Origin of the sequence: Streptomyces sp. NPDC051211, assembly GCF_040689505.1 — a bacterium.
Lineage (GTDB): Bacteria > Actinomycetota > Actinomycetes > Streptomycetales > Streptomycetaceae > Streptomyces.
In genome coordinates this window covers 57,672-160,042 of record NZ_JBFBAV010000017.1, presented here as the reverse complement: position 1 = coordinate 160,042, position 102,371 = coordinate 57,672, and the positions used below count along the sequence as shown (strand labels likewise).

The window sequence follows — 102,371 nt, the reverse complement described above, 5'->3', positions numbered from 1 at the left end:
TCGAAGCCCCCGGTTCCGGCCCCCGCCGGCAGCTCGGCGACGTCCGCCGGGATGTCGAAGACCGTCCAGTGCCAGAACCCGCTGCCGGTCGGTGCATCCGGGTCGTAGCACGTGACCGCGTAGCTGCCGGTGCCCTCCGGTCCGGCAGACCAGCCGATCTGCGGCGAGGAGTTGCCCTTCGCGTACACATGGGCGTCCGGGAGGGTCCCGCCGTCGCTCAGGTCCGTGCTGCTCACCGACAGCTCGGGCACCTGCGGGTGGAAGTCGTGCGGCAGCGGACGCCGTTGCACCTGATCACTCAACTTCTTGGTCCTTCTTCGTGTCTACAAGGGGTGTTCCCCGGGGCCCGGGGCACGTGCCCATCGGAGCACGAATCCGGCGGGGGGCGGGTGTCGCCGGGAGGATCGTGCAAGAACCCGCGACCTTTACCCGGCACGAGGCGCGGGAGTCGCATCGAGGGCACGTCTCCGAGCGCCGGCAGCAGCGACGCTCTTCCCACGGGCGCACTGATCCGACGGCACATCGCCGCCCCCGCCGGCACCGGAACACGGTGGCTTCTGCGACGCCTGGCCTGGCCCTCCTGCGATCCCGTCCGCCGTGGGGCATCAAGTGGGTCCACCCCACAACGGACGGCCTGACCGTACATTTCGAGGGGGACGGCATGGCCAGGGAGCCGGCTCGTGCACTGCCACCGCAGGCAGATCCGTCCGGCGAGTTGTACGGCGTCCCCGGTGCACGGTTCTCGCCGGCTTCCCCCGAGGGCATCACGATGATCTGGCTGGGCGCACCAGCCCGCATTCTCTCCGGCCCGCTGCCTGCCCCTCGTAGCCACGGATGACTCGGCCGCAAGCCTCACGGGAACTCTTGGGCACGAGGTGAGTTCGCCGATGCTGTGCGATCCCAGGCTGCGCGGGCTCAATGAGGCCAGCCCGCGTGACGGCGCCGACTTCAGGGCGGACGGGAGACCCGGCCGCCCTGAAGCCTGTCCGCCTCTATCAGGTCACGGTGCACACGGGCCGGGGAACATCGGCCACGGTGAGATCGCTGATCACGATCCGGTGGTCGTCGGTGGGCGTATGCAGCATGCAGCTACGGAAGTTCACGCGCCGGCCGAGGATGTAGTCGTACTTGGACTCCTCGGGAGTATTGGGCGGCCCGGTACGCGGGAGGGTCTTGGTGCACCGAGGATCCTTAACCGGTCCGCAGAACTGGTCGACGTCCTTGAACCCGGCCTGCCAGATCGGGTTCTGATCTTTGTGGCGTGCGGCCGGGTGTTGAGGTCACCGAGAATCAGAACGCGTCGGTGGATGGCGGCGGTCGCCAGTTCTTCGGCCTGCCGCTTCCTCAGTTCTTCGGGACGCGGTGCACTGAGGTGCGTGTTGAACACCCGGACCCACTGGCCGTCGATCTTCGTGTGGAAGGACTGCATGCCACGCGCCCCCCACCATCTCTCGTCCTCGCTGTAGCCCTTCCTGTAGTGCCTCTCGACCTGGGTGCCTTTCGCGTAGAGGACCGCTGTGCCCGCCCGACCCGGGCACAGCGGGTGGAAGGCGGTCAGCCCGATCCGGAGGTCATATTCCAGGCCCGCTGCCCTGAGCAGCAGAAGAGCCTCATCGATGTCGTTCCGGCAGGACTCCTGTAACGCGACTACTTGCGGCCGAAAATGCTTTATTTGTGCCGCGATCGACTTCGGCGTGCCAAGTTTCTGCCCGTTCGTGTTCCACGTCATGAACCGGTTGGGGATCGGCTTCAGGGGTTCCTCGCCAGCGGCGGTGTACGCGGGTCCGGCGTACGCGGGCGTCACGAGCCCCGCCACCACCGCCATCGACCCGATCAGCCACACCTTCGTCGCGCGCCATGCTGTGCTGCTTGGCCTACCCACGTTTCCCCCTGTTCCTTGAGGACTCACCGAGTCCCATGCGGACTCACCGACGAACGTAGGAACACCGCCTTACGGAAACCTTCGGGGAACCTTGAACCCTCGAATCCACGCCTAAGATCCGGACATGTCCTTCCGTACCGTCGCGCCGCTCATCCAGACCCTGGCTCTGGTGCTGGCCGGCTGCAGCGGGGGCCGGGGTGCGGAGGACGCTCGGGGCCGCCGGACTGCGGATCCTCGATGCCTCCTCGTGGTCGCCTCTCGTCCGGGTTTGGCCGGACCGGCCGAACCCGGCCCCCGGTCACGTGCGGCCGGTCAACGGCGTCTTGTACGACGCCCTACCCACCGAGTACGTACCCGCGTCGTCGCGAGTTGCTAGGGCCCCGCCGGCCCGCCAGCTGGGTGCTACACAAACCGGCGGTCGCCGGTTTTGGTCTGAACCGGGTCTTGGCGGGGTCAGCGGGCGAGGGAGACGGCGAAAGGCTTGAAGCCCTGTCGGCGCAGGACGTGGGGCACGACCAGGATCATGGCTTCGGTGGCGCGGGCTGTGGTGATGTCGCCGAGGTCCTCGATCCGTTCGGGCTGCCAGCCCAGGTCGCCGAGCAGGCCGGTGACGGTCGTCTTCGCGTGTTCGTCGTCGCCCGAGACATAGACGGTCGGTGGGGTGGCCAGGGTTTCGGGAGCGGTCATGACCATGAACAGCATGGTGTTGAGGGTCTTGACCACATGGGTGTCGGGGAGGGCGGCCTGGAGCTTCTCGGCGAGGCTGCTGCCGGGGTAGCACAGGTCTCCGGGCAGGCCGTCACCGGCGTCGCGGGTGGCGTTGGAGACGTCGATGAGGATCTTGCCGGCGAGTTCGGTGCGCAGACCGGCCAGGCGGTCGAGGGAGCTGTCGCCGGGCGTCGCGTTGATCACGATGTCCGCGGTGCGGGCGGTGGTGCGCTGGTCGGCGAAGGAGACGCGGGGGCCCGTGCCTTCGGCAGCCGCTGTGGTCTCTTCCGTCGGGCTCCGGCGGCCGAGGGTGACGTGGTGTCCGGCCGCGGAGAGCTTGCCGGCGAGGTTGGCGCCGACGCGGCCGGCGCCCAGGATGCCGATGCTTGTCATGAGGTGATGCTCTTTTCGGTATCGGGTGGGAAGAGCGGAGGTGCCCGGTCAGGCGATCGGTGAGAGGACCTTGAGGGCGGCGGCGTGGATGCCGGGGGCGGCGGCCAGGAAGTCGCGGCTGGCGGTGTTCCAGGGTTCGCCCGCCAAGTCGGTGACGGTGCCTCCGGCCTCGGAGACCAGCAGGGCGCCGGCGACCAGGCCTGAGCGGACGTCGGAGAACTGCCAGAACGCGTCCATGCGTCCGGCGGCGACGTAGATGAGCTGCATCGTGGCGGGAACGGACACGCGCACGACCAGGCCGTTGATGAGCATGGCGGTGACGGAGTCACCGATCCGCCTGAAGGTGCGCTCGTCCTCGCCGGGTTTGGCCTGACCGGTACCGATGAGCGCGGCGCCCATATCGGTCTTGGCGGACACCTTCAGCGGTCGGTCGTTCAGGCGGGCACCTCCGCCGGCGACGGCGGTGTAGGTGTCGCCGGTCAGCGGCAGGTGGACGACGGTGAGTACTGGCTGGTTGTCGCGGACCAGGGTGGCGGTGACGGCCCAGTCCTCCATGCCGTGGACGTGGTTGATGTTGCCCTCGGCGGGGTCGACGACCCACCACTCCCCGGGCGGGAGCGCGCCGCCGGCCAGCTCGTCCTCGGCCCACTGCGATCCTCGCCGGGCCTGCAGCAGCGGTTCCCGCAGCACGTCCAGCACCGCGTCGTCGTTGGCGTGTATCTCCTCGACGACCTCGTCGAGGCTCACTCCTCGGGCGTGCGACGTGTAGCGGTCGCGCAGCGTGAGGCCGGCGGCCTTCACCGCGGCGGTAACGTCGGACATGAGCGTCGTGTCGGCGTCGAAAGGCATGGTTGTGCTCATGGTGGGCTCCCTGGGTTCGGTCGATGCGGGGCGGGCTAGTGCCCCACCCGCACTTCCGAAGTTAGGTCCCCTGACGGTTAACAACAAGTGCATGGTTTTCACTCGTAGAGTTACTCTCATGCAACTGGATCTGAACCTGCTCACCGCCCTGGACGCCCTGCTGGAAGAGGGCAGTGTCGCCGGCGCCGCAGCCCGCCTCCACGTCACCGCACCGGCGATGAGCCGCTCACTGGGCCGCATCCGCAAGGCCACCGGTGACCAGATCCTGGTCCGCACCGGCCGCAGCATGGTCCCCACCACCCGCGCGCTGGCCATGCGCGCCCAGGTCCACGCCCTCGTGCAGCAGGCCCACCAAGTTCTGTCCGCGCAGCAGGAACTCGACCTGGCGGCTCTGGAGCGTGTATTCACCGTGCGCTGGCACGACGCCCTGACCGCCGCTTGCGGCACCGCCCTGATCACCGCCGTCCACCGCCAGGCCCCTGGTGTCCAGCTGCGCCTGCCCGCCGAACCCGGCACGGACACCCCCGAGCTCCGCCGGGGTGAGGTCGACCTCGAATCAAGCTCCAGCGCTCCGACGCTCTCCGACATCCGCCACCGCCTCGTCGGCAGGGACCGGCTGGTCATCGCCGTCCGCCCAGGCCACCCGCTCACCGAAGGCCCGCTGAGCCTCGAGCGCTACGCGGCCGCCGAACATCTCACCGTCTCGCGGCGCGGAGGCCTGCGCGACCAGATCGATGACGCCCTGACCACGCGCGGCCTCGAACGACGCGTCGTCGCCGCCGGGCCCACCGCCGCCTTCGCTCTGCAACTCGCGCTCGAAACCGACCTGGTCGTCACCCTTCCGGACGCGGTCACCCGCACGGCACGGGACCAGCTCGGCCTGATCACGCTGCCGCTGCCACACCCGCTGCCCGACGTCCCCCTGTACCTGCTGTGGCACCAGCGCTATGACGACGACCGTGCCCACACCTGGCTACGCGAAACGGCCGCCGAAACCGTCCAGGCACTATTCGCATCACCGACCGCCTCTCAACGGCCCCTCACCCATCGGTCCCGGCAGTAACGGATGCGCCCGGGGAAGGGCCCGCGGCAGCTGACTCCCGGTCTCGTGAACATCACCAATTCGCGCGAGCGTGCGACTCCCCATCTCATGTCGAAACGACGCCGTAAGTCAGGTTCTGGCTCAACTTCTGTGGTGACGGCTCGACGCTCAGTTGATCGGAACGCTGCACGACGGGAACAGCAGGTCAGTGTGTTGGTCCGACGCGGGCACGAGCGCACACGGCGCAGCTCCACAGAAGTTGAGCCAGAACCGTAAGTCACGTACACCGCGGGGTGCGTTGGCCGGACTCCGGTCTCGAGACCGAATCAGGGCTGCACAGCAACAGCTGCGCAGCCCTGATTCAGTACGCCTCAGGATCCCCGCCGGCGTCACCGGACACGTCGGGCGTCCGCCGTTCGGTCGGTGCGGGCTGCCGCACGCGTCGATCGCGGTCCCCTCGGTTCTGCTGGCGGGGCGGGAAGGGTCAGGCCGGGTTGATGTTCTCCGCCTGGGGGCCCTTCTGGCCCTGGGTGACGTCGAACGTCACGCTCTGGCCCTCCTGGAGCTCACGGAAGCCCGAGGAGTTGATCGCCGAGTAGTGGGCGAAGACGTCCGGGCCGCCGCCGTCCTGGGCGATGAAGCCGAAGCCCTTCTCCGCGTTGAACCACTTCACAGTTCCCGTAGCCATGTCTCATGCCTTCCAGTCGATGGACGCCTCCCACACCTTGCGGGAGGCGGAGGTGATCGCCCTGGTTCCTGCGGCACAGCACAGCAAAACGCCCACGCCGAAAGCGTGGGCAAAGGGGAACTTCCGAACCACGACAGCTGACGCAGACGGTACACGTCCGCACATGCTGTCACCATAGGAAATGAGTACACGTCATGCCTCGGACCGAGTGCGCGCAGGTCCAAGGGCCGGCAGGCGCGCCCCGGCTCAAGCCGCGGCCGTTGGGTTCGCTGATTCGGCGGCGCGCCGGTATTCGGCGTTGATGCGCTGGGCTTCCTCGAGCTGGTCTTCGAGGATGACGATCCGGCAGGCGGCCTCGATGGGGGTGCCCTGGTCGACGAGTTCGCGGGCGCGGGCGGCGATGCGCAGCTGGTAGCGGGAGTAGCGGCGGTGTCCGCCGGCCGAGCGGAGCGGGGTGATCAGGCGGGCTTCGCCGATGGCGCGGAGGAAGCCCTGGGTGGTGCCGAGCATGTCGGCGGCCCGGCCCATGGTGTAGGCGGGGTAATCGTCGTCATCGAGACGGCCGAACGAGTCGTCTGCTGTCATTGCACCTCTCTGTGGAACGCGTGGAGGGGCCCTGGTGCCGTACGGCACCAGGGCCCCGAAGGAACTGCTACACCATCTGCCGGCCCTGATACTGCGCCGGCCTACTGTTTCCGCAAACCCGACCGAGATGCTGTCGGGGGTGCGGGGATCGCGGTTGCTCGACCGGAGACCACCTCACTATCGATGTCTGCGGTACCCGGGCTCAAGACGTACGCCCGGGCGATCCTGATGGCGCTCGGCTCCTCCGTTCTTCCCTCTGGATCAATCACTTACCAAACGGGAACTGCATACTGCTGAACTGCTTGTACTGCCGGTGTTGCGTACTGCTGGTGGCCTCACACAGCGCCACTTCGGCAGCCAGCCCCGTCGCCCGTCCTGCATCTGCTCTGGCTTAGAACCCCACTGCCGAACCTCCCGGTGCGCGCGCCCGCAGCCGACGCCTTCACCGAGGTACCACTCACTTACTTCACTGCTGGGTACTGCCACTGCGTTAACTGCGGTACTGCTCACGGCGGCCCCTGATCACTGCGGGCCACCCGGTCCGGTCGTCAGTCCCGTCGCCGTCCTGCAACAACACTGGCTTCGGCACTCCACCACCGCACCGTCCTGCGAACCGCAACTACCTGTACTGCGGGTACTGCTGCCCGGCAGTTCGTCTCTGCCTGGCCCTGCGGTCTCTCTGGGCTACGAGAGAAACCATAACCACGACACCACCCAATGTCTACTCCAGCCGACACAGATTTCTGCGCGTTCGCCGATCAGGTAATCGGCCTCGAACAATGACACGGACAGGCGCGAGGGGGGCCGTCACTGGATTACCCGCCACAGCCCAGGGCACAAGCACCACGCGGGCACCAGCGGGCATTGACGATCCAGAGACCAGGGTGAACCTCATGGACACGACGAGCGTCAACCTCGCAACCGCCCGCTCCACCGCCTCCGTCGCCGACGCCCGCGAGAGCGCCCGGGACTTCCTCGACCGCCTCGTACACCCGATCGCAGCCGAGGCCGCCGACACTGTGGATGCTGGTCGTCTCGGAACTCGTCACCAACGCCCTGCACCACGCAGGCGGCGCCTGCACCCTGGACCTGACCGCGCACCCGGACAGCATCAAGGTCGCTGTCCATGACCCCAGCCCGCAGGCACCGCGCATGCGCACCCCCGACCTGAATGGCGGCACCGCAGACTTCGGCTGGCCCATGGTCAGCCGCCTCGCCCACGCCACCGCAGTCACCCACAGGCCGTCCGGCGGCAAGACCGTACGTGCCGTCCTCCCCCGATAGACCCATCGCAGCGCTTCTCCCGCCTGGCGGCATCGCCGCAATGGGCCGACGTCGTTGAACCGGGCGCATCGCTCGCGAGGCCGTTCCCGAGCCGGTCCCGCCACCCGGTCCTGGCCTGCCCGAGGCCAGGACCACCATGTCCTCGAACACCACCCGTGCGGCCCGCCTGATCGAGCTGGTGCGCGCACGACCGCCGGGCCGAAGATTGTCGTGGCTCTGTCCGCCCAGCCGCGCAGCAACTCCTCATCCCCAGTCCCAGGCGACCCAGCCGCCACCGACAGCGCGGGCTTGCCCAGGGTCGCCCCGCCGGGTCCGGAGCAGCACCCGCCCGCCGGGGTCGGCCGGGCTGAACAGCAGCGCCCGGTGACCGTCGAACTTCTGCTCAAAAGCCACCCGGACCGCAGCACGGCTGGGCCCGGCAGCCGCTCCGCGGCCTGCGCCAGCATCGGTTCAACCGGCGGGTCTGAGCACCATCCCCGCGGCCTCCTCGCTCGCCCCTCTTCCAGAGTCGGCCAGAGCGGCCACGAGCGGCCGGGCGGGGCGGCCGCCGCATCATCCGTCCGAGGGGCCCGGCGGGGCCGTCAGAAGGAGTGTCGTCAAAGTGGCGTCGGCCGCCCGAAGGCCAGACGGGACCTTGACGACACGACCCAGGACCCCGCCGGTGTCGCGTCCGGCCCCGCCGGGTCCTAGTGGCCGCTCGGGGCTCCGCGCGTCGGCCCGCGGAACTTTTCTCCAAGACGGGGCGGCCCGGGGTCCGTCAGGGTGGGGGCATGCACAGCGACGAAGTGGATGCCGAGGCCGGAGCCGTGGCCGTGGACCGTGGTTCCGACGGCGACCGTGGAGCCGGCAGTGGGTGGGAAGTAGTGCGGCCCGGCGGCGCGCCTGCCGTTGCCGGTGTCCGGATGGCCGGATTCCGGGATCGCGTCGGCCGGGCACTGGACCTGCGGGTGCTGCCCCAGCCTGCCGTGGTCGTCGTCATTGGTCTGGGGAACGACCCGTTCACGGTCGAAGGTGGCACCGGGCAGCGACCCTCGACGAGCCCGAACCCTCATCCGAGCCTGGTCGCGTCGTTGTCGCCCGGTCCCGCGCGGATCCGCGGCCGGGACGTCGAGTGCATCGAGATGTGCCTGTCGCCCGGCGCCGCTTACGCGCTGCTGGGTGTGTCGCCGCACGAACTGGAGGGGGCGGTCGTCGGCCTGGAGGACCTGTGGGGGCGGCAGGAACGGCAGCTCCGCGAACGGGTGGCCGCCGCCACCGCGTGGCAGGAACGTTTCACGCTGGTCAGCGAGTTCCTCATCCGCCGGGCCGCCCGGGTCCCGTCGATGACACCCGAGGTCGCCGGTGTGTGGGACACGATCGTGGCGCACGGGGGCCGGGTACGGGTCGACGACCTCGCCGCGTCCTGCGGGTGGAGCCGCAAGCGGCTGTGGTCCCGGTTCAATGCCCAGATCGGCCTCACCCCCAAGCGCGCCGCCATGCTCGTCCGCTTCGACCAGGCCGCCCGGGCCCTGCGCGCGGGTGGCAACGCCGCGGACGTCGCCCTGGCGCACGGATACGCCGACCAGTCCCACCTCCACCGCGACGTCCTCGCCTTCGCCGGGTGCACGCCCGCTGCCCTGGCCGGCCTCTGACCTGCACCCCCGAACATCACAGCCACCCATCCCGACGAGGAAGGAAGTCATCCGTGAGCACCATAGACACAGCTGCTACCCAAGAGGCCATGGCCGACCGAGGTCTGATCGTCCAGCTCGCCTTCGGCAGCATGGCCTCGCAGACTTTGCGCGCCGCATTGCGGCTCGGAGTCTTCGACCTGATCGGCGACGGCCGGCGGCCGACCAGCGAGGTAGCCGCCGACGCAGGAGCCGAGCACCAACCCATGACGAGGCTGTTGCGCGCCCTCGCCGGTCTGGGCCTGATGGAGGAGCACGAACCCGACGCGTTCTCAGTGACTGCCGCCGGCGCCCTTCTCGATTCCGGCCGCCCCGACTCGCTCGTCTCGTTCGTCCGGATGTTCACCGACCCGGCGATCGTGCGGGCCTGGGACGGCCTGGACAGCAGCGTCCGCACCGGCGGCATCGCGTTCGACGCCGTCTTCGGCACCGACTTCTTCAGCTATCTCGGCCGACACCCCGAGCTGTCCGCCGACTTCAACGCGGCGATGAGCCAGGCCTCCGAGGAGACGGCCGCCGTGCTGCCGCACGCTTACGACTTCGGCCGCTTCACTTCGGTCACCGACGTCGGCGGCGGCGACGGAAGCGTCCTGGCCGGCATACTCGCCGCGCACCCGGCGCTCACCGGCGTCCTCCACGACACCAAGGACGGCCTGGCCCAGGCACCGAAGACGCTTGACCGGCACGGGGTGGCGGACCGCTGCTCCCTGGCCGCAGGCGACTTCTTCCGCTCCGTGCCCGGCGGCTCGGACCTGTACCTGATCAAGAGCGTCCTGCACGACTGGTCGGACGATCAAGCGGTCACGATCCTCGGCCACTGCCGCGAGGTACTGCCGCCCGGCGGCCAAGTCCTGATCGTGGAGCCGGTGCTTCCCGAAGTCGTCGGTACCGGCGCCGCTGCGCACGCCGCAGACGGCGGGATCACTTACCTCAGCGACCTCAACATGCTGGTGAACCTGGGCGGGAGGGAACGTACCCGCAAGGACTTCGAAGAGGTGTGCCACCGCGCGGGACTGTCCGTCGTGTCGGTGACCCCGCTCCTGGAGGCGGCCCCCTTCTACCTGATCGAGACCATGGCCTGCTGACCACGAGCGCGCACCGGGGCCGGGGGCCGACTGACCCGCAGGACACGGCCCGCGGGCGCCCTAGGGGCGGCGGCGGTGGCGCCGCAAACGGCGTGGCCGTCTGCAGGGCGGCGGGCCACCGGTCCGGGTGCCCGCGGTGGCCCGACCTGGCGAAGCAGGATCCCGAAGCGCGGCTCGTGGCCTTGTTCGCCGGCTCGCGGGCGGCCTGCGCAATGGCAGGCCCGATGGGACCCGGCTATCCGGCTTGAGCGGCAGCCGATGCATCGTTCGCTCGGCGGCGTCGGTAGTACGCGACGGTGAGAATCGCCAGGAGCGGGCCCCAGGCGAGGAGCGGGGCGTACGTCGTCCACAGCGCCCAGGCCGCCGGACCGCTGGTGGGGGAACCGTTGCCGTTCTCGTTCATCGGCTCCACGAAACCGAAGATCTCGTTCAGCACGCCGTACGCGCAGAACATCATGATCAGCGCTGCCCCGAGTGCGGCCGGAATGACCACCGCCAAAATCGGGATCCGTCTACCGCGCAGCCCCGGCACCCAACGCGGGACGACTTCGCCCCACGGCCGCACCAGCCCGAGGGCGAGCAGCGCGAGTCCTTCGGAGACCATGGACAGCCCGATCACGTACGGGCGTTCCCACGCCGCCCATTGGTAGTCCGCGTCGTAGCCGGCCAGGCCCAGCACCAGCGCGACACGCCACAACCCAGATGGCAGGACACACAGCGGGATGGCATGAGCCATCCTGACCGCCCAGCGGGGAACGGGCTCGACCGGCTTGCCGCCGACCGGCGCGCCGACTGACATCTCGGCTGCCGTTGCTGCTGCTGTGTCCCTGGCATGCGTGGTCATATGTGCCCCCCGGCGAGATCTGACGTTGTCGATCTTCGCGTGCGGGGTGGGTGCTCAGCATCCGCCGCAAGGTTGACCCGGCGGGCGACCACAGGATGACACCGCCGGCGCCGGCGCGAGCGGGTTTCTCCAGTAACTTGCACCATGGTGTCGGCAAACGTGCGCGGCGGCACGCAGCACATCCTCGATGCGCTCGACGTCCTGCACACCGGCCGCCTCGCCCTCGCATGCACGACGGCGCGTTCTCCGCGATGACCTCACCGCACGCCACCCGCGTACTGAAGAGCTGCTGTCCACCGTGAAGTTCATGGTGCAGACCCTCGCGGCCGCCGGAGAACTCCAGCGCGACCTCCAGCGCGAGCTGACCTACGACGGGCTGCGGGCCACCGAGACCAAGGGCAACAAGGGCGGGCGCCGCCCGGCCGTCAGGGACGAGAAGGCCGGCGCCGTGCGCACCGCGTACCGGGGCGGCCCGTCCATCGCCAGCCTGGCCCGCGAGCACGACGTCAGCCCCGGGCCATCCTTACGGCCGTCGCCGGCCTCATGCCCGAGCACACCGCCGGCCATCAGGGCACCCCGGCCCCGGAGCTGCCGGTCACCCTCGACATGCCGGGAAAGGTCGCCGACTTCCTCTGCGGGGCCGAACCGGACCCCGCAGAGGAAGTCGCGCTCGACCAGGGCGTGACTGTACGGCGCGGCCAGGGCTACACGCTCCGCGTCAGCGCCATGCTCGTCGTCCTCGTGTCCTTGAGGACGGACACGATGGTGTCCTTCAGAGGGCTGGTGTTCAGACGGTGGAGAGCGAAGTGGATCCAGGGCCAATGCGTGTCCGGGATCGGTCCGGTTCGCCGCTCCCGCGTATAACGTAACGTCATGCTCGGTTGTGGGTCCGGAAGTTTCTGGTAATCAGAATAGGCACGACCCGCGACCGGATCCACCACCGCGAGGAGATCAGCCGGCTCAAGGTCGCCGTCTTCCACCACCTCGACCATCCCGGCGCCCGCCAGGCCATCCAGGTCGTCCGCTGGAGACGCCAGTTGAGCACCGGGAAGCTGACTATCGAGCGGGTCTCCCTGGTCACCAGCCCGGTCGTCTTCGACGCCACGCCGGCCGAGCTCGCCGCCTGGATCACGGGCCACTGGTGCATCGAGAATCTCCTGACACCACGTCCGCGACCGGACGTTCCGCGAGGACGAGTCCAAGGTCCGCACCGCCACCCTGCCCCGCGCCAGGGCCAGCCTGCGCAACCTCGCCATCAGCACCTTCCGCCAGAACGGCAAGACCAACATCGCCGCCGCCCTCCGCCACACCAGCCGCTGCTACCACCGACCGCTGTCCACCCTCGGCCTCACATGATCAACTCGGACAGAACCCGATCATGCAACGCCCCCTGACCCACACCCATCCCCAGTCACCCACGGATGCCACCGGCGACGAGGCGGGGGATGATCAGATTGTGGAAGGGCTGGATCGCCTTGAAGTACAGGCGTCCGGCCAGGTTGTGGAACCGGATGACCGTGGTGAACACGCCTTCCAGCCCGCCGGAGGCAGACGGGCGCACCGCGAAAGAGGCACGGAAGTCCAGGTGCTTGTCGTCCTCTCCGCCCAGAACCTCTTCCTCGCTCACCGACCGCACCAGGATGGGCCCCAGCTTCCGTCCGGGCTCGATCCGGATGTCCGGCACGGCGACGCGCTCCTGGGAGTGGAGCCCGAAGGGCGCCGTGATCTTGTCGCGCAGGTCCAGGAGCCGGTGTACCCACTCCGGGGTTGCGGCGAGGACTCTGTGGGCGAACTCGGCGGCGCTGGTGCCCGCGGGGATGTCCACGGCCACCGCGTCCACGTGGTCGTAGCCGCCGAGACTCGCCACAGCCCTCTCCATGACGGGCCTCGCGTTCCTGCGGACTCGCGTATCAGCCACGGCTCTTCAGCCGTGCGGCGAACGCACGCGCCGACGTACACACGATCAAAGACGTCACAACGAACTCCCCCCTCGTGATCCGTACCGCGCCGGTCATAATCCTAGCCACCCGACGGGGATGCCTTCTCGCGGGCAGGCTCGCGATCCTGGGCGCACGTCCCGCATGCCGCGTGCCCGATATCCCCGCCGCCTGCCGCCACACCGAGAGCCTGAACCAGTACGCCAGTCGGGCGGATGAGGCCAAGATGGGCTACCTCGACTTTCTCGACCTGGTCCTGGCCGAGGAGCTCGCTGTTCGTGACGACCGGCGTTTCCGCCAGGGCCTGCGGCTGTCCAAGCTGCCGCACCACAAGACGCTTGACGAATACGACTTCGGCTTCCAGCCCGAACTCGCCCCCCAAGATCAAGGATCTGGCCACCCTCGCCTTCGTCGAGGCCAAGGCCAACGCGGCCCTGTTGGGACCGCCCGGGGTCGGCAAGACACACATCGCGGTCGCGCTCTCGGTCGCCGCCTGTCGGGCCGGCTTCTCGGTCTACTTCACGACCCTCGACGACATGCTCCGTCAGCTCAAGGTCGCCGAGGCAGCCGGACGGCTCAATAGCAAGCTCCGAACCTATCTCCGCCCCGGCGTCCTCGTGGTTGACGAGGTCGGTTACCAGCCGCTGGAACGGGCCGAAGCGAACCTGGTGTTCCAGGTGATCTCCAAGCGCTACGAGAAGGGCTCGATCATCCTGACTTCGAACAAGACCTTCAGCGAATGGGGGCAGGTGTTCGGTGACGAGGTCCTCGCGACGGCCATCCTCGACCGGCTCCTGCACCACTGCGACGTCGTGTCCATCAACGGTCCCAGCTATCGGCTGAAGAACCGGCTCGCCGCCATCGAACGCGACACAAGCGCCGCTTGATCAACCACACCGATCGAGAGGTCAGGCCACCGCCCACGGCTCAGCACGCCAGCCGGGCAGTTCTTTGTCCAGCCATTCCTCGACGGCCCACCGCCAAGGGGAGGTGGGGTCGCTGTCGGCGACATCAGCCCAGGTGTCGGCCGCCAGGTCCGGGTCAACGACCAGCATGCCGAGGTAGTCGTCGAAGTCGTCAGCGACTTTCGTGAACACTCCCGTCGATAGGTATCCGGGCTGATGGATGCCATGGACGAAGGCGTGGAGCTGGCCATGGGTGGCGGGGTTCAGGTCGAGGAACAAGGTGTCGCTGCCGCCGTTGCGCGCGATCGGGAGAAGGCCGGCCAGCGGGACCTCGGCGGCGAGCCACCCATCACGGCTTCGGCGGTATTCGCCGAGCAAGGTGCCCCAGTCGTATTTGCCATCGTCGTCAGGGCCGAGCCACGCCCGATCCGTGGGCCTCTACGGAATGAGCACCTGCCGTTCTTCGCATGCGACAGAGCCAGTGCAGCTGATCCTGGGGTTCGGCAACGTCGGTGAACGCGCCATCACGGCAGGCACGCTAGAGCAAGCGCAGCGCGGACACCTGGCGGCTTTGTCGGAATCCGCCTCGCGGAATCCAGCACGAGGCCGAGCTCCGCCTCGCCACCGCGCGCCTGGAAAACGTGCTCGAGCACGACGGGGCCCAAGTGGTCCCGCGCCACCTGCTCGCCCACTGCCTCCACCACGCAGGCCTCCAGACCGGGGCACGCGAGCAGTGCCGGCGTCCGGGCCCGTGGTGCGGCGCCTTCCCGTGGAATCACGAAGCCGACAGCGAGGAAGCGGTCCGCCGCTTCGACGCCGCCCGTAGCAAGTCCGCACTCGCGGCCGCAAGACAGCCCGGCGCCCAACCCAGCCCGGATTGACCAGCCAGACGAGGTGCGTGGACGACTGACTGGCATCGACCGGGGCGATCGACGGGAGGCGGATGCCCGGCCGTCGGTCGGTGGAGTCCGGCAGCTTCGCGTGCCAGGACCTGTCCTTGCGTTGCGGTCTCTCCCGCGGGGCTCCCGCAGTCGCTACTCTCGATGTATGACTACTGATCTGTCGGTATCGGTGACCGGCGATGCAGCGGTGAGGGTGCGCACGGCGGCCGAGCGCGCCGGTCTGCCCGTCGCGGCGTATGTGAGTCAGGTACTGGAAGCCGCCGCCGGTGGGAGCCCCGCGGACCGCGAAGTACGGGCCCGGGCTGCCGCGCGCACTGGATACCAGGCGTGGGACCGGGCCGGCAGGCCTGAGGACGACGGCATGTCCATGGACGAGGTCTTCGGCCGGTGAGTGAGTTCACCGCCCGCTTCTCCCGCGAGGTGGGCCAGGCCATCAAGTCGCTCGCCGACCCCGGAAAGGCTGACCTGCAGGCAGCCGTACGGCAGGCGTGCGCCGACCCGTACTCGTGGCCACAGGCCGACAAGTACGAGTTGGACGAGACGGTACGCGTCATTTCCACGCCCACCGCCATCGTCCACTACGTCATCATCCCAGGGATGAACCCCCACCTGTGGATATTCGCGATCACATTCTGAACGTCGGACCAGCGCCGACGGCCCCTTCGCGATTGAAGCAAAGCGGGTGCACGCGTGGAGGGCCTACCCCAGCAGGACCAGGTGTGGGAGCGCAGGTAGTGCCCACCCCCGCCGGATTGGTCGCAGGGCTGAAGTGGCGTTCGGGCATGAGCATGCCGCCCCAGCAGTCCCCCGGCCGGTACGGCCCCCGCAGCCCCCCAATCCGTACGGTGGACAGCAGTGAGCCTCCGCCGACTTGAAGTCGCAGGTCAAAGGGCTGGTGTGACCGGTTCTCGGGTTGCTCACGCTGGTCGTGGGCGGGAGTCCGCGGAGAAGATCATCCGTCAGCGGTTGACTTCGAGGTTCGTCAGGACGAGCAGAGCGCGCAGGAGTTGGGTGGCGAGTGCGGGATCGGCACGGAGTTTGGCGAGGATCCGCCAGTTCTTCAGGTGAGCGAAGCCGTGCTCGACCGGTGCACGTCCGACGGCGAGGACTCGGTTGGCTTCCTTCTGGCCTGGGGTGAGCTTGTGGGTGCGGGTGGCGGCGTAGCCGGTGACGATCACTGGGTCGTGGATGTTGTTGTCCAGGCCGCGGAAGCCGCGGTCGGCCAGTGCCCCGAGGCCGGCGGCGCGCAGGTGGGCCAGGATGTGGTCGTGGCGGGCGGCGGTGTTGTCGTGGGTGCGGCCGGGCCGGGCGGCGGATATCCAGATCAGGCGGCCCTTCTCGTCGGTCAGGGCGAGGAAGTGCAGGCCATGGCTGCGGTGCTTACCGGAGTAGTTCCGTCGGTCGGCCTTGCCGGTGCGGCGCTGGGTGCGGATGAGGGTACCGTCGATCAGGACCAACTCCCCGCCCTGCTTGGCGAGCTTCTTCAGGGCGCGGTCCAGGCGCGGGGCCTGGGCGGCGAGCAGTCCGATCAGCTCGTCCCGCCAGCGGCGGACGGTGGACTCGGACACGTCGTTGCCACCGGCCATGTCGGCCAGGCGCTGGTCGTGGCGCAGTACGGCCAGGACGATCACCGCGATCTTCCCCGGCGGCAGGATCCGCCACCTGGGCCGGATCACCTTCAGATGGCGCCGCAGCAGATCGGCGAGGTGGTTGACGGTGCGCGTGGACAGCGGCAGACGACACTGGTAGAGAAGCGGGCAGGTGTCCTCGGCGAGCTCTTTGGTATTCGTCACACAATTCCAACGGCCGCCGGGGGCACCCCGGTTACGCCCGTCCCGAGCCGTTCCGAGCGGCGGTGCTCCCGGTCACAGGCGGGTGGTGAACCGGCCGTCGGGCAGTTTCCGCAGCCGGCCGCGATCGACGAGTCTGACCAGCTTGCTGCGTAGCGGTTCCAGCTTGGCCTTCACGGTGACGTTCACCCCCACGACCTCGCCGACCTCGCGGGCCATGACCGGTCCGGCGGCCTGCCGCACGGCGGTGATGATGCGCTGGTAGTCCCAGGGAAGCGAGCCCTCCTCCACACCCGGTTCGCGGTGCGGGATCAGCATCACTGCTCGTCCGGCCACCTGCCCGGGCATCGGCCCGGCCGAGGCGCGTTCCTCGGCGAGCTGCCCAGTCATCCGTTCAAGGACACGTTCGGCGACGGCGAGTTCGTCCCTCTCGGCCCGCACCTCCGCCAGCTGTTTGGCCAGCTGTTCTTCGAGTTCGTCCAGTTCCGCGCGCCGCGCGGTGATCCGTTCCAGCAGCTCGGGATCCAGCATCCACCAGATCGTAGAAGGCCGCCCGGGTCACGGTGAGCGGGAACCGACAAGTCGGCCCCTGAAGATGGAGATGGGGGGCCTCGAACTGACAAGGATGTGCCCAGCGTCGCTCGACTCAGAGCACGCGCTGGTACCGGAGCTCAGCGAGTGTGATCCCGTCGTAGACGTCGTCCTGAGCCGCACCGTCAGCCTGGTAGCCGGCCCGCTCGTAGAAGCGCTGGGCCCCCTGGTTGTCACAGAGAACCCACAAAGCTGACGCCTTGAAGCCCTGGCCCTTCATTTGAGCATGTGCCTCACCCAGGAGGATCCGGCCGATGCCCTGGCCGATCAGGTCCGGCGAGATGTACAGGGCGTAGACCTCTCCGACCCGTTCCACACCGGGCATCTCACTTCGACACGGCCCGAAGCAGATCCACCCCACCAGGCCACGGTCATCGAGCGCCACAAGGTCTCGTGACGTTCGTCCGGGTTGAGAAAACCGCTGCCGCCGTTGACCAGCATCATCTTCCACCGTCATGGCATCCAAATACGTCTGGGGAACGATGCCGGCGTACGCCGCCTGCCATCCTCGGACTCGGATCGTCGAAACGGCCTCGATGTCGGCCGCATTCATCTCCCGCACGTGCACCATCGCGCCACCGTAATGGCGCAGGTACCTCAGAACGAACTGTTTTACCCCGCTGGCTGTGCCTCCCCCAACGAGAGCGGCTCCTGACGAACGATCTTCTTCGCGGACTGCCGCCCACCACCAGGGTGAGTCCCCCGAGCACGGGTCACACCAGCCCTTTGACCTGCGACTTCAAGTTGGCGGAGGCCCCTTGCAGTACATCGAGCGGGAAGGCGACGGCGCTCCGGGCACCTCCCGGACGGAAAACCGAGCACCGCACCGGGGTATGGCTCGCCAACCAGCGCCAACGCCGCAACGGCTGGGTGGGAGCGGAGCCCCGCTGCTGCCACCCACCCCCGAACGACGCCGCCGCTGCCCCGGGCGGCCGCGCGTTCCCGACCGAGTGGCACTCGCCGGTGTCCGGCCTGCTGCCGCGGGCCGTGTCGGAGTGTCGGCCACCAGTCGGTGTCTTCCGGCCCGGACGTCATCGGCCAGCAGGCGCATCGGGGCGCGTAGGCACGCCGGACAGGGGCGGGTCATGATCGAAGTAGGGTGGTCCGTCGGGCGTGATCACTCAAGAGGAAAGACGGACAACGAAATTGAATCGTATACGTACGACGGTGGCGCTCGGTCTGGTGCTGTCCGCGGGTCTCGTGACCGGGTGCTCCGGAGGGGCGGACGCCGGTGCCAAGGCCGGCGGCGGGGAGACGGGAAAGGCAGCGGAGTCCGCGCCCGCGGCGCCGAAGGGCCCGGTCTACCAGGGCAAGCCGGTGCCCGGGTTGGCAGCGCAGCCGGCCTGGAGTCTGACGGACGATGAGGGCGGGAACTGCGCGAGCAAGGCGTCAGAGAAGGACTCGTCGCAGCGCGACGTCTGCACCGTCGGGGACGCCGTCATCGTCACCGGCCACCTCGACGGGCAGTCGGGCACGAGCACCTTCACCGCCCGGCTCCTCGACGCCAAGACAGGCAAGCTGCGCAAGAAGTTCGACTTCGCCCTCCCCGAGGAGAGCAGCGGGTCCACGTCCTCCCCGACGGTGGCCCTCGCGCAGGTGGGCGAGTGGCGGGACGGTTCGCCGGCCCTGCTGATCCGCAACCGCGTCGATACCCCGGCGGACGGCCTGAAGAAGGCCTCGACCCAGACCGTGCTGACCATGTACGCGCCGTCCGGCGAGAAGCTGGGGAGCTCCTCCTTCGACGGCGACACCCACATGTCCACCCCGGTCAGGCACGGCTACCTCGTGGACACCAGCGGCTCCGGCGGCGCCAAGTTCATCCCGATCGGTGACGGGGAGACCCTGACCACCAAGGCCTCGCACATCGATCTCAAGGGGGCGGTCGGTTCCGGGCTCGGCTACTCCTCGCAGGAGGACATCTCCTTCCAGCCGTACGCCAAGTGGCTGACCGCCACGGACATCCGCACGGGCAAGAAGGCGTGGAACACCAAGGACCTCGCGCCGCCGGCCGCCGTCGCCAAGCTGGTCACCTCGGCCAAGGCGACCAGTGCGCGGCTGATGCCGTACCAGGGTGACAAGGCCCTACTCGAATGGTCCTCGTACGGCGATTCCGAAGCGGTCATGACGCTGATCGACGTCAAGAGCGGCCGCCGGCTTGCCGAGGGCCCGGGCATCGACACGAACGGCACCATCGATGACGACGGCCTCGCCGTCTCCCCGGACGGCAAGACCGCCGTGGTGCAGTACGGCAAGGGCGCGGTCGCCTGGAACACGGAGACCGGCAAGGAGCTGTGGCGCCAGGCCGCGGACGAGGTGAACATCACGCCGCGCGCTCTCCCGGGCAACGGTGTCCTCTACGCGTACCTGGACGGTACCGGAGCCGCGCTCGACGCCCGCGATAAGAAGCTGCTGACCTCCGGGATCGAGGAGATGCCGCAGTTTACGACGAACGGGTACGCCGCTGTCCGCAGCGCCGGGGGCCTCTTCGTCTTCGCCACCCAGCCCGTCTGACGGACGGGCGCACCGCCCCCGGTTCAGGGGCCCGGTTGGTCCCGGGGGCCAGCGGTCCCCGGTGGGGGCGGTGTGGGGTGGGGCGGGCCTAACTGATCGTTCCAGAATGAGTTGATCTGTGGGTCTTGTGCTTGACGATCTCGGTCGGCAGGGTGTCCGGAGTGCGTGCCGATCTTGTTCCTGACAACCTGGGGGAGCGGATGGCCCCGCTGCTGCCACCCACCGCCGAACGGTGCCCACGTGGTGTGCCCCTGGGCGTGGGCGTAGAGGGCCAGGTCCCGGATGGTGTCGAGGCGGACCTCGATGGTCTTCAGCCGGTTGGGCCGCAGCCCCAGCGACTCGGCACGCTCACGCTGGACCAGCAGCGCCTCGGCGACCGCGGACGGCGGGGCGCAGCGGAGCGGAGCGGAGCGGGGACAGCTTGGATGCGACGCTCCCGGCTGGCGCCAGCTCTGGCCTCCTCGGCTTCACCGGGCACTTCGAGGAGGTGCTGGGCGTGGAAGAAGTCGGCTAGGAGCCGGCCGAGCCACGAAGTCTTCCCGCGCGCATGGCCGAGGAGCATACACGGGTCGGCGGTGCCGGAATCGAGGATCAGACGGGCGGTGTGGGCAACGGCATCCGCGGCATAGAAGGCATGCCGGTGAATCGCCAGATGGGCGGTGAAGGCACCCCACCAGGAAGGTATCTGCGGCAACCGCCGGGCCCAGCTGGCCGCACGGGTTTCCACGGTATGCGGCGAGTGCTCGTAGCAGGCCTTGCACATCCCCCGCGCCCACTGAGCCAGGGCCCCGCATCCCGAACACGCGACGACAGGTTCGGCCATCGCGGGATCGGAGCACGGCCGACACCTCTGGGTCGCCGACTCGAGAGTCCGACGACGGCCGCAACGCCGGCACGGACCGGGGGCAGGCCGACCTGCTGCACGACGGCGGCACGCCGCGCAGGTCTCCTCCGTCGCACGCCTGCCTCCACCACAGCCCGGACACGTGCGCGAGCACCAGGCGCAGCGGCCGGTGCCGGGGCGCAGCCAGCGCAGTTTCGTACAGCCCGGGCAACAGCCCTGAACGGCGTCGGGAATGGAGGCGGCCATGCGATGCAGTCCAGGTTTGTAGGTGGACGGAGGTGGACGGAGGTGGACGAAGGTGGGCGCGGTCAGAGCGGAGGCAGCGACCGGGTTGGGAACGCCGGCTTGGCCTTCGCCGGTGCAGCTCGGGTCTCCGGCTCCGGTGACCGCGGCCCTGTCGGCACCGGGGCCAGGGCTACGGAGCCCGTCGTGGTGGGGTGCAGGATGAACACAACCCGCGCACCACCCAGGTCCGCCCGAAGGCGTGTGCGCACTCCGTCTGGAACACCCACGGATCATCCACTGGACCGGCGGCCCCATCAGACGAGGCGTGCAGTCCGCCCTCGACCAGCCACAGGCCGCCCCGCTCCCCCGCACCCACCACAACACCCCACCGGCCATCGGGTTAAGGCAGCACCTGAACAACCCTGACGTCGCCGACAAACCCAACGACCCACCGGATCAAAAGCAACCCCACCAGCGAAACAACCGGCTCATCCACACCAGAGTTTCGACAGCCACTGGGCCTCATCACAGACCAGGACGTGCGGCTCCTCCAGGGCGCCGCGCAGCATCCGGTCGAACTCGATCGCATGCGCCGGCGGGCGGCCCTGCAAGCCGAGGGCGTGGAACAACTCGTGCCTCAGGTCCCGGGTCGAGGGCCGGGCCCGGAACTGAATCCGGCGCGTCAGCTTCGGCGCCAGCTCGCGCAGCGACGCGTTCACCGCGAAGGACTTGCCGTTGCCGGCCTGCCCGTAGACGCAGATCATCGCCTTCGCCTCGATCGCGGCCCGGATGTTCTCCCGGGCCGTGAGCAGCGCCCGAGTGGAGACCACCTGGGCGCCCGGCAGGCGCATGAAGTGGTCCTCCCGCTCACGCGGCAGACGTCCCTGTCGCTCAGCAGGCACCATCGCTCAACACTCCCCGCTGTCGTTATGCGCATCGGCCGCTCCAGGCGGCCCGCCCTCGGCTGCCTCCGCCTGCCCGGCATCCGCATACGGTCCGGCCGCCCGACGGGGGCGGACAATCGGACGCGCCCACGAGGCCGGGGCTCCCTCGGAGGGATCAGGTCCGGCGGAGCACGGGCCGCCAAGTCCACGCCCTTAGCCCGGGCGATCTCCGCCTCCGCCTGCGAGGAAGTGACCGTGCGTCGCGGACGGGGGCCAGCAGCCATCGTCGTGGCCTGTAGCGGGTCTTACGCAGCTTCTCCGCCGCCTTCAGATCCGCTTTCAGCGCGCGGGCCTTCTTCTCCCTGACCGAACTCAGCGCACGGCGCTGCTCCAGCGTCGCCGCATGGGCCAGATAGGCGCTGCGCGGCCAGCACCGCGTCCCTCGCCGGCTGATGCGGAGTAACCGCGACCCCTACGATCGCCTTCGTCGCGACATCGATGAACCACGTCACCTGACACACCGCAGAACCTTCAAGATCCACACGCACCGGGATCCGCTTGTGATCACCCTCCCAGCAGGCATTGCGATGGGTCCGGGGGCGCTTGCCGTACACGTCATACCGGCGCCTAGCAGCCTCACCACCCTTCAACCCCGCCCGCTCCCCCACCGACAAATCGCGTGCCACCGCACGATGGAACGCCGACAACGACGGCACCGGACCCAACGACGGATCCCGCACAGCACGGGCCACGAGCTCACGGTGCACCGCGGACACATTCCCGCCCCACACCGCCAACTGCTGCCGAATCTCCCGCGTCACCACGAACCTCGAACGCGGGCGTGGACCCATCCGCCCCTCACGGCGCCCCGCCGACAGCCAGCTCCACACTGTCCGCTCCGACACCCCAGACACCGAAGCCACCAACCGCACATGCCCCGAAGACAGCTCGCCCCGGGAATCCAACGACAGCAGACGGGCAACAGCCGCCTCACGTCGCATAGCAAGCGGCATCACCACGTCCCCGCCCTCGAGACCCTCCCCGGCCATGCCCACCACCCCCCAGACGCACTCCCCGCGAAGACGCTTGTCCGCCCCTGCCCATCTCATACAGACACGGCGCGCAGCATCACCCGAACGGAGGTGCCCGGCTCAGGTAGACCGCTCAGATTGATGCAGTAGTTCACGGGGCAGCTCTTGCCTGCAGACGGGGCTACGAAGGGGAACCATGGCGCGAAGGAAGTCGCTGGCGTCTCAGCTCATGCAGGCGTACCGCGATGCCCAAAAGGCCAAGGCAGCAGCAGCGAAGCAGGCAGAAGCAGAGCGGCTACGGCAGGCGCGCGCTGAGGAACGGGAAGCGGCCCGGCAGGCCAGAGAGGAGGCGCGCAGAGAGAGGGAGCAGGCGCAGGCCTGGGTACGGGCCAAGAAGCAGAACGAGAAGGCGCGTACCGAGGAGGCACGCAAGGCCGATCAGATCGTCCGGGACCTGGAGAAGCGTGAAACAGCCCGGGCGAAGGCGGCCGAGCAGAAGAAGAAGGCCGCGGCGCGTGAGAAAACCGAGGCCGACCGGCGAGCAAGCCAACAGCTGAGCGAGGACCTGCGCCGTGAAGCGGCAGCCAAGACAGCCGAAGTCGAGGAGCAGGTCGAGCGCCTGAACGCCGTGCTCACCGGCAGAGCGACAGGGCTGCACGCTCACCGCCTGCCGGTAGAGCAGGCCTTTCTCAGCAATGGCATCGACGCGATGACTGGCCACGTCGAAGCCGCACTCAGCCATGTCAGCTACCCCAACGGACTTCGCGGCACGTGGCGTACGGCGTTCACACCCGAATCACGAGAGCTCGTACTGGACGTCGAGCTCCCCAGCCAGGTGGCAGTACCGGTGGCCATGCAGTACCGATACAAGGGTTCGACTCCGCCCGCAGTCGTCCCCCAGCCGCGGAAAGACGCCGAAACCAAGGCCATGTACAGGGACCTCGTCGCCAGACTCGCACTCCGCGCCATCGACGAAGCGCTCGCCGTGACACCACCCGCGCTGGTCGACGTCGTGGCCTTCAACGGGCATGTCAACGCCAAGGACCGGGCCACAGGAAAGGCCATACGGCCCTGCCTGGTCAGCCTGCGTGCGGAGCGGAACACCTTCGAGGAACTCGTCCTGGACGAACCAGAACTCGACCCAGTACAGACCCTGCACTACCTCAACGCCATCGTCTCCCAACACCCCTACGACCTGGAACCCGTCCGGCCAGTAGTCACGTTCGACCTAACCAAATTCAAACTCGCACCCGAACACGACGTGGTCGCCGGCCTTGACAGCCGACCCGACCTACTCGCACTCGACCCCATCGAATTCGAACATCTCATCCGGCGTCTGTTCGAGGCGAGGGGACTCAAGTCCTGGGTCACCCAGGCCTCACGCGACGACGGAATCGACGCAGTCGCCATCAGCGAGGAACCCCTGGTCGGCGGCCTCTGCATCATCCAAGCCAAACGCACCAAGAACGTCGTACCAGCGGAGACCGTCCGCGCACACGCCGCCATGGTCAACGACAAAGTCGCTTCCAAGGGCATCGTCGTCACCACTGCCTGGTTCGGCAAAGCCAGTCACGACTTCGCCCCGCGCCACCGCCTGGAACTCATCGACGGCCGACACCTGAAGGCACTCCTCCTCGAATACCTCGACATCGACGCTCTTATCGGACTCCCCAAGCTCCCACCCGGCTGGGCAACACGAGACCTCACCTAACACAGGACCAGCAAGAAGACCGCCCCAACTCGCTCCGCGCATACCGGCCCAATGCCTACAGACTCGGCGCGAGCTCCACCCCAGATTCGGCAGCACTCTTCAGCACAAATCAGCGCCGACCCTTCAGAACAGGATCCGCATCACCACAAACCTGCACGTCACAGCACTCAAAACCTACTGAAACCGAAACGCCGGACCACTGAAGAACCGACGCCGAATATCAATCAGTGCTTCTGCGCAGTACTCAACCAAGTGAACTTGCGCAGTGTTCAACTAACCTGCACAGCCGAGCCCCAGCTGGAAACGCCGCAGGTCAGACAGGGTTCGACCGTGAACCCACGGCCAGCCCCCGGACCCGCCTCGCCGTAGCACCCGAAGAGTCCAGTGCGGCCCTCAAAAACCCGCCGCGCACCCAATTCCTGGGCGGAGCCCCCTGGGGCCGGGATGGACCGCGAAGCCCCCTGAGGGGTCCTCAGCGCCCGCCCAAGTCCGTTTGTTTGGGGCGGCCCGGTGGTACTGCTGACCCCAGAACACGTCCGGGGCTGCGGAATCCGTTGTCGAACCGAACAAGATCGTTGAGTTGCCGCTGTTGGGCGTGAAATCCGCCTGAGGGGCCGGGGCAGCCTTGTCGCTCATGGTGCGGGTGCCCCGGACACTCCCCTCCGCTGCCGACCGGTACGCTCCCGCCCGTGAACGATCTTCGGGTGAGAGCGTCCGTAGTTGCGGGCGGACTGGTATTCGGCACACTCACCGTCATGGGTGGATGGTGGGCCCTCAACGGCGGGATCTACGGCTGCACCGCCGCCGACGCGGCACTGCAAGCCCCCATAGCTGACCATGTCCAGGCGCTCGGCACCCCGCAAGGAGCACAGGCCAACGGCATGTCCTACTCCGGCTGCGACGACGACGACCGCTTCGCGTACGTCGGCCGGGAGTACACCGAGCCCGCCCGCCGAGCGGACGTCGTCGCCTACTACCAAGCGGCCGCCGCCCGCAACGGCTGGCTGCCTGCACCGCCCGAGCCGGACGAGCCCGCCTGGCGCCACGACCGGCCGGCGAACGGATCGGCCCCTGCTTCACCAAGCAGATCGACGGCGCAACCTCCCACCTCGCCGTGGCATGGGCATTCGACGGAGAGCAGGGCTACACGGTGGAGGCACGAGCGAGCCAGAGCGGCAGCTCCTGGTGTCCGTAAGCCCGGCCCCCGCCGACGGCGGTGGAGCGCCCGACCTCCTCGACGGATGGATGGCTGCCGTGGGCGTGTCTGTTCACACTGGCCGCCGAGCGTTTCGGTGAGGGCCCCTGCGATGGGCGCTTGACGGCAGCAGCCTGGTCACCTCGTGACAGCCATGATCACTACGGCTAGCAGCGCAGGGACACCCGTCCGATCCCGGCTGACACCCAGCCAGTACCACCGCCGTAACCACTCCCCACTGGAGTTCACTCCGCGGGGGGCCTGTGATGGAGGGGTGATAGGGCTGGGTCAGGAGGAGAACGGGCGGGCCACGTGGGGGAGCTCGCACCCCCGCCCCTCCCCCGGGATCAGCTTTCGCCGCGCATCAGATCCACGATCACTGCCCACAGAGCACGTGCGCTCAGTGCGGCAATGATCCGCTTCACCATGTCGGCACCCAGCTGGACCCGACGAGATGACCGCTGGTCATCACTCATGTCTGTACCCCTTCACCACCGGGGCCCCGCGCCCTGTGACGCGGAATCCGTTGCCCCCCCACGGGTAGGTACAGACAACTGCCAGCGTAGCTCTGCCCTCCGCCCACATCCACCTGCTTCACCAACCCCGGTCCGCGGGCTCGCAACCCGGCCGGCCAGACCATCGAACATCGGGCCTCAGTTTCGGCTGCCGCGAGTACACCCGAGGGCGGCGTCGTCACGGAGTGCAGAGTCGCGTCCACGAGACCCCCGACCGTGGTGGAGGACGGGCCGTCCTTCCACGTGGTGTCGGTCCCGAGACGGGCCAGATGCGCGGCAAGGAGACCGGTGCCGCCCTGGTCGCGAATCTGGTCCATGCAGTGGGCCAGCAGGGGCCACTAACGGGAGCCCACCAGAAGACCCACCTCCGACTCGGGCAGCACGTCCTTGACGACGCCGACGATCGCGGCGTGCCCGAGCCGGTTGACGCCGAGCTGCTCCAGCGCCTTCGTCCGAGCGCCCGAGATCCAGGTCCCGGGACACGCTCAACCCCCTGGTCAGCAGGCCCCAGGAACGCTTCACCTGCGCGCCCACGGAAGCCCAGAGATCCGAGCACTCAGCCCACACGCGCGACAGCCAACCTTCAGCGGGAAACGACACCGGCCTTCAGCAGAAGAACGACACGCCTTACCGAAAGATCCCAGCTCAACGCCGCGCGACCTGGTGCACACCCTTGTCGCGAGGCACTGAAGGATCCATGGCGCCCATCACGCGGACGGCACCACGGCAACGGCACCCCCAGAGCCTCCGCCAGCCAATCCGCCCCCACCCCGGCCCCGATCGGGCCCCGCAACGCGGCCCGCAGCCTGCCCCTCGTCGTACACCTCCCGCACCGAACGCACCATGAAACGCACATCGGCGGCCCGCCGATTGGGCTGCGCCGGAAACATGCCGAAAAATCCCGTTTGCTGTCAATAGCCCTGATTCTGGGGCGAGTTGGGGGCACACCGCACAAGCCGCCTACGCGTATGCGAGGGGAAAATTCACCCCTGCGGGGGTGTCCGGGGCGGTCCTGGACATACGACAGCGCGGGCTGCCACCGGGTGGTGGCAGCCCGCGCTGGGGTTCGTCAGAGGGGTCTCTCAGGCGGCAGACCGCAGGCTGGGCCTGATCCCATGGCCGTACCTGCAAAACCGCTCGTGCGGGCCCGAAGTAGACGGGCCGGCGGCCGCCTACGAGTTCATTACCGCGCCCGCCTTCCCCTGCGCCTTGGAGAAGACCTCCCCTGCACGATCCTGGCCGAACTTGGCGACCCCGAACGGGACATTGGGCTTGGCCTGCCCAGCCGCCCCCTCTACGGCCGCTTCGGGCACGACGTCGACAGCCGCCTGCGGGGCAGGGTCGGCGGCGTGAGCGGGAACAGCGACGGCAAAGGGGACGGCGGCCAACAGAGCGACAGTGATGATGCGCGGCATGGGCTTCATGCGCTGGAAAACGATCACACCCAAGGAATGTCACCACGCCGGGAGGCCTCCCCAAGGCGCTCCCAGTGCGCTTCCCGCGCGGGGCCCGCACCGCCGCATCAAGACGCGGCTCACCGATGCCCCCCCCTTTTAGCCTGCGGTTGGTCGGGGCGGCTACTGCGCCACGCGTTCGTGGCGCAGTAGCCGTCATCCCTAGCTCCGGAAGGAGATCGACGCGGCCGACCCTCCCTCGGAGTTGCCGACGACGACGGAGCAGTCCGCGACCGCGCAGTCGACCTCGCCGGCCGAGGCGCCGTCCTCGTTGTGTGCCACGAACACGCGACGCACGGTCATCTGGACCGTGCCTTCACCCTCTTCGTTCAGGGGCACCGTTTCCTTATCTGTGTGACAAACCGTCTTGCTCGACTTCACCGTCGCGCACTGCTGGACGAAGACCGTCTCCTCAGGCTCGAAGCCGTAGATCTCGGCTGACTTGTGACGGCTCGGGGCCAGGTGGACCGGGCGTCCTGACGTTGGCCGGCCCCTATTAGGTCTTGCTCCGCACCCGCCGGCGCCGGCCTGGCGGCCGTCCAGACCGGCGGACGGGGCGACGTCACGCAGGGACGCCGAGCGGCGGGTGCTCGAGCACGCGGGGCTTGTACTCGACCAGCTGGATGCGGCCGTCAAAGGTGTGGTGCTCGATCATCTCGAGGGCAACGTCCGGATAGCCGTCGTAAATGCGTTCTTCGCCCGTGGCCCCGGTGATCACCGGGAACATCACAACCCGGAAGCGGTCGACGAGTCCGGCTCGTAGCAGGGACCGGCACAGGCTGAGGCTGCCGATCGTGCTGAGGAGCCCCGAGCCACTCGACTTCATGGCACGGACCGCCTCAACGGCGTCGTCGCGGACGAGCGTGGAGTTGGCCCACGTCAGTGGCTCCTCGAGTGAGGAGGAGAACACCACCTTGGACGCTCGCGTGAGCTCGTCAACGGACGCCTCTTCCTCGGGCCTGAACTCGTCTTGGCCATTCGGGACCTCGCCCGCGGCAAAGCCCGACATCAGGCGGTAGGTGTTCGCTCCCATCAGGTAGGTGGCCTCGGGCTGCTCGCCGAGCCATGCGAGGTACTCCGGGCCCTCAAGGCCCCAGAACCCGGGCCATCCCTCTCCCGACGCGTAGCCGTCGAGGGAGGTGATGAAGTCGACGAGAAGCTCCGACATGGCGGTGTCCTTTCCTGGGGTGTCACGAGCTTGGACTGGCCGGGAGCCACAAACTCATCGGCCGCGCTGTGGAGTAACGAGAAAACCCATGACGCTGCAGCCGATCAGACCGGCGGAGCGCCACCCGGGCCAACCGTCACGCTCAGCCGGGCCAAGTACAACGCTCAGGGGCCAACTGAAACGCTCAGTTGTCCCGTCTCACCGAAGGTTGGTCAGTCTCACCGAACCTTGACCACTCGGCCGTTTGTCTCATCGAACTTTGACCGCCGCAGGTCAAGGGCAGATGGCCCCCGGGCCTGGCAGCCGCTGCGTGGCCGGACGACGCACTGTCGTCTGCGGTTTCCACCTCGAGAAGGTACGGCTCGCTGCGGCCTTACGCCCTTCTCCGCAGGGCCCTACCTTTGCGTCATGGAAACTCGGCGTCCCGCCTCGCTTGCGGAGGTTGTGTTACCCGTGACAGCCGGATGGCGGCTGGTGTTCGTGCGCAGCAGGGGCCGCGAGCTGGCAACCGCGCTCGGCGGGAGCATCATGGTCCCGCCGGTGGTCGCAGCCCCACTTCTGCTGGCCGCTCTGGTGCCCGCCGTGGTCTGGGGGAACGCACTCTTATGGGGCAGTTTCTGGGTCCTACTGACACTCACGGTCGTCGCGGTGGTCGTGCTCGCCGCGGCCATGCTGTTCGCCACGGTCTCCCTGACGGTGCGGTGGGTCGAGCTCCGCCCCCTGGGAACTCCGGCCCAGGTCGTGATCGCCCGCTTTCTGCGTTCGTCGACCATGGCGATGGCTGATCTGCAGCGAGTCGTCGTCATCGAGCGACTCAGTCTGGGACAGCGACAGTCGATCAAGGTGGAGTTTCACACCCGCAGCGAGACGGTGGAGTGCGAACCGGCGAAGTCCGCACCGCTCTCACGGGTCGACGCACAGGCGCTAACCGACTGGTTGACCGAGCAACTCGGCCAGGTCCAAGTGGCGGTGGAGCGTCAGACGGAGGTCAAGCAAGACTTCCTGCGCCCGGACGAGTGGTGGACCCGGTCCCACACCGCAGAGCTGTGGAGGGTACCCGTCGGCGAGGTCGACGGCATAGCCGCCCAACGCGGCGTCGAAATCTATCGGTACACGCCCCGGGCAAACGCGATGTACAGCCCTGGCACTTCGGTCACCGTCTACGACCCCGGCCGGGCCTACGAAGTCGCCGAAGAACTCCGCGCGGAACGAGCCGCCGGCCAGGCCGCCGACAGCACGGCAACCCCCGGCCCAGCCGAGGACGACGCAACGGATTCCCGCTGACTCGATCGGGCCGGTCCTGACCTGGCTCGGAGACTGCACTCCATGAGCGGGCGTATGACATCGCCTGCGTGGGGACGAATCCCGACTGGCTGTGTAGGTGAGTCGGGGGAGGCGCTTGTTGCCGGGTTCGGGAGGCGATCCCGTGTCGTGAGAGGTGATGTCGCCGAGTTTTGACGGCAGTCGGGGTCTTGCGGTGAGAGGATCGGTGTGCTGTCCCGTTGGGAGCCCGCATGCGGGTATCCGCGGGGCGGTTCCGGCGGGTGCCGGGGCCGCCCCACGGATACCCGCATGAGGGTATCCGTGTCCAAGGTTGAGCTGTATGTGACGATCCGCCGTGACCGTCGTGCTGGCCCGTCTGGTTCGGAGCCAATGTTGGTGCGGTAGGCGTCTCCCTGGGGAAATCCGCTACCGGCTGCTTTCCATACCCCGTGCCTACGGGATGACGAGTAGCTTGCCGGTGGTACGCCGAGCCTCCAGATCGCGGTGAGCTTGGGCGACCTCGGCGAGCGGGTAGCGGGCCGTCACGGTGGTCTCAAGCGCCTTGGTGCGCACCAATTCAAGCACGTCGGCGGCGCGCCGGAGCAGCTCGGACCGATCGGCGATGAAGTGCCCGAGGCTTGGCCGGATCAGGGTCAGCGAACCGCCCTGGGCGAGCCGGATGGGGTCGAAGGGCGGCACTGCACCACTCGCGGCGCCGAAGAGCACCAGGTGGCCGCGGGTTCGCAGGCTGGCGAGGCTCGCATCGAAGGTGTCCCTGCCGACGCCGTCGAAGACGACAGGCAGGCCCTGGCCGCCATGGAGCCGCTTCACCTCGGCCGCGAGATCGTCCACTGCAGAGTAGAGGATCACCTCGGCGGCCCCGGCGCGCCGCGCCAGCTGGGCCTTCTCCGGTGTCGAGGTCGTGCCGATCACTCTGCCGCCGAGATGGGTGATGAGCTGGGTCAGCACAAGCCCCATGCCGCCGGCAGCAGCGTGCACGAGCACCGTGTCGCCTGGCTGGACCGGGTAGGCGTCCTTGACGAGGTAGTGCGCCGTCATGCCCTGCAGCAGCACGGCGGCGGCGGCCTCGAAGTCGACGCCGTCGGGCAGGGGCACGAGCCGGGAGGAGTCCACGACGGCCTGCTCGGCATAGGTGCCGGGAATCTCCACCCAGCCGACCCGGTCTCCCACAGCGACGTGGGTGACGCCGGGTCCAACCTCGAGGACCGTGCCCGCGCCCTCAGTGCCCGGGGTGAAGGGCAGCGGGAGGGTGTACCGGCCCTGGCGGTGGTATACGTCGAGGAAGTTGACGCCGGACGCGGCGACCTCCACGACCGCCTGGCCCGGGCCCGGCATCGGTTGATCAATGTCGACCAGTCGCAGCACCTCGGGACCGCCCACTTCGGAAACCTGAATCGCTCGCATGACCCCTCCTGAAACGGCTAACTTCCCTCACCAACTCCGGTCGTGGCGATCCGATTCCCGCTCGCGGTGAGGTGTCGTAGCCGTCACGTTCAGGTCAGCGACATGAAGCCGGCCGTGCCGCGGCAACTGCCCTAGAGCCCGAGGCTGCGGCCGAGCATCGTTCAGCGTGCCAGCTCAGGAGGTTCGGTGGGCCTGTCGAAGGAGGTATTCCCGTTCGGAGCGGCTGGTGGTCTGCTCCGCGGCGGCGCGATAGTGCGTGACTGCGGTCTCGTGGTCACCGGCCAGGTCGAGCAGTTGGGCCCGCACCGCCGCGAGGCGGTGGCTGCCGGTTATGCGAGGGTCGGCGTCGCGGGTGTCGAGCAGGGCCAGACCCGCACCTGGCCCCTGGACCATCGCGATGGCCAGCGCCCGGTTCAGCGTGAGCACGGGCTTCTGCGCCGCAGACAGCAGACCCGACAAAGCTGCCGAACCAGCGCGATGGTCTTCATCAACTCGTCTGGCGGATAGTTCTCATTGACCTGGCCGACCGCCTGGGCATGGCGCTGCGCCCGCCAGGAGAGCAGCGCGATGTCCTCGCTGACACTGCGGCAGCCGGCCGCGTTGAACGCCTGCCCGGTGGCCTCACCAATGTCGTCGATCGCTGCTCCGACCGACCGGGCGGCCTGCTCGGCGCGCATCGCGTGCTGCTCAGCCGCCCCGATCAACCCGTGCGAGAGACCGAGGACCAGATCCACTTTCTTCCCGGTGTCAGGGCCGGTGCTGAACTTGACGCCCAGCACCTCGAGAACCTTCAGCAGGTCGGACGGGGCAACGGGCGGAGGCAGCAGCGGACTGGTAACCCCAGGGAGCGTAGTAGCGCCCACACGTCGCAAAGAGGCATTCGCCGAATCCCGAACCCGTACACCGGACCGCTCCGGACCCGCCGGCGTCACATCAATGCAGGTCAGCGATTTCCGTTGGTCTTACGGCGATTACTGCCGGGACCCTGTGCCTTCAAAACTCACCGACATTGATCAAGGAACCGGCCCTCGACCGCCTCCCGGAGAAGCCGACGCAGCCACCCGTCGGAGCCGAACCTTGACCTTCGAGCCCGCTGCCCAGCTGCGTATGGCCAGCCTCGTCGCTGTCAGCGCCTGCCTGGCCCGGGGGCCACTGCCCTTGACCTGCGGCGGTCAAAGTTCGATGGGACAAACGGCCGAGTGGTCAAGGTTCGGTGAGACTGACCAACCTTCGGTGAGACGGCACATCAGCGCGCGTACGGCTCTACGAACGCCGGCAACTCGACTCGGGGTTGTGGATGTACCGCATCGGCGTGTCCCTGTGGCAGACGGCTCAGAACAGGACGGCAACCCCGTGCCTCCTGCTCCTTTTTCGTAACGCCTCTCCGGGCCGCTCACAGCGCCCACCTGACCGGGAGATAGGGACCCTCTCCCGGTGTCATTGCACCTTCTGTTCCTGACATCTGCTGCAGAAGGGCCTTCTACAGGAAAAGGCAGCGCCTCGCCCTGGCTGACACAGGGATCCGTTCACCCGGGGACACCGGAGTCGATCACCCTTTCCCCCGTCCCGGCTGACTGGCGTGCGTCAGATGGGAGCGCATGATCTCCCGATATTCCGGGTGGCCGTTCACCGTGCGATGGTGCAGCTCACGGAGCATTCCGTAGCGGGCAAGCAGAGCCGCTTGGTGCTCGGCCAGCTCGTCGGTGACGTATCGCCAAATGATGTTGCTCAGCGCAGCATCCAGCACGGCCATGGCCTCGTCCATGCGTCCAAGGCCGGCCAGCAGCTCGGCCAGCTGCTTCGGTGCGGAGCTGTAGGTGCGCAGCACCTCAATGGCCTCCTCGTGACGTCCGTGCTCGTCCAGGAGCTGAGCGACGTTGAAGCCGGCGGTGTTCGGAATGGCGTGGGGCTGGTACGGACGGCTGCGCAGGACTTTCAAGGCCCGGTCGGCGTGGCCCAGTTCGACGAGCAGGTCAACCGTCCACTGGTAGGCGGATTCCTCGCTGGCGTCGATGCGCTGCTGCATGATGGCGATACCCTCTTCTACCCGGCCCTGGGCGATAAGGGTGCGGGCCAGGAGCAGGGCGAAGCCCGTCTCGCCCGGGCGTGCCAGGGTGCGCAGCGCGTCGACGTGTCCCCGCTCAGCCAGGACGGGCGCCAGCCATGACCGGGTCCGGGGGGCGTCGGCCATGGCCAGCGCCTCGACCACACGGTCCTCGCGGAGCAGCAGGTACACCCGCAGGTGCCACTCCGCGCAGTCCAGGGATTTCCAGTCGGGCGGGGTGCCGGCGCCGGCGAGCAGCTCATCGAGGGCGTGCTCGACCAGGCCGCGCTGGTACAGCAGGTCGATCACGTGCCGGAAGGCTTCGTCGTCCCAGGCCACCATGCGGACCTTCAGGACGGTGACCGCCGCATCGAGGGGCATGTCACCCGGGTCGACGACGAGGCGAAGCAGTTCGATCAGGTGCGGGGTGGGGCGACTGGTGAGGCCGTGGAGATTCTCCCACCGGCCGTGCTCGGCGTAGTACTCGGCCAGCCGTGCCTTGGCGTACACCGTGCCGGTGGCCGCCATCGAAGCGACCTCGTCCACGTGCCCCTCGAGCAGCAGCCGACGAATGTTCTCCTGCTGCTCGCGTTCGTAGCGAGCCCGTTCCCCGGCGCCGTACGGTGGTCCCCAGTCGGCAAGCGCACGGCTCCCCCCGTTGGGTCGTACGGCTGCGCCAACCGGCCCCACTGCGGGCCCATTTGGCTTCCTCTTCTTCTTTTTGCCTCTCCCCATCGCCTCAGTGTCGAGCACGGACGTACAGGTAGGCCAGCCCACGGCAAACTCTGCGGAGCACTCTCCGCCCACCTGCGAATAGCGCACGCTGCGAATACTGCCTCTCCACCAGTTCGGCGGGGGCGTCGAGCCGGCCGAGTACGAGACGTGGGTGACTGCCGCCCAGCTCCGCCCGATCCCCGGCGTGAACGTGGACGCCGTGCCCAAGCACCACTGGGCCACCACCGCGGCGCCGGCCCGGTGGGCATGGGTGCTGGACGGCCGTACCCGCCGCGGCCAGCCGCCACCGTCCACTCCGAGGGCTGCCGGCTGGCCACCGGCCGCGCGCACCCGCTGGGCACCATGGCGGCGCTGGATGCCCCGCGCGGCCGGGGATGGCGGGTGCACGGTTGCGTCCTTGGAAGTGGTGTAGGGGTTCTACCCGTTCCGGGGGTTTGTGCCGGGGTTCGAGTGGGTGTCCGCATAGACGAACGGCCACCGGCTGATCTTCGAGATGTCTAGTCACGAAGGAGATCAGCACGATGACCGCACCCGGCAGTCTGCCCCTTCACGCCCTCGCTCACGACCACCTGGCCACGGCGAGTCCCGACCTGCTCCGCTCGATGGTCAAAACGTTCCGCCGTCTGGCAAATGCGCAGCCCAGCAGAAGATGACCGTCGAACACCGTGGTCAGACCTTCCGGATCTCGTCCATGGCCATCCGACTCACCGTGATCCATGAAGATCCGTACCTTGACCAGCACTGTCTGGGCCTGCACCCGGACGATGAGGTGTTGACCGTCCTCGTCCACGCCGACGCTCCCTGCACCGTCACCAACACTGCCACCGTTATGGATGCAAGCGGTGCCTTGAGAGACTCGGCGAGCGATCCCACCCCCATCACCGGTGGTGAGTGCGGCGACGTCGGTGGAGACGGAAACGGTGGATCCATCCTTCCCGTCAACCTCAGCGGCATCCTCCCGATGTTCAACAACATCACCACGAACAACAACATCAACAGCCCCGGCGCCTCTAACGTCAGCAGCCAGACCCTGCGGGTGAACGCACCTTGACACAGCCGGTACGGCCGCTGCGTTGGATCAGCGCAGCGGCTTCAGCCGCGCTGAACGGGGGTAGGAGGGGAACGACCACTCAGCTTGACGTTTAACGTTTCAGGCTGAACAACACCTCGATCGCCCAACGGTCTGGGGGACGGGCTCGGAGTCCTTGGATCAGTTGGTTTTGCCGATGGTGCTGCGGGCCGCGAGGCGGAAGTCCTTGACGGCTTCGTAGAGGGTCCGCTCTCGTTCGGCGGCAAGGGCGATGTCTTCGGCCTTGTGGGTGGTGTTTCCCGCGTGGGCGTTCTCGGCCATCCGTCGCATGACGTGTGAGAGGTCGCTGGAGGCGACGGTGACGCGTTCCGCGACTTCCGCGAGGGGTGTTGGCCCTTCGAGGATGACGATTTCGCAGGCGCGGTGGACCTCGCGGGCCAGGGTGATGAAGCGGGCTATCTTCTCGTCGATGTCCGGCAGGTCGGGTTGTTCCGAACGCAGCGCGTCGAGGACGGCGTCCATGGCGATGTCGCGGTCGTGGAGAGCGCTGAGGTAGCCGGCGTATGCGTCGCGGCGATGCTGGCGGCTCCATTGGCGCGCTGGGACCGTGCCTGAGCACGGCCGTTGACGATTGCGGCCCCGAGGGTGGTGGCGGAGCCGACGGCGGCGCCCAGCAGCGCGGCGAGTCCTGAGTCCATGGGCTCTAGTCTGCCGTTCTTGCTGTTCATCCAGTTCGCCGGGTTCATCCCCTTCTTGTGGTGTGCAGGCCGGGTGTAGGACTCGCCGGTGGCGAGGACCCGCCCGACGTCGTAGCGAGTGGCGGGGCTCCGGTTCTTCGAGCCGAGCGGACGGCCGGGGCCGGGCCGTGCCGGTTTCGGTGCACCGGCTGGCGTGCCCGTCTTCGCGTGCAGTGCCCACCGCTCCGCGGCCGCGAACGGGCCGGAGCGGTCGGCGAGCATGCCGAGCACCTGGGCGCGGGCATCGTCCACGGCCTGGTGCTCGATGTCGTCGATGATGCCGAGCCGTCGCACGTGCGTGTACTCCTCCTCGTCCTTCCACGTCCAGCGGCTCAGGTCGGGGGTGACGACCAGGTCCACGGTCAGGTCGAAGGTGTCGAAGCCACCAGGGGTGCGGCAGGTCGGGTGCTCGAAGTTCACGTACCAGTTCCGCAGGCCGGCACCGGTGAAGAACGCGTTGATGTTGAACCACGCGCCCGGCGGCTTCCACAGCAGCTCCGTCTCCTGCCACCGGCCGGGAGCGAGGTCCCACTCCCCCGCCGCCATCGCCTCGAACGCCTCGGTGCGCAGCGTCCGGTCGTCGTCCGCTTCGCGAGCCTGGGCGTACAGGGAGGGCCAACGCGCCTCGGCTCCGGGTGCGCAGGCGGTCACCAGCGCCTCCTCGGTGTCGTCGATGACCCGCAGCGCCCATTCGCTCCACACCCGGCCGGGGCGGTGCACGTCGCGGCGTACGACCGTCCGCCCTGCCTCGAACCCGCCCACCGGTCCCTCCCTTCACGATGCCCCGCCGGAAGCCGGCACCAGTTCCAGCTCAGCGCGCTGCGGCGGTCGTGGGTGGCTTTGTTCACGAGTCGTGAAGGCTGTGGTTCACCGTCTCGGAAGGCGTCCGGATCGGTCCGTGGTCGATGTTCACGAGAACAGGAGGCATCGCGGCCCTTGCCATCCCAATCCGGTCAGGGCAAGCACGGGGTGGTCGTGACGGCCAGCCGTGCTTCTGCACCTGCCCGTACGTCAGGGGTCTCCATCGGGTCGTCGCGCAGCGCCGTGATCCGCTCCAGGGTTTCGGGGTGGTCCGGCGCGTGGGCTATGCCCAGGAGCCGGGCCTGTTCCTCGCAGTCCCAGAGGGATTCGGTGTGGGCGTAGTCCAGTCCGCCAGGGTCGATGGCGGCCAGTGCCTCCAGGTAGGCGGCCCGCTCGTAGGAGTGCGGCGTGTGCAGCCAGAACCTGCGCAGGTCCGCCACCGCCTCGGAGGCCGCCGGCCCGAAGCGGGCCAGCCGCCTCGCCGTGGTGTCGGGGCCGCACCACGCGCGGTTCCGCCACTGGTCGGCGAGTTCGGCCACGAGGACCGGGATCACCTCGGGGCCGAGATGATCGGCGAGGACGTCAGAGCCGAGCCGGGCCAGCCACTCCCGCTCGTCGACCACCCACCGGCGCGCGGCCGGTATGGCCAGGGCGCCGAGGCGGTCGACGGCCCGCCTGAGCCGGGGAAGGGGACGGCGGCCGTCCGGGGTGACGAGGGAGGGCACGAGCGGGATCAGGCCCTCCACCGGATCCCGGCGGGACAGCTCGCGCAGGGCGTCGACCCTGCTGCCGGCGCCGGCCAGCAGGTCGAGCAGCTCGTCGTCCGCAAGGCCGGTCAGATCGTGAGGGGTCGGGCCCGGGTCGGGTCGCTGGACCTCGATCCCGAAGCGGGTCCACGGCTCGGTGAACCACGGCGGCTCGGGCTCACCGCTGATCCGGGCCCGCGCGGCCTCACCCAGGTCCTCCCACCACTCCAATGGCCAGATGCCGGAAACCGACTCCAGTACGGGGACCCAGTGCGCGCCCTCCCGGACGTGGCTGCGCAGGGCCTCGCGCGCCTCGTCGCAATCATCGAGGGCGAGCAGTTCCAGCACCTCGGCAGCCCGCCTGCACTGCCCCTCGTCCCCGGCCAGCAGTTCCACGACCGGCGCCGGCGACAGTCCCAGGTCCCGGACCAGCCCGGCGAGGTAGCAGGCGCGGTCGTCGAAGCCGTCCCACCGCCAGTCCCGCCGGATCCCGTCGTAGACGAAGGGCGCGGCCTCCAGGGGATCCCGCAGCGCGCGTACAGCACCCAGGCCACGTCCCCGTTGCAGCAGGCCCTCGACCGAATCGAAGCGGGCATAGGGCATCACGTCGTTATCGCTCATCAACGGGCACCCTGCCCGACCGGGGGCGCGGCCGCCACGCGATATCGGCCCGGACCCGAACGGGAGCAGGCCGTCTCTGAGAATCAGTCCGGGCCAGCCGTGATAGGCACGACGCTTCCGTACATGAACGGCCCGGAGGAACCAGGCTCCCCTGTCACCCAGCCGAAGGCCGCCTGCCTTCGAAACCCGTGAACAATCGGCCCCGGCCTCAAGGACATCCTGCCTTCCGAACCAGTGTCAAAACGCGGCCCATTCGCATGCACGAGGCCAGCCCGATCAGCGTTGAACTCCGCCACCAGATCCGGGCGGACCAGCACCGCGTCCATGACGTCACGGCTCCCCCATGCCACCGTGAACCGCACTCCCTCGAAGGGGTGGCCGGGGCTGGCCGCGGCCAGGTGCTCGCCGACCTGCCGGGCGGCGTCCGGGCGCAGCGGAACCGTGCGGCCCACCGCGCGGAGTCGGCCCGCGTGGTCGTGGCGGCCGAGGATGAGCAACTGCGGGCGGGTCAGGGTGCCGGTGACGGCGCCGATGATCGCTTCGGTGGTGTCTCTGCTTCTGGTCTGTCCAGCCGCGGTAGCCGGGCAGGTAGCGGGTGTTGATGCCCTTGACCGCGATGCCTTCGACGCCGGCCACGTGGGTCCAGGACTGAAGCCACTCGCTGGCCTTGGCCTGGTCCGTCGTCATCGGACACAGGGTCCATGGGGCCGTCAGGGCGTGGTCGGTGAACAGTTCCTTCAGTAGCCGGCGGCGGTCGCGGTAGGGCAGGTTCAGCAGCTCCTGGCCGTCCGGCTGCAACAGATCGAACGCCACGAAGTAGGCCGGTCACCGCACGGCCAGGCCCGCGGCGCTACGGCCGCGGGCGGCGACCCGGCGCTGCAACGCCTCGAACGACAACCGGCCCGCCTCCGCATCCCACACCAGCAGTTCGCCATCGAGGACCAGGCCGTACGGCAACTGCTGCTCGGCAGCGGCCGCCAGGTCCGGGAAACGGTCTTGAATCAGAGACCCGCGGCGGGTCTGCACCACCCCCCGCCCACCCGGGCCGGCCGCGGTGAAGACGATCCTCCGGTGGCCGCCAAGCTTCCGCTCGTACGCGACGCCCGAGCGCAGCGCGGCCGGACCCGGCACCGACTCCGCAGCCTGCGCCAGCATCGGCTCAACCGGCGGTCGCAACGTCACCCCAGGGCCTCCCTTGTGGTCGCCCTTCCAGGGCCGAGCTCTCCGGTCAGGAAGCCGAGGACGCGGCCGGGGTCGTGTGGGCCGTCGATTTCGCCGACCGGCGCACCCACCGCCCCCAAGAGGCCGGTGGTCGCGGTACGAAGCGGCGCACAGCGCGCACGCCAAGCATGTCAAGGGCGAACAGCACCATCAGCAGCGCGCTCGCCACCAGCAGGACGGCGCGGGTACGCGGGCCCGGTTGGACGGCGGATCCGGCTAGGCCGAGGGCCGCGCCGAGCAGGGTGTGGGAGGCGAGCTGGGCACCGAGGAAGGCCAGGACCGGGGTGAACAGTCCGCTGCGCTCCCACGCTTCGGGAGTCCAGGCGGTGGCGCGGCGACCGACCGCGCCGGCGAGAAGGCCGCCCTGGACGGCGGCGCAGGACGCGCCGCCGGCGAACGAGCCGGTGGTCAGACCGGTGACGAACAACGTGGTGGACATGGGTGGGGGAACTCTCCCAAGGGACAGGTACCGGATGAGGACACCGCAAGGCACCCGGCTGGGCATGTGGCCGACGGGTGCGGGTGTGTCAGGTCCGGCTGACGCAGAGCAGAGCGACAGGATCAGGCGCCCTCGGCCAGGCACACCCGTCCCCGGTGGCCTGGGACAACTCGACACAGGCCGCGGCAGGCTGCGCGCGAGCCGTGCAACCGAGCGGTGCCGCGAGCGCGAAAGGGGGAGGCGTGTGCGCGGTCGCCAGGGGGCAGTGCGTGCTCACCGCCAGGCACCCGTCGTGGCCCGGGGCGGAGAGGTCCGGCTGCTGTCGGTTTCCGTCATCTCCTCGGCCACCATCGCCGCCATGCCTGGCATCGGGCCAGGCATGGCCATCGCGCTGGTGCGCCCGGCGCCCCACATCAGGTAGGCGCAGGCCAGCAGCACACCAGCCAGAAGGGTGGCGACGGCCGGGCGGAGGCGCCGGGCAGGACGGACGAGCATGCCCGCGGACTCTACCCAGCCGCCCCAAGGCGTCCGTCCACCGGCCCAGCTCAGGCGGTGCGGCGGCCGACGCCCGGCAGGAACCGCCCGGCCCGGGCGGCGTAGTCGGCGTACAGGGCACCGTGCACTGCCGCCAGGTAGGGCTCCTCCACTATCCGCACCTGCAACTGCACCGCCACGACCAGAGCGATGAGCGCGAGGACCGCGACGGCGTTGGGCACCATCAGCGCCAGGCCGACGGCGGTGACCGCCATCGCGGTGAACACCGGGTTCCGCAGGTGCGCGAACAGCCCTTGGGTGACCAGGTCGGTGCGCTCGGCTGCGTCCACTCCGACCCGCCAGGACGGGCCCATCGCGGACTGCGCCACCAGCGTGGCGGCGACCCCGACGACTGCGACCGCCAGCCCTGCCCAGCGCAGCCACGCCGGGTCGGTACCAGGGATCGGCGGCATCCCGGCAAGGGCGGCGATGGGGGCGGCCGCGCCGCCGAACAGGGCGAGGACGAAGGCGATGCCCGCCCACCAAGAGGCCGTCCCGGGCCGGCCGGAAATCCCGCGGAAGCCGGCATCCCCGGTACGGCGGGCCTGGAGTACCGCCCGGATCCCGAAGGCGGTGACAGCCCAGCCGGTGAACAGAGCCAGCGCGGCCCATGCCCAGCCGTTCACTGCGTAGTCTCCGACTTGTCGCCGGAGCAGCAGGCGTTCCCGCTGGAGCAGGCGCTGTCCGCCTCGCCGGTGGCGGGTACGGTCAGGGAGGAGGGGGGGCCGCAGGCGCAGCCCTTGCCCTGCCAGGCGTCGATGCCCTCCTTCACAGCCACCGCCGCGATGACCAGGGCGGCGACCGGGTCGGCCCAAGACCAGCCCAGGGTGGCGTTGAGGACCAGGCCGACCAGGAGCACCGCGGACAGGTACGTGCACAGCAGCGTCTGCTTGGAGTCCGCGACCGCCGAGGCCGAACCGAGCTCACGGCCGGCCTTGCGTTGGGCGGTGGACAAGAACGGCATGACCGCCAGTGACAGGGCCGCGATCACGATGCCCGGCACCGACGTCTGCGCCTCCCCCGTGCCAGTCAGGGCACGGATCGAGTCGACGGTGACGTAGACGGCGAGCGCGAAGAACGACACGGCGATGATCCGCAGCGTCCGCTTCTCCCGGGCCTCGCGCACGGCGTGGTCGCGGGGGGAGAACTGCCAGGCCACCGCCGTCGCGGAGGAGACCTCAATGACGGAGTCCAGGCCGAACCCGATCAGGGCGGTCGACGAGGCGATCGTGCCGGCGGTGATGGCCACGATCGCCTCGATCACGTTATAGGTGATCGTCGCGGCCACCAGGAACCGTATGCGGCGGGCAAGGGCGTCGCGGCGGGCCGGAGGGGGGCCCAGGGATATGACGCTCATCAGCAGCAGCCCTCCGTCTCTGCGTCCACACAGCTCTTGTCCGCCTCCACCGCCAGAACCGCAGAGCGCAGGTCCCCCAGCGCGTGGCCAAGGCGAGGGTCAGCGAGTTCATAGCGGGTGCGGCGGCCGTCCGGAACCGCGACAACCAGGCCGCAGTCCCGCAGGCACGCCAGATGGTTCGACAAGCGGGTACGCGAAATCCCCAGGGCGTCAGCGAAGTCCGACGGGTAGCCCGGCCCCTCTTGAAGGGCCAGCAGGATGCGGCAGCGGATCGGATCGGCCAGCGCACGGCCGAACCGGGCCAGCGCTTCGATGTCGGTGGCGATAGTCAGCACGCCAAAACCATACACAGAAGCGTGAATTCAGGAAACTGTGAACTATTGGGCGGGGTGCGAACGGGCCGAAAGAGAGACCCCCCGCCGGCCCTGGGCAGCGTCCGCGATGCTGTTGCCGGCCTTCGGCAAGGGGCATCATCCCGACCGCCCGCCAGCACCCACGTGCCAACTGAGAGCAGCAGGTCATGGCGAACGCGCCTCCGATGGACCGGCAGGCGTCAACAAGCAGCTCTGTGTCACACGCTCTTCGGTCACTTGATCACCTGGCCGCTGCTGTTTCTGGTGCGCGTGTTCGGGCAGCTTCCCGTGGGGAAGGGGGCTGCCCGGCTGCTGGAAGCGGCGACGGTTCCGTTCGATGCGATCAGCTACCTAGAGCCGTGCGGGGCCGTGAAGGTCTGCGGGCCGCGCCGGGGACGGGCGTCGAGTTCGACCGTCTGATCGACTCACTGCGTGGCAGGCTCGCGGCGGAGCGCGAGGACGACCTGGCCCCCCGGGATGCACTGTCCCGCGCGCTGGGATCCCTTCTTCAAAGACTTTCTGACGCTCGCGGACATCTACCGCTGCCCGACGCATCACTGCGCCTCCCACCGTGCCCGGCTCACCTCGGGCGAACGTCGCCGACACTGCCGGCGGAGGGCGGGTCCCCAGCCGTGGCGAGGATCGTGCAGATGTCGCCCGCGGTGCACGGGACGGGGTCGGCCTGGGCGGCTCGCCGGGCCAGGCCGCGCAGGGCTTCACGCGTCTTGGCCAGCTCCGGCCGTGCTCTCCCCCGCGGGCGTCTGAGTAACCCGCCACAGGCGGCGCGGCAAGTCGCCTTCCTCGAAGGAGTGGACCTCGTTCAGCGTCCAGCCGTCAGCCAGCGCGTCGACCAGGCCGCGGTCGAAGAAGTGGACGGCGAAGCCTCCATGCTCGTAGATGTCGTCGCCGTGCGCGGTGCCGGCGCCGTAGTGCGCGTCGCCGGTGTGCCGGACGGTGTACACGAACTCGCCGGCGGGCCGCAGGACACGGCGGATCTCCCCCACCAGGGCTTGGATCTCCTGGGTGGACAGAGCCATGTACAGCAGCATGTACGCGAAAACCGCGTCGACACAGGCGTCGGGAAGGGGCAGTGGGTCGCGCACAGCCTGCACCGCGGTGGTCACCCGCCGCTCGACGCTCTGCGCTCCGGCGGCCTCCTGTAGTTGCTGAAGACCGGTGGCGGAGAAGTCCGTGGCCTGCACGGTGAACCCTTCACGGGCGAAGTACAAGGCGTCACGCCCGTGCCCGGCACCGAGTTCCGGAACGTCACTCGCGCCGGCCGCACGGAACACCGAGGCGGCATGGAGCGCGGGCGTAGACGGCTCCTCGCCGTACATGCCGGGGTAGGCGGCATAGGTGTGCTGCAGCCGCTTGTACCAGGGGTTCAGGTAGCGGCCGGTCTGGGTGCGGACGTACGCCTCGATCGGCGCGACGTCGAAGCCGGGCTCGACCGCGTACTGCACGGTGGGCGTGGCGTACCAGCCCGGGCTGGTCGGGCGGTCGCGGGGTTCACTCATGCTTCGGCGCCGGCTTTCAGCGCAGGATCGTCGCCAAGGCTTCAGCAACCCAGCCCCTCGGCATCAAAACTGCAGGTCACAGAGCTCGACGCCCAACTGCAGCCAATACACCAAGCCATTGAAGAAAGCCGCCGAATAGCACCCGCCGCGCGGGCGGGCCCCAGCGTCTACCGGCCGCGCACCCACCAACGTGCGGGGCGCCGCCTCGCCGGGCAGGTGGTCAGGGAGGGACGGCGCCAACCCGACGCCGCGACGCTGGACCAGGGGCCGTACCGCACCCGGTCAGGCGGGGGCCGCGTCGGAGCCCCGCGTACGCGTGCCCTCCGCCTCGTGCCGGAAGGAGCGGCGATAGGCGGCGGGCGTGGTGTGCACCAGCGCGTGGAAGCGCCGACGGAGGTTGGCGGCCGAGGACAGGCCGGTCCTGACCGCGATCGTCTCGACGGCCAGATCCGTCTCCTCCAGGAGCGACCGGGCCGCCATGACCCGCTGCCGTAGCAGCCAGTTGCCCGGGCTCGTGCCGAGCTGCTCGGCGAACCTGCGGGCGAGCGTGCGCGTGGAGACGGCCCCGAACGAGGCGAGGTCGTCGACGGTCAACGGCTCGTGCAGCCGCTCGGCGGCCCAGTCCAGGACGGGGGCCAGGGAGTCGGGCGTGCGGTCGGTGAGGGGGAGCGTGGCGTACTGCAGCTGCCCGCCCTCGCGATGCGGCGGCATGACCATGTGCCGGGCGACCTGGGTTGCGTAGGCGGCGCCCTGGTCCGTGCGGATCAGGTGCAGGCACAGGTCGATGCCCGCGGCTGTGCCCGCGCTCGTGGCCACGTCGCCCAGGTCGATGTAGAGCACGTCCGGCTCGACCTGGATCCCGGGATGCCGGGCGGCGAGTTCGTCGGCCATGCGCCAGTGGGTGGTCGCCCTGCGGCCCTCCAGCAGTCCGGCCTCGGCAAGCAGGAAGGCCGCGGAGCACAGCGCGACGATACGGGCGCCGCGGCGATGCGCCCGCCGTATCGCGTCCACGACGCCGGGCGAGGGAGCGCTCGCGCGCTGCTGCCAACCGGGGATGAGAACGGTCTGAGCGCGCTGCAAGGCCGACAACCCGTGCGTGACCGCCATGTCGTAGCCGGCCAGCGTCGGCAGGGGGCCGGGCCGCTCGGTGCAGACCTCGAACGTATAACGGGCGGGCAGGCCTGGCCGGTTCAGGCCGAAGACCTCGGCGGCGCTGGCCAGCTCGAACGTGGACTGCGGCGGCAGGAGAAGGCACACCACGCGGTGAAGGCTCATGGCAGAAAAGTACCTCTCCACGTCAATCCTGACTCTGGGGCGGAGGCGGATCGGCCGGGAGCATGATCTTCGTGACTCAAGAAACCGACGCCGTACAGATCGTCCACGTCGATGACATCGACCCGACCGAGGTCGCTCCCGGCATCGTCCGCAGGCGCTTGCCCGCCACGGCGTGGGCGCGTGGCTGGGTGTACGACTTCGCCCCGGGGGCGCAATGGCCCGAAGAGGACGTGCACGAGACCGAGGAACGCTACTACGTGGTGTCCGGCGAGTTCATCGACCACGGTCGGCGCCTCGCGGCCGGCAGCTACGTGGTGTTCGCGCCGGGCAGCACGCACCGCCCGCGCACGGAGACCGGGGCGCGCATGATCGGGATCACCCTTCTCGGGTGACCGGGTGACCGGTCGGCCGCGCCCGGCGCGCGGGCGCGGTGCTGTACCAGTCGAGTCGGGTCGGGTCGGGTCGGGTCGGCGTCAGCCGGGGATGGCGGAACGCTTCTGTTCTGTGCGCACGCCATGCCGGGCAGGTGCATGGGGGCCGAGCGCGACCGGCAGACCCACCCACCCACCCAGTGAAGGGATGCTGCTCCCATGTTCGGCACGCTCATGCTCTTCGCCGTTCCCGCCGTGCTGTTCAGGCTGCTCGGCGCGTTCGGCGTCGGACGGTTCGGGAGCTGGCGGGTGTCCGTCCTGCACGGCCTCGCGGTCATGCTGGTGTTCACGGCCGGCGCGCACTTCGTCCCGTCCGCCCTCGGCCCCATGCCCGGCCACCACGACCTGGCCGCAACGGTCCCGCCGTTCGTGCCGTTCCCCCGCCTCGCGGTCTACGCGACCGGCGTCCTGGAACTCCTCGGCGCCGCCGGACTCATCCGGAAGTCCACCCGGCCGGCGGCCGGGCTCGGCCTCGCCGCGCTGTTCGCCCTGATGCTCCCGGCCAACATCCACGCGGCCGTCGAGCAGATCCCGTTCAACGGGGAGCCGGCGACACCACTGTGGTTCAGGATCCCCGAGCAGGTGGTCTTCATCGGTGTCGCGCTGTGGGCCTACGTCCCGGCCCGTGCCGCGTCCGCCCACCGGGCCGGCGGGGCCCCGGCTTGGACATCGTTTCGCGATGGCTCCGCGAGCGGGGGGCTCACACCGCCATCGCCACCGCACAGATCGACCACCGGCGACTGACCGAGTGAATCGACTTCTCCGTCGAGATACGGCAGTCGTATCAGACAGGGACACCTTGTCCAGCCACTGCCCGTGCGGATGCCTGCATGACTGCCACGATGTGCATCCGAATGATCATGAAAGGGGTTTACCTATGCGAGCGGCACTCAGAGCGTTCTTCGCAGCGCTCTTCGTCATAGGACTGGTTCTTGCTTCCAAGCCCAGTCCCGCGCAGGCCGACACTCCCGATGCGCAGAACTGGCCGAAGCCGAGGTTCATCAGCTACAACGTCTGCGGGGCTGCGTGCGCCATCTACGAGGGGTCCAAGGACGCGTGGCGCAACAAGATCGTGAACGCCATGGACGGCTGGGACGCTGATCTGGTCATGCTGCAGGAGATGTGTTACGGGCAGTGGACCCTGCTGCGCAACTCGCTGGAGGACCGCCCCAGCGGCAACAAGTACGACTCGGTCTGGGGCGCGACACTGGCGTCCACGAGCGGGTGCGCGAAGTGGGGGACCGACAAGCGTTACGGTCTGGCCATCTTTGCCAAGGGTGGCCCCGGTACGATCAACAACGGCACTCGGTCCGTCAACTTCCTTCCTAAGGAGACACCGGGAGAGGACCGTATCCTTCTGTGCGCCAGGACGACCGTTACCGGGCGCACGGTCCGTGCCTGCAACACTCACATCGACTACTCGTACAAGGTGATCGCCGACCCGGACCCCAACGTCCCCCCGACGATCCTCAACAACCCCAAGGCGCAGATTCAGAAGGTTGCCGATATCACGAGGGGTTTTGCGAACGGGGGCGACCCGGTGGTCCTCGCGGGTGACTTCAACCAGCTCCCCAAGGACGTGGACATGGCACCCCTCTACGCCCACAGTGGCGGGACCGGGGTATTCCAGGAGGTCGACGAGAACGACAAGGACTACTTCACCGGAGTCGACTGTCCGCAGAGCGGGGATCGCTGCCGCAGCGGTGAAGCAACCGCCGAGCCGGGGTGTTCACCCAAGGTCAGCGAACCCGGGAAGATCGATTACATCTTCCTGAGCTACTACTGGTTCACCACCGTCCGCGGTGACTCCGCAGCCTGCACTCCGGGTATGTCGGACCATCACCTCCTGCGTGGCGCCGCCGCCTGGGAGCACTGACCGCAGCAGGACCTGGCACGGCACCATCGACTCGGTTGCCGCGGCGCGGCTGACACAGACTGCCACCGCAGCGGACACCGGACAGCTGGCAACCCTGTCCATAACTTCTGCTCAAAGGCAAGATCGCGCACGGGTGTCGGCGTTTTCTGAACGTGGACTGCGGACCAGGCGTTGTTCGCGGTCTGGTCTATGACGCGGCCGACCCGGTCTGACCCGAGCCTCCAGATCCTGAGCGCAACAGTGCGGGCCGCCATCCGGGTGAGGTGGCGGCCCGCACTACTGCACCGGTCAGCCGGCGATGCGGCCTCCGACCGGCATGAACAAGACCTCCGGACCCGCTGCCAGCGCCCCCTGAGCGATACGGCCGGTGACGTCACCGACACCCTTGACCTGGGGCACGCCACTGGCAGGCAGGGATCGGGCCTTCAGCTGAATGCCGGCGGGCGGCATCGGCCGTCTGCGGCGAGGTGGATCTCGGCGGTCAGTCCGCCGCGGGAGCGTCCGACGGCATGGTCGTGCGGCTCGCCCGCCGGGGCCCTTGCGGGTGCCTGGAGCGTTGGCAGCACGCCGGGGTCTTATACCCACTGCACCGCATCCTGCTCGCCGAGCTGAACGCGGCCGGCCGCCTCGACTGGCCCAGGGGGGTGGGGGTGTGGGGGCAGGGAAAATCAGTCGACCGGGACGGTGTTCTGGGCGGCGCCGATGCGCCAGGTGCCGTCCTCCTTGACCAGGATGTACAACGGGCGGCCCTCGGGTCGGTCGGCGATCCGGGTGCCGTCGTGGCGGACCGGCTGCTGGCGGACGTTCACCGCGGCGACGTCGGGCCGCAGGAACAACACACGTTCTACGTCGTAGACGGCGGTGGACTCGGCCGCCGCACCGGGCAGCACCTTCCGGGTGAAGGTCGCGATCTCCTCGAAGCCCGACAGTCGCTTGCCATGGCCCGTGGTCCACACCGGGTCCTGTCGGCGGAAGACACTCAGGAACCGGTCGACCAGCTCGTTCTGCTGGGCGTGCTCCACCTCGGCGACCAGGCCGCGGATCTCGGTCACCTCAGCGTCGGTCTCCGGTCCGTCGGGTGCGCCGAACACCTCGACCGGCCGGTACGAGCCCGACACCAGCTCGGCCACCGCGCCCGGCCGGTCCGGCCGCCAGCCGAGGGCGGTACGGGCGGCGGCGCCGCTGACGCTCTGGTCGAGGGCGAGCGCGTCCGCGAAGAGCGGGCCGAAGGTCTCGGAGGCCTGATCCACCGGCACCGCGTTCGGGGCGGCGAGCACTCCGGCTGCGCGGCCGGCCGCCCGGGCGAGGTCACGGACCGGGACGGCCGACTCGCCGACGCCGTGCCAGACGGTGCCGGCCTCGGCCCGCTCGACGGCGGCCACGAACAGCTCGGCCAGGTCGTCCACGTGGACGGTCGGCCAGCGCACGCCCTCCTCGCCGTAGTACTCGGGCACCCCCTGCCGGCGCGCCCGGTCGACCAGGATGGCGGGGATGCCGCCGCCGCGGCCGTACACGATGCCGGGCCGGACGACGACCGCGCGCACGCCCTCGGCGACCTCGGCCAGCACCCGCTCCTCGATCCGCGGGCGGTAGCCGACGATGTCGATCGGGTTGGTCGGGGCCTCCTCGCCCACCTCCTGGGCATCGCCGGTGGCGCCGAGCACCCAGACGCCGCTGGTGTAGACGAAGGGGCGGCCGGTACGGCGCAGCGGAGTGGCGAGCGCCTCGATGACGGCGGTGTCGACATCGGCATCGCCGCTCGGCGGAGCCAGGTGGATCACGGCCTCGATCTCGGAGGGCACCGCACCGGCCAGCGATGCCGGGTCGGCGGTGTCGCCGACCAGCTGGGCGTGCCAGGCCCGGCCGGGCTGGGGATCGGCGGTACGGGTGAGCGCGAACACCTGGTGGCCGGCAGCGGCGAGGTGGTCGGTGACAGCGGAGCCGATGTAGCCGGTAGCACCGGTGAGCAGAACCTTCATGACATTCCCCCTCTGTCGAACATTTCGATGTCGAAACTATAGTTAGACCAGTTCGGCGATGTCAAACCTTTCCATATCGAAATGTTAGACTCGGGCAATGACGGAACAGCAGCGGCAGCACGACGGCGTCGACCGCATCACCGCACAGTGGCGCGCGGTCCGCCCCGACCTGGACCCCTCCCCCATGGCCGTGATCGGCCGGCTCTCCCGCGCCTCACGCCTGCTCGAGCGCGGGATCAAGGAGAACCTGACCGTCCACGGCGTAGAACCCTGGGAGTTCGACGTCCTGGCCACCCTGTTGCGTTCCGGGCCGCCGCACGTCCTCACCGCCGGCGAGCTCAGCTCGGCCGCGATGGTCAGCTCCGCAGCGCTCACCAACCGCATCGACCACCTCGTCGAAAAGGGCCTTGTCGAACGGGCCGTCGACCCCACCCACCGCCGCCGCGTGCTGATCTCCCTGACCGACACCGGCCATGAACTGACCAACCGCCTCGTCGAGCACCACCTCACCGGCGAGGAACGCCAGCTCGCCGGGCTCACCACCGCCGAACGCGACCAACTCACCGGCCTGCTGCGCCGCCTCCTGCTCACCCTCGGCGACCACACCGAAGACCCCGCCCCCCGATAACCCCCCTACCCGCCCCCCGGGACCGGGCAGGGGCACGTCCAGGAATTCAACCGGCTCCGCGCCCGGATCATCCATCCCGGAAACGCTTCAGGGCCGCCGCATCGCAACGGCCCTTGAAGGAAGCAGTGCACCCAAACACACCTGGACAACTCGCCCAATCCGAAAAGGCGCCAGAGCACCGCCCTGACAGAAGCCACCGGGCTCCGGACGAGCTGTACAGCGCGACCTGACCCGCGCCCTCGACGGCTTCATCACCGCCTGCGCGTATCCGGGTGTGGAGCCTGGAGCCCTTTCATAAGCCTGAGTGATCGGTTCTCGTGGAACCCTCATCTCCGCATCGTCGTCGCTCGCCGCGGCGATGCGGACCGTGGAGGTTTGATCGGCGCTGGCGGTCTGCGTACCGAAGCCGGCCAGGACGACGACGCCGAGCGCGGCAGCCGGCAAGGACTTCGGGAGGAACATCGATCACACGTCCGCACCATGCAGGCTGCCGATCACCGCCCACATGAGTACCCGTACTCAATCCACCAGCATCAGCGCACCAGCGACCCTCAGCCCACCAGATCCCCCCCCTGGCCCTCGTCTCACCTCTGGTCCGATTCGCTCGTCGCCTCAGATGATCCGGTCCATCGTGACTACTCGTACATCTGGGCGACTGAGAGTCGGCGGGCGACTGGCCGCCAGGTGACCGGCTCAAGTTGGGCGTGGAACGGCGAGTCGGCACCCAGCCAGGCTGCCCAGCCAAGTGGATGGGCTGCGCTGTCGTGACGAAGGGGCTCCTGGACTACCTGCGGTCCGGCCCTGTTGAGGCCGCGTCCTGGTCGGCGCCGGAGGGCGACGGGCGCTGTGCCATGTACTGCTCGAACCATTCGGCGGGCACGAGGTAGGCGAGGGTCTTACCCTTGCGGGTGATCATAGTTGTGATAGTTCCGTGGCTCGACGGGTGAGGCATCAGGTCGGTGGGCGGGGCGGGCGGGTGCCGAGAGCCGTGGCAGCGGCGGTTGCTGACAGCGCGGCGAGCAGCGCGAACAGGGCGGGATAGCCATCGAGCGGTGCGGCTAGGGCGGCGCCGGCGAAGGGTGCGAGGGCCGCTGCCGCGTGGGCCGGCGCGGCGAGGATGCCGGAGAGCCGGCCGTAGTGGGTGGTCCCCCAGCGGTCGGTGACGGCGGTGGCTTGGAGGAGGGTGAGGTTGCCGCGCACGGTTCCTGCCAGGACGGAGAGGACGGCGACCAGGGCGTACGGGCCGGGCAGGAGGGCGAGGGCGGCGGTGGTGAGTCCACCCAGGCCGACCAGGGTGGTGGTGCGGGCGGTGACGCTGGTGTGGCGGGCCAGGGCGGCGTACAGGGTGCGGCCGAGGGTTTGTCCGGCGCCCCCCAGGCCGAGGGCCCAGGCGGCTTGGGTCGTGGTGTAGCCGCGTTCGAGCAGGAGGGGGACCAGGGCGATGACGACGGCGTACATCGCGAAAGCCGACAGGGTGAAGGTGAGCGCCAGCATCCGGAAGGCCCGCGTGCGCACTACTTCATCGCTGCCGCCGGTCACATGGGACGGGCTGGCGGGGGCGGGTGGCCACGGCGCCTTCAGGGCGAGGGCGTGGGTGGGGATGGTCAGGACGGCCAGGACGCCCGCGAGCACTGCGTAGGTGCCACGCCAGGACAGGTGGTCGGCGAGGGCGGCGGTCAGGGGTGCGAAGACGGTAGAGGCGAGTCCGCCGGCCAGGGTGACGATGGTCAGGGCGCGGACGTGGTCGGGTGCCCACCAGCGGGTGAGGGCTGCGAAGGCCGGTTGGTAGAAGGTGGCGGCCATTGCCACGCCGGCCAGCAGCCATCCGGCGAGGAAGACGGCCAGGTTGGGGGCGGCGGCAATGATCAGGAGGGCCAGGACTCCCAAGGTGGAGCCGGCCGTCATGACGGTGCGCGGTCCGCGGTGGTCGAGGATGCGGCCGACGTAGATGCCGGCGACGGCGGAGACGATGAGGGCCGCGGAGAACGCGGCGGTGGTCGCGCCCGTGCTCCAGCCGGTGCCCGCGGTGATGGCGGGGTTGAGAACGGGGAAGGCGTAGTAGACGACGCCCCAGCTCGTGACCTGGGTGACGCAGAGGGCGGGCAGTACGGCGCGTGGCCGCGACCGGGCCCCCGTTCCGGTCGCGGCCACGCTGGCCTGGATGTTGGGCACTGCGGTCAGCAGCCGCCGGAGGAGGCGGGCGCGCCGCCGATGGTGAGGGTGGCCGGGGCGGCGCAGCAACCGCCACCGGTCTCCTCGGCGGCCTCGGGCTGGTCGAAGAGGCCCGCGCCGCCGCACACGCCGGTCTCGGGGAGGGTGAGTTCGACGCGCTCGGCGGCTTCGCGGTCGCCGGCGAGGTGGGCGGCGATGGAGCGAACCTGCTCGTAGCCGGTCATGGCGAGGAAGGTCGGGGCGCGGCCGTAGGACTTCATGCCGACGATGTAGACGTCCTTCTCCGGGTGGGAGAGCTCGTTCACGCCGTGCGGGTAGACGGTGCCGCAGGAATGCTGGTTGGGGTCGATCAGCGGAGCCAGCTCCACCGGGGCCTGCAGGCGCTCATCCAGGCCCAGACGCAGCTCGTTCAGGAAGGAGAGGTCGGGGCGCATGCCCGTGAGGACGATGACCTCGTCCACCGGGTCCAGGCGGCGGCCGTCCTCGCCGACGAGTACCACGCGGCCGTCGGCGGTCCGCTCGATGGTGTCGGTGCGGAAGCCGGTGACCGCGTCCGCGTAGCCGCCGTCGACCGCGGCCTTCGCCGCCAGGCCAAGGGCGCCGCGGGCGGGCAGCTGGTCGGCCTCGCCGCCGCCGAAGGTCGAGCCGGAGATACCCCGGCGCAGGATCCAGGTGGCGTGCGCGCCGGAGCCGTCGTCGGCCTTGGCCAGGTCGGCCAGGTAGGCAAGGGCGGTGAAGGCAGAGGCGCCGGAGCCGATGACCGCGGTGCGCTTGCCCGCGTACCGGGCGCGGACGGCCGGGTCCTTCAGGTCCGGGACGCGGTAGGTGATGCGCTCGGCGGCGGCCTTCTCGCCGAGGGCGGCAAGTCCGCTGCCGCCGGCGGGGCTGGGAGTGGACCAGGTGCCAGAGGCATCGATGACCGCCCGGGCGAAGACCCGCTGCTCGCGGCCGTCGGCGGTCTCGTAGTGGACGACGAAGCGCTGAGCCTCGCGGTCGGCATCGACGATGCGGTCGCGGCCGGCGCGGGAGACGCCGGTGACGCGGGCGTCGTAGCGGACCTGCTCGCCCAGGACATCGGCCAGCGGCTGGAGGTAGAGGGCGGCCCAGTCCCCGCCCGAGGGGTACGTGTCCTCTTCGGGCTTGACCCAGCCGGTCGGAGCGAGGAGCTTCTCGGCGGCCGGGTCGACGACCTCGCCCCAGCGGGAGAACAGGCGCACGTGCGCCCACTCGCGCACCGCGGCTCCGCCGACCAGGCCGGCTTCCAGGACGAGGGGTTCGATGCCGCGGTCCAGGAGATGGGCGGCGGCCGCGAGTCCGGCGGGGCCGGCCCCGATGACGACGACGGGCAGCTCGGTGGTGGTCTCGCTCATGGCAGGTCTCCGGGACTTGATGCAGGCGGGCGGGTGGGCGGGGCTGGTGGTGGTCAGCAGCAGCCGGCACCGGTGGCGACGGCTTCGCGCTTGGCCTGCGGGTCGCAGCAGGCTCCGGCTGCTTCCGCGCCCTCGTTGGTGCCGCAGCACGGTGAGGGCTGGGCGGCGACCGCCTCGGCGGGCTGTGCGGGGGCGGTGCCGCAACAGGATCCCGCCGTCTCGGCGTGGTTGGGGCTGCTGGGGGTGACCGGCTCGTTCATGACGACTCCCTCGGTGTTTCGACGTTTGTCTATGGCTTGCACGATCAGCATGGCACTTGTATCGATAGACGTCAACATAGACATTCATCAAAACGGAGGTACCTGTAGAACGACGTCGCGGTCACCCGAAGCCGGCGGCTTCGCCGTCGAGGTCGAGAACGGCCCATACCTGGCGGCGCGCGCCGTCGTCGCCGCCTCGGGGAACTTCGGCCATCCGCACCGGCCGGCACTGCCTGGCCTGGACTCCTTTCGCCGGGCAGGTGCCGCACGCGGCCGACTACCGCAGCCCCGCCGCGTTCGCCGGGCAGCGGGTCGGTCGGGGCGGGCAATTCCGCGGCGCAGATCGCGCCGAGCTCGCGCGGGAGAGCGTCACAACGTCGGCGCCCCCGGGAGCCGGTGAAGTTCGCCCGCCAGCACCTGCCGGGAAGGGATCTGCACTTCCGGCTGCCCCGCACCGGTCTCGACACCGCACCGCTCGGGCGCCTGCTGCGGACCCCGCCCGGCCAGCCGGTACTGGACGACGGCCGCTACCGCGCCGCCCTGGCGGCCGGCACCCCCGACCGGCGCCCGATGCTCCAGCGCCTGGACGACGACAAGGTCCCCCTGGACCGACGGCACCACCGAGAGGCTGGATGCACTGATCCTGGCCACCGGCTACCGCCCGGACCTGCCCTACCTCGCCGGGCTCGACGGCGCCCTCGCCGCCTCCGGCCGGCCCCGCCGCCGGGACGGCGCTTCCCTCACCTGGCCGGGCCTGGCTTTCGTGGGCCTGGAGTGGCAGCGCAGCCTGTCCTCCCACTCCCTGCGCGGTGTCGGCCGGGACGCCGAGCGGGCGGCCCGCCGGCTGGCCGCCCGCCTGGCCCGCGCGTGAGAGACACCCCCTGACGCCCTAGTTCGACATGTGTCAACATAGACGCATGTCGAATGCCAAGGTTCTGCCGCTCCTGGAGCCCGAGGCCGTCGCGCCCTGCTGCCCCCCGCTGACCGAACGCCCCATCTCCGCGGACGAGGCCGAGGTCGCGTCCAAGATGTTCAAGGCTCTCGGCGACCCCGTCCGCCTCCGGCTTTTTTCCGCCGTCGCCTCCCACGAGGGCGGCGAGGCGTGCGTGTGCGACATCTCCGACGTCGGCGTCTCCCAGCCCACCGTCTCCCATCACCTCAAGAAGCTCAAAGAGGCCGGCCTGCTCTCCTCCGAGCGCCGGGGCACGTGGGTGTACTACCGGGTCGAGCCCTCCGTCCTTGCCGCGATGGGCGCACTGCTGGCGGGCGCTGCGCGGGAGGCGTAGGGACCTGCTCTTTCCGCCGGGCCCGGGGGTGCCTCCCCCTTTCGCCATTAATCTAATATCGTCGATTAACGATGAAAGGGGCTTCGTGCTCAGTGACGGTGACGCCCAGCTGTATGCGGGCTGGTTCAAGGCCCTGGCCGATCCCACGCGCGTGCGCCTGTTGCACCTGCTGGCGGGTGAGGGGCGCGCGATGAGCGTGGGCGAGATGGTGGATCGGGCGGAGGTCGGGCAGTCGACGGTTTCGCACCATCTCAAGATTCTGGCCGAGGTGCGGTTCGTCCTGGCCGAGAGGCAGGGCACGTCCACCTTCTACACGGTCAACCGCACCTGCCTGACCGTCTTTCCCCGCGCCGTAGGCGCGATCCTCGGCGAGGAGGCACCCGCCGATGGCTGCTGAAATCCGCATCGCGGCGATGACGCTCGCCCACGCGGAGCAGGTACTGGCGATCTACCAAGCCGGGATCGAGGAGGGTGACGCCACCTTCGAAACCGAGGCGCCGACGTGGGACCGCTTCGATGCCGCGAAGATGTCCGGGCACCGGTTCGTCGCGCTGGACGAGACGGGCGCGGTGGTGGGCTGGGTCGCAGCCGGCGCGGTCTCGGACCGGTGCGCGTACGCCGGCGTCGTCGAACACTCCGTCTACGTCCACCCCGCAACGCGCGGCCGAGGCATTGCCCGGACCCTGCTCGACACGCTGATCACCTCGACCGAGGCGGCCGGGATCTGGACGATCCAGTCCGGCATCTTCCCCGAGAACACGGTGAGCCTGACCGTGCACCGGCGGGCCGGGTTCCGGGTCATCGGCACGAGGGAGCGGATCGGCCGGCACCACGGCGTCTGGAGGAACGTGATCCTGGTGGAACGCCGCAGCCCGCGGATCGGCTGAGCATCGTCAGCTGCCGCCGCCGAGGGTGAGCTGGCGGCGGTGGAAGTCGAAGTGCCGGGTCGGGTAGCGGTAGACGTCCCCGAGGGTCATGAACTCCGTGAACAAGGGATCCCAGCGGACGGGGAAGTGCATGCCGCGTGCGAGGGCGGCGTCGGTCTCCGATGCCAGGTGGCGGTGCAGGCGGTCGATGACACGGTCGAACGCGGCGTCCATCCGGCGCGGTCCGTATACCTTCACCGCCCCGCAGGGGCCGGCGTGGTTGACCCAGTCGAACGGCACCGCCCCCGCGTTCAGCACGCGGGCGAACACCCTGCTCGCGCCGCGCGGCAGCCGGCTGAAGAGGCGCACCAGGACCAGCAGCCGCAGGACGACCATGTAGCCGAAGAGCATGTGCCACAGCAGCTGCTCGTTGGTCCACTTCGTGCCGGCCGTGGCCTGGGCGAGATCAGCGCCCGAAGCGGTGTCGAGCAGCTGATGGAAGATCCGGCGGGCGCGCTCGTAGTCCTCATGGACCGCCCGCCGGTCCATCGAATTCTGCTGTGGCATCGCTCCGCCCGCCTCTGCCCGCCGCCCCGTGCTGATGATTCCCTTTTCAGCGGAGAATTCCCCCCGCGTGCCGTGTGTGCTGCGGGGAGGGTCGAGCGGACCGGGGTCAGGAACCGAGGAGAGCGGCGATCTCTCGGGCGGCTTCGCGGGCGGGGCGGCCGACGCCGATGAGGGTGGCGGAGGCGGGGCCGGTCCAGTCGCCGTAGCCGAGCAGGTGCAGGCGGGGCTCATCGGCGGCGCGGGTGCCCTCGGTGGCGATGCGGCCGCGGGTGCCGCGCAGGCGCAGGGAGGCGAAGTGGGCGAGGGCGGGGCGGAAGCCGGTGCACCAGATGACCGCGTCGGCCTCGGCGCGGGTGCCGTCGGCCCATTCCACCCCGGTCGCCGTGAGACGGGCGAACATGGGGCGCGAGGCCAGGAGTCCGGCGTCGCGTGCGGCGCGTACGGGCGGGACGGCCACGATGTCGCCGAGGGACGCGACCCCGCCGGTATCGGTGCGGCCCTCGTCCAGGGCCCGGCGACGCACGGTGGCGTGATCGAACAGGGCCCGGCCGTCGATGTCGTCCGCGAGGTAGCGGGGCAGGCACTGGGTGGCCCAGGTCAGGTCGATGCCGGCATGGGCGAGGTCGGCTGCGATCTGGGCGCCGGAGTTGCCGCCGCCCACCACGATCACGCGCTGCCCGGCGAAGTCAGCCGGGTTCGTGTACTGGACGGTGTGGAGCTGGCGGCCGGTGAATTCGCGGCGGCCGGGGACGGCGGGCAGGAACGGACGGGTCCAGGTGCCGGTGGCGCTGACGACCGCGCGGGCCTGCCAGTCGCCGCAACCGGTCTCCACGCGCAGGTGCGTGCCGTCGCGGTGGACTGCCGGCACCCACACGCCGTGCTGGACGGGCAGGTCGTAGCGCTTCTCGTAGTCGGCAAGGTAGGTGACCACGTGCGCCGCATCGGGATACACCTCGCCGGGTTGGATCGGCATCAGCCGCCCCCGCAGCGACGAATACTCCGCCGGGGAGAACAAGCGGAGCGAGTCCCAGGTGTGCTGCCAGGCTCCGCCGGGCGCCGTCTGGGCGTCGAGGATGACGTGCTCGATGCCCAGGCGGCGCAGGTGGTAGCCGGCGGCGAGCCCGGACTGGCCGCCGCCGATCACCACCACGTCCGTGCGCTGCGTCATGCCGCGGGCGTCCCGGAGTCCGTCTTGCCGCGCATGAAGATGACCGCCACGAGGGCCAGGCCCACGACCGCGCCGATCAGCTGCATGGCGATGAAGCCGGCTACCGAGGACGGGGCGATGCCCGCGAACGTGTCGGTGAACGCACGGCCGATCGTGACCGCCGGGTTCGCGAAGCTGGTCGAGGAGGTGAACCAGTAGGCGGCGCCGATGTACGAAGCCACCGCGACGGGCGCGAAGCGCAGGCGGTCCGACTTCGCCAGGCCGAAGATCAGCAGGATCAGGCCCGCGGTGGCGACAACCTCGCCGAGGAGGAGGTTGCCGGCGGAGCGGTCGTGGGTGGACCACTTCACCAGCGGTTCGCCGAACATCGCGTCCGCCAGGATCGCGCCCGCGATCGCGCCGACGATCTGGGAGGGGACGTAGACGGCAAGTTCGCGGGCGTTGACGCCCGCCCCGCCGCGGCGGGCGGTCCACCACTCGGCCAGCGTCACGGCCGGGTTGAAGTGGGCGCCGGAGACCGGGCCGAGGAGGGCGATCAGGACGCCGAGGCCGAACACGGTGGCGGTGGAGTTCGCCAGCAGTTGCAGCGCGACGTCGTCGGTGAGCTCGGTGGCCTGGATGCCGGAGCCGACGACGACCGCGACCAGGGCGGCGGTGCCGACCAGCTCTGCGGCCGCACGGGCGATCAGCGGGGTACGGGGCGGGGCCGCGCCGGGCGCGGGCTGGGGCACGTCGGCGGCTATGGGCGCGCCGACGGGCTCGGTGGCGGTCAAGACAGGTTCTCCTCGGGCAGGTGCGGCAGAGCGGGCTAAGGGCAGGACCGCTTGAGGTTCGCTTCGGCGGTGGCGCGCGCGGTCTGGGCGAGGTCGGCGAACTGACCGGCGATGCCTTCGATGACTTCCGGGCGCAGGCGGTAGTAGATGAACCGCCCGCATGGCTCGGTCTCCACGACCCCGGCCTCTCTGAGCACCTTCAGGTGGTTGGAGAGGTTGGTCTGCTTGGCACCCGTCTCCTCCACGAGGTGGGTGGTGCAGAGCGTCTCGCGGGCGAGGAGGGTCACGATCTGGAGCCTGAGCGGGTCGGCCAGAACCCGGATCAGATCAGTGTCGACTGACATCATCATGTGCTGATACTGTCACATCACTCGGGGCTGACACCAGCCTGGGCTGAGTCATTGGATCGTGCCGCGGTCGGCCGACCTTGGTTGATGAAGGAAGAGACGATGTCCTCCACCCCGCTCGCATCCGTACTGTTCGTCTGCATCCACAACGCAGGCCGCTCCCAGATGGCAGCCGGATTCCTGCGCCACCTCGCCGGCGAGCGCGTCGAGGTCCGCTCCGCCGGCTCCATGCCCGGCGAGCAGATCAACCCCTCCGCCGTCGCCGCCATGGCCGAGCTGGGCATCGACATCTCCGACCAGAAGCCCAAGGTCCTCACCCCCGAAGCCGCCCAGGCATCCGACTACATCATCACCATGGGCTGCGGCGACGCCTGCCCGTACTTCCCCGGCAAGACCTACCTCGACTGGCAGCTCGAAGACCCGGCCGGCCAGGGCGTCGAGGCCGTCCGCCCCATCCGCGACGAGATCAAGGGCCTCATCGAAGGCCTGATCGCCGAGATCGACGCCAAGAAGCAGGTCTGATCCCGTGACCGATGCCACCACCGGCGAGGACGTGCGCGACGTCATCGTCATAGGCTCCGGCCCCGCCGGATACACCGCAGCCCTCTACACCGCCCGCGCCCAACTGCGGCCCCTGCTGTTCGGCAGCTCCATCTTCGTCGGCGGCTCCCTCACCACCACCACCGAAGTCGAGAACTTCCCCGGCTTCCCCGAAGGCGTCGACGGCCCGGTCCTCATGGAGAACATGCGGGCCCAGGCTGAGCGGTTCGGCGCCGAGATGATCGACGACGACATCGTCTCCGTCGACCTCACCGGCGACATCAAGCTGCTCACCGACTCCGAAGGCACCGTCCACCGCGCCCGCACCGTGATCATCGCCACCGGCTCCGGCTACCGGAAACTCGGGCTCCCCAAGGAAGAGGAGCTGTCCGGGCGGGGGGTGTCCTGGTGTGCCACCTGCGACGGATTCTTCTTCAAGGGCCGTGACATCGTCGTGGTCGGCGGCGGCGACACCGCCATGGAGGAAGCCACCTTCCTCACCCGCTTCGCGAAGTCCGTCACCGTCGTCCACCGCCGCTCCACCCTGCGCGCCTCCAAGGTCATGCAGGACCGGGCGTTCTCCGACGACAAGATCTCCTTCGCCTTCGACAGCGAGATCGCCGAGATCAAGGAAGCGAACGGCATGCTGAGCGGCGTCGTCCTGCGCGACACCTTCACTGGTGCCACCCGGGAGCTGGACGTGACGGGGCTGTTCATCGCCATCGGACACGACCCGCGCACCGAACTCTTCACCGGCCAACTGGAACTGGACGGCGAGGGATACATCAGGGTCGAGTCCCCCTCCAGCCGCACCAGCCTGCCCGGCGTGTTCGCGGCCGGCGACGTCGTCGACCACACCTACCGCCAGGCCATCACCGCCGCCGGCACCGGCTGCGCCGCCGCACTCGACGCCGAACGCTACCTCGCAACCCGCCGCAGCCGGACCGAACCCGTCAGCATCCCGGCCTGACCGCCGGGCGGGCCGCTTCTCCCACCAACTCATACGCCTGGCGGGCCGCCACAGGCGTGGCGGCCCGCCAGGCGTTCCCGGCTCCTGCCGGCCGTCAGCTGCGGGCGAGTTCTGCACACCGGATTCCGCCGCCGGGGTGCCACTCCATCACCGGGCCGGCCGCGTCCCCGTGCTCGGCGCACCAGGAGACGGGTACGACTCCCCCGCAGTCGTACCGCTTGCACACGCACGCCCTCCCCCGGGCCTACGTACGCCACCCCGTGACGGACCACACCACCCGCCGACCCCTCCGCAGCAGCGCCCCGCAGGCCGGCCGGCCAGGCCAATGTCACCCGCAGGCCGCCCGACCCCGACCGGAACCGGTCAATCACCCGGACCTCGCCCGGCACCGCCAACGGCCCCCTGCCCGGAGCCATCAGCCGGCTCACGGACGCCCCGAACCCCCGGCCGCCCGCTTGGCCAGCACGTCGGCGTCCGCCTCGGTGGACCAGCCGGACAACCGGTCCTCCCCTGCCGCATCATCGGCCAGGACCAGCCAGGGGTGTCACTTTCGCCAGAACAGGTGGTGCGTCACCCCGCTCGGGCTGGGAACGACTTCGAGGTGGAACCGGTCGAGCAGCTCGTCGGGGGACTCCCAGAGCCGTACTCCGGACCCGAGCTTCACCGGCGAGACCGCCACGTGCATGGTGTCGACGAGGTCTGCTTCGAGAAACTGCCGGATGGTGGTGGCCCCGCCGCCGAGTCGGACGTCCTTGCCCTGTGCCGCCTCCCGCGCCTGCTCGAGGACCGTGGCCGGGTCGCCGTCGACGAAGTGGAACGTGGTGTCGGAGAGCGTGAACGAAGGGCGCTTGTGGTGGGTCATGACGAACACCGGGGTGCGGAACGGGGGCTCGTCACCCCACCAGCCCTGCCACTCATGGTCCTGCCAGGGCCCGCGCTGGGGCCCGAACTTGTTGCGGCCCATGATCTCCGCGCCGATGTTGCGCGCGTAGTCCCGCGTGAGGTAGTCGTCCAGGCCCCGGCTCCCGCCGGGGTCCGTGCGCATGGGCCAGCTCGCCGTGGCACCGGCCCAGGCGAACAGCCTCTCGGGCTCGACATGACCGAACGGCCTCTCGAGGCTCTGGTCCTCACCGGCACCGATGCCGTCACTCGAGACGTTGAAGTTCTGGACTCTCAATAGCTGAGCCACGCGTTCCTCCTGGGTGATGGGGCGATAGCAGTGGTGAGACTCTCCGGGCGAGGCAAACTCATCGCTACTTCCGTGACCGGTCTCAGGAAATCGGCTGACCAGCGTACTGACTTGTGAGGTTTGCGCGGTTTGGGCAGGCTCCTGAACATTCTGGCCACCGTCGACCGCCCACTGATGCCCGAACCGATGGACAAACGCCGCCACTTGAAATGAACGAAGCCAGGGGAACGCCGTCCCACGAAGTTCTTACGGCGCTGTCGGGTCTTTGGTGTCGTCGTGGGCGACGCCGAAGAGGTCGTCGAAGGCAGGCTTGTCCGCTGTGATCGTGGGTCGCCGCCAGGGCGGGAGCGCTCGCCGTTCAGGTGCCAGTCATGGGATCCGCGAACCAGCATGCGCAGGAGTGCCAGGCACTGCTCGGCGACAGATCGGGAGTCGTCGGACAGCGGCAGTGAAGAGAGGAGACCGGGCAGTTCCCGGCCGGCTTCGAGGAAGACCTGGACCTTGTCGGTGATCAATCCGTGGAACTGGTCGACCGCCTGCTGGGGGGCGAGGGCGAGGCCGCGCTGGGCTGGAGGGCGAGTGTGAGGTTGCTCGTCTCGCCGGCGGCCGCCTCCTCGGTGTAGCTGACGAGGTCGTTGGTCCACATGATGACGTCGGCCGCACTCCACAGCAGGCTCTGATAGGTGGTGCTGCAGTACACGGTGTCGGGCAGCCATGCGCGGTGGGTGTGGTGCTGAAGGTCGTGCGCGAACGCGACCCAGCCGAGCTTGCCGCGCAGCTCCATGCAGGTGGCAACGTCCATCGGTGTTCCGGTGTTCCGGTGGCCCGATGGACCGAGGCTGGCAGCTGGCAGCTGGCAGCTGGCAGCGGAACGCCTCTGACATGTGCTCGTAGAAGCGTCGGCACCATGCCGGTGGATTGTCACCTCCGGTGCGCCGCCACAGATCCTGCAACGCCACCGTGGCGGGGTTCGGCCTAGCCTGGGAGCCGCTCTCGCGGCTCCGGGCCCAATACCCGGAACGATCAGCCGAACCCGCTCCCGGGCACCACACCAGAGCACACGGCGGGCGCACCAGAATCACGCGCAAGGCACACCGCGCCCCGACCGGCCCCCTCCCCGACAGGCACGCCGACCCTTCAGCCGGCAGCCGCAGCCACCCCCTCCCCGCAGCCCCATGTGTCCTCGGCGGTCACGTGCGGAACGCGCAGTGCGGTACGCACACCGGCATCCACGTCAGGCGTTCGTAGGCGGCTGACCTGCGATGAGCTCGTCTGGGCGACGTCCTGTCCTCAACGCCCTCTCAGCCCAGAGACTCGAAGACCTCGTCCCAGAACGCCGAGTCGTCCACGTACGGATCCTGGCCGATCATGCGCTTGCGTAGATCCGTGATGGCGGTCGTGCGTACAGCGTCGTCGGTCGATTCCAGGGCGTTGCCCGACTCGGCGATCAGCCCGAGGAGCACGGCGAGGGTGGGCAGGTCATCGGCGGCCAGTCCCTTCCACCCGGCCCCGTGGTCCCACCCGTTGGGGTCGTAGTGGGTGATGCCACCGTCCGCCGCGTCGAGCATCAGGTGCTGGTCGTACAGCGTGGCCACGGTGAAGCAGAAGTTCGTAGGCGGGGAGTCGTCGTCGGGATAGCGTTCCCCATAGATCTCGTCGGCATCGAACGGTTCCATTCCGTCCTCGTCCCGCAAGTGCCTCGTGTCGATCCCCGCGATATCGAGGTGGACGGCGGGAAAGCCGACCGTGAGCAGGAACTCCCTCGAGCCGGCGTGGGTCAACTCGGTCGGCAGAGCGGCTTCATCCGGTCGCCAGAGCGAGCCCTCGCCCAGCCGTTCCTCCAGCCACGCCGCGTCCGGTATCAGCGGTATGTCGTTGTTCTTCACAGCGTGGCTCCCATGACGTTCGCATCGTTCGATCACTGCGGCCCCATTCAATCGCATGGCGAGTGCGCGAACGCGAGGGCGCGCCTCTCCCCCGCAGCCCTGCGGACCCCTGGGCTCGCGGACGGGCCAGGCAAAGCGGTCACGGGCGAACTACAGCGCTCGGTCACACCTGGCCCCCGCCGTACGGCGGGGGCCAGGACCAGGGCGGCATAACGAAGGGCTGCCCTGCTACGGAGCGGGGGTGAACTCCACGTCCGTCCCACCGCAACCGGCCGCGATGTCCAGCAGCCGGTCCCGCTCCGCTTCATCGACCGTCAGTCCCCAGCGGAGCTTGGTCAACGCCTTCGGCCAGGAGCACCTCCTGACGGGTGTTGCCAGCCGCCAGAGGGCAGGTCACCGGCATTCCGGTGCCGGAAGCTGGTGCGCTGGTAGCCGGTCCGGTCCTCGAGCGCGACCGGCAGCGGGTCACCGCGACCCACGGAGCCGTCAGGGCGTGCTCGGTGAACAGCTACTCAGCAGTCGGCGGGCGTCACGGTAGGGCAGGTTCAACAGCTCCTGGCCGTCCCGCTGCAACAGATCGAACGCCACGAAGTAGGCCGGCCACCGCATGGCCAGGCCCGCGGCGTTATGGCTGCGGGCGGCAGCCCGGCGCTGCTACGCCTCGAACGACAACCGGCCCGCCTCCGCATCCCACACCAGCAGTTCGCCGCCGAAACGGGAGCCGTCAGTCCCGCTCTGACTGCCTCGCCGGCCCCACTTGTTGACCGTTGTTCACCATCCCTACTGGCACGTTGCGGCACGACCTTCTGATCGACGGCTGCCTCAGCGCCACCGACCTGACTCTCGCACCACCGACCCCACCCTGAAACCTCAGTAATGCGCGGTTCGCGCAGGCGGATCCCGGATCCCGCTCGCCGCGCTCTCGCCTCAGAGCATTCGCTCCGCCGTCGCCGCCCGTGCTCGCAGCGCGTCAGCCTCCTCGTGCCGGCCCCGGACAGCCAGGAGCCGCGCCCGGTATTCCATCGCGTATCCGTCGCCCAGCTCCTCGGCGCGCAGGAACGCCTGCGCGGCCCGCTCCAGGTCACCGCAGTCCCGGAAGGCTACGCCCAGCGCAGTGATCGGGAAGGCCTCGTCCTGTGCAAGGATCACCGGCGCCCAGCGCTCGATGCCAGCCGCATCGCCACGGTCGAGCGCCTGCTTGACGAGGCCCAGCATGGCGTCCGGATCGCCGAGTGCCGCGGCCTTCTCCCAGACCACCTGCGCGCGGTTCGCGTCACCGGCCACCGCGTGCAGCATTCCCAGGTTGAAGCCGGCAACGACGTTCCCGGCTGCCCATGCCCGGCCCCACCAGTGCAGCGCGCCGCCCCGGTCACCCTTCAAATACAGGCCCGCCGCCAGGTTCCCCATCGCCACATCGTCACCCAGCCCCGCCGCAACCGTCAGCTCGGCCAATTCCTCGTCCGGCTCCGACCGCCGACGGAACCACCAAGCCATCAGCAACCATCCCGGCAGCACAGCTGCACTGATCCTCGGAATACGCGCAAGCGAACATCTCTCACCCGACGATCATGCCAGCCCATGCCCCGGACAGCTCGCGCGAGGGTGGTGGCCCGCTGGACCAACGAGGTCGACCTGGCTCTGCTCCTGGCGGGGACGCACTCGGTTGCTCGTCCTGCCAACGATCGATGCCCAGCACTCAGCTCGCCAAGTCAAGCACTCACTCACTCACTCACCAACTGAAGCGCTCACTCACAGGCCAATTGACGCTTGCTCAGTTTTCTTTTGATCAAAATTCCAGGTCGAGATGATCGATGTCGTTGATGGCGACGTCGGAGATTCCCATGGCGCGGCTTCCGCCGTACGGCGCCCCCTGCGCGGGGGTGAGGGCGGCGCCCCGGTCGAGGTGTCGACGGCGTGCGGCGCGGCCGCGTCGCCATCCGGGGACTCCGGCCTTGCGGCACCACACCACCTGCCTGACCCGGCGGGGCCGGGGTCTCTTACGGCTCGGCGGGGAGGGTATCGAGGACGAGGAGCCATTCGTCGCCGCGGATCTCGACGGGGGAAGCGGGCGCCACGCAGTGCGGCGGCCAGGGCCAGGCCGAAGGCGCGGCGGATCCCGGGCAGGTCGGGAGCCGGGGGCCGGCGGGGCGGGGCCCGCGCCGGCGGGGCGGGGTGATGTCCTGGGGCATCCAGCCCGTCATCACCCCGCGGGCGTGCTCGATGAGGTCACGCCTTCCGCGCCGGTGGCGACTGCGGCCGTCGCCCGGTACAGGGCGCTTACCCCAGGCCTCGTCGTCTCGTGCACGGTTGGAACCCCGATGCTCGGCCGTGGCAGACCATGGCCGCCCGATTCCAGTCCGACGGTCCTGGGGCCGCGGTTGGCGCATGGTCAGCGGTAGTACCCCTCGACCACGGACTTCACCTCGTCGAGCAGCGCGGGGCCGTCCTGGGGCACCGGCGGCTGGCCGCTGCCGGGCCTGATGTCCAGGAGCTGTTCGTTGGACAGGGCGAATACCACCCGCCGCAGTCCCGCGCGCTGGATGGCCGCCTCGCACATTCCGCACGGCTGGCAGCTGGTGTACATCGTGGTTTCCGCCGCGATGTGCGCTTCCAGCTCCCTCGCGGCCCACCTCGCCAGTTTCAGTTCCGGATGCGCGGTGATGTCCTCGTCGGTGAGGGTGGTGTTGTGTGCTTCTGCCAGAACCGTTCCGTCCGGTCCCGCCAAGAGCGACCCGAACGGCGGGTCGCCGCCCGCACGTGCCTTGGCCGCGAGCGCGATGGCCCGGCGGAGGAGAGTGTGGTCGTCGAGTGTGGTCATGTCTGCTCCGTTGAGGTGAGGGAAGGGTAGAGGTGAGCGGCCACCGTGGCGAGTGCCTGCCAATCCGTCTGTGGGTGGTACGTCTCGCGGGGGTCGCCGTTGTAGGGGTCGAGGACAACGGTCTCGGCGCCAAGCAGCCGTAGTTGGTCGAGGTCGTCCATGATCTGGTCGATCGTTCCCTCCCCGACGAGCCGTTGCGGTCCGGTGACCGGTGCTTCGGTGAGCTTGAGAGCGATCCGGGGGCTCAGGGCGGGCACGGGGAGGTCTTGCTCGTCTGCGGAGGCCTTCAGCCTGACCGCGGCTTCTCGTAGCCACGGCATGGTGCTGCGGAGCGGATGCCAAGCGTCTCCGAGCCGCACGGCACGGCGCAGTCCCGCGTCGCTGTTGCCGCCGACCCATACCGGAATCCTGCGGCTTCCGTAGGAGGTGGTGTCCGCCCAGGCCGCCCGTATGTCCCGCAGGTGGTCGTCGGTCAGTCGTCCACGGCGTTCGAATGGAATTCCGAGGGCAGCGAACTCCTGCCGTGCCCAGCCCACCCCCACGCCGAGGACCAGCCGGCCGCCGCTCAACTGGTCCAGGTTGACCGCCATGCGGGCGGTGAGCAGCGGGTGCCGGTAGGGGGCGATGAGGACCGTCGTGCCGAGCCGCACCCGAGTGGTGAGACCGGCCAGCCAGGACAAGGTGGTGAACGGCTCGTAGAAAGGCGCCGGATACCGCTCGGCTACGTCGGGAGTGATGGCTATGTGGTCCGAGACCATCAGCAGGTCGAAGCCGAGGCCCTCCACGGTCTGAGCCCAACTGCGCAGGGTTCCCGGGTCGGTGCCAGGGCCGAAATTGCGGACGTTGATTCCGATCTTCACGGTGACCACGCTAGTAGGGGAACAGGGACTGCCAGAAGGGATTCCTGCCTGTTCAGGCCCAGTTCGCCCGTGGATCCACCGGTAATATGGCCGGATGACCGAGAATCTCGACGCGACGGACTGGGCGATCCTGGATGAACTGCAGCGGGACGGCAGGATCGCGTTCACAGAGCTGGCCCGGCGGGTCAACCTGAGCGCGTCGGCGACGACGGAGCGGGTGCGGAGGCTGGAGGCAGCCGAGGTGATATCGGGGTACCGGGCGGAAGTGGACCTCGAACGGACCGGATACATGGCGCTGGCAGTCGTCCGCCTGAAGTATCCGGGAACTCGGCACGAGCCCTTGCGTCAACTCCTCGGGGAGCGCCCGGAGATTCTGGAGTGCCTGCGCACTACCGGAGACGACTGCTATGTGTTGAAGGTGGCAGCCACGTCGATGGCCCACTTGGAGGAGATTGTCGACGCGCTGGCCCAGTTCGGGACCACGACCACCAACCTCGTCCTCAGCCGGACCCTGCCCTTCCGCGGCCCACGAGAGCCTCGGGCCGCTACTCGGCCACTCTGAGGTTCCGATTCGATCGTCCACGGCAGCGCCCGGCCCCCTTGAGTAGACGCGCCCACTCCGTGATGGCGCCAAGGCCCGGTCGATCCGGGCCGAACTGCCGACGACCTCTCATGACGTCACCATTCGCCTCAACGCCTTCCAAGCCGCCCTGTTGGTCACAGGTCGCCGGCCTCGGCTTGGCGGCCGACCAAAGCTCCGGCCCGAACGCGCGCGACATCATTCGAACAGCGTCGCACCGATGCGGCGCTCGATCTTCTTGACCGTCTTACTGATCAGTCCGATGGTGACGTCGCCCTCGGGGCCCTGCCCCCGGCGGACCACAAGGTCCGGTCAGAGATGTGGACTTCTTCGGCGAACCGCCCTTCGTTCTGGGGCACGAGTTCAGCGGTGTGGTGGACGAGGTGGGTGAGGGTTCGGCCGGATCCCGGCCCGGTGACGAGGTGTATGGCTGGGTGACCCCGCACACGGCAGCCACGCCGACTACGTCCAACTGGTGCTGGCCGGCGAGGACCGCGGGCGACACGTCGGCTTCAGCACCTCACCCGGGCGGCAGGGGGTTCGTCAGTCGCCCTGCGCCTGGGTGCGCCGGGCGTAGGCGCGGGCGGCGCGGGCCCGGTCGCCGCAGCGGGTGGAGCACCAGTGGCGGCGGCCGTGGCGCAGCAGGTAGCGGTTGCGGGGGGTGGATTCGCAGCCGGTGAGGCGGTCGGCGTCGGGTCCGGTGAGGAGATCGGCCGCGAGGGTCGCGAGAGCGCGGTCGAGGATCTCGCTGGTGGGGCACGGCGCCGCGCGGTAGGGGCCGTTCTTCTCGTCGCAGTACAGCAAGGCGGCCGTGGGAGCTTTGCTCAGCGCGTCGTTGACCGCGGACAGGGCCGCGGGCAGGGCGGGCAGCCCGGCGACGCGGGCGGCGAACAGCGCCCTGAGGTGCTCGCGCAGGGAGCGCAGCTGTGTAGCGCACATCTCCTGCACCCGGCGTCGGATGGCGCGAGGCCGTGTTCGGCGAGCCACCGGTTCGCGGCCCCAGGGGTGCCGAGGAGATCGACGAAGTGCTCTCCGGGCAGTGCGATGGCGCTGTTGACGAAGTCGAGCGCGAGATGATCCTCCGCCCCAGGCGCGGGCGGTGGCACGGATCAGGCGGTCGAGGTCTCGCTCATACCTTGAACAGGCGCATGTGGCAGTGTGCGCGCGGCCTGTCTCGCACATGCTGTCCGGCGATCACCCGTCCACCTGGGCGACTGAAGGTTGGTCGTCTTCGGCTCGGTGCCTGTGGGCGGGGGCCTGGCAGGGTGAGCGGCGCTGGAGCGGCGGATGCCGCTGCCGGCGCCGGTCTGGGTCCGCGGATCGCGGGCCTCCACCTGCTGGAGGCCGTCCTCCACGGCTGGGACCTGGCCACCGCCATCGGCCAGGACCGTACCGTCGACCCCGACCCTGGCCCCGGCCCCGACGCCGTCCAGGCCGCCCTCCCGGGCCGGTACGGGAGCTACCCCGACGAGATCCGCGCCACCCGGATGTTCGGCCCCGTCCAAGCCCGCACCCCAGGATGCACCGGCGAAGGGCACCGTAGAGCAGACCAATCGTGCGGGGAGGTTTTCGGCGTCATGGGGGCGAGGTGTCCCCGCGATGGTGTTCGGGTGGGGTTCCAGCGCCGGGAGGCCACCGCGCGGCGAGCGGGGAGTCGCCAGGGGGCTGCAGCACCCGGCAGGCGCACCGCACCGTGAGGACGACCGTTCGCCGGGCCAGTGCAACCTTCCGCCCGCCGCCCGAGTCACATCCGGGACGGACCTGACCCACCAGGGGAGAACGTATGAACAGCGCAGGCGGCAGGCCAGACGGCAGACGAGGCACGGCGGCCGCGGGGCTGCTGCTGGCAGCAGCCCTGACCGCGGGCTGCACCGCCGCGGACCCGCGGCACCGAAACCGCTCCCGGCCACGGCCACCGCCGCGGCGGACGGCTCACCCTCCACGCCAGCGCTGCCACCCGCAATCCGCCCGCTCGACGCCGCCGAACTGCTCACGGCTGCCCTGCCGAACGGCGAGATCGCGCCCGCCGGCTCCAGCGAGAAGAAGGTGTACGAACGCGACCCGGAGTGGGCCCCCAAGTCCATCAGTGATCCCGATTGCGCGCTGATCGCCGACTCGTACCGGGAGAGGCCGAAGACCACAACGGTGGTCCAGACCTTCCACAGCAAGGAGAGCTACGAGTGGAGCGGCGCGACCACGCTCACCGCCCACCCCGGGCCGGCGGCGGCCGCCGCGGAGTTCGACCGGCTCCGCAAGGCCATGCAGGGCTGCCGCGAGTACCGCACGCCCGGCGCCGGCAGCGGCACGCGTACCACCCTCGCCCAGGTACGGGCGCCCGCGCACGGTGACGAGGCCGTGGCCTACACCCGGACGTCCTGGACCGATGTCAGTGACCTCGACCCCGAAATGAAGGAGCTCCGCACCATCCGCAGGTCCACGGTGGTGCGGATCGGCTCGGTGATCGCCCAGTTCGAGCTGGGCCCGTCCCCCTCGGTGGAAACCATGGAGTTCCCAGCCGAGCTCATGGCCCGTCAGGTACAGCGGCTACGCGACCTCCGCTGACCGCCGACCTCCGCTCACTTCTAGGACTTGTCCGGGCGATCTCTGAGGCGACGGTGCCTGACGCCTTCGAATCTCGCTGTCGAAGGGCCCGTCAAGTGAGGTAGAAGTGCGCCATGGATTACCGCCGTCCCTGAGCAGACGCTGGACAAGCCCCTCGATCACCCTGTCGTGCACCACGGATACACGAACTACATGCGCGACTACGGCTTCCGCACGGACGTCCATCGCCCGCCGGGTTCGGGGCATGCCCGCGAACATCTCCGGCTGACCTGCGACGGGGAGGTGTAGTGGTGACTGCAGAACCAGTCACGGTGAGGCGCGCGGCTCAGGTGCCGAGCGGGGCGCCGCGCCCCTCCTCGCGCATTCGGTCGCGGGCCGCGGCGGCGGCCGCGGCCGTCACCGCGTGGTCCAGTGGAACTTCCCGCCGCCGACCCAACGGATCTCGCCCGGATCGTCCAGGTCGTGGATCGTGATGCCGACGGCCGCGGCGGTCAGGAGCACGTCCGTCATGGACCTGGCGGTGCTGACGACCTCGCCGTCGATCTCCACGATGCGGAACGGCGGATCACCAGGGTGCACGCCGAGCACGGTGACCCGCGCCGAGGAGATGTAGGGGCATGCGCTTTCGGTCATGCGAAGCTCGCCTCCACTTCACCGCCGAGGTTGACGCGAGACGGTCCCGGCCACGCCGATCCCGGCGGAGGTTCCGCGGCCGAGGGCCCGCTTAGGTTCGGACTCGTCCAGGTAGTGCATAGTGCACCTGCCCGGCGCGGGGCGGCTCATTCAGGCAGATCTGCGTACCCGGTGCCTTGCCCAGGGCCCGCAGTGGCACGGCCATCCGCGCCGCCGGCGAACAGGTCGAGGTCGACCGCAAGGTTCCTTCGCGACGGGATCGTCTGCCTGGCCGGAGGCCGCTACCAGGTCGGATTCGCCCTAGTCAGCCGCACGATCACCCGCCGGCTGGACGGACGCCTCATGCACGCCATCGCCGACAATGCACTGATGGGAACGTGGCCCTGCCCCGTCCCCGCCGACCGTCTGGGGCAGATCCACCGGGCACGGACGGCGGCGTCCCCGCTGCCGCCTCCGCCGCTGCCGACCGGTGCCATCCGGGCCCAGCGCAAGGTCCATGCCAACGGTCGCTTCATGATCAACGGGCAGTTCATCAAGCCCGGACCACGGCATGCCGGGAAGATCGTCACCGTCGCCATCGAGGACACCCATTATCGGATCCTGCACGGAGAGGACGAGCCCGCCGTCAGGCCCCGCAATGCCTTTGACGTAGAGCATGGTGATCGGTCCGGGGTTGGGCACCCAGAAGGACGGGATGCATCGCGGGCCGCGCGGCGGTGGGGGCCGGGCGCGCGGTCTGGCTCTAGAGCAGGGCCAGCCGGGGCGGCGGACTCGGGCTCGGGCAGGCGGGAGAGGGGCACGGCTGTCCCAGTGTCGAGCCGAGCGGCCGGGGAGCGGCCAGGCGTTTGTGGTCTGCCGGCACCGGGGCGGAAAGGGCCCCGGCGGGCGGGTGGGGGCGGGGTGGACGGTGACATCCGCGCCCCTCGGATGGATGACGCGCCGAGCCGCGCACCAGGCCGGAGCCACCCGGTGGCTCGTTCACCTTCGGCGACAGCGTTTTGTCCACCGGTTTCAGCACCAGTTGGTGATCAGCGTGTTCGTGGATGTTCGTGAGAGGTGACGGCATCAAGGTGTCAGCACGGCGAAACACCATGGGCAAGTCGGGCGTCGGGTCGTTGTCAGCGGCTCGGCCTATGCTGCTGACTCATGATCGAGAACAGGCTTGATGCCTTGCTGGAAGCCGGATTCACCGACCGTCTGGACGAGCGCGACAAGATGCTGCTCGCACGCCGGGCTCTTCTCAAGTCCTGTTACGAGAAGCCCTCCCCGCTTCTCTCGGACAGTTGGTGGTACGCGGTGCCTGGCGACCGCTACGAGGGCCTGTTCACGGCCTTGGACCTGCACGACCGGTTCCCTGTCACGCTCGACGAAGGGGCTGACGTGGTGCGGCTGCCGCACAGACCAGGAGCGTTTCCGGTGTTCGTCACGCCGGAACTCGACGGCTGGCGGCTCATCATCGGGAACCTGGATGTCGTGGTCGGCGTCGACTGGGACGAGTGGATGAGCGCGGTGGAACGGCTGAGCGCCCAGTGCGGCGAAGCGCAGATGTTCTTCGAGGACGAAGCGGGTGGATCGAACGTCTGGGTGGTCGCCGAGCATGGACGTATCCGGCGCCGGTACACGCGCGAGGATGATCCCGAGTGGGTCGGTGAGCCACTGCCGTGGGAAGACCTGCGCGTCGACGACGAGGACTTCGATCCGGAGTATGACGAGGCCGAGCCCAACGAGGGCACGGCGAACGCCACCACTGCTTGCAACAACCTGTCGGTGGACCCCACCCGGATCGGTGCCGACACCCAGATGCGCGGCCACGGCTGGCTGGCGCTGACCGCACCGGGAGTGGGCCACAAGGACTTGGGCGACCTCGTCCGCAGCTGAGGGCAGGCTGTCCGTCGACTCGCGGTCTCCCAGAACCCCTGGAAGCGTTCACGCCGGCCACGGGTGACCAGGCCACATTCCGCATACAGCCCTGGCAAGGCTCCTGGTGCCTTCAAACTCCGTGAACACGACCTGACCGTGGATCCGGATGCCTCCCAAACCGGTGAGCAACTGCTGACACGACTCATGAATAGAGCCAACCAGGCCGGGCCCACCCGGAGATGTCGACCGTGGAAGGGCGACCACAAGGGTGGCCCTGGGGTGACGTTGCGATCGCCGGTTGAGCCGATGCTGGCGCAGGCCGCGGAGTCGGTGCCGGGCCCGGTCGCGCTGCGCTCGGGCGTGGCGTACGAGCAGGAGCTCGACGGCCACCGCGCGATCGTCTTCACCCCGGCCGGCCCGGGTGGCCGGCTGGTGGTGCAGACCCGCCATGGGCGTTGGCCCAGGACCGTTTCCCGGACTTGGTGGCTGCTGTGGAGCAGCAGTTGCATCACGGCCGGGACGAGGAGATCGCCGAGGCCCTGGACCGCGAGTGGTTCGCGGCCGAGGAGCGGGAGCGCGTCGCGGAGGCGGCGGAGTTCATGGCGGAGGGCGGCGCTGCCTCGTAGCCGTACGGAACGGACAGGAAAGGGGTGGGACCCGGCGCCGCACGGCGCCGGGTCCCACCCCTTTCGGAGGCCTTACGGGATCACCCGAAGGCCAGCTTGTCGTTCCAGCCGGACCCGATGACGGTTTTCACCGGGCCGTTGGTGTTCGTCGTCGACGGGTGGTAGACGGACATGTGGCCGTCGGACGGGAAGCGGGCCCAGATGTCCGGGATGCCGTCGTTGTTGATGTCCGGGATGCCGATCGCCGCATTGACGTTGGCCTCGGTCCAGCTGGTGCCGAAGGGCTCGTCCCCGTTGACGGCGTTGGCGGCCAGCATCAGCGAGTTGAGGTCCACACTGCCCGTCCCCGTGCCCGGCTTGCCGCGGCGCAGGTACATGTTGCCGTTGTCCAGGTTCCGCCAGAGCAGGTCGGGCGTCCCGTCCTTGTTCATGTCGGCCAGGTGGACGATGTCGCGGCGCGCCCAGGCGTCGGCGTTCATCAGGGTCGCGGTCTGGAACCTCGCGCCGGTGTAGCCGGAGAGCACCCAGAAGCCGGCGGCGGTGCGCAGCGTCACGTCCGGCAGCTTGTCGCCGGTGATGTCGCCGATGGCCTTCAGCTGGGTCCAGGTGGACGGCGCCGGCGCGTTTGCCGGCAGGCGGATCTCCATCCGCTGCTCGACGTCGAAGGAGCCGTAGCCGTCGCCGGGGTAGAGCCAGAAGCCGCCGTCCGGGGTGCGGGCGAAGAGGTCCGTCGTGCCGTCGCCGGGGTAGACGTCCTGGTAGTGCGCGATCAGCGCGGCCTTGTTGCCGAGCGTCGAGGCGGCGTCGTACCAGTGGCCCGACGGGTTCAGCGTCGCCGTGCCGTCCTTGTTCTTGACGTACGAGGACGTCAGCTGGCCGTACAGTTCGCCGCCCGGCTGGTCCGTGCCGCCGACCGGCTGGCCCGGGTACGTCCGCAGGACACCGGCGGTGTCGATGGCCAGCAGGTCGGGGGTGCCGTCGCCGCCCGTGTCACCGGGGGCGTCGGCGTTCTCCTTCGGCGGGACGTAGGTGGTGTAGTCCGTCCGGCCGCTCGGGTTGCCGAGGCTGTCGTAGGCGTAGACCTGGAGGGTGTTGGGGCCCGCGTTCACCGGCCGCAGGTCGGGGATGGTGGCGCCGCCGCCGGCGTCGGCGTTGATCGGGACCGGGGCGACGCCGCCCCAGGCGTACGTGAACTTCACGGCGCCGGGCGACGAGAAGGTGATCGGTCCGGTCTGACCGAAGCTCACTGTCGCCCAGGTGGCGCCGTTCGCGGTGGCCTTGAGCCACACGTCGCTGGTGACGACCGGCGGCGGCGGGCCGGTGCCGTCGATGGTGACGGCGCACGGCGTGGTGCCGGGCGGGAAGTAGGTGGAGACCGCCGCGGTGGGAGTGTTGGAGTCCTCCGCGCGCACGTCCCAGTAGTAGGTGGCCTTGTCCTCGAGGGAGGTCGACTGGATCTCGTACTTGGCCCAGCCGCTGCTCAGGTTGGTGCCCATGACACCGGTCGCCGGGGCGGTGGTGCCCTGCTTCCAGAAACGGAAGCGCAGGCCCTTCAGGTTGCCGTCGGGGTCGGTGGCGCGGGCCTTCAGGGTCAGGAGGGTCTTGCCGACGGTGCGGCCCGGGGCGCCGACGATGCAGTCGCCGCCGGGGACGGTCTCACCGTCGGTGGGCTCGTTCGGCTTGCGGTTGTACTCCGCCTCGATGACCGCGGAGGTCGCCTTGAACTTGCGCCACGTCTGGGTGTTGCCCTCGCTCGTGGCGCGCATGCCCAGGGTCAGGGTCGAATGGCCGTTGGTGGTGGCGTACTGGGCCGCCTCCTTGACGTTGAAGTACTCGTACTCGTCCTTGCAGTAGGTGGCCGACCATCCGTGCGCGAAGGACTTCCGCTGGATCTCGTCGGACCAGCTCGGCTGCGCGCTCCACGTCGTGCCTGACCCGATCGGGCCGGTGCGCCACAGCTGGAACTCCATCGGCTGGCAGGACCAGGAGTGGGTGTTGAGCACCTTGAAGGTCGCGGATTTCACCTCCGCGCCCTTGATGGTCTTGTCCCAGTCCATGCGCCAGAACGAGCGGGCGGTGCCGTTGGTCTCGTTCTCGCTGCCGACGCGGGCGTCGGACGTGCCGGAGTTGAAGTTGGTGCCGTTGAAGAAGCTCGTGGTCGGATACGGCTTGTACGCCACGGTCCAGGCGTCCCAGCCGGGGTTCAGCGGCGGGTCGACGAACAGCGGGTAGTTGACGCCCGCGCGGTCGGCCAGGCCGGTGGCGGCGAAGCCGAGCCCCAGGCGGGCGGCGCCGGTGTTCTCGCCGTCCAGGGCGATCGGCAGGGGCGCGGACTTCGCGCCGGGCTCGATGCCGGTGAGACCGGACAGCTCCAGCACCTGGGCCGGGGTGCCCGTGGCTGTGCGGTTCGGGGTGCCTTCGGGCAGTTCCGGGTCACGGCCGCTGGAGTCCCAGGCGAACGGCGTGGGGACCGACGCGATCTCCTTGCCGGCCCGGTCCAGGACCTGGAGCCGGCTGGCGTTGCGGTCCTGTCGGAAGACGGCGGTGTCCGAGCGCAGCCCGTACGTGACCGTGGCCAGCGCCTTCTGGCGTGCGGCCTCGGGGGTCTTGACGATCAGGACCTGGGCCAGACCGCCCTCCTCGCGGGCCACGACCAGCAGGTCGACCCCGGGCAGCACCTCGGAGTAGAGGGCGCGGGGGCCGTCGAGCACCGGCTCGGGCAGGGTGCCCGGCCAGGTGTACGCGACGGAGTGCTCGCCGAGGTCGAGCTCGGCGAGCACCGTCTCGCCCGGCGTCTCGGCGCGGGCGAACGAGCGGTCTGCGCGGGCCTGCCGGGCGTTGCCGCTCGCGAAGCGCACGGGGGCGGCCGGGTTCACGGGTGCGATGCCAAGGCCCTTGGGAGCCTTGGCCGTTCGCTTGAGGGTGTTGTCGACCGGCGCCCACGCGCCCGCGGCGTTCTTCGCCCGGACCGGCGCGGCCGTGATCTGGGACTTCAGGCGGCCGCTGGGCAGCGCCCAGGTCAGCGTGGTGGCCGTGGTGGCCGTGTCGACCAGCACTTGCCTGCCGGTGCGCAGGGCCTCGGCCATCGCGGCGGATTCGTCGCGAGGGCCCGTCGAGGCGGGGGTGGCGTCGGTGGCGCCGCGGGCAGTGGTCGGGGGCGAGCCGCCCGGCTGCCACCACGGCAACAGGGCGGCGGTCAGGGCGGCCAGGACGAGGCCGATGGTCAGGGACAGCCGCGTGCGCGTGCGCACGAATGGGCTGAGATATCGGGGCGGCGCAGTCACGGCGGTCTACTCCCGTGGGAACCAAGCGGATTGAGGACAGCACAGACAGCCCCGTACGGCAGGCCGCGGGGCAGAAGGCGCGCACACGATCACACATACGAAGGTCCGCGTCCATGCGTGATGATGTTGTGAATCCGTTATGCGAATGTTGAACCGAGGCGACAGACTGTCAACTCGGTCCCCTTTAGGGCTTTTCTGGTGCCGTATTGACCGTGATCAGTTGATTCCCCCCAGGCGTCTGATGCGCCGTTAGCGGAACGATCTGATCCGTTTCACGCCGTGACGTAGATCACTTTTCGACGCGTCCGGCTGTTCGATCGATCTTGAATTGCGCGGCGGACATGACAGAGAGTGCGCACGCACGCGCCTGAACCAGGCGCGTGCCTTTCGGTGTTTGCGCACCTCGTCCGTTGTCTGAATTGCCAGGGTGGGAGTCGACGCGTATGCGTGCTTCAGGTCCGCTGTCATGGCTGGGGCGAGGACGCCCAGCCCTGACAGAGTCACAACGAAGGCGCCGGCGGCGAAGCCGCACGGCGATCGTCCTTCTGCTGTCCTCGACACTGACCGTGACCAGCTTGGGCGGCCAGGCGCTGGCCATCCCGGGCCCCGGCATGAACCGCGAGGAGTCGGTCGCCAAGGTCGACCTCCCGGACCTGCCCGAGGCCACCGAGGTCGCGGGAGACGACGCCGCCGACAAGGCCCTGAGCCTGGCTCCGGAGAACCCGGTCACCCCCTACACTCCGGCCAACGTCGCGCCGTGGGCCTCCGGCACCGGCAGCGCCACACTCGAGGCGACCAGCGCGCCCGGCACCACCGTCCAGGTCAAGAACGCCACGACCACCCTGCCGGTCGCCATCGGCGTCCCGGCGGGCCATGACCCGGCGGCCCTCGCCGGCGACTGGACCGTGGGCGTCGCGCCGCAGACGACCTCGCAGTCCGCGGGCGTCTCCGGCATCGTCATGAAGCTCACCCCGCCGGCCACGGTCGACCCGAACGCCGAAGTGGCGATCGACATCGACACCTCGGGCTTCGCCGACCTCTACGGGCCGCAGGCCGCCCTTCGCTTCGGTCTGATGCTGCTGCCCGAGTGCGTCTACTCCGCCCCCACCGAGGGCGACTGCGGGGACGGCGGCGGTATGACCGCGATGTCCGGTTCCGACAGGGACGAGGACGTCAAGAACGGCAAGAAGAACTTCCAGCGGCTCCGCAGCTCGGTGAAGGCGGTGGCCGCCAAGGACGCGTCCATCAAGCCCACCACCGCCCAGAACGCCAAGACCCGCCACATCCTCAGCGGCAACGTCCCGGTCTCCAGCCTCGTCGGCGAGGGCTTCGTCCCCTCCAAGGCGACCAAGGCCTCCTACCGTGACGGGATCCAGCCCGCGGTCTCGGCGAACGGCGGGGCCGCCATCGGCGGTCTGGACACCGGTGCCTCGGTGCACGGTGACTTCACGGCCTCGCCGCTGCTGTCCTCCGGCTCCTGGTCCTCGGGTTCGTCCTCGGGCGCCTTCACCTACTCGTACCAGATCCAGGTCCCGGAGACCGCCGGCGGTCTGATGCCGAAGGTCGGCCTGTCGTACTCCTCGCAGTCCGTCGACGGCCGCACCTCGTCCACCAACAACCAGGCGTCCTGGATCGGTGACGGCTGGGACTACAACGCGGGCGCCGTCACCCGTACGTACACCAACTGCCGCCAGGACTCCAAGAAGGCCGGCTCCAACAACTCCACCCACCGCACGGCAGACCTGTGCTGGGGCACGGAGAACGCCACCCTCTCCCTCGGCGGCATGACCACCGAGCTGGTCTGGGACGCCACCAAGGGCCCACTCGGCGCCGACGGCAAGCCCACCGGCAAGTGGTTCACGGCCAACGGCGACGGCTCCACCGTCGAGCTGATCAAGGGCGAGGGCACCGGCAACGGCGCCAAGGACGGTGAGTACTGGGTCATCACCACCAAGGACGGCACCAAGTACCACTTCGGCAAGAACAAGCTCCCCGGCTGGTCCGACCACGGCGCCGACCCCGACGACCCGACCACCCAGTCGGTGCTCACGGTCCCGGTCTACGGAAATCACGCGAACGAGGACTGCTACAAGGGCCCCACGACCACCGACTGGACCAACTCCTGGTGCACCCAGGGCTGGCGCTGGGGTCTCGACTACGTCGAGGACGTCCACGGCAACGCCATGTCGCTGTGGTGGAAGAAGGACGACCCGAACTACTACGCGCGGAACTTCAACTTCAAGGCGCCGGTCGCCTACGACCGCGACGGCTGGCTCGACCACATCTACTACGGTCAGCGCAAGGACAACATCTTCACGCAGATCGCCCCGGCGCGCATCGGCTTCAGCGTCGAAGAGCGCTGCTACGCCGTCGGCGGTGTCACCTGCAGCACGGAGAACTACGAGTCCAAGGACCCGCGCAACTACCGGCCCTGGTTCGACACCCCGGTCGACCTGCGCTGCGAGGCGGGCAAGAACTGCTGGAACGCCGGCCCGTCCTTCTGGACCCGTAAGCGCCTCGACAAGATCACGACCTCGGCCCAGCGGCGCACCGACACCGACGCCCAGCAGGTCGTCGACGAGTACCAGCTGAAGCAGAGCTTCGCCAGGCTGCGGACCGGCCCGAACACCGCCCTGTGGCTGGAGTCCATCCAGCGCACCGGCTACGCCCGCAAGGGCACCGCCGACGCGAGCGTCACGCTCAACACGGTCAAGTTCGAGCCCAACGCCGAGGACATGCCCAACCGGGTCCTCGAATACAACATCCAGCGCCCCGGCTTCTCTCGGCTGCGCATCGGCCGTGTCGTCAACGAGTACGGCGGCGAGACCGTCGTCAACTACAAGCCGGTCGCGGGCGACTGCGCCACCGGCAACCTGCCCCGGCTCGACCAGCAGCCCGGCGAGGACCGTGCCACGGCCATGGCCCGGCTGCAGGCCCAGCTCAAGGTCAACAACCGGCTCTGCTACCCGACCTTCTGGAGCCCCGACGCCGACGTCGAGGACATCGACTGGTTCCACAAGTACGTCGTGGACACGGTCGAGGAGCTGCCGAACATCGACGGCAACTACACCACCAGGACGGAGTACCTGTACAAGAACCCGGCCTGGAAGCTCGCCGAGGCCGAGTTCACCAAGAAGTCCCAGCGCACCTACTCGCAGTTCGCGGGCTTCGAGCAGACCACGGTCCTGACCGGCCCGGTCACCGAGGTCGCGGACGTCCCCGGCCAGCGCTCCAAGTCCGTCACCCGCTTCTTCCGGGGCCTCGGCGACACCGTGTCCGTCAAGGACATCACCGGCGCCGAGATCGCCAAGGACGAGGAGCCGTTCGCCGGCCGGATCGCCGAGGAGCTCACCTACGCCGATTCCACCAAGGCCGACTCCGAGTGGCTGAGCCGCAGCATCACCAAGCCGGCGGCCACCGAGCTCGCCAAGCGCAACCGTGACGACGGCCTGAGCCCGCTGCGGTCCTGGCGGGTCACGGAGCCGGAGGAGATCGCGTACACCAGGTCGTCCGGCACCAACCCCGACGACACCCGCACGGTGCGGTCGGTGAAGACGACGACCACGTACGACCCGACGTACGGGCTGCCGATCCTGGTGGAGTCCCTGGGGGACGCCGATCCCACCAAGACCGGTGACGAGTCCTGCACCAAGTCCGAGTACGTGCACCACACCGGCAAGAACCTGATCGGCCTGTCCAAGCAGGTCCTGATCTCGTCGACCACCTGCGCGAACGCCGACTGGACGAACCTCGGCTCGCTGAGCAGCGCCACCCGCACGGCCTACGACGGCACGGCGTACGGCACCGCTCTCGGAGCCTCGTCCCGGGGCCTGGCCACCGAGTCGTGGATGCTCAATGGCGCCGGCACCGGCTTCCAGACCGCGGGCACCAAGGAGTTCGACGCCGTCGGGCGCGTGGTCAAGGAGACCCCGGCGGACCAGCTGGCCCAGCCGATTCCGAAGTCCTCCAGGATCGCCTACGCGTCCATCGGGCCCGCCACCGGACAGGTCTTCAAGGTCACCATGACCAACCTGCTCGGGCAGAGCCAGATCCAGGAGCTGGAGCCGGGCCGCTCGACCACGGTCAAGATCACGGACGCCAACGGCCACGTGAGCGAGGCCGTGTACGACCCGCTGGGCCGGCTCTCCGAGGCCTGGGCCCCGGGCCGTACCCCGTCGCCGTCGTCGGTGCCGGACTTCCGCGCCGTCTACACGATCCCGAAGGAGGAGACCGACCCGACCGACTCCAAGATCAAGATCCGCAAACCTCCGTACGTCACCACCCATGCGCGGGGCTACGAGAACCGGACCGAGACCTCCGTCACGCTCTACGACGGCCTCGGCCGCGAGCGGCAGACGCAGGAGGAGGCCGACAACGAGGCCGGCTGGCTGATCACCGACACGCTGCACAACAGCTCCGGTGAGGTCTACGAGACCAGAAACGCCTACCTGACCCAGGACGCCGTGCCGGGCCAGCTCTTCACCCCGGTCTCCGACACGGCCGTCCCCAACATCACCCGCTACTCCTACGACGGTCTCGGCCGCGTGGTCCAGGAAACCCCGTACCTGAAGTACGTGGATCCGGTCACGCAGGCGTCCAGCTCGAAGGCGTACGAGGACCGGGCCGTCCGCTACGAGTACGGCGAGGACTGGTCGAAGGTCATCCAGCCGCAGGGCGACTCGTCCTACCGCGTCTGGACCGACGCGACCGGCCGGACGATCCGCACGGACACCTTCAACCCGGCGGCCCCCGGCGGATTCACGTCGACGCGCTACGAGTTCGACGCGCACGGCCAGATGGCGAAGGCGACCGCCTCGGCGGACCCGACGCACCCGTGGACGTGGACGTACAACCACAGCGGCCAGGTGGAGCGGGCGACCGACCCCGACGCGGGCACGTCCATCACCACCTACGACGCCTTCGGCCGGGTCGAGACGACCACGAACGCCCGCGGCATCAAGGTCTGGAACGGCTACGACGAGCTGTCGCGGCCGAAGGAGGCGCGCGAGAACACCTCCACCGGCAAGCTGCTGTCCTCGTTCACGTACGACACGGCCCCGGGCGGCAAGGGCATGCCCGCCACCGCCACCCGCTACACCGATCTCCTGGCGTACACCCAGACGGTCAACGGCTACACGAAGGACTACCAGCCGACCTCGACCACGCTGTCCCTGCCGCAGTCCATCGTCGACACCTGGGGTCTGAACAAGGACTACAGGTACGACTACACGTACAACGACCAGGGCATGCTGGACGACACCACCGTTCCGGCGGTGGGCAGGTTCGGCGCCGAGAAGCTGGTCGTCCGCTACAACAAGGACGGCAAGCCGCTCTCCATCTCCGGCAAGGACTGGTACGGCTCCGAGACCACCTACGACCCGTACGGCCATGTGCTCCGCTCCACGCTCGGTGCCCAGCCGTACCGCGTGTGGACGCAGAACACGTTCGACGAGGCCGGCGGTGAGCTCACGGCGCAGTCGGTCTTCCGCGAGAAGACCGGCACGACCGCGGACAACTCCGTCGTCGACTCCCTCGTCTCCCGCAACCTGGTCTCCCACCGGGCGTACACCTACGACCCGGCGGGCAACGTCACCTCCATCCAGGAGGGGGCCAGCGGGATCGAGGAGCGGCAGTGCTTCGTCTACGACCCGCTGGGTCAGCTGAAGTCGGCCTGGACCTCCAAGGACCAGACCACCTGTGTCAACCCGCGCAACCCCGACGGCACGCTCAACAAGAACGCCGACGGAACGCTCCGGGTCGCCGCGGGCAAGGACAACTCCGGCTACTGGCAGGAGTACGAGTACGACCTTCTCGGCAACCGCACCAAGCTGACCGAGAACGACCTCGGCGGCGACACCACCAAGGACGCCACCAGCACCTACTCGTACGGCAAGGCCGACGGCACCCAGCCGCACACGCTGACCAAGGTGTCGAAGACCTCCAAGACCCCTGCAGGGGCACAGATCAAGGCCGAGGCCACACGTCTGTACGAGCTGACCGGCGAGACCAAGACGGTCACCTCGGTCCAGAACGGTGACAAGCAGGACCTGTCCTGGACCTACGACGGCAAGGTCGACCGGATCACCGGTGCGGGCACCGGCGGCAAGACCCCGTACGTGGGTCTCGGCCAGAAGTGCCTGGACCTGAAGTCGGGCGCCGCCCAGGCGTCCCAGCCGATCCAGCTCTACGCCTGCAACACCTCGGTGGCGCAGAACTTCAAGTTCACGCCCACCCCGGCCCCCTCCGGAGGCACGCAGAACGATCCCAACCGGGGCACCCTGTCGGTCTACGACTCCTGGTGCCTCCAGCCCACCGCGAACGCGGTCGGGTCGGCGGTCCAGATCCAGAAGTGCGGCACCACCGCCGCGCAGGTGACCGCTCAGGAGCTGAGGCGCAGCGCGAACGGGCAACTCACCCACCTCGCTTCCAACCTGTGCCTCGCGGTCCAGGGTGCGGCGAACGTGAACGCGACGCCGATCGTGCTCGCCACCTGTGACGCCGCCTCCACGGCCCAGCAGTGGCTGCCGCAGAACGACACCCGTCACATCTACGGCCCCGACGGCGCCCGCCTGCTCACCATCAAGGGCAAGGAGGCGACCCTCCACCTGGGCGAGGCCCAGGTGACCGTCCAGCAGGGCGGCGTCCTGGTCAACACCCAGCGCACCTACGGCGTGCCGGGTGGCGCGGTCATGCGCTACGCGTACGGCACCGGCTCGGAGACCCTGGTCGCCCAGACCGGGGACCACCAGGGCAGCGCGTACGCGGAGGTCGCCCTCTACGGCGGCATGTCGGTGCGCATCCGCAAGCAGGACCCCTTCGGCAACGAGCGCGGCACCGCCGGTGCCAACCTCCAGAACCACAAGGGGTTCCTCGGCAAGACCCGGGACGACGCCTCCGGCTACCAGCCGCTGGGCGCCCGTCTGTACGACCCGGTGGTCGGACGCTTCCTGTCCGTCGACCCGGTGCTCGACCTGAACGACCCGCTGCAGTCCAACGGGTACGCGTACGCGCAGAACAACCCGGTCTCGTACTCCGACCCGACCGGTCTCGCGATCAGCCTGACCGCTTCGGAGAAGGCAGCGGCCCTCGCCGGTGCGGGTCTGTCCGCGGCGCAGGTCGCCCAGGCCCAGGCCACCATGGGCAAGTCCTTGTCCTCGGTGATCCTGGCGATCGCCTGGGAGACGCTGAAGGACTTCATCGGCATCAATGACGCCATGGCCTGCTTCGGCGGTGACATGTGGTCGTGCGGCAGCATCATCCTGGATGCCATTCCATGGACGAAGCTGGGCAAGATCCCGTCGGTCCTGAAGGCGATCAACCGCACCATCGACGCCATCCAGGCCTTCAAGGCCGCGAAGAAGGCTGCGGAGGCCGTCCTGAAGGCGGCCAAGGCCGCCGAGGCAGCCGCACTCAAGGCCAAGAAACTGGCCATCGAGAAGGCCAAGAAGGAGGCCGCGCAAAGAGCGAAGAAGAAGGCCGCCGAGGCCGCGAAGAGAAAGGCCGACGCGGCGGCCGCCGCGAAACGGAAGACGGGCAACCCCGTCCACAAGAAGGCCCAGGCCAAGGCCGCACCCAAGTCCTCCTCGCACCCGAGTGGGGGCAAGGGCGGCGGTGGCAAGCGCGCCGGCGGCGGTGGCAAGGACTCCGGGGGCGGTGGCGGCGGCAAGTCCGGCGGCTCCTCCCGCAGCAACGGCGGCACCAGCGGTAGCGGCGGCTCCGGCCGGGCCGACGGCGGCGGTTCCTGCCCGGTCAACAGCTTCGTGCCCGGCACGAAGGTGCTGATGGCCGACGGTTCCACCAAGCCGATCGAGAAGGTGAAGGCCGGCGACAAGGTCATCGCGACCGACCCGAAGTCCGGTGAGAGCGTCGCCCGGACGGTCACCGCCGAGATCAAGGGCCAGGGCCTCAAGCACCTGGTCAAGGTCACGGTCGACCTCGACGGCAAGAGCGGCTCGAAGACGGCTCAGGTCACCGCGACCGCCGGCCACCCCTTCTGGGTCCCCGAGCTCGGCAAGTGGATCGACGCCACCGACCTCACGACCGGTGAATGGCTCCAGACCAGCGCCGGTACGTACGTCCAGCTCACCGCGATCCAGCGGTGGACCGCGCAGGACGCCACGGTCCACAACCTGACCGTGTCCGACCTGCACACGTACTACGTGCTGGTGGGTGCCACTCCGGTCCTGGTCCACAACGCGAACCTTCCACAGGTCTGTGGTCCGGTCACGGATAGCACCCATTTCGCCGACGTGGAAGTCTTCGACGCCGGCGGAACCCAGATCGACGCGTATTCGCTTCGAAGCGGTGCCACGACCCCGGAAGAGGCCAGCATCGGTGTGGGACGCGCACGCCAGGCGGTCCACACGGAGAACCGGGCAGCACGCGCAGCCGGCGGTGCGCCCATGATCAAGGACACCGTCATTCAGGACGACCCCTTCTTCATGGCCAGTCCTGTTCCTGATGGCGGGCGGGTGAGAATCACCGGCACGAAGCCGCCTTGCGGAACCTGCCAGGCACAGATGAGGCTTACCGCGGAGGATACGGCCTCGACCTTTGAATACCTTTGGCCGGACGGAAATGGTGGAATGAACATATTCTCGACGGACGGGTAGGTCTCATCCAGTCCCGCGGACAATGCGGGACGTCACCTGGATGTGACCCCTTCGCAAAGCTCCTGTCGGACAGTCCTGTAGTAGGGCTGCTCCGGCAGGAGCTTTGTCGTATGGCTGTACCATCCCTCCATGGACACTCCGCGAGACGATATCCACTGTGGGATCTGCGGTCAGCCGATCAATGCCCATGACGCCCACCCGCAGCACGATGACGACCGGCCTGCCCGAAAGGGGAAGCGTGTCACGTATGTCGTCGTAGAACTGCGCGGAGCCACCGCCCACTTCCAGGCGACCGATGACCCCACTCGGACGTTCAAGACCGGTGCCGCCGACTTGGCGGAACAACTTGGAATCGATCTTTCCGGCCTCCCTGGCCGCCCGTACACGTGCTGGGTGGAGCCGACCGAATACGGCGTCATTCGAAGCGAATTCAAACTCGCCTGAATCACCGCTGCCCCGCGCCTCCGCCTCCGCCTCCGCCTCCAGCCGCAGTGGTTCCTCCCTCACCGCCTTCTGGGTAGGCGCCGCGCTACCGCCCCGCTGTTGTCCGTGCAGTTGGCCGCCGCGTCCTCCACGACGACGGCGACGGCGACGGCCGGCTGGGCCGTGCCGTGCCACCAGACCTGTGACTTAGCGCTGTAGTTGGCCAGTTGGCCAACTACAGCGCTCAGGACATGGAGCACCTGTCGGCTACCTGGATCGTCCGCGTCTGGTGAACTGGAAGCCGGAGGGCGCGAGCGGTTCAGGAGAGCCAGTCGGCGTAGCGGGTGGGGCGAGGTGGGCGTCCTTGTCGGTGAGGACGTCACCCTTGACGACGGCGAACATGCCGGCGGTGGGGTCGGTGACGACGGTGCGGCAGTCGGACTTGTGGGACAGGGTGAGCCGGCCCAACTCGTCCAGGGAGAAGACCTCGGGTCCGGCGATGCTGCGAATGCCCCCAGCGGGGCATTCGCAGCGACTTCTGCCACCGCGTCGGCCACGTCCTTGGAGGCGATCGGCTGGATCGGCATGGCGGGCAGCCGGACGGTGTCACCGTCGGCGGTCCAGGACAGGATCGCGTCGATGAATTCCATGAACTGCGTCGCGCGGACGATCGAGTAGGGGATCGGTCCGGCCGTGAGGATGTCCTCCTGGAGCACCTTGGCCCGGTAGTAGTCCAGCTCCGGCACCTGGTCCGCGCCGACGATCGAGAGAATAACGAAGTGACGGACGCCATGCTCCCGGCCCGCGGCCAGAAGGTTGTCCATCGAGGTCTGGAAGAAGGCCAGGGAGGCTTCGCCGAAGGTCGGGGAGTTCGTCAGGTTGACGATGACGTCGGCCCCCGCCACCGCCTCGTCCAGTCCCTAGCCGCTCATGACGTCGATTCCGGTGGACAGTGAGTGCGGCACCACCTCGTGCCCGGCGGCGTTCAGATTCGATTACTCACTCATTGGGAGTGGTCGCGGCAGGCTGCGCGAAGCGCGGGACTGTAAAACGTTCGGTGTAACTCCTGATCAAGGAAGAGGAACCATGCGCCGACGAGCCGCATCCGTCATCGTCACCTCCTGCACCGTTATGGCTCTCGCCCTCATCGGAGCGACGCCGTCCATGGCAGATCCGGGGCCCATCTCGGAGGCGGATTGCCGTGCGCAAAACGGTGTGGTGGAAGACATCGAGGGGACGTACTACTGCTTGGCCGTCCACGGCGTTATCGAGGGGTAAGAGGTGTGCTCCGGGCTGGTTGCTCTGGCAACTGGCCCGGGCCGGTCGTTCGCCGGCGCGGTGGGCAGCGCCGCAGTCCTCAACAGATCGCGCCCCAGAGGTTTCCAGGCCCGAGGACTCGAAATCAGGCACTCAGGGCGACGCCGCCGCCTGCGGCGGGGCGACTTTGTAGAGCCTCCGGTCTCGAACCAGGGCTCCCTGAGTCGTGCGGTGCCGGGGCGAGTCCGGCGAAGGCGGCGAGCCGGTCCGGGGTCGCGGAGAAGGTCAGGTCACTGCCGACTCCTGCGAGGAACTCGGCGCCGAGGAGAGGTCCGATGCCGGGCATGCTCGTGATGATCTCCGCAAGTTCGTGGGAGCGGAAGCGGTCCTCGATGAGCCGGTCGACCTCCACGACCTTCTCGTTCACCACCCGCACGTCGGCGGCGAGGGTCCGAACCAGCTGGGCGATGATCGCCTCGCCAGGGACTGCAGTGTGCTGCTGTTCGGCGGCCTCAACCGCCGTCGCCGCGAGCTCCTCCGGGGTGCGGAGGCCCCGGGCTCGGAGCCAGTGGGTCAGCCGGGCAGTGCCCATGCGCCGTATCGCCGCCGGGGTCTGATAGCCGTCAAGGAGGCCCAGCGGGCCGGCGCTGGTGAGGACGAGGGCACGTTCCAGCGTGGGGAACATTCCGGTCAGTGCGGAGCGAAGGCGGTTGATGGCCCGGGTGCGGTCGCGGACGAGGTCGGTGCGTCGGCTGGTGAGGACCTTCAGCTCGATGGTGGCCTCGTCGGTAGGCCACATCGGCTTGAGATCCCGGCGGATGAGGAGTGCAGGTTCACCGCCAGCCATGTCGACGGTCCACGTGACGTGATCCTCCAGCGCGAGAACATCCTGGAGGAGCCGGAGTAACTCAGGGTCTCCGTTCGCCACCCGCCGGGACAGCAGCTTCGTGCCGTCCTGGTCGATGGCGACGCAGTGGTGGTGGGTCTTGCCGCTGTCGATTCCGGCCCAGATCCGGTTCATCGTGCTCCAGACGATCGTGCGTGCATGTCCAGCCGCAGACGACCGTGCCGGCGTGGCCTTACCCAGCGATCTTCGTCGCACTTCCCAATCTGGCGGCCGGGACGTCGTGGGGCGCCGGGCGGCCAAGCCACTGCAGCCACGGATGGCAGCCAACTAGAAGCCACACCCGGCACCCCCGGGCGGCCCAACCATACGAAGGGCTCGGCCATCCCGTCCCAGGAACGTAAGGCCAACTAGGGCGTGTATCGGGTCGTGATCAATGAGCATCGCAGCCTCCGGAATGGATGCCCCGTCTGGGGTGCGGGGCCCGGCGATCTGCGGCTGCGCCGTGTGGGTGCGAGTGATCGGAGGCGTTGCTGCAGGCAGGCAGGCAGCGGGGCCCGAGGGCCCCCGGCTGCCTGCCCGCCGGGACGGTGTGTCAGACCATGGCGAGCCGGTCCACCAACAGCTCCACCCTCGGCTCAGCGTCCTCGGGCAGCAGGCGGCCCGCTCGGGTCAAGGTCGCCAGGCCGTGCAGAGCCGCCCAGAACACCTCGGTGAACAGCCCCGGGTGGACGCCGTCGCCGGCGACCTCGGCGAGGGACTCGAGCAGGGCGGCGAAGGCGTCCTTCAGCGGCTCGGGGGTGTCCTCCTGCGCGTACGCCAGGCCGCCGTCGAGCTGGAACAAGGCGTCGTAGACCGCCGGGTTGTGCTTGGCGAAGTCGAGGTAGGCGCGGGCGAGGGCGGCGACCCGCTCGCGCGGGCTGTTCGCTCTGGAGGCCGCGGCACGCACCGCCGCGGCCAGCTCGGCGGCGCCTTCCAGGGCGACGGCGCCGATGATCTCGCGCTTGCCGCGGAAGTGGCTGTAGAGGACGGGCTGGCTGTATTCGATGCGCGCGGCGAGCTGGCGGGTGGTGACTGCGTCCCAGCCCTGCTGCTCGGCGAGTTCGCGGGCGGTCGCCACGATCAGGCGCTCGCGCTCCGCCCGTTCGCGCTCCTTGCGTTCCTTTACCGACATGAATCGATCCTAGCATCGCTAGACAACCGAGCGTTAGCAGCGCTAGCGTTGCCTCATCTTCTAGCAACGCTAGTTCACGAAGGGGTCGTCATGCTCAACACACTCGAGGTCGTCACCACCGTCGTCGTCGGCCTGATGGTGGGGGTGGAGTTTTCCGTCGTCTTCATCATGAACCGGATCCTGGACGCGCTTCCCGAGGACAGCGGCCAGCTCGGCCACGCCCACGGCGGCCGGATGCTCGGCGCCCTGATGCCGTTCTGGTACATAGGCTCGCTCGTCCTCAGCACGATCTGGGCCGTCGCCGGATGGCACCACCACGGCGCCGGACTCGTCGTCACCGCCGCCGGACTGCTGATCCTCAGCGTGGTCATGTCGATCCTGCTGCTCGTCCCGATCAACAACCGAAACAAGACCTGGACCCCCGAGAACCGGCCCGCTGACTGGAAGGAGCAGCTGCACCGCTGGAACCGCTACCACTACATCCGCCTCGCCGTCATCGTCGCCGCGTTCACCCTGCTGGTCGTCGCCCTCGCCTGATACCACCGCTGCGCCGACCTGCACTGGTTCGCCCCTGTATATCGACGGCTTTTGCGCCGTCGGGGTGAGCCGGAGAGGGCATCGGAATTCTGACCCCGCGGGCCGAGGCCGCGCCGTGACCAATCCCCACTCCTCGGGGTGCGGTTGACCACCGAAATCCCGACATTCGGGAATGCAGCTGCCGCTCAGATCCCACAACCGCGATCCCGGCAAGCTGTCCCCCTCGATCGGCCGCGTCCACGCGGCCTGATCAGGCCCCCACACGACTCGGCAAGCTCCACGAAGCTCACCAAGCTGACGAAGACTCGCATGGAGAAGAACAATGTCGCTGAAGAAGGTCAACACCGTCCTGGCCGCCGCCTTCATCCTCTTCATCCTCTGGTTCGGGACGGAGTACATCCTGAGCCCGGAGACGACGGCGCCGGGCTACGGCCTGCCGAGCTGGCCGTCCGGCGACGGCGACGGCTTCCTGATCATCAAGGGAATCCGCGACGTCGTCTTGGCCCTGGTTCTGGGCATCCTGCTGGTGACGGGTCACCGCCGGGCGCTGGGCTGGGTGCTGCTGGTGGAAGCACTCGCCGCGTACGGCGACATGACCAACGTGCTGGCCCACCACGGCTCCGTGGCCACCGCGCTCGGCGTCCACGGCCTGACCGCGACACTGATGGTGGTCAACGGCCTGCTGATCATGCGCGAGACCCGCAACGTCGCGGCCGCTCCGGAAGCGCCCGCCCCGCAGCCCGCCTAGCGCGGATCGCGCCGTGATCAATCCGTGGGTTTCGCCCCGTTCCAGGCCCTGTACCCGGTAGACCGTCGTGCGTGACGCACGCGCAACTGACGGACGAAGAGTGGGAGTTCATCGAGCCGCATCTGCCGATCGGCGAGTACGGCCCGTACCCCAAGACCCTGCGTGAGCAGTTCGAGGGGCGTGATCTGGCGGTTCCGGACCGGCGGGCAGTGGCGGGAGACGCCGAGCGAGTTCGATGCCTGGTCCACCGTCTGCAACCGCTTCCGCCAGTGGCGTGACGCCGGAGTGTTCGAAGCCCTGCTGGAGGACCTGATCGCGGAGGCGGCGAAGCGGGCGAGGTGGACCTGTCCGGGGCAACCCCGAAGAACAAAGCGGACACGAGGCCGAAGCGGCCCCCGAGCGGGAGGAACGACGACGGGTCCGCCGCCGGCGAAAGCACCGCCTGAAGACCGCCCTCTTGGGACGCTCGCGGGGCGGGCAGGCCAGCAAGGTCCACCTCGCCGCCGACCGCAGGTGCCGCCCGCTGGCGTTCGTGCTGACCTCCGGACAGGCCGCCGACAGCCCGCAGTTCGTCCCCGTCCTACGGAAGATCCGGGTCCGCGGGCCCGTCGGCCGCCCCTGCACCCGGCTGGACGCCGTCGCCGGGGACAAGGCTTGCTCCTCCCGCGGCAATCGACCGAACTCGCCCAGGCCCGAGCCGCCCAGCGCGACCTCGCCCAACGCCCAGCCGCCACCCTCCCCGGCGACAGTGCTGTAGAAGGTGGTCCCGTCGAGGAACGGGTCAGGGCAGTTGCCATCACCAGCCGCGAGGATGATCTCGTGCCAGCCAGCGACCAGGATGTCTTCCTTGGTCGTGAAGCGGAACCAGCCGCCCGACAGGGGGCCAGGTCGCGGGTGCAAGGCGCGGGCGGCGGGCATGCGTGAGGGGGTGGTGGCGCCGTGGCGCCGTGGCGCCACCACCCCCTCACGTCATCTCACATCGTGTCGCGTCAGCGGAGGCCGGCCTGGTTGCGCGTGGTGAGCTTGCCGTTCTCGAAGAGGAAGCTCGCGACGCCGAAGGTGCTGGCCTGCTCGCAGTCGTAGATCGCAATGCTGTCGGTTCGGCTCTGGGACTGGGCGACGCGCACGCAGGTGCCCTTGCCTGCGATCTCGTGCATCTGACCGATCGTATTGCCGATCTTGATCTTGCTGTACTTGGCCTTGGTCATCTTTCCGTTGGACTTCAGGCCGTCCAGGAAGGCCTGGCCCTTGATCTCGAGCTTGCCGTTCACGAAGTCGAACGAAGCGCTGCTGTAGGGCTTGTTGCCCTTGCACTCGTAGTGCCGGTAGGAAACGCCACCGGAGTCGTCGCGGCTCTTGAGCTTGCAGGCGCCACTGTCGGCGATGCTGTGCATCTTGGACGTGGTGGTGCCGATCTTGATCAGGTCGTACTCGGCCTTGCTGATGGTGGCGGTGGTGGCAGCGCTCGCGCTCGGCGCGGCGGCGAATGCCAGACCGGCGGCCACTACCGGCGCGGCGAGCAGGTGCATGCGGGACATCGGGATCCCCCCAAGAGAACGTCCTGCGTGTTCAGGACGTGATCATGGTGCCAAAGCCGGGCACACGAATGAAAGTCTACAGATTGTTGCAGTTTCAACACGAGGATGAACATGCCCCACCGTCACCATCCGTCGGGGAGTGGGGGCTTGTGGGCGCGGGTTCGTCTCGACGCGGTGTCAGGTGCTTCCCCGCCCCGCTGCCGCCTGCCGTCCGAGCCCGCCTGCCACCCGACAAACGGCCTCTGCCGTAGGTCGCTCACTACGACCGGCCCCTGCGGTCCGCCGCAACCGCCCCACCGCCTGAAGGAGAACAGCGTGTCCATCCCCGCCAGCGAGGACTCACCGAACAGGCAGCCACGGTAGCGATCGACCAGGCACACCGGATGCTGAGGCTGCCCGCCATCCGGTCCCAGTTCCCCGAACTCGCCGAAACCGCAGGCCGCGAGCAGATGTGCTACGTCGGATTCCTCTCCGAGCTCCTCCTGGCCGAATGCGACGACCGGGCCCGCCGCCGCTCCGAGCGCCGCATCAAGGCTGCCGGCTTCCCTCGGGATAGGTCGCTCCGCAAGTTCGACTTCGACGCCAACCCCCAACATTGACCCAGCCATGGCCCACACCCTCGCCAAGTGCGAATGGATCAAGAAGGGCCTGCCGCTCTGCCTCATCGGAGACTCCGGCATCGGCAGGTCACACCTGCTGATCGCGCTCGGCACAGAGGCGGCGATGGCGGGTTTCCGCGTCAAGTACGTCCTGGCCAACGAGCTCGTCGAAGCGGCCGACGAGAAGCAGCTGGCCGGCGGAACTCAGCCACCGCCAACTACCGACGCACCACCACACCCCCGCGCCATTCACAACCCTTCACCCATACCCGCCAGCGCACCCCCATCCCAGCGAAACGCATACGGGAATGGCAACCCCATGACAGCCAACCACCACCTTGCTACGCAGCCCATGGCAGCAGCTTGGTCACCACATGACAGCCACTACTAAGTGGCTGCGTAGGTAGGAACGGAGAACGTTTGTAGACGAGTTGCAGGAGCAGTCGCTTGTCGCTGGTGCCCGCAATGTTGATGAGACTTGGAAACGCCTGTCTGGCGTGTCGGCATCAGCCGATCACCGACAGAGGTCGCCGTGCCTGTGCTCGCTACGTGAACGTTGTCTCTCGACCTGGGGTCGCCGTTGGTGGGGTGGCGGCGCCGTTCAGGCAGCGGTCGAGGAGTGCGTGCATGAAGGGAACGGGGAGGGACGGGTTGGCCGCAGCGCCCTCTGCGGTACGGGGGTCGGCGAGGAGAGCCTCCAAGACCTCCGGTGTCAGGCGCGGGTTGGCGGCGGCTGCCCGGCACACCGACTCGTCGGGGTCTCCTACCGGAGGTTCGGACAGGGTGGGATCGGCAGCGGCCAGGGCGCGTACCTCGGGATCCGGGTGGCCGATGAGGTGGGTCAGGCCGGTGCGGGGGAACGCGGGCAGGGTCCGCAGGTGCGGACGGTGGGCCGGGCGGGTGACGAAGACGTCCAGGAGGAGCTGTGGCGGAGCCAGCGGGTGGTGGCAGGCCAGCCGGATGCGTACCTCCTCGTCGTCGTCCTGCGCGAGTGTCTCGACGAGTTCTGCGGGCAGGCCGGGCCAGCTCGCCGCAACCCGGCGGAGCACCGGTTCCGCGGACACCGCGCAGGCGGCGAACCAGCCGGGGGACGGCTCGGTGTCCGGCTCGGTGATCGGGCAGGTGCAGTCCGGACCGTGCCCAATGACCCCGTGGATCGCCCAGAACTCGGCCCATGTACGGGGGAAGGGGTGGAGGCGTGCGCGCATCCGCACGTCCTTCTCCGGGTCCTTCCTCAGCTCCGCTACCAGGTCCGGTGCCAGGTCGGGCCGGGCGGCGACCATCTCGCGGACCTTCGCCTCGGGGTGGCGGGCGAGCCGGGCGACGGCGTCGGCCGGAGTGTGGCGGTTCCAGGTAAGGGGGTGCACGGTGTCGTCCGCGAAGCACTGTTCGACGAGCGCGGGGGACAGGGCGCACGTGCCGAGCACGAACGACTTGCTGTGCGAGCCGATGGACGGCAGTTTGGCCTCCACCGCTTCCGGGTCGAGCACCCAGCTGCTCTCCTGCGCTGCTTCCCGTACCGCGGGGTCGGGGTCGTCGAGCAGCGCCTCCCGCTGCGCAGGGGTGAGCAACTGCCACCTCCAGGTGGCGCGTATGCGGAGCTCGGGGTGCTCGTGCCCGGCCATGGAGCGGTAGAAGGACAGAGGGATCTGCCGAGAGAAGCTGAGCTCCTGGGTGATCTCGTGTTCGGTGAGCATGCCGTCCTCGCCTCCGTCTTGGGCAGTCAGGAGGGTGACGAGGATGTCGTCGGGCAGCGGTCGGACCCATCGGGGGCGGGGGCGGGGGTTGGCGAGCCGCGCACGGATGATCCCCGATGGGTCCGTCGCCAAGGGGACGAGTCGCGAAGGGTCTACGTACCGGTTACCGGCGAGCGCGCGGCGGATCCCCCTGGCCGGGTGGCGCAGGGCTGCCTCGATAACTGCGTCGGGTAGGTGGCGGCCCTCACACATCAGCGGGCCGACCTCACCGGCCGCTCGATCCATCAGTCGTATCAGTACGTCGGAGGGCGCCGCCGGATTGAAGGCGATGCCACGCAGCCACGGTTCACGGAGAAAGTCGGACACCGCGTCATCCTGCCACCTCGTCGCGCCCGGACTGGGCCACCAGGCGACCACGTCGTCGGGGCTCACCAACGGGTCCGTCCGCACGCTTTGGTCGAGGCGGCGAGGGCCTTGCCCGTCGTGCATCCGCTGACCGTACGCGGCACGCTGCAGGGCTCCGCAGCCACCCGCGCCTGGGGAACGCACGACATCCGTGCCGAGGCAAGCATTCGTGTGTTGCTGAAACTCGGCTACATCGTCTGCCTTGTCCACAGGGTGTTCTCGCCCTTGGGTGACAAACGCTCTCGCTCCTGACCAACAAAGCCAATTAAGCGTGGCGCCGCGTCGTACCAGACCGCCCCCGGCCCGAACCGGCAACATGGAATGATCAATAGATGACCGAAACGAGCAGGGCGGACGACCGCTCCTTCCGGCGCGAGACCGAGCAGGTCGTCAACGAAATCGCCCAAGAGCTCCGCACCCTGAACGACGGGTCTACCTGGTTCACCGACCTCTCCCTGGCACGCCGACTGGCGGTGCTGAACGAGGTCGCCGGCTACGCGATGCAGGCACACATCACAGCCGCGGACGGCCGCGCAGGGGTCGCACGGTCCGGGGTGAAGCCCACCGCCAACCCCTCGGTGATGATCTGCATGGACCCACCCCGCTACGGGTTCTCAAGCCTCCCCGCCGACGAACACGTCAAGGCGTTCCGTGTCCTCGTCTCCGTATTCGCCGTCGCCGACACCCGCCGCAGACAGACGTACTGCAAAGGCACCTGCGGACACACCTGGCACCACCTACCCGCACCCGCCGAGGAGCCGTAACACCGGCCACCCCCAGCATCAGCCGGTGCGGCCGCCGGAAGCCGTCAGCAACCATCGCCCGCAAGCAGTCACCCGCTGACAACCAACCGCTGCCACCACACCACCCATTCACAACGCCCAACTCGCCGCCCTCGCCCACCTCGGAGTGCAATGGGCGCAGTAGCGGACTGGCCTGCGATGATGACGGCGTGCCAGAGCCAGGGACCACTGCCGTCGTCATCGTCTTGCCCGATGCCGCCCCGCTCCTCGATGCGGCGTGGCGTATCGACCCGACTCTGGTGCGTCGTGGGGTGCCGGCGCACGTCTCGCTCCTCTACCCGTTCGTGCCGGAAACGGCGTTGACGGGTCAGGACGAGAAGGGCGTGCGTTCCCTGGCGGCGCGTTTTCCGGCAGCCGATCTGCTCTTGGACGAGGTCGTGACGGCGTCGGGCTTCGTCGCCGTCACCGTTCCGGGACTCCAACCGATCGTCGATGCGTTCCGCGCCCAGTGGCCCGGGTTGCGCCCGTACAGGGGCCGCTTCGGGGCGCGGCCCGCCGCCCATGTCACGGTCGCCATGGGTGCGGACAACCCGACAGCTACTGCCCATGTCCGCGCTGCGATCGGCAGCCTGCTGCCGCTGCGCACCCGGGCGGCGGCGGTCCAGCTGGTGGTGCTGACGGAGGAAGGCTGGCAGTCGCGGTTCACGGTGCCGCTCGGCGTCCCGGACGGGCAGTGAACACCGCCCGCCAGCCCCTCCCCCATGGCCGCGACCACACCCCGAGGCCGGCACCCCATCCTTGGCCACATCCCGAGGACCAGTGGAACTGCGCACACGACCGAACAACCTGCACAGCCACACCCCAGACCGAGAATCACCCAGGCCAGACGGCCGACGGTCGGCCGCTCCGGCGGCCACCTGGTCCGGGTGGACGTCGGGGAACTCCACGTCACCGCCGAGGTAGACCAGGAGCCCGACCCGGACAAGGCGGCCGACCGCCGAGGCGGTCACCCGCGGCCGGCACTCCGGCAACGGCACCCCCAACCATCCGTCAACCGGTCCGCCGCCCACCCATCCCCCACCGGACCCCGCAACGCCGCCCGCACCTGCTCCGAGTCGGCGGCCTCCACCACGGCCCGCGACCAGAGCCCCGGGCCGGTCTCCGCCGGCGGGACCAGGCCCGAGCCGGTCGACCGCCAACAAGCCGCCAGAGACACGCGCAGCCGACCCACGGCCTGGCTCTCGTCGTGGGCTCCCGGCCCGAAACCCTCACACCGGAACCGCCATACCTGTCCCCCTCACCGGTGTGTGACACCGCGCTGAGCTGCACCAACATCTCTGCAACCGCGCATACACGACGCTCCCCCCGTACCTCCGCCACGGCCCCATACAAGGCCTGAAATCTCGCCGCGAGTACGGGATCCAGGCCGGCAGGGGGGTCCGCTGACTACGACGGTTCCATACAGGTCGTAAGACTGCTCGAGCACTCAACCCGGCAATCCGGGATGAAACAACGGGACGAAACGCCCTCTCAAGGGTTCACGTCCTCCAGGGTCATCTCAATGTGGGTTCTGTAGGCACCCCGGCTGGACCCCTGGAGCGTTCCGAGGGTCGGACGTCCTCGTGGCCCTCGGCGTCGACCGCCTCGGCGGGGCACGCCGCCGTCGAGTGCGGCAGCCTGCCTTCCAGCAGGTAGCGCTCGATGTATTGGTTCACACAGTCGGAGCGGCCGAATCCCGTGTGCCCCTCGCCCTTGTAGTCGAGGACGACGGCGTTGCCAAGCACGCGGGCGGTCTGCTCCGTCCACGCGTACGGGGTGGCAGGGTCGCCGCGGACGCCGACCAGCAGCATCGGCGGGGCGTCGACGTGGCGGAGGCCGGCCGTGGGGTCGACGGGCGCGGGCCAGCTGTGACAGTAGGCGATCTCGGTGAGCTGAGCCGGTCCGAAGATCCTGGAGGCGTCGAGGAACTCGGGCCGCAGGGTGTCGAGCTGCTGTTGGAACGCCTTCGGGTCGCCGCCTACGCCCCGGTCGGGGTAGTCGGCGCAGCTCACGGCCGCCCAGGCGGCGGCTTCGTTGTCGGTCTCGGGCTCGGCGGATTCGAGCAGCCCCGAGGGGTCCCGGTCGCGTACCAGAGACCCCAGCCCACGGGCCAGATCAGGCCACTGCGCCGGTGCGTACAGGTTGTTCACGAGCGCGAGCGCCAGATCCCGTCCGCTGAACTTCGCACCGCCCTTCGCGTCGAGCGGCTTCTCATCGAGATGCGCGATGAGCGCCTCGGTCCGCTCGTTCGCCTCCCGCCGGTGCGTCCCGGAGAACACGCAGCTCGTCAGGCCGGCGCACCAGTCGAGGAAGGCGTCGTAGGCGCGCTGACGTCCCCGCGCTGTGTCCAGCGCCTGGTCGGCCAGCGAATCGGAGAGGGTGTCCACGCCGTCGAGCACCATCCGCCCGGTGCGCTGCGGGAACTGCGCGGCATACACGGCGCCGATCCGCGTGCCGTAGGACCAGCCGAGGTAGTTCAGCTTCCTGTCCCCGAGGGCCTCGCGCAGCACGTCCAGGTCCCGGGCGACGTTGGCCGTGCCGACGTACGGCAGAACGGGCCCCGAATGCGCCTGGCAGGCGCGCCGCGCCGCCTCCGTGGCGCGCAGCAGACCCGCCCCGTCGGCGGAGTCGGAATTCCTCAGCGGAAGCGCGCCGCCGCAGCTGATCGGTGCGCTCTGGCCGATGCCCCGGGGGTCTAAGCCCACCAGGTCGTAAGACTCCGCGAGGTCCCGGTAGCGCTCGGTCCGGTGGAGGTCTTGGAGTCTCTCCGCGAGCGTACTCACGCCGGGACCTCCCGGACCTCCGTAGTTGAAGACCAGTGAGCCCAGGCGTGGGTGACCGGTGGCCGGGAATCGCGTGAGCGCGAGGTCGACCGTTCCCTTGGCGGGGTGGGTGTAGTCCAGCGGGACCATGAGGTGCCCGCATCGCATGGACTCGTCGTAGGACGCCGGGCACGGGCCCCAGTCGATCCGCTGCTGATAGAAACGAGAGAGCCTGCCGTCGTCCGGACCGGGCGGCGGCGTGTTGGCCCCGCCGAAAGCGGTGGCGACGAGTGCTGCGGCGCACAGGGACAGCGCGGGGTGCATGGCATCTCCAGGAGGCGGCGGGCTGCCACCCTCTTCACCGATCGCCGGCGCTCAGCCGGGAACGATCACGGCAGTTCCAGCGTAGCTCCGTGCCGGTCCGGCGCCACCTGGAGCCCGAGGGAGCGCCAGCCAGCGCGGTGACCACCAGCCCCAGGCAGTGTCCCGTGGAATCCCCCTGCCCAACGAATCCGAGGCTGAGGGCAGGCCAGGCCCTCTCACTGTCAGGCACGGCTCTGTCGGCCGTGCCAACGAACCGCGTCGCTTCACTCGGCGAGGCTCGGCTACGCCGAGCCGGAGCCGGCCCTGCGGACCCGGAGTCCTCCGCTGCGCTCCGGACAGGTTCGGGAGGTTCCGCTTCGTTCCACCCCGAACGGCCCGCTCGCCGGGCCAGGGTGACCCCGTTTCACGGGGTCCGGGCCTACGGCACGATGGGGTGTCCGGTCCGCTCCCCCGCGCGGGCGGCCGGCGGCAGTCCGCAGTGGCCGCGGAGCGGGGCTTGGGCGCGGGGTCGGGCTGACAAGCCACCACGAGGCCCTGATACCCCGGACGCCGGTTAGGCCGTAACCACCCCCGCGCAGACCGGGAGGACTGCCATTGAGTCTCCAGTGCTGGAAGCTTCGGAACCGACCCCGCCAAAGAGGGAGCCTACCCACGACCACTGACAACGGGCCCTTGGACCCGACGTGGAAATCCTCACCCCGGCTCTGCTCTTCGTTGCCAAGCCTGCGCCTACGCGCGGAGCCCGCCCATGTCGGGGCTTGGGCAGGCCGTCCGTCGAGGCCACGCAGCTCTCTCCTTTACGGGGCACTCCGTGGCTAAGGGCTGTCCGGTAATGATCGCTGGAGCTGGTCGGCGGTGCGGGGCGTCCTGCGTTCGCCTGGAGCTGGTCTGCGGTGATCGCGGTCGCGTCATCGACGGGTCCTAGCCGGACCACGTCCAGAATCGCGGTCCAGGACGTGGCGCCCGGCTCCAGCACGGCGACGAACGAGTACGGCCAGCCCGGGATGAACTGCGAGGCCGTCTTCGCGCGGCCGTGGACGTGGCAAAACAGCCGATCGGCTGAGCATGGCGCGTCCGAGCGGAGCCACGGTGACACGTCGACCGCCAGGACCAGGCGCCCGCCGTCGAAACGCGGCAGCGACAGACCGGCCAGCGCCGTTCGCAGTCGATCGACGTCGATACGGCCGTGGTTCAGGCCGCCGTACATCGCTCCGTGCCCACGACGATGCTCGGGCAGCAGCGCCAAGTCCACGGGGGACTTCACGGCGCCGTCCGCACACAGCACCGCGAACGCTTCCCTCGGGACAGCATCAGGCAGCAGACTCACCCTCACGGCCTTCGTCTTGGTCACGTGCACCTTGGTCGGAGCACATGATCAGACGAAGGCCGCCCGCACGTCCGGCGAATCCCCACGTGAGCGACTCAGTTCGAGACGCCGTTCGAGGCCGGTTGTCCTGTCACACTGGTCCTTGAGCGATCTCACCGAAGACTGACGGATCGCAGGCCCCCTCACCGATTGAGCGGTGGGTGCCACTGAGGCAGATGGGTCTGCGCCCGGCAAAACACATTGCACGCGCAGGCGGCCGTCCTCCAGGCTCGGAACATGCGGATCACCAGCAGTGACGGACTGACGATCGGGTTCGAGGCCGTGGGCCGTGGACATCCGCTGGTGTTGCTGCATGGCTTCTTCGGAGACCGCACCACCTGGCACTCCGCCGGGCACGTTGACGCCCTCGCCGATCGCTTTCGCCTCGTCTTGATCGACGCCCGCGGGCACGGCGACAGCGAAGCGCCCCACGACGCAGGCAGCTACGCAATCAGCCGTCAGGTCGACGACGTCCTCGCCGTGCTCGACGCGCTCGACATCGACCAGGCGGCCATGTGGGGCGCCTCGATGGGCGGCATTATCGGCCTGCATCTGCTGGCCAGTCACCCTGAGCGGCTGACCTCGCTCGTCGTGGGCGGCGCCCACGCCGGCCCGATCACCGTCGAGCCGGCTGCCGCGGAGGAGGAAGCCGCGGTGTTCCGGACACAGGGGACCGCACCGTTCATCGAGACGCTGGAGCGTCAGAGGTTGCTGCCCGCATGGATGCGCACCGTGATCCAAGCCGCCGACCCGAATGCCCTGGCAGCATTGACCCTCGCCCTGGACAACCGCGACAGCGTCCTGGACGCGCTCGTTTCCTCAGCCGTCCCGCTGCTCCTGCTCGCCGGAGACCACGACCCTCAACTTCCTGCAATTCGGCAGACCGCCGACCGAATACGCAGCGCTACCCTCGCGGAACTGCCCGGCTGCGGGCACCTCGACACCTTCCTGCGAACGGATCTCACCTTGCCGGTGGTCCAGGCGTTCCTCACCGGCCAGAAGGCTCCCTGAGCTTCAGACTTCCCTACATTGTTCTGCGGGACGAGACACCGGTAGAGATAAAGAACAAGCTCAGAGGCCGTTTAGTCCCAGTGATTGCCTCAACGCGGGCTGCTGTTCGACTCCGGCCACGGGCCTTCCACTGCGGCCACGCAGTCGCTCGGAAGGTACGCGACGACGAGTGCGGCGGCCTCCTGGGGTGTGGCTACCTCGCCGAGGAGTTCGGCATAGCGGGCGGCATACACCGAGTAGGTTCCCTCCCCCTTGACCATGAAGGGAAGGTCGTTGCTCCACATGAAGCGGTGAAAGCTAAGGCCGCCGTGGCTGGGAAAGGGGTAAAGCTGCCGCAGACGTGGCTCTGCGAACGCGGCTTCGATCATTTCGGGATTCCCGCGGCGGGCTTCAGGGTGGCGTTCCAACAACATGCGCCAGGTCTTCGCGACCACGGTTTCTTCACTCATGCCGTCGATCATGTGCAGTGGTGCCTGGCGTGGCAACCCGTAGTCCGTGCCGGCGGACCAGGGGCCGGGGCTGGTGCCGAAGTTCGGGGTGCGTCGTCGGGCGTCGTGCTACGGGTGGGCGGAGTCGTCGGGCTGGCCCGCGATGGATTCCTGGACGCTGGCGGCGGTGGCCAGCACGGCCAGGAACGGCCGCATTCAAGCGCCTCGCCAGGTTGGAGTGGATTCGCGGGTGAGGCGGCGGGTCATCAGGGCGATCATCGCGATGTAGATCATGGCGGAGGAGCGGGTGGGGAGGGTTTCGTAGTCGCGGGCCAAGCGGCGGTGGTGCATGAGCCAGCCCAGGGTGCGTTCGAAGAAGCCGGGCCGGCCGCCGGTATGGACCCGCGGCAGCTGATCGACGGCATCCGGTTCCGCGTCCGCACCGGCATCCCATGGCGGGATGTTCCCGACGGGTACGGGCCGTGGGCGCGGTCGTACGACCTGTTCGTCGCTGGCAGCGGGACGGCACCTGGCAGCGCATCTTCACCGCATTGCAGCCCCGCGCCGACGCCGAGGACCTGATCACCTGGGACCTCAACGTCGACTCCACGGTCTGCCGGGCCCACCAGCACGCGGCCGGGGCCCGCAAAAGGGGGACCTGCAAAAGGAGCCGCCCGGCGGGCTCGCCGTCGAACCGGACGACCACCAGCTGGGGCGCTCGCGCGGCGGGCTGACCACCAAGCTGCACCTCGCCCTCGAGCAGGGCCCGAAACCCATGTCGATCGTGATCACCGCTGGGCAGCGCGGCGACTCCCCGCGATTCGAGGCCGTACTGGGCCGCATCCGAGTGCCCCGACTGAGGCCGGCCGGCCCGCGTGCGCCCACGAAGGGGCCGCGCCGACAAGGCGTATGCCCCTCGCAAGAACCGAGCAACCTGAGCCGACGCGGCATCCGGTGCACCATCCCGGAAAAGGCCGACCAGGCGGCGAACCGCAAGAACCGCGGCTCGCGCGGTGGCGGCCCGCCGACGGGTCGACAAGAGCGACTACAAGGCGAGGCACGCGGTCGAGTGCGGCCTCCATCGCCTCAAACGACACCGAGCCGTAGCTACCAGGTACGACAGCTCACGGTCCGCTAAGAAGCGACCGTCCTTGTCGCGGCGATCAACGAGTGGCTGTGAGCAGCATGGCCAAACGATTCCTAGACGACGTCGAATTCGTTGCCTTCCGGGTCCTGCAGCAGGACGGCGTACTGCCCCATGTCCGGCTCATCCGTGATCCGAAGCACGCTGGCGCCGGCCTTGATCAGTCTTTCCACTGTGGTGGTGACCCGCTGCGTGCGGACCGCCAACGGGACGTCGCGCCCGCCGCCGACCTTCAGGTCGAGGTGTATTCGGTTCTTGGTGGCTTTGGGTTCCGGGACCTGCTGGAACCACACCCGGGGCCCTTGGCCTGCGGGATCGACGATCGACTCCGGAATGTCGCCCGCACCCACAGGCAACTCCTCTTCGGGCACCCCCATGGCTGCCCA

Annotated in this window: 90 protein-coding genes and 11 pseudogenes (1 of these 101 only partly in view); 37 read left to right on the top strand and 64 right to left on the bottom strand. The window is 69.2% G+C overall.

Annotation, left to right across the window (positions count from 1 at the left end):
* The 4 genes from AB0447_RS19270 to AB0447_RS19255 all read right to left on the bottom strand — a co-directional run.
* The coding region (locus AB0447_RS19270) for a YbhB/YbcL family Raf kinase inhibitor-like protein (protein ID WP_366477880.1) at positions 1 to 302 on the bottom strand (302 nt) is incomplete at its 3' end.
* 797 nt (positions 303 to 1,099) lie between these two features.
* The gene (locus tag AB0447_RS19265) at positions 1,100 to 1,882 is read right to left on the bottom strand and encodes an endonuclease/exonuclease/phosphatase family protein (RefSeq protein WP_366477879.1); all 783 of its coding nucleotides are present in this window, start codon (positions 1,880 to 1,882) and stop codon (positions 1,100 to 1,102) included.
* Positions 1,883 to 2,335: 453 nt separating this feature from the next.
* A complete protein-coding gene (locus AB0447_RS19260; RefSeq protein WP_366477878.1) occupies positions 2,336 to 2,983 on the bottom strand; it encodes an NAD(P)-binding domain-containing protein in 648 nt (215 codons plus the stop codon).
* A 48-nt stretch (positions 2,984 to 3,031) separates the two neighbouring features.
* The gene (locus AB0447_RS19255) at positions 3,032 to 3,844 is read right to left on the bottom strand and encodes an inositol monophosphatase family protein (protein WP_366477877.1); all 813 of its coding nucleotides are present in this window, start codon (positions 3,842 to 3,844) and stop codon (positions 3,032 to 3,034) included.
* Positions 3,845 to 3,962: 118 nt separating this feature from the next.
* On the opposite strand from AB0447_RS19255, the gene AB0447_RS19250 reads away from it, so the two are divergent.
* Positions 3,963 to 4,907, top strand: coding sequence for a LysR family transcriptional regulator (locus AB0447_RS19250; RefSeq protein ID WP_366477876.1), 945 nt, complete (start codon positions 3,963 to 3,965; stop codon positions 4,905 to 4,907).
* Positions 4,908 to 5,370: 463 nt separating this feature from the next.
* Here AB0447_RS19250 and AB0447_RS19245 read toward each other — a convergent pair whose 3' ends face one another.
* Both AB0447_RS19245 and AB0447_RS19240 read right to left on the bottom strand, forming a co-directional pair.
* Positions 5,371 to 5,574 carry a cold-shock protein gene (locus AB0447_RS19245; protein ID WP_161200952.1) on the bottom strand — a complete coding sequence of 68 codons (204 nt, stop codon included), beginning with the start codon at positions 5,572 to 5,574 and terminating at the stop codon, positions 5,371 to 5,373.
* A gap of 246 nt (positions 5,575 to 5,820) precedes the next feature.
* Entirely contained in the window at positions 5,821 to 6,159 is a 339-nt protein-coding gene (locus AB0447_RS19240; protein ID WP_366477875.1) for a MerR family transcriptional regulator, read from the bottom strand.
* Between the two features lie 893 nt (positions 6,160 to 7,052).
* On the opposite strand from AB0447_RS19240, the pseudogene AB0447_RS19235 reads away from it, so the two are divergent.
* The 3 genes and pseudogenes from AB0447_RS19235 (at position 7,053) to AB0447_RS19225 (ending at position 10,198) form a co-directional block, all read left to right on the top strand.
* A pseudogene (locus AB0447_RS19235) lies at positions 7,053 to 7,443 on the top strand (ATP-binding protein).
* A gap of 770 nt (positions 7,444 to 8,213) precedes the next feature.
* Complete coding sequence (locus tag AB0447_RS19230) at positions 8,214 to 9,074, top strand: AraC family transcriptional regulator (RefSeq protein ID WP_366477874.1); 861 nt, start codon at positions 8,214 to 8,216, stop codon at positions 9,072 to 9,074.
* Positions 9,075 to 9,163: 89 nt separating this feature from the next.
* Positions 9,164 to 10,198: a methyltransferase gene (locus tag AB0447_RS19225; RefSeq protein ID WP_366477885.1), complete on the top strand. Its 1,035-nt coding sequence runs from the start codon at positions 9,164 to 9,166 to the stop codon at positions 10,196 to 10,198.
* 235 nt (positions 10,199 to 10,433) lie between these two features.
* On the opposite strand, the gene AB0447_RS19220 is transcribed toward AB0447_RS19225, so the two are convergent.
* The 3 genes from AB0447_RS19220 to AB0447_RS19210 form a co-directional block, all read right to left on the bottom strand.
* On the bottom strand, positions 10,434 to 11,042 hold the full coding sequence (locus AB0447_RS19220) for a hypothetical protein (RefSeq protein WP_366477873.1): 609 nt from the start codon (positions 11,040 to 11,042) through the stop codon (positions 10,434 to 10,436).
* Positions 11,043 to 11,746: 704 nt separating this feature from the next.
* Entirely contained in the window at positions 11,747 to 12,181 is a 435-nt protein-coding gene (locus AB0447_RS19215; RefSeq protein WP_366477872.1) for a hypothetical protein, read from the bottom strand.
* Positions 12,182 to 12,453: 272 nt separating this feature from the next.
* Positions 12,454 to 12,909, bottom strand: coding sequence for a DUF2867 domain-containing protein (locus AB0447_RS19210; RefSeq protein WP_366477871.1), 456 nt, complete (start codon positions 12,907 to 12,909; stop codon positions 12,454 to 12,456).
* A 251-nt stretch (positions 12,910 to 13,160) separates the two neighbouring features.
* Here AB0447_RS19210 and istB point away from each other — a divergent pair.
* A pseudogene (gene istB / locus AB0447_RS19205) lies at positions 13,161 to 13,866 on the top strand (IS21-like element helper ATPase IstB); the annotation flags it as partial.
* Between the two features lie 21 nt (positions 13,867 to 13,887).
* Here istB and AB0447_RS19200 read toward each other — a convergent pair.
* Positions 13,888 to 14,262: a hypothetical protein gene (locus AB0447_RS19200; protein ID WP_366477870.1), complete on the bottom strand. Its 375-nt coding sequence runs from the start codon at positions 14,260 to 14,262 to the stop codon at positions 13,888 to 13,890.
* 669 nt (positions 14,263 to 14,931) lie between these two features.
* On the opposite strand from AB0447_RS19200, the gene AB0447_RS19195 reads away from it, so the two are divergent.
* Both AB0447_RS19195 and AB0447_RS19190 read left to right on the top strand, forming a co-directional pair.
* Complete coding sequence (locus AB0447_RS19195) at positions 14,932 to 15,177, top strand: hypothetical protein (protein ID WP_366477869.1); 246 nt, start codon at positions 14,932 to 14,934, stop codon at positions 15,175 to 15,177.
* Positions 15,174 to 15,422 carry a hypothetical protein gene (locus AB0447_RS19190; protein WP_366477868.1) on the top strand — a complete coding sequence of 83 codons (249 nt, stop codon included), beginning with the start codon at positions 15,174 to 15,176 and terminating at the stop codon, positions 15,420 to 15,422. Before AB0447_RS19195 ends, AB0447_RS19190 begins: the two co-directional genes overlap by 4 nt.
* A gap of 323 nt (positions 15,423 to 15,745) precedes the next feature.
* Here the strand turns inward: AB0447_RS19190 and AB0447_RS19185 are convergent, their stop codons facing one another.
* The 3 genes from AB0447_RS19185 to AB0447_RS19175 form a co-directional block, all read right to left on the bottom strand.
* Positions 15,746 to 16,579, bottom strand: a complete 834-nt coding sequence (locus AB0447_RS19185; RefSeq protein ID WP_366477867.1) for a transposase family protein — start codon at positions 16,577 to 16,579, stop codon at positions 15,746 to 15,748.
* A gap of 72 nt (positions 16,580 to 16,651) precedes the next feature.
* Positions 16,652 to 17,107: a hypothetical protein gene (locus AB0447_RS19180; protein ID WP_366477866.1), complete on the bottom strand. Its 456-nt coding sequence runs from the start codon at positions 17,105 to 17,107 to the stop codon at positions 16,652 to 16,654.
* A gap of 115 nt (positions 17,108 to 17,222) precedes the next feature.
* Entirely contained in the window at positions 17,223 to 17,738 is a 516-nt protein-coding gene (locus AB0447_RS19175; RefSeq protein WP_366477865.1) for a GNAT family N-acetyltransferase, read from the bottom strand.
* A 575-nt stretch (positions 17,739 to 18,313) separates the two neighbouring features.
* Here AB0447_RS19175 and AB0447_RS19170 point away from each other — a divergent pair.
* Entirely contained in the window at positions 18,314 to 19,678 is a 1,365-nt protein-coding gene (locus AB0447_RS19170; protein ID WP_366477864.1) for a PQQ-binding-like beta-propeller repeat protein, read from the top strand.
* Between the two features lie 1,557 nt (positions 19,679 to 21,235).
* Here AB0447_RS19170 and AB0447_RS19165 read toward each other — a convergent pair.
* Positions 21,236 to 21,598 carry an ATP-binding protein gene (locus tag AB0447_RS19165; RefSeq protein ID WP_366477863.1) on the bottom strand — a complete coding sequence of 121 codons (363 nt, stop codon included), beginning with the start codon at positions 21,596 to 21,598 and terminating at the stop codon, positions 21,236 to 21,238.
* Between the two features lie 1,260 nt (positions 21,599 to 22,858).
* Here AB0447_RS19165 and AB0447_RS19160 point away from each other — a divergent pair.
* Entirely contained in the window at positions 22,859 to 24,373 is a 1,515-nt protein-coding gene (locus AB0447_RS19160; RefSeq protein WP_366477862.1) for a restriction endonuclease, read from the top strand.
* A 1,542-nt stretch (positions 24,374 to 25,915) separates the two neighbouring features.
* Here the strand turns inward: AB0447_RS19160 and AB0447_RS19155 are convergent.
* From AB0447_RS19155 to AB0447_RS19140, 4 genes are all read right to left on the bottom strand, one after another.
* A complete protein-coding gene (locus AB0447_RS19155) occupies positions 25,916 to 26,044 on the bottom strand; it encodes a hypothetical protein (RefSeq protein WP_366477861.1) in 129 nt (42 codons plus the stop codon).
* A gap of 1,211 nt (positions 26,045 to 27,255) precedes the next feature.
* Positions 27,256 to 27,525 (bottom strand): hypothetical protein, encoded by a 270-nt coding sequence (locus AB0447_RS19150; RefSeq protein WP_366477860.1) that lies wholly within the window; start codon positions 27,523 to 27,525, stop codon positions 27,256 to 27,258.
* 174 nt (positions 27,526 to 27,699) lie between these two features.
* On the bottom strand, positions 27,700 to 28,173 hold the full coding sequence (locus AB0447_RS19145; protein ID WP_366477859.1) for a neocarzinostatin apoprotein domain-containing protein: 474 nt from the start codon (positions 28,171 to 28,173) through the stop codon (positions 27,700 to 27,702).
* Complete coding sequence (locus AB0447_RS19140) at positions 28,100 to 28,705, bottom strand: dihydrofolate reductase family protein (protein ID WP_366477858.1); 606 nt, start codon at positions 28,703 to 28,705, stop codon at positions 28,100 to 28,102. Before AB0447_RS19140 ends, AB0447_RS19145 begins: the two co-directional genes overlap by 74 nt.
* Positions 28,706 to 29,158: 453 nt before the next feature.
* On the opposite strand from AB0447_RS19140, the gene AB0447_RS19135 reads away from it, so the two are divergent.
* Positions 29,159 to 29,989, top strand: coding sequence for a hypothetical protein (locus tag AB0447_RS19135; RefSeq protein ID WP_366477857.1), 831 nt, complete (start codon positions 29,159 to 29,161; stop codon positions 29,987 to 29,989).
* 432 nt (positions 29,990 to 30,421) lie between these two features.
* Here the strand turns inward: AB0447_RS19135 and AB0447_RS19130 are convergent, their stop codons facing one another.
* The 4 genes from AB0447_RS19130 to AB0447_RS19115 form a co-directional block, all read right to left on the bottom strand.
* Positions 30,422 to 31,393 (bottom strand): quinone oxidoreductase, encoded by a 972-nt coding sequence (locus tag AB0447_RS19130; protein ID WP_189735549.1) that lies wholly within the window; start codon positions 31,391 to 31,393, stop codon positions 30,422 to 30,424.
* 174 nt (positions 31,394 to 31,567) lie between these two features.
* Entirely contained in the window at positions 31,568 to 31,819 is a 252-nt protein-coding gene (locus tag AB0447_RS19125) for a hypothetical protein (RefSeq protein ID WP_366477856.1), read from the bottom strand.
* The gene (locus tag AB0447_RS19120; RefSeq protein ID WP_366477855.1) at positions 31,807 to 32,172 is read right to left on the bottom strand and encodes a hypothetical protein; all 366 of its coding nucleotides are present in this window, start codon (positions 32,170 to 32,172) and stop codon (positions 31,807 to 31,809) included. The genes AB0447_RS19125 and AB0447_RS19120 overlap by 13 nt, the downstream gene beginning before the upstream one ends.
* A 770-nt stretch (positions 32,173 to 32,942) precedes the next feature.
* Complete coding sequence (locus AB0447_RS19115) at positions 32,943 to 33,983, bottom strand: hypothetical protein (RefSeq protein ID WP_366477854.1); 1,041 nt, start codon at positions 33,981 to 33,983, stop codon at positions 32,943 to 32,945.
* An 838-nt stretch (positions 33,984 to 34,821) separates the two neighbouring features.
* Here AB0447_RS19115 and AB0447_RS19110 point away from each other — a divergent pair.
* Positions 34,822 to 35,223, top strand: coding sequence for a hypothetical protein (locus tag AB0447_RS19110; protein WP_366477853.1), 402 nt, complete (start codon positions 34,822 to 34,824; stop codon positions 35,221 to 35,223).
* Between the two features lie 159 nt (positions 35,224 to 35,382).
* Here AB0447_RS19110 and AB0447_RS19105 read toward each other — a convergent pair whose 3' ends face one another.
* The 9 genes and pseudogenes from AB0447_RS19105 to AB0447_RS19065 form a co-directional block, all read right to left on the bottom strand.
* The gene (locus tag AB0447_RS19105) at positions 35,383 to 35,724 is read right to left on the bottom strand and encodes a hypothetical protein (protein ID WP_366477852.1); all 342 of its coding nucleotides are present in this window, start codon (positions 35,722 to 35,724) and stop codon (positions 35,383 to 35,385) included.
* Positions 35,658 to 36,701, bottom strand: coding sequence for a DUF402 domain-containing protein (locus AB0447_RS19100; RefSeq protein ID WP_366477851.1), 1,044 nt, complete (start codon positions 36,699 to 36,701; stop codon positions 35,658 to 35,660). The genes AB0447_RS19105 and AB0447_RS19100 overlap by 67 nt, the downstream gene beginning before the upstream one ends.
* A 191-nt stretch (positions 36,702 to 36,892) precedes the next feature.
* A complete protein-coding gene (locus AB0447_RS19095; protein WP_366477850.1) occupies positions 36,893 to 38,107 on the bottom strand; it encodes a hypothetical protein in 1,215 nt (404 codons plus the stop codon).
* 330 nt (positions 38,108 to 38,437) lie between these two features.
* Positions 38,438 to 39,262: pseudogene (locus AB0447_RS19090) on the bottom strand (hypothetical protein).
* 73 nt (positions 39,263 to 39,335) lie between these two features.
* On the bottom strand, positions 39,336 to 39,767 hold the full coding sequence (locus tag AB0447_RS19085) for a sulfite exporter TauE/SafE family protein (RefSeq protein WP_366477849.1): 432 nt from the start codon (positions 39,765 to 39,767) through the stop codon (positions 39,336 to 39,338).
* A gap of 273 nt (positions 39,768 to 40,040) precedes the next feature.
* Positions 40,041 to 40,262 carry a hypothetical protein gene (locus AB0447_RS19080; RefSeq protein WP_366477848.1) on the bottom strand — a complete coding sequence of 74 codons (222 nt, stop codon included), beginning with the start codon at positions 40,260 to 40,262 and terminating at the stop codon, positions 40,041 to 40,043.
* A 50-nt stretch (positions 40,263 to 40,312) separates the two neighbouring features.
* Complete coding sequence (locus AB0447_RS19075; protein WP_366477847.1) at positions 40,313 to 40,927, bottom strand: isoprenylcysteine carboxylmethyltransferase family protein; 615 nt, start codon at positions 40,925 to 40,927, stop codon at positions 40,313 to 40,315.
* Positions 40,924 to 41,658: a cation transporter gene (locus AB0447_RS19070; RefSeq protein WP_366477845.1), complete on the bottom strand. Its 735-nt coding sequence runs from the start codon at positions 41,656 to 41,658 to the stop codon at positions 40,924 to 40,926. The genes AB0447_RS19075 and AB0447_RS19070 overlap by 4 nt, the downstream gene beginning before the upstream one ends.
* Positions 41,658 to 41,993 carry a metalloregulator ArsR/SmtB family transcription factor gene (locus tag AB0447_RS19065; protein ID WP_366477844.1) on the bottom strand — a complete coding sequence of 112 codons (336 nt, stop codon included), beginning with the start codon at positions 41,991 to 41,993 and terminating at the stop codon, positions 41,658 to 41,660. The genes AB0447_RS19070 and AB0447_RS19065 overlap by 1 nt, the downstream gene beginning before the upstream one ends.
* Positions 41,994 to 42,248: 255 nt before the next feature.
* Here AB0447_RS19065 and AB0447_RS19060 point away from each other — a divergent pair, with 255 nt between their 5' ends.
* Complete coding sequence (locus tag AB0447_RS19060) at positions 42,249 to 42,431, top strand: hypothetical protein (protein WP_366477843.1); 183 nt, start codon at positions 42,249 to 42,251, stop codon at positions 42,429 to 42,431.
* 296 nt (positions 42,432 to 42,727) lie between these two features.
* On the opposite strand, the gene AB0447_RS19055 is transcribed toward AB0447_RS19060, so the two are convergent.
* Entirely contained in the window at positions 42,728 to 43,528 is an 801-nt protein-coding gene (locus tag AB0447_RS19055; protein ID WP_366477842.1) for a class I SAM-dependent methyltransferase, read from the bottom strand.
* A 282-nt stretch (positions 43,529 to 43,810) separates the two neighbouring features.
* Complete coding sequence (locus AB0447_RS19050) at positions 43,811 to 44,803, bottom strand: helix-turn-helix domain-containing protein (RefSeq protein WP_366477841.1); 993 nt, start codon at positions 44,801 to 44,803, stop codon at positions 43,811 to 43,813.
* Positions 44,804 to 44,865: 62 nt separating this feature from the next.
* On the opposite strand from AB0447_RS19050, the gene AB0447_RS19045 reads away from it, so the two are divergent.
* The 3 genes from AB0447_RS19045 (at position 44,866) to AB0447_RS19035 (ending at position 47,110) form a co-directional block, all read left to right on the top strand.
* Entirely contained in the window at positions 44,866 to 45,195 is a 330-nt protein-coding gene (locus AB0447_RS19045; RefSeq protein ID WP_366477840.1) for a cupin domain-containing protein, read from the top strand.
* Positions 45,196 to 45,393: 198 nt separating this feature from the next.
* Entirely contained in the window at positions 45,394 to 45,978 is a 585-nt protein-coding gene (locus AB0447_RS19040; RefSeq protein ID WP_366477839.1) for a hypothetical protein, read from the top strand.
* Between the two features lie 133 nt (positions 45,979 to 46,111).
* Positions 46,112 to 47,110 (top strand): endonuclease/exonuclease/phosphatase family protein, encoded by a 999-nt coding sequence (locus AB0447_RS19035; RefSeq protein WP_366477838.1) that lies wholly within the window; start codon positions 46,112 to 46,114, stop codon positions 47,108 to 47,110.
* A gap of 449 nt (positions 47,111 to 47,559) precedes the next feature.
* Here the strand turns inward: AB0447_RS19035 and AB0447_RS19030 are convergent.
* Positions 47,560 to 47,664: pseudogene (locus tag AB0447_RS19030) on the bottom strand (IS5/IS1182 family transposase); the annotation flags it as partial.
* A 114-nt stretch (positions 47,665 to 47,778) separates the two neighbouring features.
* On the bottom strand, positions 47,779 to 49,089 hold the full coding sequence (locus AB0447_RS19025; protein WP_366477837.1) for an SgcJ/EcaC family oxidoreductase: 1,311 nt from the start codon (positions 49,087 to 49,089) through the stop codon (positions 47,779 to 47,781).
* 97 nt (positions 49,090 to 49,186) lie between these two features.
* On the opposite strand from AB0447_RS19025, the gene AB0447_RS19020 reads away from it, so the two are divergent.
* Positions 49,187 to 49,717: a MarR family transcriptional regulator gene (locus AB0447_RS19020; protein WP_366477836.1), complete on the top strand. Its 531-nt coding sequence runs from the start codon at positions 49,187 to 49,189 to the stop codon at positions 49,715 to 49,717.
* Between the two features lie 784 nt (positions 49,718 to 50,501).
* Here the strand turns inward: AB0447_RS19020 and AB0447_RS19015 are convergent.
* The 5 genes from AB0447_RS19015 to AB0447_RS18995 all read right to left on the bottom strand — a co-directional run bounded on the left by AB0447_RS19015 (position 50,502) and on the right by AB0447_RS18995 (position 54,137).
* On the bottom strand, positions 50,502 to 50,633 hold the full coding sequence (locus AB0447_RS19015; protein ID WP_366477835.1) for a hypothetical protein: 132 nt from the start codon (positions 50,631 to 50,633) through the stop codon (positions 50,502 to 50,504).
* Between the two features lie 35 nt (positions 50,634 to 50,668).
* Positions 50,669 to 51,889: an MFS transporter gene (locus AB0447_RS19010; RefSeq protein ID WP_366477834.1), complete on the bottom strand. Its 1,221-nt coding sequence runs from the start codon at positions 51,887 to 51,889 to the stop codon at positions 50,669 to 50,671.
* 5 nt (positions 51,890 to 51,894) lie between these two features.
* On the bottom strand, positions 51,895 to 53,259 hold the full coding sequence (locus AB0447_RS19005) for an NAD(P)-binding domain-containing protein (RefSeq protein ID WP_366477833.1): 1,365 nt from the start codon (positions 53,257 to 53,259) through the stop codon (positions 51,895 to 51,897).
* A 53-nt stretch (positions 53,260 to 53,312) separates the two neighbouring features.
* Positions 53,313 to 53,519 carry a hypothetical protein gene (locus AB0447_RS19000; protein WP_366477832.1) on the bottom strand — a complete coding sequence of 69 codons (207 nt, stop codon included), beginning with the start codon at positions 53,517 to 53,519 and terminating at the stop codon, positions 53,313 to 53,315.
* 369 nt (positions 53,520 to 53,888) lie between these two features.
* Positions 53,889 to 54,137, bottom strand: a complete 249-nt coding sequence (locus tag AB0447_RS18995; RefSeq protein WP_366477831.1) for a hypothetical protein — start codon at positions 54,135 to 54,137, stop codon at positions 53,889 to 53,891.
* Positions 54,138 to 54,436: 299 nt separating this feature from the next.
* Here AB0447_RS18995 and AB0447_RS18990 point away from each other — a divergent pair, with 299 nt between their 5' ends.
* From AB0447_RS18990 to AB0447_RS18980, 3 genes are all read left to right on the top strand, one after another.
* Complete coding sequence (locus AB0447_RS18990; RefSeq protein WP_366477830.1) at positions 54,437 to 54,805, top strand: metalloregulator ArsR/SmtB family transcription factor; 369 nt, start codon at positions 54,437 to 54,439, stop codon at positions 54,803 to 54,805.
* Between the two features lie 85 nt (positions 54,806 to 54,890).
* Complete coding sequence (locus AB0447_RS18985) at positions 54,891 to 55,202, top strand: metalloregulator ArsR/SmtB family transcription factor (protein ID WP_366477829.1); 312 nt, start codon at positions 54,891 to 54,893, stop codon at positions 55,200 to 55,202.
* A complete protein-coding gene (locus tag AB0447_RS18980; protein WP_366477828.1) occupies positions 55,192 to 55,692 on the top strand; it encodes an N-acetyltransferase family protein in 501 nt (166 codons plus the stop codon). Before AB0447_RS18985 ends, AB0447_RS18980 begins: the two co-directional genes overlap by 11 nt.
* A gap of 6 nt (positions 55,693 to 55,698) precedes the next feature.
* On the opposite strand, the gene AB0447_RS18975 is transcribed toward AB0447_RS18980, so the two are convergent.
* The 4 genes from AB0447_RS18975 to AB0447_RS18960 all read right to left on the bottom strand — a co-directional run bounded on the left by AB0447_RS18975 (position 55,699) and on the right by AB0447_RS18960 (position 58,529).
* Positions 55,699 to 56,238, bottom strand: coding sequence for a DinB family protein (locus AB0447_RS18975; RefSeq protein WP_366477827.1), 540 nt, complete (start codon positions 56,236 to 56,238; stop codon positions 55,699 to 55,701).
* Between the two features lie 106 nt (positions 56,239 to 56,344).
* Complete coding sequence (locus AB0447_RS18970) at positions 56,345 to 57,406, bottom strand: ArsO family NAD(P)H-dependent flavin-containing monooxygenase (protein ID WP_366477826.1); 1,062 nt, start codon at positions 57,404 to 57,406, stop codon at positions 56,345 to 56,347.
* Complete coding sequence (locus AB0447_RS18965) at positions 57,403 to 58,179, bottom strand: MIP/aquaporin family protein (protein WP_366477825.1); 777 nt, start codon at positions 58,177 to 58,179, stop codon at positions 57,403 to 57,405. The genes AB0447_RS18970 and AB0447_RS18965 overlap by 4 nt, the downstream gene beginning before the upstream one ends.
* Before the next feature lie 35 nt (positions 58,180 to 58,214).
* Positions 58,215 to 58,529 carry a metalloregulator ArsR/SmtB family transcription factor gene (locus AB0447_RS18960; protein ID WP_366477824.1) on the bottom strand — a complete coding sequence of 105 codons (315 nt, stop codon included), beginning with the start codon at positions 58,527 to 58,529 and terminating at the stop codon, positions 58,215 to 58,217.
* Positions 58,530 to 58,628: 99 nt separating this feature from the next.
* Between AB0447_RS18960 and AB0447_RS18955 the strand changes: the two genes are divergently transcribed.
* On the top strand, positions 58,629 to 59,048 hold the full coding sequence (locus AB0447_RS18955) for an arsenate reductase ArsC (RefSeq protein WP_366477823.1): 420 nt from the start codon (positions 58,629 to 58,631) through the stop codon (positions 59,046 to 59,048).
* A gap of 4 nt (positions 59,049 to 59,052) precedes the next feature.
* On the top strand, positions 59,053 to 60,036 hold the full coding sequence (trxB, locus tag AB0447_RS18950) for a thioredoxin-disulfide reductase (RefSeq protein ID WP_366477822.1): 984 nt from the start codon (positions 59,053 to 59,055) through the stop codon (positions 60,034 to 60,036).
* 94 nt (positions 60,037 to 60,130) lie between these two features.
* Here trxB and AB0447_RS18945 read toward each other — a convergent pair whose 3' ends face one another.
* The 7 genes from AB0447_RS18945 to AB0447_RS18915 form a co-directional block, all read right to left on the bottom strand.
* On the bottom strand, positions 60,131 to 60,262 hold the full coding sequence (locus AB0447_RS18945) for a hypothetical protein (RefSeq protein WP_366477821.1): 132 nt from the start codon (positions 60,260 to 60,262) through the stop codon (positions 60,131 to 60,133).
* 318 nt (positions 60,263 to 60,580) lie between these two features.
* Positions 60,581 to 61,225: a dihydrofolate reductase family protein gene (locus tag AB0447_RS18940; RefSeq protein ID WP_366477820.1), complete on the bottom strand. Its 645-nt coding sequence runs from the start codon at positions 61,223 to 61,225 to the stop codon at positions 60,581 to 60,583.
* A gap of 511 nt (positions 61,226 to 61,736) precedes the next feature.
* Entirely contained in the window at positions 61,737 to 62,150 is a 414-nt protein-coding gene (locus AB0447_RS18935; RefSeq protein WP_366477819.1) for a terpene synthase family protein, read from the bottom strand.
* A gap of 376 nt (positions 62,151 to 62,526) precedes the next feature.
* Positions 62,527 to 63,111 carry an SUKH-4 family immunity protein gene (locus AB0447_RS18930; protein ID WP_366477818.1) on the bottom strand — a complete coding sequence of 195 codons (585 nt, stop codon included), beginning with the start codon at positions 63,109 to 63,111 and terminating at the stop codon, positions 62,527 to 62,529.
* 927 nt (positions 63,112 to 64,038) lie between these two features.
* On the bottom strand, positions 64,039 to 64,626 hold the full coding sequence (locus AB0447_RS18925; protein ID WP_366477817.1) for a hypothetical protein: 588 nt from the start codon (positions 64,624 to 64,626) through the stop codon (positions 64,039 to 64,041).
* 874 nt (positions 64,627 to 65,500) lie between these two features.
* Positions 65,501 to 65,929, bottom strand: a complete 429-nt coding sequence (locus tag AB0447_RS18920; protein WP_366477816.1) for a nucleoside deaminase — start codon at positions 65,927 to 65,929, stop codon at positions 65,501 to 65,503.
* The gene (locus AB0447_RS18915; protein ID WP_366477815.1) at positions 65,926 to 66,789 is read right to left on the bottom strand and encodes a TIGR03619 family F420-dependent LLM class oxidoreductase; all 864 of its coding nucleotides are present in this window, start codon (positions 66,787 to 66,789) and stop codon (positions 65,926 to 65,928) included. Before AB0447_RS18915 ends, AB0447_RS18920 begins: the two co-directional genes overlap by 4 nt.
* A gap of 94 nt (positions 66,790 to 66,883) precedes the next feature.
* Here AB0447_RS18915 and AB0447_RS18910 point away from each other — a divergent pair, with 94 nt between their 5' ends.
* Together AB0447_RS18910 and AB0447_RS18905 are read left to right on the top strand one after the other, a co-directional pair.
* A complete protein-coding gene (locus tag AB0447_RS18910) occupies positions 66,884 to 67,351 on the top strand; it encodes an Lrp/AsnC family transcriptional regulator (protein WP_366477814.1) in 468 nt (155 codons plus the stop codon).
* Positions 67,352 to 67,689: 338 nt separating this feature from the next.
* Positions 67,690 to 68,049: an alcohol dehydrogenase catalytic domain-containing protein gene (locus AB0447_RS18905; RefSeq protein WP_366477813.1), complete on the top strand. Its 360-nt coding sequence runs from the start codon at positions 67,690 to 67,692 to the stop codon at positions 68,047 to 68,049.
* Here AB0447_RS18905 and AB0447_RS18900 read toward each other — a convergent pair.
* Positions 67,991 to 68,475, bottom strand: a pseudogene (locus AB0447_RS18900) (ABATE domain-containing protein); the annotation flags it as partial. The gene AB0447_RS18905 and the pseudogene AB0447_RS18900 overlap by 59 nt on opposite strands.
* Positions 68,476 to 69,415: 940 nt before the next feature.
* Between AB0447_RS18900 and AB0447_RS18895 the strand changes: the two are divergent.
* On the top strand, positions 69,416 to 69,931 hold the full coding sequence (locus AB0447_RS18895; RefSeq protein ID WP_366477812.1) for a hypothetical protein: 516 nt from the start codon (positions 69,416 to 69,418) through the stop codon (positions 69,929 to 69,931).
* Between the two features lie 396 nt (positions 69,932 to 70,327).
* Here AB0447_RS18895 and AB0447_RS18890 read toward each other — a convergent pair whose 3' ends face one another.
* Positions 70,328 to 70,564 carry a hypothetical protein gene (locus AB0447_RS18890; protein WP_366477811.1) on the bottom strand — a complete coding sequence of 79 codons (237 nt, stop codon included), beginning with the start codon at positions 70,562 to 70,564 and terminating at the stop codon, positions 70,328 to 70,330.
* A gap of 1,146 nt (positions 70,565 to 71,710) precedes the next feature.
* On the opposite strand from AB0447_RS18890, the gene AB0447_RS18885 reads away from it, so the two are divergent.
* A complete protein-coding gene (locus AB0447_RS18885) occupies positions 71,711 to 72,442 on the top strand; it encodes a hypothetical protein (RefSeq protein ID WP_366477810.1) in 732 nt (243 codons plus the stop codon).
* Positions 72,443 to 72,915: 473 nt separating this feature from the next.
* Positions 72,916 to 73,050, top strand: a complete 135-nt coding sequence (locus tag AB0447_RS18880) for a hypothetical protein (protein ID WP_366477809.1) — start codon at positions 72,916 to 72,918, stop codon at positions 73,048 to 73,050.
* Between the two features lie 80 nt (positions 73,051 to 73,130).
* Here AB0447_RS18880 and AB0447_RS18875 read toward each other — a convergent pair whose 3' ends face one another.
* A complete protein-coding gene (locus AB0447_RS18875; protein WP_366477808.1) occupies positions 73,131 to 76,334 on the bottom strand; it encodes a hypothetical protein in 3,204 nt (1,067 codons plus the stop codon).
* A 566-nt stretch (positions 76,335 to 76,900) separates the two neighbouring features.
* Between AB0447_RS18875 and AB0447_RS18870 the strand changes: the two genes are divergently transcribed.
* Together AB0447_RS18870 and AB0447_RS18865 are read left to right on the top strand one after the other, a co-directional pair.
* Positions 76,901 to 84,946, top strand: coding sequence for a ricin-type beta-trefoil lectin domain protein (locus AB0447_RS18870; RefSeq protein ID WP_366477807.1), 8,046 nt, complete (start codon positions 76,901 to 76,903; stop codon positions 84,944 to 84,946).
* Between the two features lie 129 nt (positions 84,947 to 85,075).
* Positions 85,076 to 85,390: a hypothetical protein gene (locus AB0447_RS18865; RefSeq protein ID WP_366477806.1), complete on the top strand. Its 315-nt coding sequence runs from the start codon at positions 85,076 to 85,078 to the stop codon at positions 85,388 to 85,390.
* A 298-nt stretch (positions 85,391 to 85,688) separates the two neighbouring features.
* Here the strand turns inward: AB0447_RS18865 and AB0447_RS18860 are convergent.
* The 3 genes and pseudogenes from AB0447_RS18860 to AB0447_RS18850 form a co-directional block, all read right to left on the bottom strand.
* A pseudogene (locus AB0447_RS18860) lies at positions 85,689 to 86,358 on the bottom strand (NAD(P)H-binding protein).
* Positions 86,359 to 86,771: 413 nt separating this feature from the next.
* Positions 86,772 to 87,647 (bottom strand): transposase, encoded by an 876-nt coding sequence (locus tag AB0447_RS18855; RefSeq protein WP_366477805.1) that lies wholly within the window; start codon positions 87,645 to 87,647, stop codon positions 86,772 to 86,774.
* A 418-nt stretch (positions 87,648 to 88,065) separates the two neighbouring features.
* Complete coding sequence (locus AB0447_RS18850; protein ID WP_366477804.1) at positions 88,066 to 88,644, bottom strand: TetR/AcrR family transcriptional regulator; 579 nt, start codon at positions 88,642 to 88,644, stop codon at positions 88,066 to 88,068.
* 90 nt (positions 88,645 to 88,734) lie between these two features.
* On the opposite strand from AB0447_RS18850, the gene AB0447_RS18845 reads away from it, so the two are divergent.
* The 3 genes and pseudogenes from AB0447_RS18845 to AB0447_RS18835 form a co-directional block, all read left to right on the top strand.
* On the top strand, positions 88,735 to 89,181 hold the full coding sequence (locus AB0447_RS18845) for a DUF1772 domain-containing protein (RefSeq protein WP_366477803.1): 447 nt from the start codon (positions 88,735 to 88,737) through the stop codon (positions 89,179 to 89,181).
* 322 nt (positions 89,182 to 89,503) lie between these two features.
* On the top strand, positions 89,504 to 89,929 hold the full coding sequence (locus AB0447_RS18840) for a DUF4267 domain-containing protein (RefSeq protein WP_366477802.1): 426 nt from the start codon (positions 89,504 to 89,506) through the stop codon (positions 89,927 to 89,929).
* Between the two features lie 71 nt (positions 89,930 to 90,000).
* Positions 90,001 to 90,488, top strand: a pseudogene (locus AB0447_RS18835) (IS5 family transposase); the annotation flags it as partial.
* A gap of 430 nt (positions 90,489 to 90,918) precedes the next feature.
* On the opposite strand, the gene AB0447_RS18830 reads toward AB0447_RS18835, so the two are convergent.
* Positions 90,919 to 91,458 (bottom strand): hypothetical protein, encoded by a 540-nt coding sequence (locus AB0447_RS18830; RefSeq protein WP_366477801.1) that lies wholly within the window; start codon positions 91,456 to 91,458, stop codon positions 90,919 to 90,921.
* 281 nt (positions 91,459 to 91,739) lie between these two features.
* On the opposite strand from AB0447_RS18830, the pseudogene AB0447_RS18825 reads away from it, so the two are divergent.
* Positions 91,740 to 92,259 (top strand): annotated as a pseudogene (locus tag AB0447_RS18825) (ATP-binding protein); the annotation flags it as partial.
* Between the two features lie 352 nt (positions 92,260 to 92,611).
* Here AB0447_RS18825 and AB0447_RS18820 read toward each other — a convergent pair.
* Positions 92,612 to 93,895, bottom strand: coding sequence for a hypothetical protein (locus AB0447_RS18820; RefSeq protein ID WP_366477800.1), 1,284 nt, complete (start codon positions 93,893 to 93,895; stop codon positions 92,612 to 92,614).
* Between the two features lie 605 nt (positions 93,896 to 94,500).
* Between AB0447_RS18820 and AB0447_RS18815 the strand changes: the two genes are divergently transcribed.
* Together AB0447_RS18815 and AB0447_RS18810 are read left to right on the top strand one after the other, a co-directional pair.
* Positions 94,501 to 94,932 carry a DUF5958 family protein gene (locus tag AB0447_RS18815; protein ID WP_366477799.1) on the top strand — a complete coding sequence of 144 codons (432 nt, stop codon included), beginning with the start codon at positions 94,501 to 94,503 and terminating at the stop codon, positions 94,930 to 94,932.
* A gap of 188 nt (positions 94,933 to 95,120) precedes the next feature.
* Positions 95,121 to 95,648 carry a 2'-5' RNA ligase family protein gene (locus tag AB0447_RS18810; protein ID WP_366477798.1) on the top strand — a complete coding sequence of 176 codons (528 nt, stop codon included), beginning with the start codon at positions 95,121 to 95,123 and terminating at the stop codon, positions 95,646 to 95,648.
* A gap of 816 nt (positions 95,649 to 96,464) precedes the next feature.
* On the opposite strand, the gene AB0447_RS18805 is transcribed toward AB0447_RS18810, so the two are convergent.
* Positions 96,465 to 98,036: an alpha/beta hydrolase gene (locus AB0447_RS18805; protein WP_366477797.1), complete on the bottom strand. Its 1,572-nt coding sequence runs from the start codon at positions 98,034 to 98,036 to the stop codon at positions 96,465 to 96,467.
* An 874-nt stretch (positions 98,037 to 98,910) separates the two neighbouring features.
* Positions 98,911 to 99,369 (bottom strand): annotated as a pseudogene (locus AB0447_RS18800) (transposase); the annotation flags it as partial.
* A gap of 270 nt (positions 99,370 to 99,639) precedes the next feature.
* Between AB0447_RS18800 and AB0447_RS18795 the strand changes: the two are divergent.
* Positions 99,640 to 100,413, top strand: coding sequence for an alpha/beta hydrolase (locus AB0447_RS18795; protein ID WP_366477796.1), 774 nt, complete (start codon positions 99,640 to 99,642; stop codon positions 100,411 to 100,413).
* Positions 100,414 to 100,502: 89 nt separating this feature from the next.
* Here AB0447_RS18795 and AB0447_RS18790 read toward each other — a convergent pair whose 3' ends face one another.
* Together AB0447_RS18790 and AB0447_RS18785 are read right to left on the bottom strand one after the other, a co-directional pair.
* Entirely contained in the window at positions 100,503 to 100,862 is a 360-nt protein-coding gene (locus tag AB0447_RS18790; RefSeq protein WP_366477795.1) for a DUF6193 family natural product biosynthesis protein, read from the bottom strand.
* Positions 100,863 to 101,057: 195 nt separating this feature from the next.
* Positions 101,058 to 101,213 (bottom strand): annotated as a pseudogene (locus AB0447_RS18785) (IS5/IS1182 family transposase); the annotation flags it as partial.
* Positions 101,214 to 101,237: 24 nt separating this feature from the next.
* Between AB0447_RS18785 and AB0447_RS18780 the strand changes: the two are divergent.
* Positions 101,238 to 101,288, top strand: a pseudogene (locus tag AB0447_RS18780) (hypothetical protein); the annotation flags it as partial.
* 5 nt (positions 101,289 to 101,293) lie between these two features.
* On the top strand, positions 101,294 to 101,575 hold the full coding sequence (locus AB0447_RS18775; RefSeq protein WP_366477886.1) for a hypothetical protein: 282 nt from the start codon (positions 101,294 to 101,296) through the stop codon (positions 101,573 to 101,575).
* A gap of 466 nt (positions 101,576 to 102,041) precedes the next feature.
* On the opposite strand, the gene AB0447_RS18770 is transcribed toward AB0447_RS18775, so the two are convergent.
* A protein-coding gene (locus AB0447_RS18770; RefSeq protein WP_366477794.1) for a VOC family protein crosses the window boundary here: on the bottom strand, positions 102,042 to 102,371 show its 3' portion. 126 nt of this gene lie beyond the right edge of the window; 330 of the gene's 456 nt are visible here — the last part of the coding sequence; the start codon falls outside the window, past its right edge — the gene reads right to left on this strand; its stop codon occupies positions 102,042 to 102,044.

Coding starts and splice junctions, on each gene's coding strand:
- AB0447_RS18855 (WP_366477805.1), bottom strand. CDS start 87,647: ATGAACCGGATCTGGGCCGGAATCGACAGCGGCAAGACCCACCACCAC.
- AB0447_RS18790 (WP_366477795.1), bottom strand. CDS start 100,862: ATGAGTGAAGAAACCGTGGTCGCGAAGACCTGGCGCATGTTGTTGGAA.
- AB0447_RS19160 (WP_366477862.1), top strand. CDS start 22,859: ATGGCGCGAAGGAAGTCGCTGGCGTCTCAGCTCATGCAGGCGTACCGC.
- AB0447_RS18960 (WP_366477824.1), bottom strand. CDS start 58,529: ATGATGATGTCAGTCGACACTGATCTGATCCGGGTTCTGGCCGACCCG.
- AB0447_RS19045 (WP_366477840.1), top strand. CDS start 44,866: ATGATCTTCGTGACTCAAGAAACCGACGCCGTACAGATCGTCCACGTC.
- AB0447_RS18910 (WP_366477814.1), top strand. CDS start 66,884: ATGACCGAGAATCTCGACGCGACGGACTGGGCGATCCTGGATGAACTG.
- AB0447_RS19165 (WP_366477863.1), bottom strand. CDS start 21,598: ATGCGCCTGCCGGGCGCCCAGGTGGTCTCCACTCGGGCGCTGCTCACG.
- AB0447_RS19095 (WP_366477850.1), bottom strand. CDS start 38,107: ATGAGCGATAACGACGTGATGCCCTATGCCCGCTTCGATTCGGTCGAG.
- AB0447_RS18795 (WP_366477796.1), top strand. CDS start 99,640: ATGCGGATCACCAGCAGTGACGGACTGACGATCGGGTTCGAGGCCGTG.
- AB0447_RS18830 (WP_366477801.1), bottom strand. CDS start 91,458: ATGCACCTGCTCGCCGCGCCGGTAGTGGCCGCCGGTCTGGCATTCGCC.
- AB0447_RS19000 (WP_366477832.1), bottom strand. CDS start 53,519: ATGAACGAGCCGGTCACCCCCAGCAGCCCCAACCACGCCGAGACGGCG.
- AB0447_RS19155 (WP_366477861.1), bottom strand. CDS start 26,044: ATGAGTGATGACCAGCGGTCATCTCGTCGGGTCCAGCTGGGTGCCGAC.
- AB0447_RS19245 (WP_161200952.1), bottom strand. CDS start 5,574: ATGGCTACGGGAACTGTGAAGTGGTTCAACGCGGAGAAGGGCTTCGGC.
- AB0447_RS19035 (WP_366477838.1), top strand. CDS start 46,112: ATGCGAGCGGCACTCAGAGCGTTCTTCGCAGCGCTCTTCGTCATAGGA.
- AB0447_RS19015 (WP_366477835.1), bottom strand. CDS start 50,633: ATGATCACCCGCAAGGGTAAGACCCTCGCCTACCTCGTGCCCGCCGAA.
- AB0447_RS18970 (WP_366477826.1), bottom strand. CDS start 57,406: ATGACGCAGCGCACGGACGTGGTGGTGATCGGCGGCGGCCAGTCCGGG.
- AB0447_RS18805 (WP_366477797.1), bottom strand. CDS start 98,036: ATGCACCCCGCGCTGTCCCTGTGCGCCGCAGCACTCGTCGCCACCGCT.
- AB0447_RS19050 (WP_366477841.1), bottom strand. CDS start 44,803: ATGAGCCTTCACCGCGTGGTGTGCCTTCTCCTGCCGCCGCAGTCCACG.
- AB0447_RS18775 (WP_366477886.1), top strand. CDS start 101,294: ATGGCGGGATGTTCCCGACGGGTACGGGCCGTGGGCGCGGTCGTACGA.
- AB0447_RS18920 (WP_366477816.1), bottom strand. CDS start 65,929: ATGACCACACTCGACGACCACACTCTCCTCCGCCGGGCCATCGCGCTC.
- AB0447_RS18975 (WP_366477827.1), bottom strand. CDS start 56,238: ATGCCACAGCAGAATTCGATGGACCGGCGGGCGGTCCATGAGGACTAC.
- AB0447_RS19255 (WP_366477877.1), bottom strand. CDS start 3,844: ATGAGCACAACCATGCCTTTCGACGCCGACACGACGCTCATGTCCGAC.
- AB0447_RS19040 (WP_366477839.1), top strand. CDS start 45,394: ATGTTCGGCACGCTCATGCTCTTCGCCGTTCCCGCCGTGCTGTTCAGG.
- AB0447_RS19195 (WP_366477869.1), top strand. CDS start 14,932: ATGACTACTGATCTGTCGGTATCGGTGACCGGCGATGCAGCGGTGAGG.
- AB0447_RS19055 (WP_366477842.1), bottom strand. CDS start 43,528: ATGAGTGAACCCCGCGACCGCCCGACCAGCCCGGGCTGGTACGCCACG.
- AB0447_RS19130 (WP_189735549.1), bottom strand. CDS start 31,393: ATGCGAGCGATTCAGGTTTCCGAAGTGGGCGGTCCCGAGGTGCTGCGA.
- AB0447_RS19005 (WP_366477833.1), bottom strand. CDS start 53,259: ATGAGCGAGACCACCACCGAGCTGCCCGTCGTCGTCATCGGGGCCGGC.
- AB0447_RS19025 (WP_366477837.1), bottom strand. CDS start 49,089: ATGAAGGTTCTGCTCACCGGTGCTACCGGCTACATCGGCTCCGCTGTC.
- AB0447_RS19070 (WP_366477845.1), bottom strand. CDS start 41,658: ATGAGCGTCATATCCCTGGGCCCCCCTCCGGCCCGCCGCGACGCCCTT.
- AB0447_RS19230 (WP_366477874.1), top strand. CDS start 8,214: ATGCACAGCGACGAAGTGGATGCCGAGGCCGGAGCCGTGGCCGTGGAC.
- AB0447_RS18955 (WP_366477823.1), top strand. CDS start 58,629: ATGTCCTCCACCCCGCTCGCATCCGTACTGTTCGTCTGCATCCACAAC.
- AB0447_RS18845 (WP_366477803.1), top strand. CDS start 88,735: ATGCTCAACACACTCGAGGTCGTCACCACCGTCGTCGTCGGCCTGATG.
- AB0447_RS18815 (WP_366477799.1), top strand. CDS start 94,501: ATGACCGAAACGAGCAGGGCGGACGACCGCTCCTTCCGGCGCGAGACC.
- AB0447_RS19020 (WP_366477836.1), top strand. CDS start 49,187: ATGACGGAACAGCAGCGGCAGCACGACGGCGTCGACCGCATCACCGCA.
- AB0447_RS19260 (WP_366477878.1), bottom strand. CDS start 2,983: ATGACAAGCATCGGCATCCTGGGCGCCGGCCGCGTCGGCGCCAACCTC.
- AB0447_RS19175 (WP_366477865.1), bottom strand. CDS start 17,738: ATGGTGCACGTGCGGGAGATGAATGCGGCCGACATCGAGGCCGTTTCG.
- AB0447_RS19220 (WP_366477873.1), bottom strand. CDS start 11,042: ATGACCACGCATGCCAGGGACACAGCAGCAGCAACGGCAGCCGAGATG.
- AB0447_RS19085 (WP_366477849.1), bottom strand. CDS start 39,767: ATGTCCACCACGTTGTTCGTCACCGGTCTGACCACCGGCTCGTTCGCC.
- AB0447_RS18890 (WP_366477811.1), bottom strand. CDS start 70,564: ATGACCGAAAGCGCATGCCCCTACATCTCCTCGGCGCGGGTCACCGTG.
- AB0447_RS19250 (WP_366477876.1), top strand. CDS start 3,963: ATGCAACTGGATCTGAACCTGCTCACCGCCCTGGACGCCCTGCTGGAA.
- AB0447_RS18840 (WP_366477802.1), top strand. CDS start 89,504: ATGTCGCTGAAGAAGGTCAACACCGTCCTGGCCGCCGCCTTCATCCTC.
- AB0447_RS18850 (WP_366477804.1), bottom strand. CDS start 88,644: ATGTCGGTAAAGGAACGCAAGGAGCGCGAACGGGCGGAGCGCGAGCGC.
- AB0447_RS18990 (WP_366477830.1), top strand. CDS start 54,437: ATGTCGAATGCCAAGGTTCTGCCGCTCCTGGAGCCCGAGGCCGTCGCG.
- AB0447_RS19080 (WP_366477848.1), bottom strand. CDS start 40,262: ATGCTCGTCCGTCCTGCCCGGCGCCTCCGCCCGGCCGTCGCCACCCTT.
- AB0447_RS19105 (WP_366477852.1), bottom strand. CDS start 35,724: ATGGACGCCGTCCTCGACGCGCTGCGTTCGGAACAACCCGACCTGCCG.
- AB0447_RS18865 (WP_366477806.1), top strand. CDS start 85,076: ATGGACACTCCGCGAGACGATATCCACTGTGGGATCTGCGGTCAGCCG.
- AB0447_RS19140 (WP_366477858.1), bottom strand. CDS start 28,705: ATGTCGGAGCTTCTCGTCGACTTCATCACCTCCCTCGACGGCTACGCG.
- AB0447_RS19240 (WP_366477875.1), bottom strand. CDS start 6,159: ATGACAGCAGACGACTCGTTCGGCCGTCTCGATGACGACGATTACCCC.
- AB0447_RS18980 (WP_366477828.1), top strand. CDS start 55,192: ATGGCTGCTGAAATCCGCATCGCGGCGATGACGCTCGCCCACGCGGAG.
- AB0447_RS18885 (WP_366477810.1), top strand. CDS start 71,711: ATGATCGAGAACAGGCTTGATGCCTTGCTGGAAGCCGGATTCACCGAC.
- AB0447_RS19110 (WP_366477853.1), top strand. CDS start 34,822: ATGACCGTCGAACACCGTGGTCAGACCTTCCGGATCTCGTCCATGGCC.
- AB0447_RS19180 (WP_366477866.1), bottom strand. CDS start 17,107: ATGCTGGATCCCGAGCTGCTGGAACGGATCACCGCGCGGCGCGCGGAA.
- AB0447_RS19225 (WP_366477885.1), top strand. CDS start 9,164: ATGGCCGACCGAGGTCTGATCGTCCAGCTCGCCTTCGGCAGCATGGCC.